General features: G+C 47.3%; 97 protein-coding genes, 1 tRNA gene and 1 pseudogene (2 of these 99 only partly in view). 85 read left to right on the forward strand and 14 right to left on the reverse strand.

The genetic code is table 11. The features are described 5' to 3' along the window. From FYJ34_RS10205 to FYJ34_RS10240, 8 genes are all read left to right on the forward strand, one after another. A protein-coding gene (locus tag FYJ34_RS10205) for a CD1108 family mobile element protein (RefSeq protein ID WP_154478316.1) crosses the window boundary here: on the forward strand, positions 1-1416 show its 3' portion. 717 nt of this gene lie to the left of the window's left edge; 1416 of the gene's 2133 nt are visible here — the last part of the coding sequence; its start codon lies off the left edge, out of view; it ends in the stop codon at positions 1414-1416. A 12-nt stretch (positions 1417-1428) separates the two neighbouring features. Further along, entirely contained in the window at positions 1429-1668 is a 240-nt protein-coding gene (locus FYJ34_RS10210) for a conjugal transfer protein (RefSeq protein ID WP_231146302.1), read from the forward strand. Next, entirely contained in the window at positions 1643-3205 is a 1563-nt protein-coding gene (locus tag FYJ34_RS10215) for a CD1107 family mobile element protein (protein ID WP_154478318.1), read from the forward strand. The genes FYJ34_RS10210 and FYJ34_RS10215 overlap by 26 nt, the downstream gene beginning before the upstream one ends. A gap of 97 nt (positions 3206-3302) precedes the next feature. Then, positions 3303-5009, forward strand: coding sequence for a DNA topoisomerase 3 (locus FYJ34_RS10220; RefSeq protein WP_154478320.1), 1707 nt, complete (start codon positions 3303-3305; stop codon positions 5007-5009). An 83-nt stretch (positions 5010-5092) separates the two neighbouring features. Continuing rightward, a complete protein-coding gene (locus FYJ34_RS10225) occupies positions 5093-5272 on the forward strand; it encodes an AbrB/MazE/SpoVT family DNA-binding domain-containing protein (protein ID WP_044684363.1) in 180 nt (59 codons plus the stop codon). Between the two features lie 18 nt (positions 5273-5290). After that, the gene (locus tag FYJ34_RS10230; RefSeq protein WP_154478322.1) at positions 5291-6709 is read left to right on the forward strand and encodes an AlbA family DNA-binding domain-containing protein; all 1419 of its coding nucleotides are present in this window, start codon (positions 5291-5293) and stop codon (positions 6707-6709) included. Between the two features lie 85 nt (positions 6710-6794). Then, positions 6795-15521, forward strand: a complete 8727-nt coding sequence (locus tag FYJ34_RS10235) for a helicase-related protein (RefSeq protein WP_154478324.1) — start codon at positions 6795-6797, stop codon at positions 15519-15521. Between the two features lie 40 nt (positions 15522-15561). Next, positions 15562-16209: a DNA-binding protein gene (locus tag FYJ34_RS10240; RefSeq protein WP_154478326.1), complete on the forward strand. Its 648-nt coding sequence runs from the start codon at positions 15562-15564 to the stop codon at positions 16207-16209. A gap of 71 nt (positions 16210-16280) precedes the next feature. Here FYJ34_RS10240 and FYJ34_RS10245 read toward each other — a convergent pair. Continuing rightward, positions 16281-16664, reverse strand: a pseudogene (locus FYJ34_RS10245) (relaxase/mobilization nuclease domain-containing protein); the annotation flags it as partial. A gap of 84 nt (positions 16665-16748) precedes the next feature. Here FYJ34_RS10245 and FYJ34_RS10250 point away from each other — a divergent pair. The 10 genes from FYJ34_RS10250 to FYJ34_RS10295 all read left to right on the forward strand — a co-directional run bounded on the left by FYJ34_RS10250 (position 16749) and on the right by FYJ34_RS10295 (position 24675). After that, the gene (locus FYJ34_RS10250) at positions 16749-17993 is read left to right on the forward strand and encodes an IS256 family transposase (protein ID WP_117995389.1); all 1245 of its coding nucleotides are present in this window, start codon (positions 16749-16751) and stop codon (positions 17991-17993) included. Between the two features lie 337 nt (positions 17994-18330). After that, a complete protein-coding gene (locus FYJ34_RS10255) occupies positions 18331-18528 on the forward strand; it encodes a helix-turn-helix transcriptional regulator (protein WP_154478328.1) in 198 nt (65 codons plus the stop codon). A 164-nt stretch (positions 18529-18692) separates the two neighbouring features. Continuing rightward, positions 18693-18935: a nuclear transport factor 2-like protein gene (locus tag FYJ34_RS12735; RefSeq protein WP_173017036.1), complete on the forward strand. Its 243-nt coding sequence runs from the start codon at positions 18693-18695 to the stop codon at positions 18933-18935. Beyond that, positions 18821-19105 (forward strand): type II toxin-antitoxin system RelE/ParE family toxin, encoded by a 285-nt coding sequence (locus FYJ34_RS10265; protein WP_330582582.1) that lies wholly within the window; start codon positions 18821-18823, stop codon positions 19103-19105. Before FYJ34_RS12735 ends, FYJ34_RS10265 begins: the two co-directional genes overlap by 115 nt. Positions 19106-19369: 264 nt before the next feature. Then, positions 19370-20047, forward strand: a complete 678-nt coding sequence (locus tag FYJ34_RS10270; protein WP_154478330.1) for a 4Fe-4S binding protein — start codon at positions 19370-19372, stop codon at positions 20045-20047. A 1-nt stretch (position 20048) separates the two neighbouring features. Continuing rightward, positions 20049-21599 (forward strand): ABC transporter permease/substrate-binding protein, encoded by a 1551-nt coding sequence (locus FYJ34_RS10275; protein WP_154478332.1) that lies wholly within the window; start codon positions 20049-20051, stop codon positions 21597-21599. Continuing rightward, positions 21596-22402 (forward strand): ABC transporter ATP-binding protein, encoded by an 807-nt coding sequence (locus tag FYJ34_RS10280; protein WP_154478334.1) that lies wholly within the window; start codon positions 21596-21598, stop codon positions 22400-22402. Before FYJ34_RS10275 ends, FYJ34_RS10280 begins: the two co-directional genes overlap by 4 nt. A gap of 45 nt (positions 22403-22447) precedes the next feature. Further along, the gene (locus tag FYJ34_RS10285) at positions 22448-22888 is read left to right on the forward strand and encodes an Rrf2 family transcriptional regulator (RefSeq protein WP_154478336.1); all 441 of its coding nucleotides are present in this window, start codon (positions 22448-22450) and stop codon (positions 22886-22888) included. Positions 22889-23069: 181 nt separating this feature from the next. Next, positions 23070-23789, forward strand: coding sequence for a CPBP family intramembrane glutamic endopeptidase (locus FYJ34_RS10290; protein ID WP_154478338.1), 720 nt, complete (start codon positions 23070-23072; stop codon positions 23787-23789). Positions 23790-23871: 82 nt separating this feature from the next. Beyond that, positions 23872-24675, forward strand: coding sequence for a MerR family transcriptional regulator (locus FYJ34_RS10295; protein ID WP_154478340.1), 804 nt, complete (start codon positions 23872-23874; stop codon positions 24673-24675). Between the two features lie 91 nt (positions 24676-24766). On the opposite strand, the gene FYJ34_RS10300 is transcribed toward FYJ34_RS10295, so the two are convergent. Both FYJ34_RS10300 and FYJ34_RS10305 read right to left on the reverse strand, forming a co-directional pair. After that, positions 24767-26122: a sensor histidine kinase gene (locus tag FYJ34_RS10300; RefSeq protein ID WP_154478342.1), complete on the reverse strand. Its 1356-nt coding sequence runs from the start codon at positions 26120-26122 to the stop codon at positions 24767-24769. After that, positions 26119-26775 (reverse strand): response regulator transcription factor, encoded by a 657-nt coding sequence (locus FYJ34_RS10305; RefSeq protein ID WP_154478344.1) that lies wholly within the window; start codon positions 26773-26775, stop codon positions 26119-26121. Before FYJ34_RS10305 ends, FYJ34_RS10300 begins: the two co-directional genes overlap by 4 nt. A gap of 613 nt (positions 26776-27388) precedes the next feature. On the opposite strand from FYJ34_RS10305, the gene FYJ34_RS10310 reads away from it, so the two are divergent. Beyond that, positions 27389-27757: a VOC family protein gene (locus FYJ34_RS10310; RefSeq protein WP_154478346.1), complete on the forward strand. Its 369-nt coding sequence runs from the start codon at positions 27389-27391 to the stop codon at positions 27755-27757. An 85-nt stretch (positions 27758-27842) separates the two neighbouring features. After that, positions 27843-29624, forward strand: coding sequence for a B12-binding domain-containing radical SAM protein (locus FYJ34_RS10315; RefSeq protein WP_330582583.1), 1782 nt, complete (start codon positions 27843-27845; stop codon positions 29622-29624). A gap of 96 nt (positions 29625-29720) precedes the next feature. Here the strand turns inward: FYJ34_RS10315 and FYJ34_RS10320 are convergent, their stop codons facing one another. Genes FYJ34_RS10320 through FYJ34_RS10335 form a run of 4 tightly spaced genes read right to left on the reverse strand, consistent with a single transcriptional unit; the run spans position 29721 to position 32974 of the window. Then, positions 29721-30299 carry a hypothetical protein gene (locus FYJ34_RS10320; protein WP_154478348.1) on the reverse strand — a complete coding sequence of 193 codons (579 nt, stop codon included), beginning with the start codon at positions 30297-30299 and terminating at the stop codon, positions 29721-29723. After that, positions 30296-31150: a metal ABC transporter permease gene (locus FYJ34_RS10325; RefSeq protein WP_154478350.1), complete on the reverse strand. Its 855-nt coding sequence runs from the start codon at positions 31148-31150 to the stop codon at positions 30296-30298. The genes FYJ34_RS10320 and FYJ34_RS10325 overlap by 4 nt, the downstream gene beginning before the upstream one ends. Beyond that, the gene (locus FYJ34_RS10330) at positions 31147-31860 is read right to left on the reverse strand and encodes a metal ABC transporter ATP-binding protein (RefSeq protein ID WP_154478352.1); all 714 of its coding nucleotides are present in this window, start codon (positions 31858-31860) and stop codon (positions 31147-31149) included. The genes FYJ34_RS10325 and FYJ34_RS10330 overlap by 4 nt, the downstream gene beginning before the upstream one ends. A 10-nt stretch (positions 31861-31870) precedes the next feature. After that, the gene (locus FYJ34_RS10335; protein ID WP_154478354.1) at positions 31871-32974 is read right to left on the reverse strand and encodes a metal ABC transporter substrate-binding protein; all 1104 of its coding nucleotides are present in this window, start codon (positions 32972-32974) and stop codon (positions 31871-31873) included. A 151-nt stretch (positions 32975-33125) separates the two neighbouring features. On the opposite strand from FYJ34_RS10335, the gene FYJ34_RS10340 reads away from it, so the two are divergent. From FYJ34_RS10340 to FYJ34_RS10415, 17 genes are all read left to right on the forward strand, one after another. Further along, positions 33126-33329 (forward strand): hypothetical protein, encoded by a 204-nt coding sequence (locus FYJ34_RS10340; protein WP_154478356.1) that lies wholly within the window; start codon positions 33126-33128, stop codon positions 33327-33329. A 337-nt stretch (positions 33330-33666) separates the two neighbouring features. Next, the gene (locus FYJ34_RS10345; RefSeq protein WP_154478358.1) at positions 33667-34728 is read left to right on the forward strand and encodes a sugar ABC transporter substrate-binding protein; all 1062 of its coding nucleotides are present in this window, start codon (positions 33667-33669) and stop codon (positions 34726-34728) included. After that, positions 34712-36217, forward strand: coding sequence for a sensor histidine kinase (locus FYJ34_RS10350; protein ID WP_154478360.1), 1506 nt, complete (start codon positions 34712-34714; stop codon positions 36215-36217). Before FYJ34_RS10345 ends, FYJ34_RS10350 begins: the two co-directional genes overlap by 17 nt. Further along, positions 36210-37814, forward strand: a complete 1605-nt coding sequence (locus FYJ34_RS10355) for a response regulator transcription factor (protein ID WP_154478362.1) — start codon at positions 36210-36212, stop codon at positions 37812-37814. Before FYJ34_RS10350 ends, FYJ34_RS10355 begins: the two co-directional genes overlap by 8 nt. Next, on the forward strand, positions 37811-38839 hold the full coding sequence (locus tag FYJ34_RS10360) for a sugar ABC transporter substrate-binding protein (RefSeq protein WP_154478364.1): 1029 nt from the start codon (positions 37811-37813) through the stop codon (positions 38837-38839). The genes FYJ34_RS10355 and FYJ34_RS10360 overlap by 4 nt, the downstream gene beginning before the upstream one ends. Before the next feature lie 191 nt (positions 38840-39030). Next, complete coding sequence (locus FYJ34_RS10365; protein WP_154478366.1) at positions 39031-40161, forward strand: sugar ABC transporter substrate-binding protein; 1131 nt, start codon at positions 39031-39033, stop codon at positions 40159-40161. 149 nt (positions 40162-40310) lie between these two features. Beyond that, complete coding sequence (locus tag FYJ34_RS10370) at positions 40311-41837, forward strand: sugar ABC transporter ATP-binding protein (RefSeq protein WP_154478368.1); 1527 nt, start codon at positions 40311-40313, stop codon at positions 41835-41837. A gap of 17 nt (positions 41838-41854) precedes the next feature. After that, complete coding sequence (locus FYJ34_RS10375; RefSeq protein WP_154478370.1) at positions 41855-43051, forward strand: sugar ABC transporter permease; 1197 nt, start codon at positions 41855-41857, stop codon at positions 43049-43051. 121 nt (positions 43052-43172) lie between these two features. Continuing rightward, positions 43173-43628: a cytidine deaminase family protein gene (locus FYJ34_RS10380; protein ID WP_154478372.1), complete on the forward strand. Its 456-nt coding sequence runs from the start codon at positions 43173-43175 to the stop codon at positions 43626-43628. A 412-nt stretch (positions 43629-44040) separates the two neighbouring features. Continuing rightward, positions 44041-45414: a TrpB-like pyridoxal phosphate-dependent enzyme gene (locus FYJ34_RS10385; protein ID WP_154478374.1), complete on the forward strand. Its 1374-nt coding sequence runs from the start codon at positions 44041-44043 to the stop codon at positions 45412-45414. Positions 45415-45567: 153 nt separating this feature from the next. Then, positions 45568-46923, forward strand: a complete 1356-nt coding sequence (locus FYJ34_RS10390; RefSeq protein WP_154478376.1) for a sodium-dependent transporter — start codon at positions 45568-45570, stop codon at positions 46921-46923. 127 nt (positions 46924-47050) lie between these two features. Then, the gene (locus FYJ34_RS10395; protein ID WP_235899437.1) at positions 47051-47767 is read left to right on the forward strand and encodes a YoaK family protein; all 717 of its coding nucleotides are present in this window, start codon (positions 47051-47053) and stop codon (positions 47765-47767) included. 63 nt (positions 47768-47830) lie between these two features. Then, positions 47831-48028 carry a hypothetical protein gene (locus FYJ34_RS13225; RefSeq protein WP_235899438.1) on the forward strand — a complete coding sequence of 66 codons (198 nt, stop codon included), beginning with the start codon at positions 47831-47833 and terminating at the stop codon, positions 48026-48028. Beyond that, a complete protein-coding gene (locus FYJ34_RS10400) occupies positions 47986-49167 on the forward strand; it encodes a Gfo/Idh/MocA family protein (RefSeq protein WP_235899493.1) in 1182 nt (393 codons plus the stop codon). The genes FYJ34_RS13225 and FYJ34_RS10400 overlap by 43 nt, the downstream gene beginning before the upstream one ends. Positions 49168-49235: 68 nt before the next feature. Then, entirely contained in the window at positions 49236-50429 is a 1194-nt protein-coding gene (locus FYJ34_RS10405) for a PP-loop family protein (RefSeq protein WP_154478378.1), read from the forward strand. A 29-nt stretch (positions 50430-50458) separates the two neighbouring features. Then, positions 50459-51187: a phosphatase gene (locus FYJ34_RS10410; protein ID WP_154478380.1), complete on the forward strand. Its 729-nt coding sequence runs from the start codon at positions 50459-50461 to the stop codon at positions 51185-51187. Positions 51188-51232: 45 nt separating this feature from the next. Further along, positions 51233-51802, forward strand: coding sequence for a GNAT family N-acetyltransferase (locus FYJ34_RS10415; protein WP_154478382.1), 570 nt, complete (start codon positions 51233-51235; stop codon positions 51800-51802). A gap of 153 nt (positions 51803-51955) precedes the next feature. Here the strand turns inward: FYJ34_RS10415 and FYJ34_RS10420 are convergent, their stop codons facing one another. After that, positions 51956-52243: a YerC/YecD family TrpR-related protein gene (locus FYJ34_RS10420; protein WP_154478384.1), complete on the reverse strand. Its 288-nt coding sequence runs from the start codon at positions 52241-52243 to the stop codon at positions 51956-51958. 229 nt (positions 52244-52472) lie between these two features. Here FYJ34_RS10420 and nagA point away from each other — a divergent pair, with 229 nt between their 5' ends. Genes nagA through FYJ34_RS10435 form a run of 3 tightly spaced genes read left to right on the forward strand, consistent with a single transcriptional unit; the run spans position 52473 to position 58038 of the window. Next, positions 52473-53669, forward strand: a complete 1197-nt coding sequence (nagA, locus tag FYJ34_RS10425) for an N-acetylglucosamine-6-phosphate deacetylase (protein ID WP_154478386.1) — start codon at positions 52473-52475, stop codon at positions 53667-53669. Further along, positions 53666-54814, forward strand: a complete 1149-nt coding sequence (locus tag FYJ34_RS10430; RefSeq protein WP_154478388.1) for an exonuclease SbcCD subunit D — start codon at positions 53666-53668, stop codon at positions 54812-54814. The genes nagA and FYJ34_RS10430 overlap by 4 nt, the downstream gene beginning before the upstream one ends. Beyond that, positions 54811-58038 (forward strand): AAA family ATPase, encoded by a 3228-nt coding sequence (locus FYJ34_RS10435; protein ID WP_154478390.1) that lies wholly within the window; start codon positions 54811-54813, stop codon positions 58036-58038. The genes FYJ34_RS10430 and FYJ34_RS10435 overlap by 4 nt, the downstream gene beginning before the upstream one ends. Before the next feature lie 151 nt (positions 58039-58189). On the opposite strand, the gene FYJ34_RS10440 is transcribed toward FYJ34_RS10435, so the two are convergent. Further along, positions 58190-58858, reverse strand: coding sequence for a TetR/AcrR family transcriptional regulator (locus FYJ34_RS10440; RefSeq protein WP_154478392.1), 669 nt, complete (start codon positions 58856-58858; stop codon positions 58190-58192). 284 nt (positions 58859-59142) lie between these two features. Between FYJ34_RS10440 and FYJ34_RS10445 the strand changes: the two genes are divergently transcribed. Genes FYJ34_RS10445 through FYJ34_RS10455 form a run of 3 tightly spaced genes read left to right on the forward strand, consistent with a single transcriptional unit; the run spans position 59143 to position 63293 of the window. After that, positions 59143-60468, forward strand: coding sequence for a glycine/sarcosine/betaine reductase component B subunit (locus FYJ34_RS10445; protein WP_154478394.1), 1326 nt, complete (start codon positions 59143-59145; stop codon positions 60466-60468). A gap of 14 nt (positions 60469-60482) precedes the next feature. Next, the gene (gene grdH, locus FYJ34_RS10450) at positions 60483-61787 is read left to right on the forward strand and encodes a betaine reductase selenoprotein B (protein ID WP_154478396.1); all 1305 of its coding nucleotides are present in this window, start codon (positions 60483-60485) and stop codon (positions 61785-61787) included. Between the two features lie 12 nt (positions 61788-61799). Further along, on the forward strand, positions 61800-63293 hold the full coding sequence (locus tag FYJ34_RS10455) for a BCCT family transporter (protein ID WP_154478398.1): 1494 nt from the start codon (positions 61800-61802) through the stop codon (positions 63291-63293). 187 nt (positions 63294-63480) lie between these two features. Here the strand turns inward: FYJ34_RS10455 and FYJ34_RS10460 are convergent, their stop codons facing one another. After that, the gene (locus tag FYJ34_RS10460) at positions 63481-64968 is read right to left on the reverse strand and encodes a DUF1846 domain-containing protein (protein WP_154478400.1); all 1488 of its coding nucleotides are present in this window, start codon (positions 64966-64968) and stop codon (positions 63481-63483) included. A 163-nt stretch (positions 64969-65131) separates the two neighbouring features. Here FYJ34_RS10460 and ftsH point away from each other — a divergent pair, with 163 nt between their 5' ends. From ftsH to FYJ34_RS10530, 14 genes are all read left to right on the forward strand, one after another. Then, positions 65132-67219, forward strand: a complete 2088-nt coding sequence (ftsH, locus tag FYJ34_RS10465) for an ATP-dependent zinc metalloprotease FtsH (protein ID WP_154478402.1) — start codon at positions 65132-65134, stop codon at positions 67217-67219. A gap of 1 nt (position 67220) precedes the next feature. Further along, entirely contained in the window at positions 67221-69068 is a 1848-nt protein-coding gene (uvrC, locus tag FYJ34_RS10470) for an excinuclease ABC subunit UvrC (RefSeq protein WP_154478404.1), read from the forward strand. A gap of 388 nt (positions 69069-69456) precedes the next feature. Further along, the gene (gene scfA, locus FYJ34_RS10475) at positions 69457-69600 is read left to right on the forward strand and encodes a six-cysteine ranthipeptide SCIFF (RefSeq protein WP_154478406.1); all 144 of its coding nucleotides are present in this window, start codon (positions 69457-69459) and stop codon (positions 69598-69600) included. 134 nt (positions 69601-69734) lie between these two features. Further along, entirely contained in the window at positions 69735-71123 is a 1389-nt protein-coding gene (gene scfB / locus FYJ34_RS10480; protein ID WP_154478895.1) for a thioether cross-link-forming SCIFF peptide maturase, read from the forward strand. A 21-nt stretch (positions 71124-71144) separates the two neighbouring features. After that, a complete protein-coding gene (gene secD, locus FYJ34_RS10485; RefSeq protein ID WP_154478408.1) occupies positions 71145-73385 on the forward strand; it encodes a protein translocase subunit SecD in 2241 nt (746 codons plus the stop codon). 335 nt (positions 73386-73720) lie between these two features. Then, positions 73721-74134, forward strand: coding sequence for a hypothetical protein (locus tag FYJ34_RS10490; protein ID WP_154478410.1), 414 nt, complete (start codon positions 73721-73723; stop codon positions 74132-74134). A 248-nt stretch (positions 74135-74382) separates the two neighbouring features. Then, the gene (recJ, locus tag FYJ34_RS10495; protein WP_154478412.1) at positions 74383-76152 is read left to right on the forward strand and encodes a single-stranded-DNA-specific exonuclease RecJ; all 1770 of its coding nucleotides are present in this window, start codon (positions 74383-74385) and stop codon (positions 76150-76152) included. 136 nt (positions 76153-76288) lie between these two features. After that, entirely contained in the window at positions 76289-76813 is a 525-nt protein-coding gene (locus tag FYJ34_RS10500) for an adenine phosphoribosyltransferase (RefSeq protein ID WP_154478414.1), read from the forward strand. A 26-nt stretch (positions 76814-76839) separates the two neighbouring features. After that, positions 76840-79185: a RelA/SpoT family protein gene (locus FYJ34_RS10505; RefSeq protein WP_154478416.1), complete on the forward strand. Its 2346-nt coding sequence runs from the start codon at positions 76840-76842 to the stop codon at positions 79183-79185. 5 nt (positions 79186-79190) lie between these two features. Continuing rightward, on the forward strand, positions 79191-79844 hold the full coding sequence (locus FYJ34_RS10510; protein WP_154478418.1) for an MBL fold metallo-hydrolase: 654 nt from the start codon (positions 79191-79193) through the stop codon (positions 79842-79844). After that, positions 79825-81249 carry a coproporphyrinogen dehydrogenase HemZ gene (gene hemZ, locus FYJ34_RS10515; RefSeq protein ID WP_154478420.1) on the forward strand — a complete coding sequence of 475 codons (1425 nt, stop codon included), beginning with the start codon at positions 79825-79827 and terminating at the stop codon, positions 81247-81249. Before FYJ34_RS10510 ends, hemZ begins: the two co-directional genes overlap by 20 nt. Then, positions 81246-82502: a histidine--tRNA ligase gene (hisS, locus tag FYJ34_RS10520; RefSeq protein WP_154478422.1), complete on the forward strand. Its 1257-nt coding sequence runs from the start codon at positions 81246-81248 to the stop codon at positions 82500-82502. The genes hemZ and hisS overlap by 4 nt, the downstream gene beginning before the upstream one ends. Before the next feature lie 36 nt (positions 82503-82538). Further along, entirely contained in the window at positions 82539-84329 is a 1791-nt protein-coding gene (aspS, locus tag FYJ34_RS10525; protein WP_154478424.1) for an aspartate--tRNA ligase, read from the forward strand. Positions 84330-85018: 689 nt separating this feature from the next. After that, a complete protein-coding gene (locus tag FYJ34_RS10530) occupies positions 85019-85642 on the forward strand; it encodes a hypothetical protein (RefSeq protein WP_154478426.1) in 624 nt (207 codons plus the stop codon). Here the strand turns inward: FYJ34_RS10530 and FYJ34_RS10535 are convergent. Then, a complete protein-coding gene (locus tag FYJ34_RS10535; protein WP_154478428.1) occupies positions 85639-86475 on the reverse strand; it encodes a glycerophosphodiester phosphodiesterase family protein in 837 nt (278 codons plus the stop codon). The two genes, FYJ34_RS10530 and FYJ34_RS10535, sit on opposite strands and share 4 nt — an antisense overlap. 111 nt (positions 86476-86586) lie before the next feature. Between FYJ34_RS10535 and FYJ34_RS10540 the strand changes: the two genes are divergently transcribed. Further along, positions 86587-88137 (forward strand): MFS transporter, encoded by a 1551-nt coding sequence (locus FYJ34_RS10540; RefSeq protein ID WP_154478430.1) that lies wholly within the window; start codon positions 86587-86589, stop codon positions 88135-88137. A gap of 33 nt (positions 88138-88170) precedes the next feature. Continuing rightward, complete coding sequence (locus tag FYJ34_RS10545; RefSeq protein ID WP_154478432.1) at positions 88171-89205, forward strand: DMT family transporter; 1035 nt, start codon at positions 88171-88173, stop codon at positions 89203-89205. A 199-nt stretch (positions 89206-89404) separates the two neighbouring features. On the opposite strand, the gene FYJ34_RS10550 is transcribed toward FYJ34_RS10545, so the two are convergent. Beyond that, positions 89405-89477 (reverse strand) — tRNA-Gly (locus tag FYJ34_RS10550). Positions 89478-89684: 207 nt separating this feature from the next. Here FYJ34_RS10550 and FYJ34_RS10555 point away from each other — a divergent pair. From FYJ34_RS10555 to FYJ34_RS10655, 21 genes are all read left to right on the forward strand, one after another. Then, a complete protein-coding gene (locus tag FYJ34_RS10555; RefSeq protein ID WP_173017096.1) occupies positions 89685-91064 on the forward strand; it encodes an MATE family efflux transporter in 1380 nt (459 codons plus the stop codon). A gap of 136 nt (positions 91065-91200) precedes the next feature. After that, positions 91201-91491 (forward strand): type III toxin-antitoxin system ToxN/AbiQ family toxin, encoded by a 291-nt coding sequence (locus FYJ34_RS10560; protein ID WP_154478434.1) that lies wholly within the window; start codon positions 91201-91203, stop codon positions 91489-91491. 207 nt (positions 91492-91698) lie between these two features. Beyond that, complete coding sequence (locus tag FYJ34_RS10565) at positions 91699-92295, forward strand: DUF3793 family protein (protein ID WP_154478436.1); 597 nt, start codon at positions 91699-91701, stop codon at positions 92293-92295. A gap of 25 nt (positions 92296-92320) precedes the next feature. Further along, positions 92321-92752: a flavodoxin gene (locus tag FYJ34_RS10570; protein WP_154478438.1), complete on the forward strand. Its 432-nt coding sequence runs from the start codon at positions 92321-92323 to the stop codon at positions 92750-92752. 40 nt (positions 92753-92792) lie between these two features. Then, on the forward strand, positions 92793-93074 hold the full coding sequence (locus FYJ34_RS10575) for a DUF2325 domain-containing protein (protein WP_154478440.1): 282 nt from the start codon (positions 92793-92795) through the stop codon (positions 93072-93074). Between the two features lie 184 nt (positions 93075-93258). Beyond that, a complete protein-coding gene (gene thyA / locus FYJ34_RS10580; RefSeq protein WP_154478442.1) occupies positions 93259-94107 on the forward strand; it encodes a thymidylate synthase in 849 nt (282 codons plus the stop codon). 12 nt (positions 94108-94119) lie between these two features. Continuing rightward, entirely contained in the window at positions 94120-94611 is a 492-nt protein-coding gene (locus FYJ34_RS10585) for a dihydrofolate reductase (RefSeq protein ID WP_154478444.1), read from the forward strand. Then, entirely contained in the window at positions 94608-95858 is a 1251-nt protein-coding gene (locus FYJ34_RS10590; protein WP_154478446.1) for a glycosyltransferase family 4 protein, read from the forward strand. Before FYJ34_RS10585 ends, FYJ34_RS10590 begins: the two co-directional genes overlap by 4 nt. A gap of 113 nt (positions 95859-95971) precedes the next feature. Beyond that, positions 95972-97675: a biosynthetic-type acetolactate synthase large subunit gene (ilvB, locus tag FYJ34_RS10595; RefSeq protein WP_154478448.1), complete on the forward strand. Its 1704-nt coding sequence runs from the start codon at positions 95972-95974 to the stop codon at positions 97673-97675. A 15-nt stretch (positions 97676-97690) separates the two neighbouring features. After that, the gene (ilvN, locus tag FYJ34_RS10600) at positions 97691-98203 is read left to right on the forward strand and encodes an acetolactate synthase small subunit (protein ID WP_154478450.1); all 513 of its coding nucleotides are present in this window, start codon (positions 97691-97693) and stop codon (positions 98201-98203) included. Between the two features lie 58 nt (positions 98204-98261). Further along, entirely contained in the window at positions 98262-99287 is a 1026-nt protein-coding gene (locus tag FYJ34_RS10605) for a branched-chain amino acid aminotransferase (protein WP_154478452.1), read from the forward strand. A gap of 27 nt (positions 99288-99314) precedes the next feature. Next, the gene (locus FYJ34_RS10610; protein WP_276958735.1) at positions 99315-100088 is read left to right on the forward strand and encodes a class I SAM-dependent DNA methyltransferase; all 774 of its coding nucleotides are present in this window, start codon (positions 99315-99317) and stop codon (positions 100086-100088) included. Beyond that, positions 100085-100963 (forward strand): Hsp33 family molecular chaperone HslO, encoded by an 879-nt coding sequence (gene hslO, locus FYJ34_RS10615; RefSeq protein ID WP_154478456.1) that lies wholly within the window; start codon positions 100085-100087, stop codon positions 100961-100963. Before FYJ34_RS10610 ends, hslO begins: the two co-directional genes overlap by 4 nt. A 14-nt stretch (positions 100964-100977) precedes the next feature. After that, positions 100978-102903, forward strand: a complete 1926-nt coding sequence (locus tag FYJ34_RS10620; protein ID WP_154478458.1) for an NAD(+) synthase — start codon at positions 100978-100980, stop codon at positions 102901-102903. Positions 102904-103148: 245 nt separating this feature from the next. After that, the gene (locus FYJ34_RS10625; RefSeq protein WP_154478460.1) at positions 103149-103541 is read left to right on the forward strand and encodes a DUF2712 domain-containing protein; all 393 of its coding nucleotides are present in this window, start codon (positions 103149-103151) and stop codon (positions 103539-103541) included. 110 nt (positions 103542-103651) lie between these two features. Continuing rightward, positions 103652-104359 carry a hypothetical protein gene (locus FYJ34_RS10630; RefSeq protein ID WP_154478462.1) on the forward strand — a complete coding sequence of 236 codons (708 nt, stop codon included), beginning with the start codon at positions 103652-103654 and terminating at the stop codon, positions 104357-104359. 35 nt (positions 104360-104394) lie between these two features. Further along, complete coding sequence (locus FYJ34_RS10635; protein ID WP_154478464.1) at positions 104395-105147, forward strand: hypothetical protein; 753 nt, start codon at positions 104395-104397, stop codon at positions 105145-105147. Beyond that, positions 105137-105943: a hypothetical protein gene (locus FYJ34_RS10640; RefSeq protein ID WP_154478466.1), complete on the forward strand. Its 807-nt coding sequence runs from the start codon at positions 105137-105139 to the stop codon at positions 105941-105943. Before FYJ34_RS10635 ends, FYJ34_RS10640 begins: the two co-directional genes overlap by 11 nt. A gap of 3 nt (positions 105944-105946) precedes the next feature. After that, the gene (locus FYJ34_RS10645; protein ID WP_154478468.1) at positions 105947-106591 is read left to right on the forward strand and encodes an ABC transporter ATP-binding protein; all 645 of its coding nucleotides are present in this window, start codon (positions 105947-105949) and stop codon (positions 106589-106591) included. Beyond that, entirely contained in the window at positions 106585-107154 is a 570-nt protein-coding gene (locus tag FYJ34_RS10650; RefSeq protein WP_154478469.1) for a hypothetical protein, read from the forward strand. Before FYJ34_RS10645 ends, FYJ34_RS10650 begins: the two co-directional genes overlap by 7 nt. Next, the gene (locus FYJ34_RS10655) at positions 107151-107975 is read left to right on the forward strand and encodes a hypothetical protein (RefSeq protein ID WP_154478470.1); all 825 of its coding nucleotides are present in this window, start codon (positions 107151-107153) and stop codon (positions 107973-107975) included. Before FYJ34_RS10650 ends, FYJ34_RS10655 begins: the two co-directional genes overlap by 4 nt. A 155-nt stretch (positions 107976-108130) precedes the next feature. Here FYJ34_RS10655 and FYJ34_RS10660 read toward each other — a convergent pair whose 3' ends face one another. Beyond that, complete coding sequence (locus FYJ34_RS10660) at positions 108131-108814, reverse strand: S1 RNA-binding domain-containing protein (RefSeq protein ID WP_154478472.1); 684 nt, start codon at positions 108812-108814, stop codon at positions 108131-108133. A gap of 173 nt (positions 108815-108987) precedes the next feature. Here FYJ34_RS10660 and FYJ34_RS10665 point away from each other — a divergent pair, with 173 nt between their 5' ends. Further along, complete coding sequence (locus tag FYJ34_RS10665; protein ID WP_154478474.1) at positions 108988-110634, forward strand: putative manganese-dependent inorganic diphosphatase; 1647 nt, start codon at positions 108988-108990, stop codon at positions 110632-110634. Further along, the gene (locus FYJ34_RS10670) at positions 110631-111329 is read left to right on the forward strand and encodes a flavin reductase family protein (protein ID WP_154478476.1); all 699 of its coding nucleotides are present in this window, start codon (positions 110631-110633) and stop codon (positions 111327-111329) included. Before FYJ34_RS10665 ends, FYJ34_RS10670 begins: the two co-directional genes overlap by 4 nt. A gap of 57 nt (positions 111330-111386) precedes the next feature. Here FYJ34_RS10670 and FYJ34_RS10675 read toward each other — a convergent pair whose 3' ends face one another. Further along, complete coding sequence (locus FYJ34_RS10675) at positions 111387-112778, reverse strand: MATE family efflux transporter (RefSeq protein ID WP_154478478.1); 1392 nt, start codon at positions 112776-112778, stop codon at positions 111387-111389. A 496-nt stretch (positions 112779-113274) separates the two neighbouring features. Between FYJ34_RS10675 and FYJ34_RS10680 the strand changes: the two genes are divergently transcribed. The 3 genes from FYJ34_RS10680 to hrcA form a co-directional block, all read left to right on the forward strand. Beyond that, entirely contained in the window at positions 113275-114606 is a 1332-nt protein-coding gene (locus tag FYJ34_RS10680; protein ID WP_154478480.1) for a replication-associated recombination protein A, read from the forward strand. A 56-nt stretch (positions 114607-114662) separates the two neighbouring features. Next, on the forward strand, positions 114663-114956 hold the full coding sequence (locus tag FYJ34_RS10685; protein WP_154478482.1) for a hypothetical protein: 294 nt from the start codon (positions 114663-114665) through the stop codon (positions 114954-114956). 118 nt (positions 114957-115074) lie between these two features. Beyond that, on the forward strand, positions 115075-115343 hold the start of the coding sequence (gene hrcA, locus FYJ34_RS10690; protein ID WP_154478484.1) for a heat-inducible transcriptional repressor HrcA. Its footprint extends 781 nt past the window's final position; 269 of the gene's 1050 nt are visible here — the first part of the coding sequence; it begins with the start codon at positions 115075-115077; its stop codon lies off the right edge, out of view.

Genomic DNA, 115343 nt, shown 5'->3' on the forward strand with positions numbered 1-115343 from the left:
TCTCATGGAAGCGATGAAAATAAAGGCGTAGAAGCAGGAGAAAAGACGGCGGATGCAAGTTCCAAGCTCATTCATGGTATTAAGAGATACTCAGATAAGAAAAGAGCTAAAAAAGGATATGACCTTACAAATAAGGACTATAAAATCAGAAGGCGTAAATCAAAGTTAGAGTTTCGTGATGCCAAAGAGGAACTGAAAAAGACAGATGAGTATAAAAGAGCAAGTGTCTATAAAAGATTTCAAAAGAAAAATCAGGTAAAGGCAGCGATTTCTCGTGAGAATAAGTCAAGACTTAGAGATCGAATCAAAGAAGGTCTAATTGGAACGCTTAAAGGCTCAAAGGATATGATTATCCGAAAAGCAAAAGGACTTATGCTTATCTTCATAGGTATCATTATCTTGGGAACTTTTGTGATTAACTTTGCAGGAACAGGCATGACAGGCTTTATGAACTCAACAAGCTCTGTCCTTACAACAAGCTATTTATCAAAGCCAAATGTCCTAAGTGAAATCAATCAGAAGTTTTCTACTATGGAGAGTGAGCTTCAAAGTGAAGTTGATCATGTAGAAGAAAATTATCCCGGATATGATGAATACATCTTAAATAACACAGAGTACATCGGTCATAATGTCCATGAGCTTTTATCCTACATTACATCAAGATGCGGAGAGGTAAAGAATGTATCGGAAGTAGAATCCATATTAAAAGAATTGTTTGAGTCCATGTATGACCTTGAATACAGGGAAGAAATTGAAATCAGATACAGGACAGTTACAGAAACCTATACCGATGAAGATGGCAATGAATATACCGAAAGCCACGAGGAACCCTATGAGTACAAAAAACTCATTGTAACGCTTCATAAAAAAGAGATGGATAGCATTATCCGAAGGGTCTTTAAAGACTATCCCGATAACTTAAAGCACTATGAAGCCTTATTCCTTGCACAAGGAAATATGGGAGAAGCCTTTGGTAATTCTGACCTTATTAGTGCAAATGGTGGTGTAGGTGGTGGAAAAGAGTATGAGGCATCTACGGAAGTACAAAAGAAGATTGTTAATGCTGCATACATCACACCATCTCCGGGTGCAGGCTGGTGTGCTATGTGGGTATCTCAGGTCTACCAAAATGCGGGACTTGGGTATATCGGAGGAAACGCTAATGATATGTATCGAAACTATACCTTTACATCAGATAGGTCAAAGCTCAAGGTAGGAATGCTTGTAGCAGTAGAAAGCAGCAGTAGCGGAAGCACAGCAGGACTTACTTATGGTCATGTAGGCATTTATATAGGAGAAGGGAAAGTAATTGATAACATCGGTCATATAAGAGTAACGACCTTAGATGATTGGATTGCGACTTTTTGTAAACACCATCCGGTAGGCTTCGGTTTTCCACCAAATGTAAACAGATAAGGAGGGAACAATGTGAAAAAAGAACTAACAGCAGTAAAAAACAGAATAAAGAAATTAAAGGATAAAAAGGCTCTGATTGATAAACAATTGGAGCCTTTATTCATTCGTGAGGAAGAACTCGAAAACGAGGAAATCATAGCGATTTGCAGAAAGAACAATATCACAATCAGTGATTTGATGGCAAAGGTAAACAGAGAAAAAGCAGAACTGAAAAAGGAGAGGGCAAATGAAAACCAGTTTGAAAAAGAATAATAAATTTTGGACAACAGCACTTGCAGTGATTGTAAGTATTAGCTGCATTTTAGGTCTTTGGACAGTTGTTTATGCTAAAGAGCAAAAAGGGGCGGATACGCCTACAAGTGATAAGGCTGTCCAAACGGAAGTTGAAGTTAATGTAAAGTACATCTTTGAAGATGAAAAGGTCTTTAAGGAAGAAAAGATTAAGGCAGAGAAAGGACAGTTTCTTGATAGCGGGGATCTTCCAATGCTCCCTGATAATATGAAATTCATTGATGAATTTCTATTCTATGAAGTAAAGGGCGATGGTAATGATGAAATTATCCGTAAGGTAGCAAAGACTGAGGTTAAGGACAAACAAACGCAAACGGAAGAAGAAAAACCAAAGCAGGACGAAGGCACACAGACAGAAGATAAAAAGACGGAAAATAAGGGAACACAGACGGAGCTTTCTAAAGATGACATTTCCAATATGGAAAAAGAGACTAAGGAACTTCAGGCTAAACTTGATAAGTTAAATAGCGAACTTAAGGACAAGGACAAATTAAGCGATAAGCAGAAAGAAAAAATCAAAGACCTTGAAGATGAAATTGATAGCCTAAAAGAGAAAATGAAGAAAGATAAAGGAAATAAGGACTTATCAGAAGATATGAAAAAGGAAATAGATAAGCTGACGGAAAAGGTGAAAGAGCTTGAGAAAAAGGCTGCGGAAACAAATAAAGCTCCTGTAACACCGCAGTCAATTACACCGATTAGTCCTATTTCAGGGATTAAAACAAGCTCAGGTATTTCTCCCCAAACACCACAGACTTCTGTAAGTAGTTCCGGTAAAGGTTCATCGGATATAGTAAGCTCAGGGAATACTACAAAGGATACAAGCAAAACAGAAGTAAAGGAGAAAGAAAAGGAAGTTCGCTATCCTAATAAATTGACAGCAAAAGCACCTGCTAATAACAGCGGTCAAGATTCATCTATGGATGGTACAAGTAAAAGCGTAAATACCAATAAAGGCGTGGCTTCCACTCCGTCAAAAGCAAGAGCTTCCGTTACGGAGAATAAGGATAATGCAAATAAGGATTATCCGATTCATCATGGAGATAGCAGCGATAACAAAGAAACGGATCAATATTCCGCTGATGCAAGACAGTTTATTACCTTTCAGACTAAAAATGGTAAGACTTTTCATCTCATCATCAACCACGATGAGGATAGTGAGAATGTAATGCTTTTAACAGAAGTATCTGAAGATGACCTACTTAACATGGTGGAGAAAAAAGAAGCACCAAAGCAGGAAGTAGTAAAAGAAGAACCTGTTAAGGAAGAAGTAAAGCCTGAGAAAAAGGAAGAAAAGAGTAATTTAGGAACCTATATTATCTTGCTTCTTGTTGTAGGTGGAGCATTAGGAGCAGGTTACTACTTTAAGATTGTAAAAAAGAAAGAAGATAAGGAGCTTGAAGCCTTAGAGGAAGAAGATGATGATTTCTTTTCTGAAGCTGAAAGCGAAGAAGAAACAAATGATGTAGATGAAGTAGAAGCAGAAGATGAAAAGTAATGCTGCACCGAAAATAATACAGTATTTGGTGCAAATGCAGGGCGGGAGAGTAATATCTTTCGCCCTTTTCATATTGAAAACAGGAGGAAGTACAGAAATGAAGTTAGTTATTGCAGAAAAGCCAAGTGTTGCAATCTCCATTGCAAAAGTTATTGGAGCAACGAAAAAGAAAGACGGATATTATGAGGGAAACGGCTACAAAGTATCCTGGTGCGTAGGACACCTGATTCAGATGGCAAATCCGGACAGCTATGATGAGAAGTATGCAAAATGGAATATGGCTGATTTACCAATTATTCCAAAGGACTATAAGTATGAAGTGGCAAAGTCAACCAAGAAACAATTTACGATTCTTAAAAAGCTGATGAATGATAAAGAGAGTGATACGGTTATCAATGCTTGTGATGCAGGAAGAGAAGGAGAGAGTATTTTTAGACTTGTATATAATCAAGTGAATTGTAAAAAGAAGATGAAACGCCTTTGGATTTCATCTATGGAGGATAGTGCCATTAAAGAGGGTTTTGATAATCTAAAAGACGGAGAGGACTATGACAATCTCTTTGAATCGGCACAGGCAAGAGCCATTGCGGATTGGTTAGTCGGAATGAACATCAGTAGGCTCTATTCTTGCCTATATAAGCAAAATTATTCGGTTGGCAGAGTGCAGACACCGACTCTTGCCATGATTGTAAAAAGAGATGATGAGATAGCTAATTTCAGGAAAGAGAAATACTATACAGTGGAGCTATCTATGGGTGGTTTTACACTATCAACGGATAGAATTGATGATGAAATCGCAGCAGAGCAGCTCTTAAATTTAGTAGGCGATAAGATTGAAATCACTGATGTTATTCAAAAAGAAAAGATTACTAAACCTGATTTACCTTTTGACCTTACAACACTTCAAAGGGAGTGCAATAAATATTTTGGATATAGTGCCAAGCAGACACTTGACTATGCACAAAGCCTGTATGAAAAGAAACTGATTACTTATCCAAGAACAGACAGCAGGTGTTTAACAGAGGATATGATTGTGAGTACGGTCAATAACATTTTGGGCAAAAATGACTTTGATACAGGGCGTATCAAGACGGTATTTAACTCTAAAAAGGTTACGGATCACCACGCTATTATTCCGACAATCAGTTCATTAAAAGAAGATGTTTCAGAGCTTCCTCTAAGCGAAGCTAAAGTTTACTTTCTTATATCCGATAAATTTCACGCAAGTGTAGGTTATCCACTCATTGAAAATACAACAAAGATTGTAGCTTCATTTGACGGTTTTGAGTTTACAAGTTCAGGCAAGGTTATTAAAGATGAGGGATTTAGCAAGTATTTGAAAGAATATATGACTAAAAAGAATGAGGATACAGTGCTTCCGGATATAAGTGTAGGGGGTATACTTGCTATTGAAAGTAAGGACGTTAAAGAAAAATATACAACACCTCCGAAACACTTTACTGAAGATACTCTCTTAAAGTCTATGGAGATTGCAGGAAATGAAGCCTTAGAAAAAGGTGTAGAGGTGGAAAGAAAAGGACTTGGCACTCCGGCAACAAGGGCAGGAATTATCGAAAATCTAATCTTTAAAGGATTTGTAGAAAGAGATAAGAAAAATCTTATAGCCACTCATAAAGGAATTAGCCTTGTAACGATTGTATCCGGTACATTTAAGTCGGCAGAAACGACAGCAAAATGGGAAATGGAATTATCCGATATTGCTCAAGGGAAATCTTCAAAGGAAGAATTTTTAGAAGCGATTGAAAATGAGATAAAAGAAGCGGTTTCAACTTATAGTAAGTAAGATGACACTAATTTCAGAGTGGAAAAAATATCCTAAAAGTGCTATAATCTTTTGTAGGAAAAGTAGGGCGAAAGGAAGTAAGTATGAAAGATATATTTATGGATACCGCAAAAGTTATGGCAAAAGGACAGGTTACTATTCCGAAAAGGATAAGGGAACTTTTGAATTTAGAAAATGGAGACTATGTTACTTTTGTGGTTAATAAAGATAAAGTTGAAATTCAAAATTCCAAAGTTTTTATCGAAGAAAACATTAAGAAGTAAAGGTGGTGAAATGACTATATGACGATAGATGAAATAAAGAAGTTAATTCAAGTCGGAGAAAAGATAGATGTCGAATTTAAAGAATCAAAAAATGCTTTAACCAAAGATGTCTTTGATACGGTATGCTCTTTCAATAATAGAAATGGCGGACATATTTTACTTGGTGTAAATGATAAAAGAGAGATCGTTGGTGTTAGTGAAGATAAAGTAGATAAAGTGATTAAGGAATTTACTACGGCAATCAACAATCCGCAAAAGATGTATCCACCACTTTATTTGCTTCCTGAAGTCTTTGATATAGATGAGAAAAAAGTAATTTACATCAGAGTGCCGGAAGGCTATCAGGTGTGCAGACATAACGGCAGAATTTGGGACAGGTCTTATGAAGGAGACATCAATATCACAGATCATTCTGAACTTGTATATAAGTTATATGCAAGAAAACAAGGAAGCTATTTTGTAAATAAAGTATATCCGAATCTTGATATTGATTTTCTTGATGCTTCTGTCATTGATAAGGCTAAGAAAATGGCTGTTTCCCGAAATAAAAATCATGTTTGGGAGAATATGAGTAATGAGGAGCTTCTTAGAAGTGCAAATCTCATTCTGACAGATCCGGAAACAAAGCGTGAAGGAATTACATTAGCTGCTATTTTGTTATTTGGAAAAGACAACTCTATTATGTCCGTTCTTCCACAGCATAAAACTGATGCGATATTTAGAGTTGAAAACAAGGATAGATATGACGATAGAGATGTTGTCATAACAAATCTGATTGATAGCTATGACAGACTTATAGAATTTGGACAGAAGCATTTGAATGATTTATTTGTCTTGGACGGAATTGTAAATGTCAACGCAAGAGATAGGATACTCAGAGAAATAGTTTCCAATACATTGGCTCATAGAGATTATTCAAGTGGTTTTCCTGCAAAGATGATTATTGACGATCAGAGGATTACGGTTGAAAACAGCAACTTGGCTCATGGAATGGGAGCTTTAGATTTACAGAAGTTTGAGCCATTTCCCAAGAATCCTGCTATATCAAAGGTGTTTAGAGAAATAGGTCTTGCGGATGAACTTGGTTCAGGAATGCGAAATACCTACAAGTACACACAGCTTTATTCAGGAGAAAACCCGCTATTTGAGGAGGGGGATATATTCAGGACGATTATTCCTCTAAAGAAGATAGCGACACAAAAAGTTGGTGGAGGGAATGTCCCTCGAAATGTCCCTCAAGATGTCTCTCGAATGTCCCTCGAAGAAATTGAAAACATAATCAAAGATATGATTAAAGGGGACAATAGAGTGAGCCGTAAAGATATAGCTATGGTATTAGGCGTTAGTGAAAAAACCATTACAAGATATATAAAAGACATTCCTAATATTAAGTATGTTGGTAAAGGGAAAAATGGTCATTGGGAACTGAATGAATAGAATTAAGTTGCAATACACAGAATTTAAAGGTGATTAGAGTAAAATCTAACCACCTTTTTTGTTTGGAAAAAAGAAGGAGGTAAAAATGCGAATAAATGATTTTCATAACATTTTGGAGCTTGTAAAACAAGATGTTTTGCGAAGTGAAGCAGAATATCTAAAGTTCCTAAAGGTTGTCGGAAACAATCAGAGATATGACTTTAGAAGTCAGTTAAGTATCTATGATAGAAATCCTGAAGCGACAGCCTGTGCCAAGTTCGACTATTGGAGGGAACGATTTAACCGTACCGTTATGAGAGGTCAAAAGGGTATCCCAATTTTGGAGGACTACGGCACATACAAAAAAGTGGACTATATCTTTGATATAGGTCAGACGGTTTCAAGAAACAGGGATGTCAATGAAGTAAATCTTTGGAGATTTGATAAAGAAGCTCATAGGGATGTCTTAAAGGAAATGATAGTAAGTGAAGGTTATGAGGAAAGTGAAAGCATCTTAGAAAATATCTTTTCTTTAAGCAGACTTTATGGTGATGAAAAGATAGACAGCCTTATGAATGAGCTTAGAATAGCAGATGAAGATAGAATATCTTTTACTAAATTTGTGAGGGACTCAGTGGGTTATGCAGTAGCTTCAAGGTTTAAGGTAGACTATCCTGTGGATAATGAGCTTCTAAAGGAAAACTTTGCAAAGCTTGATAGAATTTCCCTTATGAGCTTAGGCGAAACCGTATCGGATATTAGCGGAAAGATTATTGATGAAACCATTCAGAAAAGCAAAGAACTGGAGCTTCAAAAAGAAGTTTTAAGAGGAAAAGAAGCAGGATATAATAGGATTAAGGAAGAATTAGAGGAGGTAGAAGAAAATGTACTTCGACGAGATGATCAGAAAAGAAATGAAAGCGGGCGAGTTCTCCGAAATGGAGAGTACGGACGAGATAATAGAGAAAATCAGGGAGAATACGCTAAACAGCTTGGAGGAACAGACGGACTTCATAAGGGAGTATCCGAATCCGACCTACGCAGTAATGAGGCTGGATTACCTTTCACTGAGCGAGGAACAGAGCCGCTTCGAGATGTTGGTAGATCTATACAAGGAGAAGAAGCTAATAGGACACCTGATAGATATTCAGAAACAGGCAATAGAATTTATGAGAACGGAGAAGGCGAAATTGATGGCAGCTTGGAAGATAGAGGACGAGAACAATCCACAGTATGGGGCGATGATTTCAGCTCTGAAGGAAATGACAATCAAGGAAGTAGTGGAAATTTAAAAGATAATACTAATGTAGAGTTAAAAGAAGCTGAAAAGGCTTCTTTTTCTTTGCCCGAAAATTTTTATGGACAGATGAGGCTTACTATTCCTCTTAATCAGAAAGACATAGACACTATCCTTATTAACGGAGGAAACCATGATGGTGGTAGGCTTCCTCTTATAGCAGAGTTTTCTAAAGGAAAAAGTAATGGAGAATTGGGAGAATACCTCAAAGATACATTTAAAGGAGGAAATGGATTTTACATTGATGAAAGAGAGGTATCTTCCTGGTATTCGGATAAAGGCATTCACTTATCTTACGGAACATCTGCAAGAGAAGATGATACGCAAATTTTAAGCTGGAGTAATGCAGCAAGCAGGATAAATGAGCTTTTGGAAACCGGAGAGTTTGCCACAAATGTAGAACTTTCAGAATCCCTTGATTATGAAAGGGACAGAATTTCAGAATCCCTATGGTATCTAACGCATGATTTAAGTGAAGAAGGGAAAGGGCAAGGATATTTCAGCTCTTTTGAAAGGGGTGGTGGCTTTCCGGAAGAAACGAAAAGACTATCTGAAGCATTAAAAAATCCTGAATACCTAAAGGAAACAATCAAAGAATACGGCAGGTTTTTAGCAGGATATAAAGAAAACAGAGATATACTAAGGTTTCATTACCATAAGGTGAATAGCCTTTATAAAAGATTGCAGGAGCTTGAGCTGCCACGAAAGGAATATAGCACCAATCTGATAGAGCTTCCTAAAATAAAACCATTTATTACAGAAGATGAAGTCAAAGCTACTATTTCAAGAGGAAGCGGAATAGATAAGGGAAAAGAGCGAATTACAAAATTTTTCAAGGAAAATCATACGCTTCAAGAAAAAGCTCACTTCTTAAAAGATGAGTATGGCATCGGTGGTAGAAGTCATGCAGTATCAGGTGCAATGGGAAGTGATGAATGGCACGATGCAAAGGGACTTAAATTGCAAAAGAAAGATTGCAGTAATGTGTTTCTTACTTGGTCAAGTGTGGCAAAGCATATTGATGAGCTGCTTTTTAAAAATCTGTATGAAGAAAAGAAAATAGAAAGTAAGGCAGAGATAGAAAAAGCAAAAGCACCACAATATTATTCTAAAGATGATCCTGAAAATCTAATGACCGATGAAATGCTTGAAAGAGTCCCTGAGCTTTATTCACAGGAGGATGTAGCATTAGCGGATAAAGAGGTTCATGCAGCATATATCATACCTTTTCGTTCAAACTGGACTTGGTATATGACGGAATATGACAGGGAAAGCGATGATGCCTTTGGACTTGTGTTAGGATTTGAGCCTGAATGGGGATATTTCAATCTTGAAGAATTAAAGGAGTTAAATGCCCAGAGGCTAATTTTAGAAGATTTTCCAAAGACCTTTAGAGAACTTAAAGATACGGAACTTAAAAAGCAGATGGATGAGCAGGAGCTTCAAGCGATATTTAACGGAGAGCTTAGCTTTGAAGATAAAGAAGAACTTGAAATATCTGAAGAAGTAGAAGAAAGAGTAGCTGTAACACCTGTTCAAGGAACGCTATTTGATTACCTCAAAGAAAGAGAAGAAGTAGAGCTTAACGAAGAAAAGGAAAGCCTTTCAGATGAATTTGCAGTTAAAGTAGGCGATACCGTCTATTTCAACCATGAAGAATATACTGTAAGGGAGATTGCTAAAAACCAAATCACAGGAAGAAATGATTTATGGCTTGATCCGGTAAGAAGTGGAAACCATCAAATACCAATTGTAGCATTTGATGATAATGAGAGCTTATTGAAGCAGATAAGTCTTGAAAGACCAAACTTTATCGTTGGAGATGAAGTTAAATACAAGGACAAAGCCTATACCATCACAAGATTTGATGATATGGGAAATAATCTAAAGACAGTAACGGTTAAGGATAATATGGAATATCTTGGCGGCATGATAACAGGCTCCGATGTCATTCCTTATCGTCTTGAAAGCGATCTTGAGAGAGTATTTGAAAATCTGACATATAAAAAGCCTGAAACTATTACTAAAGAAAGTGAAATAGAGAGAGCAGAAGTTCATAACTTCAAGATTACGGAAGAAACATTGCCTGGAAAATTATCTCCAAGTGAAAGGCTAAATAATAACCTTGAAGCAATCTCTATGCTGAGTCGCATTGAAAGTGGACAAAGAGAGCTTGACAGTACAGCACAGGAAGTTTTAGCAAGGTATGTCGGTTGGGGCGGACTGGCTGATGTGTTTGATGAGAGCAAGGAGGGACAGTGGAAAGAAGCAAGGAGCTTTCTAAAGGAAAACTTATCTCAGGCAGAATATGAAGCTGCAAGAGAATCTACCCTAACGAGCTTTTACACACCGAAAACTGTTATTGACGGCGTATATAAGACACTTTCCGATATGGGATTTAAGAGCGGAAATATCCTTGAACCAAGTATGGGAATTGGAAACTTTATCGGGAATCTTCCTGATGAAATGCGTAGGTCAAAGTTTTTTGGCGTAGAGCTTGATTCTGTAAGCGGTCGCATAGGAAAACTCTTATACCCTGAAAGTGATATACAGATTAAGGGACTGGAAGAAACCTCCTTTTCCAATAACTTCTTTGATGCGGTTATCGGTAATGTTCCATTTGGAGAATACAAAGTAAATGACAGGGAGTATAACAAAAATAACTTCCTTATCCACGATTACTTTTTTGCAAAATCCATTGATAAGGTCAGAAACGGCGGTATTATCGCCTTTATCACATCTTCAGGAACGATGGATAAAAAAGATGAAAGTGTAAGACTCTATCTTGCAGCAAGAGCCGAATTCCTCGGTGCAATCAGACTTCCGAATGACACCTTTAAAGGCGTTGCCGGAACAGAAGTAACATCGGACATCATTTTCTTAAAGAAAAGAGATAGTATCAGAGAAAGAGATGAGGACTGGATACATCTTGCTGAAGATGAAAATGGTCTTGTCTATAACAAATATTTTGTAGATCATCCGAAGCAGGTACTCGGCACAATGCGTGAAGTTTCAGGAAGATTTGGAAACACACTTGCGTGCCTGCCGAAAGAAAATGCCGACTTACAGGAATTACTTACAAAAGCAAGCGAAGAAATCTCTAAAGATGCAAAGTATGAAGAAATAGAGCTGCTTGATGATGAAATCAGCACAATACCTGCCACAGATGATGTTAAGAACTTTTCCTATACCATTATTGATGATGAAGTCTATTACAGGGAAAATTCCCTGTTTGTAAAGAAAGAAGTAACAGATAAAAACAAGGAAAAGATTAAGGATTATCTTGAACTAAATGAAGCTTTAAAAGATGTCATCTATAAACAAAAAGAGGATTTTTCAGATGAAGAGGTAAAGAAATCTCAGGAAAAACTAAATGAAATCTATGACAGCTTTTCTAAGAAGCATGGATATGTCAATAACCTTTCTAATACAAGAGCCTTAAAAGAAGATAGTAACTTCCCGCTTGTTTCCTCAATAGAAATTCTTGATGAAGAAGAAAACTTTAAGGCAAAGGGAGATATTTTCAGTAAAAGAACAATCACAAAGGCAAAGACAATCGACCATGTAGAGACTTCCCTTGAAGCTCTTGTGTTATCTATGTCGGAAAAAGGTTATGTTGATTTTGAATACATGGAAAACCTGACAGGAAAAGATAGACCAACTTTGATTGAGGATCTTAGAGGGGAAATCTATCTAAACATCAGAGAGGAACAAAACTTTTATAGACCATTATCCTTTAACCTTGAAGATGGAGATTTGCCCTTCGCCTGTGCCAATGGCAGCAATTCATATAAGTACGGCTATGTAACAAAGGATGAGTACCTAAGCGGAAATATTAGAGATAAGATTGCCATTGTAGACAGCTATCTTGCGAAGCTAAGACAGACCGAAAGAGAGTTACTTCATCTTGGCTATGCGGAAGATGGCAAAGAAAAAGAGCTGATAAGCTATGAGATGAACCGTTTGGAATACCAAAAAGCGGAGCTTACAAAAGTTCTTCCGAAAGAACTTGAAGCAAGTGAGATAAATGTTCGTCTTGGAGCAACTTGGATACCGATAAAAGATATTGAAAAGTTTATCTTTGAAACACTGAAAACTCCGGGCTGGGCAAGATGGGATATTAAGGTTAAATTTTCAAATCTCACAAGCGAATGGAATATTGAGGGAAAAAGCAAAGACAGAGGAAATGACCTTGCTGAAATGACATACGGTACAAGTAGAGTAAATGCCTATAAACTGATTGAAGATGTCCTAAATCTTAAAGAAACAAAGGTATTTGACCAGATAGTAAATACTGATGGTTCAAAAACTTCTGTGCTAAATAAAAAAGAAACTTTACTTGCAGGACAAAAGCAGGAGCTTTTAAAGGAAGAATTCAAGAACTGGATATTTAACGATCAGGAAAGAAGAAACCGCCTTGTAAAACTATATAATGAGCGTTTTAACTCGATAAGAAACAGAGAATATGACGGAAGTAACCTATCTTTTGAAGGAATGAATACGGAAATAGAGCTTAGACCTCATCAGAGAAACGCTATTGCAAGAAGTTTATACGGAGGAAATACGCTCCTTGCCCATGTGGTTGGTAGTGGAAAGACTTTTGAAATGGTAGCTTCCGCAATGGAATCTAAAAGACTTGGAATGTGTTCTAAGTCTTTATTCGTAGTACCGAATCACCTGACAGGTCAAATCGGTCGTGAGTTTATGCAGCTATATCCGTCAGCGAATATTATGGTGGCAGATAAAAAAGACTTTGAGCCGAAAAATAGAAAAAGGTTCATAGGAAGAATTGCTACTGGTGAATATGATGCGGTTGTAATCGGGCATACGCAATTTGAAAAAATTCCGATGAGTAAGGAATATCAGGAAAAGCATATTCAGGATCAGATTGATGAAATCATAAACTATGTTGAGGAATATAAGCATGATAGAAATCAGAACTTTACGGTAAAGCAGCTCGAAAAGACGAAGAAAAAACTTGAAACAAGGCTTGAAAAATTAAATGATGATTTTAAGAAAGATGATGTCATAACCTTTGAGGAATTAGGCGTTGATAAGCTCTTTATCGACGAAGCACACAATTACAAAAATCTCTATCTCTACACAAAAATGAGGAATGTAGCAGGTATCGGGCAGTCCGAAGCCTTTAAGTCCTCCGATATGTTTATGAAATGTAGATACATGGATGAAATGACAAATGGTAAAGGTATTGTCTTTGCCACAGGAACGCCTGTATCAAATTCTATGACTGAGCTTTATACCATGCAGCGTTATCTTCAGTATGAGAGCCTAAAGAAAAACAATTTGGAGCATTTTGATAGCTGGGCTTCTACTTTTGGAGAAACGCAGTCTGCCTTTGAATTATCTCCGGAGGGAACAGGGTATAGGGTAAAAACAAGATTTTCAAAGTTCTATAACTTGCCTGAACTAATGTCTATGTTTAAGGAAGTTGCAGATATTCAGACAGCGGATATGCTGAATCTTCCAACACCTGAAGCACACTATGAAGTTATTAAAACCTTGCCAAGTGAGGAGCAAAAGGAAATCCTAAAGAGCCTATCTGAAAGAGCTGATGATGTGAGAAATAGGGTGGTAGAACCTGATGAAGATAATATGTTGAAAATCACCAATGACGGTAAGAAACTTGCTTTAGACCAGCGTTTAATCAATCCTTTGTTACCTGATAATCCTGACAGCAAGGTAAATGTCTGCGTTAAGAATGTATTTTCAATATGGGATAAGACAAAAGAGAATAAATCTACACAGCTTCTTTTCTCGGATATGTCCACTCCAAAAGGCGATGGAGAGTTTAATATCTATGATGATATACGGGATAAGCTTGTGGCAATGGGAATACCGAAAGAAGAAATTGCCTTTATTCATGAAGCTAATTCGGATAAACAAAAAGACGAACTCTTTGCAAAGGTAAGAAAGGGAGATGTGAGGATATTACTCGGTTCAACACAGAAAATGGGAGCCGGTACGAATGTGCAAAATAAACTGATTGCACTTCATGATTTGGATGTCCCTTGGCGTCCTGCCGACCTTGAGCAGCGTGCAGGTAGAATTGTAAGACAGGGAAATGAAAATAAAGAGGTAAATATCTATCGTTATGTAACGGAGAATACCTTTGATGCGTATTTGTGGCAGACCATAGAGAATAAACAGAAGTTCATATCTCAGATTATGACTTCAAAAACACCTGTCAGAGTGGCAGAAGATGTGGACGAAAGCAGCCTTAACTATGCAGAGATTAAAGCACTTGCAACGGGTGATCCGAAGATTAAGGAAAAGATGGATTTGGATAATGAGGTTACAAAACTTAAAATGTTAGAAGCAAACTACAAGTCAAATCGCTATCGTCTGGAGGACAAGGTGGATAAAAACTATCCGGAAGAAATAGCAAGGACGGAAAAGTTAATTGAGGCTGTAAAGAAAGACATATCAGAGATTGAGCCACAAGGAGAAGGCGAAAATAAATTCACTTCGATAACCATAAAGGGAGAGAAGATATTTGATAAAAAGATTGCGGGAGAAAAGCTGCTTGAAGTCATTTCTAAAGTAAAAATCAATGAAAGCAAGATTATAGGAAAGTATAGAAATATGGACCTGGAAGTCAGCTATAACTTCTTTACCAATGCTCATAATTTCAGCCTAAATGGTGCTGCAAAGCATTCAGGAGAGCTTGGAACAAGTGCAGACGGTAATATTACAAGACTTGATAATGCCCTTGAGAAAATGCCTGAAAAACTGAAAAGACTGGAGGAGAAGCTTACAAGTACAAAAGAGCAGCTCGTAAATGCCAAAGAAGAACTCAAAAAGCCTTTTGAAAAAGCAGATGAACTAAAGAGTAAGGTGCTTCGTTTGGCGGAACTGAATAAGCTGCTCGATATGGGAGATGTAGAGGAAAAAAGAAATGATAATCCTCTTGTGGAAGATGTAAAAAGAGCGATTATTGACTTCTGTAACAGAGAGTATGAAGAAAACCACAGCTATGATGAGTTTGACACATTATACCCTGATTTAAAGCATATAGGGATTGCCTATACCAATACACCGGATGAAAGGCATGGTATTCAGTATGAGCTTGATTTAGAGGAGAAAACTTGGACGCAGTACATTGATGATACTCCTATCAAGACAGAGAGCTTTGACTATGAAAACAAGGGAGAGAATGAAGCTCTAAGGAATTTGAAAAATGAAATTGAGTTATCCTCTTTTGAAGATTTAACCTATGTAGATTCAGAGGACTTAAAAGCAGCACTTGGGCTTGATATTGATGATGAAGGTAACTTTTATGATCCACTTGCAAAAGACCTCGATAATGACGGTATTTCTGATAGGTATGATAATGACTTTAAGGACAGCGACTATTTTGAGTCAACCTTTGATGTGGAAGATAATGTTCATAGTAAAGGAGAAACTACACAAAAATCAGAGGATAAGCCGTCTATTTTATGTCAGATAAGAGCCTATCAAAACGAAAGTAAAACAGAAGAAAAACCAACAACAAAAGAACAGGAATATGTACGATAAGGGAGCGAAAAGCTCCCTTATGCCATGAAAGGAGAACAAAATGGATTACAAAACAATGAGAGATAGAATTGAAGACATGGTAAATGATAACCATAAAGATTTTGTTAAGGCAATTATAAGCATGGAAAAGGGCATTAACGATGAAAGTGCTTTAGATAAGCTCTATGATGCGTATATGGAAAATGACACTGTTAATTTACTTCACGAGGAATTTGATTATATGATTGAGGATTTGAGAGAACAGGGACAGATAAAAGACCTGCCTTATGTTCAGGAAGAGAAAGATAACCTTATCAATATCGTGGGTAATATTGTAGGTAAAGTCGATGTTATTGAGAGAGAAAACAAAAACGGAGAAGCCTTTAAGGTGGCAAATTTCTCCGTTGTATCTAAAGATAATGAAGGGAATAAGGTATATCATAATTGCTCTGCTTACGGAGATAAGGGTGATATACCAAAGGATTTTAAACAGGGAGATTTTGTGAAGCTCTTTGGGCAAATCAGAACTTCCATTGATGATAATGGCGGGGAACATAGTAATGTAAGGATACTTTCTTCAAAGCTCTTAAAGGCAAAGGAACAAATGAAAGGACAGGAGGAAAAGAAAGAATCTGTACTTGGAGCTATCAAAAAATATCAGGCTGAAGATAAAGAAAAGAAAGAAGCAAACAGAGAAGCTGAGAGATAAATATATGGTCGGTGTGGTCTTAGGGCTGCACCGGCTCTTTTTTTATTTGGAAAAGAAATAGGAGATAAAGATTATCTCTCCATCTCCTTACCCATGTAAATTCCATAATTTTTTCGTATCTTGTAAAGTTCGTCCATAATAGATTTTGAGGAAGAATACTCTTGCATAAGGGTATTCTTTTTTTCTTGTAATTTATCAAGTCTATCTAAAATACCCTTAGAATTTGGCAATTTGGAATATGATTTTTTAAGCTCTGAAAGGGCATTTTCATATAGGGTAATCTGAGCTTTGTACTCTTCAAAAAATGCCTTGTCAGACGGACTTGCCTTATATTCTTTGTAGTATTGCCTGTATTTTTTAACAGTGTGAACTTGCTCCATAGTGGCAGAAAGCTCTTGCATTTCCTTATCAATAACCTTAATCTTATCCTGTAAATTTTGTCTTTCATCGGCTGAGAGCCTGTGAAAAAAACTCTGTAAATTAAACACTATAAAGGTCTTCTATGATAAAATATATTAAATCATAGGAGGCCTTTTATTATGGCAAACAGAAAAAAAGAAGTTTACAAACCAAAACCGATGACAGAAGGAAAAAGAAATCTTATTCAGGGACTGCTCCAGGAATACGATATCCAGTCAGCAGATGATATTCAGGAGGCACTTAAAGATCTGCTTTCCGGAACCCTTCAAGATATGCTTGAAACAGAAATGGACAATCATCTTGGATACGATCGTTATGAAAGATCTAGTGAGCCTAATTACCGTAATGGAACAAAGTCTAAAACTGTTCGTAGTAAATACGGTGAATTCGAAGTAGATGTACCTCAGGATCGTCAAAGTTCTTTTGAACCACAGGTACTTCCAAAACGTCAAAAAGATATTTCTTCCATTGATGACAAGATTATTGCAATGTATGCAAAGGGGATGACTACACGACAGATTTCAGAAACCATAGAGGATATTTATGGTTTTGAAGTCAGTGAAGGAATGGTATCCGATATCACAGATAAGCTCCTTCCCAAAATCGAGGAATGGCAGAATCGTCCCTTGTCACCTGTGTATCCAATCGTTTTTATTGATGCTGTGCATTTCTCTGTACGTGATGATGGTGTGATCAGAAAGCTGGCAGCATATGTGGTACTTGGCATCAATGAAGATGGCATGAAAGAAGTCTTAAGCATCGTAGTGGGCGAAAATGAAAGCAGTAAGTACTGGCTTTCTGTATTGAACAGCTTGAAGAATCGTGGAGTTCAGGATATTCTCATTCTCTGCTCAGATGGATTAACAGGAATCAAGGATGCAATCTCTACCGCATTTCCAAAAACAGAGCAACAGCGTTGTATTGTACATATGGTGAGAAATACGCTGAAATATGTTGCAAACAAAGATATGAAATCCTTTGCAAAGGATTTAAAGACAATCTATACGGCAGCAAGCGAAGAAGCTGCTAGAAAGCAGTTAGAGACTGTGACAAAGAAATGGTCTGGGCAATATCCGAGTGCCATGAACCGCTGGCATGATAACTGGGATGCGATTTCTCCAATTTTCAAGTTTTCCAAGGATGTTCGTACCGCTTTTTATACTACGAATGCCATAGAATCACTAAATTCATGCTATCGTAGATTGAACAAGCAGAGAAGCGTATTTCCAAGTTCCCAGGCGCTGATGAAGGCACTATATCTGGGTACTTTTGAAATTGCAAAAAAATGGACAATGTCGATCCGCAACTGGGGAAAAGTACGTGGTGAACTGGAAATCATGTACCCCGACCGACTGATGATGTAAGTCTAAATAATATGCCAAGAAAAATACACCCAGATTTTTCTGGGTGCTCTTGACATGTTCGTTCATTTTTGCTATTAAATAGACAACGGCTTAACCGCAGAAAACTGCCATTAAGCCGCTTAATTATCATAGAAGATCTCAATTTACAGAAAAAATTTCACACCGTCGTTTCTTTTGGAAATGATCGCCCTTATCCCGTCTGTGTTTATTTGTTCCTTGTTGCTTGAAAGAAATAGATTTATTCCAACTGCGTTTGGAATCAGCTTTGCAGTTGCTATGTTTTCTTTCACTATCATTTTGGTGGTTTTAGAATGGAAAGAGCAGCAAGGTGTCAGCAATGATTAAGAACAGAATTAAGGAATATCGTGCGAAGTTTGATATGAAACAGGAAGAACTTGCCGAGAAGGTCGGTGTGCGACGTGAGACTATAGGAAATCTTGAAAAAGGCCGATATAATCCCTCTCTTGTTCTCGCTTGGAAAATTGCCAAAGTTTTTAATACTTCCATTGAAGATGTTTTTACAGTAGAAGAATAAATGAAAAAACATCCGAGCCAGGCAACGGTTTCGATAAATGGGGAACAAGCAGCGCAAAGACACAGGAAGTGCTTGAAAAGACCGGAGTGATTGAAGGGAGCATCCACAGGTTTTATATCGTGGCAAGAAAGAAAAAATTGACAACTCAGTATATTGGAGGACCCATGGCAACAAAAGATATTTTAGAGGCTTTTTTCAAAGCAGAAAACGAGCGAGATTGGGAAGCTTACCAGCAATTCCTGCATAAAGAAATTGTTTGGCAGTTGTTTGATAAAGAAACACGACAGACCCTGTGGAACTGCGCGACTATATCGCTGATGTCCTTCTCGTTTCGGATACGGCGCTTTCCTATATCCGCTCAATCCGTGAGGAAATCAGTAAACTGTCAGAAATGCCCGGTCGGATAAAGCCTGTCGATGACGAACCCTGGTACTCACGCGGAATCCGGAAAATCATGACAAAGAACTCCTATGTCTATTACCGGATCGATGAGGATGCTAAACGGGTCTACATCATGAACATCATTTACAGCAGATGTGACCAGCTGCGGCAGCTCGCCAATATGAAACTCGACTAACAAAGCACTCCCCGTTACTGCAGCGGGGAGTTTTCCTTTCAAGTCAGGACCACCGGCTAAGCCGGTGGTCCTGACTGCTTCCGAGAAAACTTCACCACAGTATTGAAAAAGGAATTGGAAAGAATATTGAAAAATGTAAATAAAATGTTGACAATATTAATGTAATGATATATATTACAAATAAAAGAAAAAGAAACATAGAAAAGGATGGATGCCGGATCAGTCAAACAGAGAAGAATTCGGAAAGGTTTAAGGAGGAAGACGATGAATGCACAAGACTGTCTTACCATGCTGCGAGAAATGAAAGATGTGGCTTTTGCCACAGTGGATGAGAAAGGGAACCCTCAGGTTCGGATCATCGACGTGATGCTTGTAGAAAAAGAGAAACTGTACTTTTGTACCGGACGGGGGAAGGAATTTTATAACCAGCTAAGGAGGAAACCGGAAGTGGCCATCACGGGACTCAACAAGGAGTTCCAGATGGTGCGGCTGTCCGGAAAGGCGAAGAAGCTTCCGGAACAGAAGTGCTGGATCGACCGGATCTTTGAGGAGAACCCGGTGATGAACGGAGTGTATCCGGGAGAAAGCCGTTATATTCTGGAACCCTTTTGCATAGATAGCGGAAATCTGGAGTTCTTTGATTTGGGCAAAAGTCCCATCTACCGGGAAAATTTTGTTTTTGGAAAGGAGAAAGGAGCTGCAGCAGGAGAAGAAGGGGAGAACGGGAAGGAGACTGCAAAAGAGAGTGAAAGCGGAAATGATGAAAAAAAGGGATTTTGGATCACGGAGGCCTGTATTGGCTGCGGAAAATGTATGCGTGTCTGTCCGCAGCAATGCATCACAAAAGGAACCCCTTATCTGATTCGTCAGGAAAACTGCCTGCACTGCGGCCTTTGCTTTGAGAGCTGTCCGGCACAGGCCATCGTAAGAAGAGGAGAATAAGATGTTAAAGGAAGTATGGGACTTACTGATCACCAAGCAGGATTTTTTTGGAAAACTACTGTTGGAGCATATCGAAATATCCCTTGCGGCGATTCTGATCGCAGTCGTATGGGGCGGGCTGGTTGGAGTTCTGATCAGCGAATATCAAAAAAGTGCCAAGCCGACGCTGGGTGTCATCAACTTTTTATACACAGTTCCCTCCATTTCCATGCTGGGGTTTTTGATCCCCTTTTCCGGAATCGGAAATGCAACGGCGGTGATCGCACTTACGGTCTATGCCCTGCTTCCGATGGTCCGAAACACTTATACCGGCATGACCAATGTGGATCCGGCGATCTTGGAGGCGGCAAAAGGCATGGGAAGCACGAAAAAACAGATTCTGCTACGTGTGCAGCTGCCACTGGCAATGCCGGTCATCCTTTCCGGTATTCGGAACATGGTGACGATGACCATCGCCCTCGCCGGTATCGCATCTTTTATCGGAGCAGGAGGGCTTGGTGTCGCCATCTACCGCGGCATTACGACCAACAATGGAGCCATGACGATCGCAGGCAGTTTCCTGATCGCACTGCTGGCGCTGCTGGTTGATTTTTTTCTTGGAATCGTGGAAAAACGAAGGAACAGGCATGGCAGGGAGGCGAAGAGGCAAAACAGGATCATGGCGGCAGTAGCGGCCATCCTTCTGATTTGCCTTGTGGCAGGGATCGTTATACCGAAGGACAGGGGCAAAGAGATCCATCTTGCCACCAAACCCATGACGGAACAGTATATTTTGGGAGAAATGCTAAAATATATGCTGGAGCAGGACACAGATCTGACGGTAGATCTGACCCAGGGCGTCGGCGGTGGAACATCCAATATTGCGCCGGCTATGGAAAGCGGAGAGTTTGATCTCTATCCGGAATATACGGGAACAGGCTGGAATATGGTGCTAAAACGTGATAATCTTTATTCGGAGGAGCAGTTTGCCGAACTGCAGCAGGAATACCAGGAGCAGCTGAACCTTACCTGGCAGGTAATGCTGGGCTTTAATGACACCTACGGCATTGCAGTCCGAAAGGAGATTGCCGAACAGTATGGACTGCAGACCTATTCGGACCTCCAAAAGGTAAACGGACAGTTGGTGTTTGGGGCAGAATATGATTTCTTTGAACGACAGGACGGCTATGATAAACTTTGTGATACCTACGATCTGTCTTTTCGCTCTACCAGTGATATGGACATGGGATTAAAGTATCAGGCCATCAACAGTGGGAAAATTGATATCATGCCGGTCAACACCACAGACGGTCAGCTTGCCCAGGCAGATGTGACCGTTCTGAAAGATGATAAGGGAATGTATCCCTCCTACCAATGTGGGATCGTTGTCCGCCAGGAAATCCTGGACAAATACCCGGAGCTGGTCCCGGCGCTTCAGAAGCTGGACAGGATACTGACAGAAGCGGATATGCAGAAAATGAACTATGAAGTGGAAACAGAAAAAAAAGAGCCGGCAGACGTGGCAAAAGCGTTTTTGAAGAAAAAAGGACTGATGAAGGGAGGTGCCAGATGAACACAGCAATTGAATTCCGGCATGTACGAAAGACCTACGGCGATACGGTGGTTATTCCGGATCTGAATCTGAAGATCGAAACAGGAGAATTTGTTACGATCATCGGCTCTTCCGGCTGTGGCAAGACGACGGCGCTCAAGATGATCAATGGCCTGTATGAGCCCACCGATGGAGACATTCTGGTGAATGGGGAGAATATCAAGGAAAAGGATATGATTATGCTGCGCCGCGGCATTGGCTATGCAATACAGGGAAGCGTTCTGTTTCCCAATATGACGGTGGAACAGAATATCTCTTACGTGCCCAGTCTTCTAAATAAAAAGGACAGGAAAAAGACGGCGCAGGCTGTTGACAAATGGATGGAGATGGTGGGACTGGATTTTTCCATGAAGGAGCGGTATCCCTCTGAGCTTTCCGGCGGCCAGCAGCAGAGGGTAGGGATCGCAAGAGCATTGGCGGCTTCTCCCGACATTCTGCTGATGGATGAACCCTTTGGCGCAGTGGATGCCATTACGAGAGAACAGTTGCAAAGTGAGATAAAAACCATTCATCAAAAGACGGGGATCACGATTCTTTTCGTCACTCACGATATTGAGGAGGCCTTAAAGCTGGGCACGAAGGTCCTTGTGATGGATCGTGGAGAGATACAGCAGTATGGAACGCCGAAGGAACTCCTCCAGGATCCGAAGACAGGGTTTGTAGAGAGACTGGTGGAAAAGCAGCGAAGAATGTGCTTCCTGCCGGAAGGAAACCTGAAGGACTGCGAATACTGCGGGGCTGTCTGCGGCTCTCCCAAAGAATGACAACTGCCTCTTACGACGGAATTTAGAAAGGAAACAACAGGAAACATGCAAATTACAAGTAAATTTACCATTGGGATTCATATTCTGACGTGCATCGACTTTTTTCATGGGAAGGTGCCGGTCAACAGCGGTTTGCTTTCACAGAGTATCGGAGCCAATCCGGTCATTGTGCGCGGCGTGATGTCTTCCCTCAGCAAGGCAGGGATGATTAGTACCGGGAAAGGAAAAAAAGATATTGTCCTTCAAAAACCGCTTTCGCAGGTGACACTTTATGATGTGTATCGTGCCGTTGACGATATGAGTGAAAAAGGAATATTCCGGTTCCATGAAAACGTAAGTCCGGTTTGTCCGGTGGGAAAAAACATCCATAAAGCCTTAGATGGAAAGCTGCTGCGGGTACAAAGGGTGATGGAACAGGAGATGAGGCAGATTCCGGTGTCGACGGTGACAGAAGACATCCGAAAAGAAATCCGGCTGACGGGCTGATCCGGGTTTGGGGAGAAAAAGAGCGGCGGAGTGAAAGACGTTTTGCCGGCGGAAGCCGAAGACGGACGAAGCCGGACACAGGGGAAGAAAAAAGAAGTGAGGAAACGGCATATCCTCCATCAGAAGATGCCGGAACAAAAAGAAACAAAAATGTGAATGATTGAATATGGGAGGTTTTTTTATGAAGAAACATGTTATGGTTTTGGGGTTGTATATGCTTATAATGGGAGGCGGACTGGCAGTTTGTAATATCTTTTTCGGGACAACGTATGCCTCCGAAAATTTCAGCGAAAAATTTTTGCCGGTGATGTTTTTACTGGCGGTGCTTGCAACGTGCTACAGGTGGAAAAACAGAGACGCCCTGTCTTTGACCATAGAAAATCGGCCCGGGTATCTGTGGGCCGCAGTGACGATCCTGCCGATTCTGGGACTGGGACTCTACGCCGCCGCAACAAGCTTTTCTGTCAGCACGACATTTTTCATTGCTCTGCTGGATGTAGTGCTGATCGGAATTGCAGAAGAAGGGATGTACAGAGGGATCCTTCTGGGAGGTCTGGTGAAAAAAATAAATCCTGCGGCAGCGATCATCGTTTCGGCGGCGTGCTTTTCTCTTTTGCATGCATTGAACTTTTTAGGAGGGATGTCATCTGGAGAGGTGCTGAATCAAATGGGCTCTACCTTCCTTATGGGACTATTTTTGGGGGCGATCTACCTGGAGACCAAGAAGCTGTATCTTCCGATCCTGTTTCATTCTGCCTGGGATTACATCCTGTTAAGCGGAGCGATCTCCGATTCCTCCGTACTGATCGTGTTTCTGATGGGCGTTTCGCTGGCAGAACTGGTGGTTTCCATCATCCTTCTGCTGAAGTTTCGAAAAATGAAAACACCGGTTCTTCGCTAAAAAAACAGTTGACTCTCCCCCAGGGGAAGATGGTAGGCTGTCCTTAGATTCGAATCGAAGCTTGTGAAAGGAGTAGACAGTATTGTTTCAGATCGGTGCATTTTCAAAAATATGCCATGTCAGTGTAAAAACGCTGCGCCACTATGATAAGATAGGGCTTCTTGCCCCGGCGGAAGTAGACCGGATGACAGGGTATCGATACTATAAGGCCCAACAGGCAGACACCATGAATTATATCCAGCGCCTGAAACGTTACGGGTTTTCGCTGGAAGAGATCCAGACGCTGCTCACCCTTTCGGATAATCAGGAGATCTCCAGACATTTACGGCAGCAAAAAGAGCGCTTACAGCGCAGGCAGCAGGAAACAGACAGCATCCTGAAGGAACTGCAGGCGCATATTGCAGTATTTGAAAGGACAGGTGATGTGATGACGTATCAGAAGGGGTATGTGGTGGAAGTAGGAACATCTCCCGCTATGCAGGTGCTGGCAAACCGCACCAGAATGGGAGTAGATGAGTTTGGAAAGTATTATGGAGTGCTTTTTGAACGGATCTCCAGGGAAAAGGCAACGCCCACGGGACAGATCGGGGCAAGGTATCATGACGAGGAGTTCCACCATGATTCTTCAGACATTGAAGTGTTTGTGGGGATCCGGGAAGCAGACAAGGCGGATGCGGTTCTGGAATCCTGCGAATGTGCAAGGACAGTACATCGCGGCGGCTATTCCACCCTCTCGGAGGCATACAGTGCGGTGGCGGGATGGATCGTGGAACAAGGGTACGAGATGGCCGGAGCGCCGTTTGAACTCTATATGAGATCGCGAATGGATGCCCTGCCTCCGGAGCAGTGGGAGACAGAAGTGTACTTCCCTGTGTGCAGAAAATAAAAGACAGAAGAAAGAACAGAAGATAGAAAAAAGAAAAAGAGACTGCGCACCAGTTGAGAATCAATCGTCAACTAATGCGGCAGCCTCTTTTTTACGGAAAACGGATAGTAAATCGCATAAAAGAATCCTCCACCGCCTCAAAGGAATAGGCAAAGCCGTGACTGTCCAGGATCTGCTGTACCAGATAAAGGCCGATCCCGGTACCGCCATCCTTGCGGTTGCGGCTAAAATCCGGCCGGTAAAAAGGATGAAAGATCTGTTCCAGTTCCTCCGGAGACAGAAGATGCTCCGCCTGGTTGTCTATGGTAAGACAACGTTGGGAAAGGCGGATTCGTATGAAGCCTCCGGGGGTGGTGTAGCGGAATACATTGTCCAGAAGGTTCTTAAGAGCCTTTAGCAGAAAAAGCTTGCTGGCAGTGATTTCTGTGGGATGCAGGTCTGTAGAGAGCTGGTAGTGATGAATGTCTGACAAAACGGTATAGCTTTGCAGGTGCTCTGCCAGCAGTACATCCAGACGGAAGGCTTCCTGGTTGGCGCTTCGCAGCATCTCCGCATTGGTGGCATCCAGGATGGACTGCACCAGCTGAGCCTGTTCGGTCAGGATGTCCTTACACTTTTTCAGATAGGTTTCATGATCCTTAAATTCACCCACATTATAGAGCATGCCCTCCACCAATCCCAACATGCTGGCGATGGGGGTTTTCAGCTCATGGGAGGTCATGCGCAAAAATTCTGATTTTTGCTTTTCACGCGTAAGTGCGCGTTCATTTTCGGATTCCAGCTCCTTGATGCTGGACAACAGCTTGTTATAGAGATGATTGACATCCTCGGCCAGACGGGCAACCTCGTCCCGCCCGATGATCTGACAGGCGATGCCCTCTTTTAATTCCTGCATCTGGCGTGCCGTTTCCGAGATGGCAGTGATCCGTTTATTGGACAGATGGCTGTAGATAAAGGCCACGGAGCTGGTTAAAAGCACGATCAGAACAAGGATAAAGGGATAGAAAGTAACCAGTCCCTGACTGATATAAGACAGGGAATGAAAGGCATATTCTCCCTGCAGGATCAGATCGGTTCCCTCCTTGGAGGTGATAACCTTTGACCAGGCGCCGGCCTGATCGAAATCTCCCTTTTCCAGATAAACCTGCCCCTCCTTGCTAAGCTGCTCTTCTGAGATGGCAGGGTAGATCAGCTCCCCTGTTCCATAAAACAGGTTGATAAAAAGGTTGTCATGCTCCTTATCCTTTTTTTCCACTTTCCGGATGATCTCTTCTTCCGGCAGGCCGTCCAACTGTTCCACCAGAGACAGATATTCCTGTTTCAGTTGATCCTGGCGGACCTGATTATAATAGACAGGCGTGGCGAAGTAGATCATGGCGAGAAGAACGAGGATGGTTACGATCATCATGGTGCTTACGATGAGAAATTGCTTGCGGACCAGTTTCATGCATTTCCCTCCTCGATCTGATAGCCGCGCCCTACAATGGTCCGCAGAGGGAGAGAGGGAAGCTTTTTGCGCAGATTTTTCATGTGGTTGTCCAAAACACGGCTGTATACATCATCATATCCCCAGATGCTCATGGTCAGATGCTCCCGGCTGACCACCTGTCCCTTTCGCTTCATGAGAAACAGAAGGATGTCATACTCTTTTTTGGTCAGCTTGACTTCCTGCTCCCCATCGTAAACGACGCCCTCGTCTGCATGAATCGAGACAGATCCGATGGAGCAGACGGCGGAGGGCGCTTTATCACGAAGGATATTTTCGATCCGTTTCATCAGAATGATGGGAGAAAACGGTTTGATGACATAGTCGCTGATCATGTGATTGAAGCTGATCAGCTGTGTATATTCATCGTCCATGGCCGTCAGCATCAGGACGGGGACGGACGAGGTCTTGCGGAGCTGCTTCAGGACTTCGATTCCGCTCAGAGAGGGGATCATAATGTCCAGTATAATAAGAGCAAAGTCTTCTGTGGGAAATATTTCCAGCGCGGCTTTGCCGTCAAAGACGGGGATCGCCTGATGCCCGTGTTCTTTTAAAAATTCGCAGACGACCTGGCTGATGACCGGGTCATCTTCTACGACCATAATAGTTGCCATAGGTTCCTCCTTGTATCCTGTCTGATTGTTGTCTGTCCTAACAGTATTATAAGGGGATAGGGGATTCTCTGCAAGCAAAGACGGTGGGAGAGAAAAAGAAGATCAGCTTGAAAATACAGGGATTTTTGACAAGAAAGAAAAAAACAGAAAAAAAGTAGATGGGCGTTAGAGGAAGGACAGGAGGATCTGATAGAATAACATTCGAAGTCGGAAGGACTTTTGTATAGGACTTTCCTGGGGAGGAAAGAAATATCCTGCCGGTCTGCAGACTGTGATTGGGGAAGAACATCTGAAGAAGGCAGCGACAAAAAGAGTAGAGGTTTTGTTGAAATAGGCAGTGACAAAAAGCGGAGAGCTTTGTATAATGAAGCCACAGGAGTGATGCAGGAGGTTTCTGCAGGAGAAGGGTGCTTTGCCGAGGGGAAGGCTTGAAGCACCGGACTGACCGTTTTGTACATTGTTGAGAGCGTGACATATGGATTGTGTCAGAACGAAACAGAAAATGAATGGGGCAAAAGGAACGATTGCAGCACCGGTGAGGGGTCACCTGTGGGCGGTCGTTCCTTTTTGGTTTCAGGAGAAAAAGAGCTGAGAGCATGAGGGAGGAGAGGACATGAAATTAAAAAATATTCTGATCGTAGCGGAAGATCTGGAACGTTCCAAACGGTTTTACCGGGAGCTGTTTGGACTCTCTGTGATCCTGGACAGTGACAGCAAGGTGATCCTGATGGAGGGGCTTGTGCTTCAGAAGCGAACCGGCTGGGAAGAAGAGGTGGGAAGGCCCGTCCTGTGGGGACACCATGGAGGAGAACTGTATTTTGAGGAGAAGGAGATCGAGGCGTTTGTCAAGAAGCTGGAGAGGTATGAGCCGCCGGTCAAATACCTGACCCGGCTGGACGAAGGAGATCCTGCGCGGAAAATGGTGCGGTTTTATGATCCGGATCAGACGGTGATCGAGGTAGGCGTGCCGATGCAAAGATGAGAGGTAGAAACGTACAAAAACCGTTTCCGGAAGACAAAGGAGAAGCGTAGAGGAACAGGCGAAAAGGACCGGGAGGAAGGAAAACGTGACAAAGACAAGAAACAGGCGGAAGATTGTACTTATGGCAGTGAACGCAAAATATATTCATTCGAACCTGGCCGTCTATGACATAGGCGCCTATACCGGACAGTATCTGAGAAAAAAGGGACTGGAAGAAGAGGCGTCTATTGAGATTGCCGAATATACCATTAACCAGAAGAACGAAGAGATCCTGGCAGATTTGTATGAAAGAAAACCGGAGCTCCTGGGAATTTCCTGCTATATCTGGAATATTGCCACAGTCAGGTCGATCCTAGCGGACCTGTGGAAGATCCTGCCAAAGACCAAAGTGTGGCTAGGAGGACCGGAAGTCGGATTTTCGGGAGAAATTTTGCTGCACCAGTATCCGCAGGTCAGCGGAGTGATCCGGGGAGAAGGGGAGCATACCTTTGCCCGTCTGGTGGAGGCCCATCTTAGCCGGAAGGAGGAGGGCGAGATTCCGGGACTGCTTCTTCGCAGAGAAACGAAGGAGATCCTGTCTACAGGTGAGGCTGCTTTTATGGATCTGGATGCGATTCCTTTCGTATACGAAAATATGGAACAGTTTTTGCATCGGATCATTTACTATGAAAGCAGCAGGGGATGTCCGTTTTCCTGCAGCTACTGTATGTCCTCCATAGACAGACGGCTGCGGTTCCGCAGTATGGAAAAAGTGTTGGGGGAGCTGCAGTTTTTCCTGGATCAAAAGGTTCCGCAGGTAAAGTTTGTGGATCGTACCTTTAACTGTCAGAAGGAAAGAAGCAGGCGGATCTGGCAATTCCTGCTGGAACAGGACAATCAGGTGACAAATTTCCACTTTGAGATCGGGGCGGATCTGCTGGAAGAAGAGGATCTGGAGCTGATCCGGCAGATGCGGCCGGGGCTGATCCAGCTGGAGATTGGAGTGCAGTCTACCCATGAAAAGACGCTGCAGGAGATCAACAGATATGCGCCTTTTTCTCAGATTGCTTCTACGGTGACCACCATCAGAAGCTATGGAAACACCCACCTGCATCTGGATCTGATTGCAGGCCTTCCTTATGAGGACTATCAGACCTTTCAACGTTCGTTTGATCAGGTCTACCGCCTGAAGCCGACCGCTTTGCAGCTGGGATTTCTGAAAGTCCTGAAGGGAACGCCGATGGAGGCAAAAAGGGAAGCCTACGGCCTAGTACATGGGGCAGACGCGCCCTATGAGGTGATCTCCACCAAATGGATATCCTATGAAGAAATCCGAAAGCTGAAGGAGATAGAAGAGATGGTGGAGATTTTTTTCAACAGCTGCCAGTTTTTCCACACGATCTCACTGTTGGAGCGACAGTTTCAGCGACCCTTTTCTTTCTATGAGGCGCTGGCAGGATTTTACAGAAGAAGAGGATATGTGGGACGTTCCCACTCCCGGGAGGAAAGATACAGGCATCTGCTGGAGTTTGGCCTGGAAAAAGGAGAAAACAGCAGCGAAAGGATCCGGGAATGTCTGACGCTGGATTATTATCTGCGGGAAAACAGCAAAAAACGGCCGGAATTTGCGGGAAAACAGAAGATCAGCGGAAAGAGTCTGACGGAATTTTACCGCAGGGAAGAGAAAAGGAGAGACTACCTGAAGCAGGGATATGAACAGTGGGACAGCAAGCAGCTGGAAAGAAGGACACATCTGGAATGGGTCAGCTCCCGGCAGAAAGCCTGGCTGTTTGACTATCTGCACAGGGATCCTCTCACCGGAAATGCCACTGTGTTTGAGATCGCATGGGAACAGGCAGAAGACGGATGGGAGAGACAGCGTTCCTGAAAGCGTGATCGGAAAGCAAAAAGGAGGACAGCACCGGGCCGATAGAAAAGGCAGGCGCTGTTCTCCTTTTTCTGGCAGGAGAGGCAAAAAAGCTGTTTAAGGAGCCATTTTGGCGTTAACCAGATGGCAGTAGGTGCGTCCGCTTTCCGTGTAAGTCTGGAATTCTCCCACTACAGTCACTTCCGCTCCCTGCTCCGGATAATCCTCCGGATACCGGCGGGATTCCTCCAGTACAAATTCCAGTCCCTGGGTACAGCAGGCAGTGGCGTCCGCCACGATCACAGCAAAATAATAGGAATCTTTGGAAGGCCCCTGGTAGACAGAGAAGGCGCCCTTCATCTTTACACGTTTTCCGGCATACTCCTGGGGAGCGATCATCATCTGGTACACTTCGGAAAACACCATGGTGCTGCTGGAAACAGTCAGGTCCACGTCTACCTTTTCGGAAGCGAAAGGATCGGAGGAGGCGTTGTCCTGGGAAACGGAGCCGGAAGCATCGTCCTTGTCCGTTAGATTGGGATCCTGGGAGGCGTCCTCTAAAACGGCTTCCTTTTTTGCGGCTTCCTTCTTGGAGGAAGAGTCGGAGGCAGGCGTGCCGGAAGAGCGGCTGCCACTGCAGGCAGTCAAGATGGCGACAACGGACAAAAGAAGAGCACTGGCGATCAATTTTTTCATCGATGAAACACTCCTTTCAAACAGCCTGCCAGATAAAAGCAGGCAAATCCCAGCAGATCTATGGCCACGATGGTGGATCCCACAGGGGTTCCCAGAAGAATGGAAAGAAGGATCCCCGAGACAGCACAACATACAGAGAAAATAGCGGAACAGATGGTCACTCCCCGAAAGCTTTGGCAGACGCACATGGCAGAAAGCGCAGGGAAAATGATCAGAGCCGAGATCAGAAGAGAGCCCACCAGATTCATGGAAAGCACAATGATGACGGCGGTAATGACGGCGATGATCAGCTTATAGGAGGACACACGGGTTCCGGTGGCTCTGGCAAACTCCTCATCAAAGGTAATGCTGAACAGCTTGTGATAAAACAGCAGAAAAACCGTCAGGACTGCGGCAGACAAAAGGATGCACAGCCATACGTCGGAGAGGGTCAGAGTCAGGATGGAAGTCGAGCCAAACAGGGTGCTGCACACATCTCCTGCCAGATTGGAGGAGGGGGCAAACAGGTTCATGGCCAGGTATCCAAAAGCAAGAGATCCGACAGACACCATGGCGATCACCGAGTCCGGGCTGATCTGCCGTCCTTCTTTCCGCTGCAGGAGAAAAACGGCGCAGAGCACCGTAACGACCAGCACAACCGGAAGCTTGAAGGCAAGGCTTAGTACGGTAGAAAGCGACATGGCAAAAAAGGCAACATTGGAAAGACCGCTTCCGATGAAAGAAAAACGCTTTAGTACCAGAGTCACGCCCAAAAGAGAAGAGCACAGAGCGATTAGGGTACCGGCAGCCAGTGCATAGCGCACAAAGGGATAGTTCAGGTAATTTCCCAGTTTATCCAGTACGGGACTCATGACAGTACACCTCCTTTTATGGCAAGATAATTCCGTCCGATCCTGCTGTTTTTGTATTCCTGCACAGTGCCGAACCAGGGACGGTTCCCCAGATGCAAAATGTGACTGGCACAGGTGACGGCTGCAGACATGTCATGGGTGATCATCATGACGGCGGCGCCATCCTTCTGGTTCAGCTCTGCGATCTGCCGGTACATGTCTGCGGTGGCCTGGGGATCCAATCCGGACACCGGTTCATCCAAAAGCAGCAGCGTCTGAGCCGCACAAAAGGCACGGGCTAAAAGAACGCGCTGCCTCTGTCCGCCGGAAAGCTGCCGAAAACATCGGTCTGCCAGGGGGAGAACCCCCATTTTTTCCATGGCTGTCAGTGCAAACGCTTTTTCCTCCGGAAGATAAAAGGGGCGAAGTCCGCATTTTCCCTGAAAGCCGGACAGGACCACTTCTTTTACAGAGGCAGGAAAGTCCTTCTGGACAACGGTCTGCTGCGGCAGATATCCGATTTCCCGGGCGCTCAGTCCGTCTTCAAACAGGACCTCCCCCGCCAGAGGCGGGAGAAGACCTAAGATGGTTTTCATTAAAGTTGTTTTTCCGGATCCGTTCTCTCCTACGATACACAGATAGTTTCCCGGTTCTACGGTAAAGTGGATCTGATCCAGAACAGGTCTGGTATCGTATCCGACGGCCAGATTCCGAACAGTCAACAGGGCCATGACATTCCTCCTATTGCAGGGCTTCCTTTAAAATGGCAAGATTATCGGTCATAATGCCAAGGTAGGTAGCGCCGTTTTTGATATCGTCTTTTGTGACAGACTGCATGGAGTCCAAAGTCAAGATCTTCTGGTTCTTTTCTGCAGTGTTGGCGACGATGGTCTCTGCGATTTCATGAGTGGTGCCTTCAATGGTGAGGACGCAGGGAAGCTTCAGTTCATCAGTTTTTTCTGCAAGAAATTTGATGGTTTCAAAGCTGGCTTCCGTTTCGGCAGAGCAGCCCACAAAGGCAGCGTAATAAGCCAGATGATAGTCCTCTGTCAGATAGCGGAAGGGGAACCGGTCTCCAAACAGCAGAGTCTTGTTGGAAGCGTTGGAAACAGCCTCTTCATAAGCCTTGTCCAGTTGAGACAAAGATTCCACATAGGTGTCTGCATTTTTGGTATAGGTCTCCTTCTGAGCGGGGTTGATGGAAGACAGTGTGGAAGCGATCTCCTTACAGAACAGGCTGGCATTTTTTAAAGAGAGCCATACATGTTCGTCATATTCTTCTTCATGCGCATGCTCTTCCTGGTGGGAATCCTCTGTGTGAGAATCCTTTTCTTCCTGGTGGGAATCCTCTTCGTGAGAGTCCTCCTCTGTATGGGGATCCTTTTCTGCGGACTCGCTTTCGTGGTCTGCCTCTTCCGTATCATGGTGATCTTCTTCCTGCATGCCTTCCACTACTTCCTCCGTTTTGGCAGAATCACCCAGGACTTCCATCAGATTGATGACTTTTCGGTCCTTGTTGTCTGCATGCGCCAGGGCATCTTCTACCCATTCGTCAGACTCGCCTCCCACATAGATAAACAGATCGCAGTTGGAAATGGCAACCAGATCGTCGGCGGTCGGCTGGTAGTTGTGCAGATCCACGCCCTTATCGGCCAGAAGCGTCAGATCTACCTGGTCCTTTTGATCGCCAAGGATCTCACGAACCCAGTCATAGGCAGGAAAGATGGTGGTAACGACATGGATCTTCTTTTTGGCGTTTTGTTCGGTATTCGTTTTTGCGGAGCAAGCAGAAAACATGCCGCTCATAACCAGGACGGTACAAAGTAAAATTGCTATTTTTCTCATAAAATCCTCCCAATATAAAATAAATGAAATAACTGGTATGATGCCGGCAGGCAAAGCAGACAGCCAAGACTGCAGGCAAGGCGTCCGAAAAGGCAACGAAAACAAAGCCTATCTGTCAGATAGACGAAAAACGCTGCCCGGAAAGACTTCAATGAGAAAGCTTGACCCTGAGAGTGACCAGAGACTCGATCCGCTTTCCTTCCACGAAAACGGAAGGGCAAAGGAACCGGAAGAGGACCCACACCAAAAGGACGGCGGCAAAAAAAGCAACATCTCCCAGGGAGTGGACTGTTTGCTCGCACAGAAGGATCCGCTCGCAGGTGGAGCAGTGATGGTGGGTACAAACATGGTGTGACTGCACGGAAGGGAAGACAGAAGAAAAGAGCACGACAAAAAAGACTGCGGCTGCAAGCGACAATGCCAATATACGTCTGCGTGTTATCATGCCAGATCCCTCCCGAAGCTTTTACTCTATCATATCATCATGTGCCGGGGGATACAAGATGGAAGAAGGGATTTGGGATTTTGGCGATTGTGCTTTTCCCTGCGGTTTGGTAAGATACAGGCAAAGATATCTGCAGAAGCAAGCCGGGTCAGACAGGCTGGAGGGCGGATGCAGGACGTGAAGCAGGAGCAGGCAGACAGGCTGAAAAAGTCTGTCAAAACCATACAGGAAGAGGCGGAAGAAGGCCATGTGGGAGCGAGTGGGAAAAGATCAAAAAAGGAAAGCGGCAGGGAATGCGAAGGACAAAAAGAAGAGGATCCTTTTTCTGGCAGGAGGGATCCTGGGGTGCCTAGTGCTTGGAGGGATCCTGACTGTCTGGCTGTTTGCCGGAAAGCACACGGAAAGCAAAAAGGCCGGAGAGGGGAAGCCGTATCATGCCCACTATGTACTGATCGCAGAAAGCATGGAAGACCGGCAGTGGGAAACCCTGTACCAGGAAATGAAGGAGCAGGGGGCCGCATCCGGGATCTATGTGGAGTGCCTGAATCAGACGTTTCCCCAGGAGTATACCAGGGAAGATTATTTGAAGATAGCCGTTTCCATGCAGGTGGATGGGATCATTCTGGAGGGAGAGGACGATCAGAAGCTGAACGGACTGGTAGATCAGGCCGTAGACAGGGAAATACCGGTGATCACCCTAATGACAGACTGCGAGGGGAGCAAAAGGCAGTGCTTTATTGAGATGGGGAAATACAATCTGGGGCGGGAGTATGCAAGACAGATCATAGAAACGGTTACCAAGGATACCCAGAAGGTACTGGTTTTGGTACACAGTGTAAAAAAGGACAACAGCCAGAACCTGATCCTGGGAGGGATCAGGGATACCCTGAAAAATGAAGGGAACCATCTGAACCTGGAGCTGGAAACCCAGGTGGTGGAAAACAGTGAGTTTGATTCGGCGCAGATGATCCGACAGCGGATTTTAAGCGGCTCAGACATTCCGGACATTCTGATCTGTCTGAACGATCAGGATACTACCAGCGTCTATCAGGTACTGGCAGACTATAATATGCTGAAAACGGTGAAGCTGATCGGCACGTCTACGGAGGATCTGATCCTCAACGGCATCAGAAAAGGGTCGGTGCTTTCGGTGATCCAGCCGGATGCAGCCCAGGCCGGAAGAAAATGTCTGGAGGCTTTGGAAAATTACAGGGAAAACGGACATGTCAGCGACTATATGGCGCTGGATGCAAAAGTGATCCATGAAGAAAATGTAAAGGAGTATCTGGCGGATGAAACAGCAAAGTAGACCCAAATATCCCATGAAGCTCCAGATGCGCATCCTGCTGGTCTGCCTGCTGACCTTTGTGACCGGCTTTGCGGTAACCGGATACCTGAACATGAAAAACAGCAGCATCCTGAAGCAGATCGAAAAGACTTATTTCGGGAATCAGCTGCTGATGAAAAACCAGGAGATCCTGCAGAACATCCAGGGAGACGTCAACGAATATCTCAATACCAAGAGCACGAAATCCCTGTCGGATTACTATGACAAGGAAAGCGAGTATCGAAAGCTTCTGAAATCCTTCAACACCGGGATGACAGGAAATGAAGAGTTGATGATGGAAAAAAATATCTATCATATGTCCGAATCTTATCTGGAGGTGGCGGCAGCGGCGATCCAGGCAAAAAGAGGAAGAGATATCGAAGAATACCGGAAACGGTACGAGGCTTTGACGGAACAGTATGAATACCTCTCGGCAGCGATCTATACGTTAAACAACCGTAAATTTGAGAAAAATTCTGCGGCTTACGAGGAGATCGCGGCAGTGACCAGACAGAACGGGATCAAAAATGCGGTGTTGATCGCAGTGACCGCCGTGCTGAATATGCTGCTGGTGCTGCTGTTGACGGGAAGACTGGTGAAGCCATTGAAAAATCTGGTGGAGGCGTCCAAAAAAGTAGGTACAGGAAATCTGGAGATCCAGCTGACAGAAACAGGCAGGCAGGATGAGATCGACGTGGTGATGCACGCGTTCAACCAGATGGTTTTCAGTCTGAAGCAGTATATCCTGGATCAGCAGGAAAGCCTGCAAAGAGAAAACGCTATGAAGGAAAAAGCCATTTTGGCGGAGAGTCACCTAAAGGATGCCCAGCTAAAATATCTGCGGGCACAGATCAACCCCCACTTTCTGTTTAATACGCTGAATGCCGGTGCTCAGCTCGCCATGATGGAAGAGGCGGACGGAACCTACCGCTATCTGCATACAGTGGCAGATTTTTACCGCTATGCAGCGCAGCAGGACAGTGGAGTCGTCACGGTGGAAAAGGAGATCGAGCTGATCGACGATTACATGTACATTTTGAATGTAAGATATTCAGGGGAGATCGCCTATGAGAAAAAGGTCGATCCGTCCGTGCTGGAGTACCGGATGCCGGGAATGATCCTGCAGCCTATCGTAGAAAACTGCGTCAAACACGGGCTGGGAGAACTGGAAACCGGAAAGAAGATCACGCTGGAGGCTGTCTGTGAGGAAGACCAGATCGCTATTTCCGTCCGGGACAACGGAGTGGGGATGAAGCAGGAGCTGATCCGGAGGCTTTTGAAAGTGGACCGGCGGACGGAGGTGGAGGAATCTATTTCCGAATCGGGAGGGATCGGTATGAAAAATGTGATCGCAAGACTGCGGATGTACTATGACCGGGATGATATTATGGAAATCACCAGCACAGAAGAACACATGGGAACAGAAGTGACCTTATATTTGCCGATAGGAAGGAAAGAAGACCGTGTATAAGATATTGATAGCAGACGATGAAGAGATTGTGATCAATGCCCTGACGTTTATCATTGACAAACATTTTCCGGGGATATGCTCCATAAAGACAGCCAAATCCGGCAGGATGCTGATCGAGACCGCAGAGGAATTCGGACCGGATATTGCCTTTATTGATATTCAGATGCCGGGGATCAATGGGATCAGCGCCATGAAGGAGGTGCGCAAGACCAACGCATCTACGATCTTCATTATCGTAAGCGCCTTTGACAAGTTTGATTATGCCAGGGAAGCCATACAGCTGGGCGTGATGCGCTATATCAATAAGCCCATCGAAAAGACCCAGATCGTGGAGACCCTGAAAAAGGCCATGGAACAGGTGGATCAGCAGAAAAAGAAGAGAAGCAGTGACCTGCAGACGAGAGAAAAGCTGGAGATCGTAGTTCCCATTATCGAGAGCGGACTGATCTACACCATGCTGTCGGGAAAAGGAGAAAAAGAGGGACTGGACAGCTACATCAGCCTTCTGGATATCAGGGAAAAGCGGGGCAACATCATGGTGATCAAATGCGGCGATCTTGGAGAAAAGGGAGAGCTGGCAAATGCAGTGGGCACTAGCATCCGGATACAGGGAAAATACCCTCAGATCAAGGAGATCATCAAACGCTATTTTTCCTGCATTGTAGGCGCCATGATGGGCAATATGATCGTTGTCTATCTGCCGGGAGAAGGAATGGCGGAAGAGGAGGAATACGACAGCCGGATCCGGCAGATCGAAGAAGCCAGAAAAATGGGTCGGGATCTTCAAAAGGAAGCGCAGGTACAGACCAGGATCGCCTTTGGATCCAACAAGGAGATCCACTGCGCGGTGGAGTCCTATCAGGAAGCCCTGCAGGCGCTGGCCATCGGTACGGGACTGGTGGTACATGCAAAGGATCTGCCTATCGGATGCAGCTATGAGGGAGATTACCCGATCGCCCTGGAGAAGCAGCTTTATGAATCGGTGGAACAGGGGGATCTGGCGGGAACCCTAAGCAGCGTCAACCAGTTTTTTGAATGGATGGTAACGGATCATGGGGATTCGCCCATGGATGTCAAGCTAAAGGTACTGGAAATGGTGTTCCAGACGGAGACCATTGGATATAAGAGCGGCGGGATGACCTACCGGTTTTCCTCCAGAAGTCAGTACCTGCAGGATGTGACGGAGATGGAGGATTACGGGCAGCTACGCAGATGGTTTGAAAAAAAGGTGGAAAAAGCCTGCCGGAATGTGATGACCAAAAAAGAGGAAAGCTCTGTGGATCTGGTGGAACAGGCGAAAAACTATATCAAGGAGACCTACAAGAAGGATCTTTCTTTGGATGAGGTTTCCCGGGAGCTGAAGATCAGCCCCTACTATTTCAGTAAGCTGTTTAAAAAGAAAACGGGAAAGAATTTTATCGAATACCTGACGGAAATCCGGATCCAGAGGGCCAAGGAGCTGCTTGGAAGTACAGATATGTCCATGAAGGAGGTCTGCGCGCAGACAGGATACAGTGATCCCAATTATTTCAGCAGGATCTTCAAAAAGCAGACGGGGGTGTCGCCCACAGAGTACAAGGAAGGGAGTCAGGCATGAAAAAGCAAAGACTGTTGTTGATCCTGGGAATGTTCCTGCTTCTTTTGGGAGGCTGCCAGATACAGGAAAAAGACGATTCCCATCAGAAGAAAAGCGTGCAGATCGGAGTGATCTTTGACACCTTTGTGGTGGAAAGATGGCAGAGGGACCGGGATGTTTTTGTGGCCACGGCCCAGAGCCTGGGAGCAGAGGTGGACATTCAAAATGCCAACGGGAGTGTAGAAAAGCAGGAGGAAAGCATTCGCTATTATATCAAAAAGAAGATGGACTGTATCGTGATCGTACCCATTGAATCCGAGGCGCTCCTGGACGAGATCCGGATGGCGCAGAAAGAGGGGATCAAGGTGATTTCCTATGATCGGCTGGTACAGGGAGGAAAGACGGATCTTTATGTGTCCTTTGACAGTGAAGAGGTAGGAAGATTGATGGGGAAGGCCTTTGGAGATACGCTGAAACCGGGGGACGGTGTGGTAATGGTCTGCGGATCCAAAACAGACGGGAACGTAGCCATGATGGAAACGGGGTTTCGCAAAGCTGCGTCCGAATATGGTCTGGAGATCCTGGACGTGACCTATGCCGCAGACTGGGAGGCAGAGGAAGCCAGGAAATATGTAGACGGACATGTGGAGTTGATGAGAAAAGCCAGAGGAGTGATGTGCGGAAACGACAACCTGGCAGGCAGCGTCCTGCAGGCTCTTGCGGAAAATCAGTTGGAGATCCCGGTGGTAGTGGGACAGGATGCGGATCTGGATGCCTGCCAGCGCATTGTGGAGGAATCCCAGTATATGACCGTCTATAAGCCGGTGGAAAAACTTGCGAAAAAAGCGGCGGAAGCTACGGTGAAGCTGGCAAAGGGTAGGAAGATTGCCGAAGAAAATCAGATCAGTGACGGCAAATACCAGGTTCCGTACATACGGCTCCGCCCTCTGGCAGTCACCAAAAAAAATATCAATGCCACCATCATAGACAGCGGATTCCACATAAAAGAAGAAATCTATCTGAACCGTCCGGAAGAGATGCCGTGACAAGGACGGGGGACGCAGGCAGGACTTTTTTGGCGGGCAAAATATGCATGACAGAAATGTGCTAGAAAAGAAGATTCGGAAGAAAAGAAGGATGGAAAATATTCAGAAAGTAACAAGTTAGTACAGAGTTTTACATGATATAGTAGCTGCAGAGAAAGAAGCAGCTACTATTTTTTTAAGGAGGAAAACACATGAAAAAGAGAGTACTAAGCATGGTACTGGCGGCAGCGCTGGTACTGGGACTGCTGGCCGGATGTGCATCGGGTAAAAAGGACGACAAAAAAACAGAAGACAAGAAGGACGGAGAAGTTCAGGTAGGTATCGTTCTTCCCACAAAAGACGAGCCCAGATGGCTTCAGGATCAGGCACAGTTTGAAAGAGTATTGGGAGAAGCAGGATTTACCAACCAGGTATTATTCAGTCAGGGATCTTCCGCAACGGAAAAAACCAACGTAGAGACCCTGATTTCCCAGGGGATCAAAGTGTTGATCATCTGTGCACAGGACGGTGCGGCAGCTGCGGCTGCAGTGGAAGAGGCAAAGAATGCAGGTGTGACGGTGATCGCTTATGACCGTCTGATTACAGGAACCGACGCAGTGGACTACTATGTTACCTTTAACAGCTTTGCAGTAGGACAGGCACAGGGACAGTACCTGATTGACAACGCTCCGGAAGGAAAGGACGTTCCTCTGTATCTGTATGCAGGAGCCGCAACAGACAACAATGCATTCATCTTCTTTGAAGGCGCATGGTCCGTACTTCAGCCGAAGATTGCCGACGGAACCTTCAAGATCGAAAACTCCTCCGAGGCAGAGGCACTGAAGGACAAGACAGAGCTGTCCAGAGATGAGATCGCCAAGATCATCGGACAGGTAACGACAGACTGGGATTTCAATGTGGCAAAATCAAAAGCAGAGGCAAACCTGACTTCTGTAGACGGAAATGCCAAGGGAGACGTTTTGGTTCTGGCTCCGAATGACGGAACCGCACGCTCCATCGCTGATGTGTTTGCGGCAGACAAGGAAATCAAAAGCTATGTGATCACAGGTCAGGATTCTGAAAAGGCATCCGTACAGTATATCATAGACGGAAAGCAGTCCATGACGGTATTTAAGGATACCCGGACACTGGCTGCCGATTCTGTGGACATGGCACTTTCCATCCTGAAAGGAGATACACCTGCGACAGACACCACCTACAACAATGAAAAAATAGATGTTCCGGCAAAAGAAACACCGATCATCGTAGTAACAAAAGACAACGTGAAAAAAGCTTTGATCGATTCAGGATACTACAAAGAATCTGAGTTTACAGGCTTATAAGAAAGAAAAAGCAGCAAATCGGCTTTATAAGCGTGAAAGCTATAAAGCCGATTTGTCGTTGAAGCACATCGAAGGAGACGACAGCAGGCAGGGACCGGGCGGGAACTGGGATGGATGTGCAGGAGCATGGAAAGGAAGGGAGACAAAGTATGAGTGATCATATCCTTGAAATGAAACATATTACCAAAGAGTTTCCGGGAGTGAAGGCGCTGGATAATGTAAACTTTAAGGTCAGATGGGGAGAGATCCATTGTCTGGTGGGAGAAAACGGAGCGGGGAAATCCACCCTGATGAAAGTGTTGTCCGGTGTGCATCAATACGGAAGCTACAGCGGAGATATCGTTTACAATGGCGAGGTACAAAAGTTTCGGTCTATCGCAGACAGCGAGGCAAAGGAGATCGCCATCATCTATCAGGAGCTGGCGCTGGTGCCGGAACTGAGTATTTATGAAAACATCTATTTTGGACATGAGATCCTGTCCGGCGGAAGGATCGACTGGAACGAAACCATTGTGAAGGCGAAAGAAATGCTGGAAAAAGTACGGCTTCACGCAGATCCTTCAATGAAAGTCAAAGAACTGGGAGTAGGGAATCAGCAGCTGGTGGAGATCGCCAAGGCACTGAGTAAGAATGTCAAGCTTCTGATCCTGGATGAACCCACCGCTTCCCTGAATGAAGACGACAGCAAGAATCTGCTGCAGCTGATCCGGGAGTTGAAGGAGCAGGGCGTAACCTGCATCATGATCTCCCACAAGCTGCGGGAGATCACGGCGATCGCAGATACCATCACCGTTCTCCGGGACGGAAGCACCATCTGTTCCCTGGATGCGAGAGAAAAGAAGATCACGGAAGCTGAGATCATAAAGCACATGGTGGGCCGTGAGATGAACGACATTTACCCCAAGAGGGAAAAGCAGGAGCCGGGGGAGATCGCACTGGAGCTTCGGGACTGGACGGTGGAGGATACGACAAAAGGAAAAGAGATCCTTCATCATGTCAGCCTGCATGTGAGAAAAGGGGAGATCGTGGGACTGCAGGGACTGATGGGAGCAGGAAGGACAGAGCTTGCCATGAGCATATTCGGGAATCCCACAGGCTACCGGCTGACGGGAGGATCCCTTCTGGTAGGCGGAAAAGAAAAACGGTTTAAAACGCCCAAAGAAGCGATTAAAAACGGGCTGGCTTATGTGACGGAGGACCGGAAAGGAAACGGGCTGATCCTGATTCAGAATATTCAGTACAATACCACCATTGCAAACCTGGAGGCTTTGACGGAGGGGATCGCCATTAACCAGAACGAGGAAGTCAATGTGGCAAACTATTACAAGGACTCCATTAACATAAAAGCGCCGTCAGTGGAACAGAAGGTAGGAAACCTAAGCGGAGGAAACCAGCAGAAGGTACAGCTTGCCAAGTGGATGTTTGTAAAGCCGGACGTTCTGATCCTGGACGAGCCTACCAGAGGGATCGACGTAGGGGCAAAATTTGAGATCTATTCCCTGATGAACCGTCTGGTCAGCGAGGGGATGAGCATTATCATGATCTCATCCGAGCTTCCGGAGGTACTGGGAATGAGCGACCGCCTGTACGTCATGTCGGAAGGACGGATCACAGGGGAGCTGTCGGCGGAAGAAGCGACGGAAGAAAGAGTTATGGAATTGGCGATCAATTCGTAAGAAGGAGGAGAGAAAACATGAGTGAGAAAACGAAAAAAAGCGGATTGGGCCAGGAGATCCTTACTCTTCTGAAATCGAATATCCGTGAATATATGATGTATATTGCACTGATCCTGATCATGGGATTTTTTACGGTAAAGACCAGCGGCGGATTTATCCAGGCAAGGAACCTTGCCAATCTGGTAAATCAGGCGGGCTATGTGGCAATCCTGGCCATCGGGATGACCATTATCCTGATCCTGAAGCACATCGACCTTTCCGTGGGATATGTGGCGGGCTTCAGCGGGGCGGTGGCAGCTGTCCTGATGACCAAACACGGAATGAATGAGTGGATTGCCATCCTGGCGGTACTGGTGATGGGGCTTCTCATCGGAGTCTATCAGGGACTGCTGGTGACCAAGATGGGAGTTCCGGCCTTTGTTACCACGCTGGCGGGGATGTTTATCTTCCGGGGACTTCTGAATCTGACGTTACAGGAGACGGGAACGATCATTATTCCCAATAAAAGCTTCAACGAGCTGTCCAACGGATTTGTTCCGGACATTCCGGCAGGAACTTCCTTTCACCTCCTGACGATGCTCATCGGAGCGGCGGCAGTGATCCTCCTGATTTTTCTGCAGGTCAAAACCAGGAAGAATAAGCAAAAATATCAGTTCCATGTAATGTCTATGCCAATCTTTACCGTAAAACTGGTATGTCTGTCTGCCATCATCATGGTGATCGTCTATGTACTGGCAAGCTACAATGGAATTCCCTGGACGGCAGTGATCGTAGGGGTGGTTCTGTTTGTCTATAACTATATGCTAAATAAAACCAGACTTGGCCGGTATATTTATGGGATCGGGGGAAATGAACAGGCTGCGGAGCTTTCCGGGATCAACGTAAAGAAAGTTACCCTGATGGCATTTTGCTCCATGTCCACCCTGGCGGCCCTTGCGGGAATCCTCTACACCTCCCGCCTCCAGTCTGCCACGCCGACCGCCGGCCTGGGATTTGAGCTGGACGCCATCGCTTCTTCCTACATCGGAGGAGTAGCAGTCAGTGGCGGGATCGGTCGCGTGACCAACACCATCATCGGAGCGCTGGTGATCATGTCTTTGACCAACGGGATGAACCTGATGGGCGTGGACATTTCCTATCAGTATATCGTAAAAGGGATCATCTTTATTATTGCAGTAGCCTTTGACGTAAAGACCAGACAGAAGGGCAGATAACAAAGCAGATAATTTTCCACAGTTTTGTGGTACAATAGACGGGCAGGTGTTTCAGGAGAAAAGAAGCGCCTGCCCAAATCGTATCAGAAACAAAAAAACAAGGAGAAAGAAGAGGAATCCTATGAAAGAAAGACAGGACATCTGGCAGACACTTTATGAAACGGCAAAGCGGGAATATGCGCCGGCAGAGCTGACGCCGTTTGTCTGTGCCCGCCATGTGGTATCGGCGATAGAAGCAGAGGACGGACAGATTTTTACAGGATTTTGTGTGGAAGGCCTTTGTGGAACGATGAATTTGTGTGCGGAAAGAGCCGCGCTTCTGAATATGTATGCCCAAAGCGGGCAGACGCGGGCGAAACGGGTGATCACCTTCCGGGATCGGCCGCCCTATGGCAGCGGAAGCGGAATGCCCTGTGGAGTGTGCAGAGAATTTTTTTATCAGCTAAACGAAAAAAATAAAGATACGGAATTCCTGGTGGACTATGCTGCCAGAGAGACGGTCACACTGAAAGAATTGCTGCCTGACTGGTGGGGGAAGGAAAGAAGTCCGGAAGAGGAGAAGCAAACGTCCATATAAAAGAGCAGGGAACCTGCAGGAAGATCAAAGAGATTATAAAAAGGATCATTGACAATCCCGGCAGGGGAGAGTACACTTCTTCTAAGTTTGAGCCGTGGAAGAAGAGGGAGTACTTTTTCTGAAAGCAGTACAGAGAGCCGCAGATGGTGAGAGTGCGGTATGTGGAGAAGAAGGAATGGACTTTGGAGGCAAGCGGAGGGTGACGCTTCGTTATCAAGGGTCGGCGTATGTTGGTACGCATGAGAGGACGTCCATGGAGGATGTCAAGCCGGGTGGCACCGCAGGAGAATACGCTCCTGTCCCTGCAAAAGATCGTGGGGACAGGGGCATTTTTGTTTGCAGGAAATCGCCTTTTACGAAACAAAAAATGCCCTTCCCCAAAACAAACACAGAAAGAATGGAGGATGGAAACATGGCAGAAGAAAAAAAGATTCCGTATAAGATCTATCTGGAAGAAAAGGAGATGCCGACAGCATGGTACAATCTCCGGGCAGATATGAAAAACAAACCGGCTCCCCTTTTGAATCCGGGGACGCGAAAGCCCATGAAGCAGGAAGAACTGGAGCAGGTATTTTGCAGGGAACTGGCGGCGCAGGAACTGGATGATGAGACCGCTTACATCCCCATTCCGGAGGAAATCCGCAATTTTTACCGGATGTACCGGCCATCCCCGCTGGTCAGAGCCTATTGTCTGGAGGAGAAGCTGCAGACTCCCGCAAAGATCTATTACAAATTTGAAGGCAACAACACCAGCGGAAGTCATAAGCTGAATTCTGCGATTGCCCAGGCATATTATGCCAAAAAGCAGGGGTTAAAGGGCGTGACCACCGAAACGGGGGCAGGACAGTGGGGCACCGCCTTGTCTATGGCATGTGCGTATCTGGAGCTGGACTGTCGGGTCTATATGGTCAAGGTATCCTATGAACAGAAGCCCTTCCGGCGGGAAGTGATGCGAACCTACGGGGCGACGGTAACGCCGTCTCCTTCCGGGGAGACAGAGGCAGGAAGAGCTATTTTGAAAAAGCATCCGGGGACCACGGGAAGCCTGGGCTGCGCGATCTCGGAAGCGGTAGAGGCCGCGGCTTCCAGGGAAGGATACCGCTATGTACTGGGAAGTGTGTTAAATCAGGTGTTGCTGCACCAGTCCGTGATCGGTCTGGAAACCAAAACGGCCATGGACAAATATGGGATCGTGCCGGATGTGATCATCGGCTGTGCAGGCGGAGGCTCCAATCTGGGAGGACTGATCTCTCCTTTCATGGGAGAAAAAATACGGGGAGAAAAGGACTACCGCATCATCGGAGTAGAGCCGGCCTCCTGTCCGAGTTTGACCCGGGGCAGATTTGCCTACGATTTTTGTGATACGGGAATGGTGACGCCTCTGGCAAAGATGTATACCCTCGGCAATAATTTTATCCCTTCCCCCAATCATGCGGGAGGGCTGCGGTACCATGGAATGAGTCCGGTGATCTCCCAGTTGTATCATGACGGTCTGATGGAGGCGGTTTCGGTGGAACAGTCTGCCGTATTTGAAGCAGCAGAGCTGTTTGCAAGAGTAGAAGGAATCCTTCCGGCGCCGGAAAGCAGCCATGCTATCCGCGTCGCCATGGATGAGGCGCTTCGCTGCAAGGAAACGGGAGAAGAAAAGACGATCCTGTTTGGGCTGACGGGAACCGGCTATTTTGATATGGTAGCTTACGAAAAATATAACGATGGCCGGATGACGGACGAAATTCCCGGTCAGGAAGAACTGGAGAGAGGGTTTGCCACCATTCCTCGGCTGTAGTCGTGGAGAAATTTCCGAAAAGAACCTGGATTTTTCGGACTTTCCTGTAAGTTTTTACAAAAATGAGGGAACGTAGCGTTTTCAGTTGCACGCAGCACTTTACTGTGCTAAAATTCAGAGATTAACAGGAAAGAGAGATGAGGAGGACAAACTATGCAGAGAGAACGCTTAGGGAGCCGGCTGGGCTTCATATTGTTGAGTGCCGGCTGCGCGATCGGGATCGGAAACGTGTGGAAATTCCCGTATATGGCAGGACAAAACGGAGGAGGAGCCTTTGTACTCATCTATTTGTTTTTCCTGATCGTGATGGGAGTTCCGGTAATGACGATGGAATTCGCCATGGGACGTGCCAGCAGAAGATCGCCGGTTCGTCTGTACCAGCAGTTGGAAAAACCCGGGAGTAAGTGGCACATCCACGGCTATATCGCCATGATCGGAAACTATGTGCTGATGATGTTCTATACGACGGTGGCAGGATGGATGATCCGATATTTTGTGGACACGGCAAGAGGTGAATTTGAGGGAGCCGGAGCAAAGGAAGTGGCGGCCAGATTCGGTGAAATGCTGTCGCAGCCTGTGCCTATGGTGATCTACATGGGGATCGTGGTGTGCGGCGGATTTGCCATCTGTTCCATCGGCCTGCAAAAAGGACTGGAGCGGATCACCAAGTATATGATGGTGGCCCTGATACTGCTTATCATCGTACTGGCCGTCAACAGTATCCTGCTGAAGGGCGGGGCGGAAGGATTGAAGTTTTACCTGCTTCCCGATTTTGGAAAGGTGGCAGAGATCGGTGTGGGAAAGGTGATCGTAGCAGCCATGAACCAGTCGTTCTTCACGCTGAGTCTGGGAATCGGAGCCATGGCTATTTTTGGAAGCTACATCAACAACAAAAAGGCGCTGATGGGAGAGTCCATCAATGTGGCGGTGCTGGATACTTTTGTGGCCCTGATGTCCGGTCTGATCATTTTCCCTGCATGTTATGCATACGGCGTGGAGGCGACCAGCGGGCCGAGCCTGATTTTCATTACCCTGCCGAATATTTTCAACCACCTGTCATACGGAAGGTTCTGGGGAAGTCTCTTCTTTATTTTCCTGACTTTTGCAGCCTTTTCAACGGTACTGGCAGTGTTTGAAAATATCATTGCCTGCACCCGGGATCTTTTCTCCTGGAGCAGACAAAAGGCTTCGATTGTTAACTGTATCCTGATATTTGTACTATCCCTTCCCTGTGCTTTGGGCTTTAATGTACTGAGCCGGGTTCAGCCGATGGGAAAAGGGACAGGCATTCTGGATCTGGAGGATTTCATCGTCAGCAACCTGCTCTTGCCCCTGGGATCTTTGATCTTTGTTCTGTTCTGTGTTTCCAGGTATGGATGGGGATGGGACAAATTTATGGAGGAAGCCAACAAAGGAGAAGGCGCGAAGGTGAAGTCCTGGATGAGAGGATATGTTACCTTTGTGATTCCTGTGATGATCCTGGTGATCTTTGTTCTCGGACTGATTTAAAAAGAACTGCCCGTTTCCAGATTCCGGATGGATTGGAACGGGCAGTTTTTGACGGAAAAGAAACCTTGTGTTAGAATGAAAAAAAGTGTTTTTACACGAGAAACAGAGGGAAAAGGAGGAGGAGAACATGCGGATGCGACGCCATATCAGGGAAAGAATGACGCACCAGGAGCAGGTATCGGAAGCGCTGATCCTCAGCCTTTTTCTGGCATTCAGCGGAGGACTGCAGGATGCCTACACCTATATGATCCGAGACCATGTGTTTGCAAACGGGCAGACGGGCAACGTGGTACTGATGAGCGCAGGATTTATGGAGGGCAACTGGAAGATGGGACTCCGTTACCTGATTCCCGTACTGGCATTTGCGGCAGGGATCTTTCTGGCGGAGATCATAGGGACCCGGTACAAATGGGCTCGTCTGCTGCATTGGAGACAGGGGATCCTTCTGATGGAGATCGGGCTTATGATCGGCGTGGGGCTTTTGTCCAGGGAATACAATCTGTTGGCAAACTGCATGGTCTCCTTTGCCTGTGCGCTGCAGGTACAGACGTTTCGGAAGGTGTGCGGCCATGCCTACGCCAGTACCATGTGTATCGGCAATCTAAGAAGCGGGACGGAAGCCTTGTCCGTCTACCTCCGGCACAGAAAAAAGGAGGACAAGGACAGGGCAGGCTATTATTTTTCCGTCATCGCCGTGTTTGCTGTAGGTGCGGGGACAGGTGGGCTTCTCTCCGGATATTTTCAGGAAAAGACCATTTGGATCTCCTGTGTGATATTGGTGCTGTGCTTCCTTTTGATGGAGCTGGACCGTCTGGAACAGGAAGCCAAGGATTATAAAGAGTAGAAAAAGGCAAACGGACAACTGCAGCAAAGGGAAAGGCGGCAGCAGATATAAAGGAATGCAGATATGGGAAGATGCATAAGGGTAGCCATCGCAGGGCTGGGAAGCAGAGGATATGACGTTTACGGAAGGGCGATCAAAGCACATCCGGACAAAATGCGGATCGTAGCTGTAGCAGATCCGGATCCGGAAAAGAGAAAAAAGCACAGGAGGAGTACGGACTGTCAGAGCAGCAGTGTTTCTTCGACTGTGAAGAGTTGCTGAAGGCGCCGAAACTGGCAGACGTACTGGTGATTGCGACGCTGGACAAAGATCATGTGTCTCACGGAGTACCGGCGCTGGAAAAAGGATATGACCTGCTTTTGGAAAAGCCGATCGCTCCCAGTAAGGAGGCGTGCGACAGACTTCTGGATACAGCCAGAGCATACAACCGGATCGTGATGGTCTGTCATGTACTGAGGTATACGCCTGTTTACCGGAAAGCGCGGGAGATCCTGCGCTCCGGAGAGATCGGGAAGATCGTGGCGATCACAGCGACAGAAAATATAGGATGGTTTCACTATACCCACAGCTTTGTCCGGGGGACCTGGGCAAGGGAGGAAGAAACCAGTCCGATCATCCTGCAGAAGTGCTGTCATGATATGGATCTGTATCTGTGGCTGGCAGACAAGCGCTGCAAAAAGATTTCTTCCTTCGGGGGACTGTATCTATTTTCCCGGGAGCAGGCGCCCAGGGGAGCGGCGAAGCGATGCCTGCAGGGATGTGCGGCGAAGGAGGACTGTATTTTTGACGCGGAAAAGATCTATCTCCGGCACAGGCTGATGGGCTATGGGAATAAAAACAGAAGATGGCCGCTGGACGGAGCGGTTTCCCCGGAAGATCCCAAGGGGTCGATCCGCCGGCTTCTGGAGGAGGGACGCTACGGAAGGTGCGTCTACGCCTGCGACAACACCGTGCCGGATCATCAGGTGGTACAGATGGAGATGGAGGACGGATCCACCTTCAACTTTACCATGTGCGGTCATACGTCCGATATTTCCAGGGCTGCCAAATTTATGGGTACAAAGGGAGAAATGATCCTGCGGCTGAATCCGGACGATGTGGAGGCCTGCGAAATTACCGTAAGGATTTTTGGACTGGAGGAAAGGAGCTATTCTGTCAGGATCCGGGAGCTGGCCCGGGATTTTTCCGGACACAGCGGAGGGGAATCCCGGATGCTTCAGGAATTCTTTGATGTGATCAGCGGAAAAGACCGGGAAAAAGACGGCACCACCCTGCTGGAACAGTCTATGGAAAGCCATTACTGTGCGCTGGCGGCGGAAGAGTCCAGAAAGCGGGGCGGGGCAGTGATCGGGATGGAAGAATTCAGAAGCCGGAGGAGAGAACCTTTTCAGGCTGTCTGAAAAGGAAGGGACAGACCCTGTCCTGCAGATAAAACGTAATAAAAAAAGACAGATAGATGGAGAAAACGATGAAGAAAATTACAGCAGAAGAATTGGAAACCGTACAGAAAGATGCCTGTATCATACTGGACATCCGGAGTGAGGAAGATTATGAAAGAGGCAATCTGGGAAGCGGGCTGCACATTCCTTTGCAGAAGCTGGAGGGAAGATATCAGGAGATCCCAAAGGGCTATCCGGTGTACGTGCTGTGTCACGGAGGAGAACAGAGCATGGATGTGGTGGATACCCTCAGCAGGATGGGCTACGACGCCTACAATGTGGAGGGCGGATACAGAGGGATCCTAAGAAGACAGCTGGAGGCGACGGTTGCCAAAGCAGATGCGCTGGAGGAAAAGACGAAGGACATTGAAAAAAGCATCATAAAAAAATTCCGTAAGCCTATCTGGAGGCAGTTTACCAAGGCTATTAAGGAATACCGACTGATCCGGGACGGGGACAAGATCGCCGTCTGTATCTCCGGAGGGAAGGATTCCATGCTGATGGCAAAGCTTTTGCAGGAATTGAAACGGCACGGACAAAGTACGTTTGAACTGGTGTTTCTGATCATGAATCCGGGGTACAATGCAGATAACTGGAAGATCATCCAGGACAATGCAAAGGTTCTGGGGATTCCGCTGACAGTGTTTGAAAGCGATATTTTTGACGTGGTGGCAGAAATTGAAAAAAGTCCCTGCTATCTGTGCGCCAGAATGAGAAGAGGGTATCTGTATTCCAAGGCAAAGGAACTGGGATGCAACAAGATTGCCCTGGGGCATCATTTTGACGATATGATCGAAACGGTATTGATGGGAATGTTTTACAGCGGGAAGATCGAAACCATGATGCCTAAGCTGCACAGCAAAAACTTTGAAGGGATGGAGCTGATCCGCCCCATGTATATGATAAAAGAGGCAGCCATCAAGCACTGGAGGGATTATAACGGGCTGCACTTTATCCAGTGTGCCTGCCGGTTTACGGAGCACTGCTCCATCTGCGGAGGGGAGAAGGGATCCAAAAGAGATGAAATGAAAGCGCTGGTGTCTCATTTCAGAACCGTCAGTTCGGTGGTGGATCAGAATATTTTCAGAAGCGTCCACAATGTAAACCTGGGGACTCTCATCGGATATCATAAAGGCGAGGAAGCCTATTGCTTTCTGGATGACTACGAGGAAAGAGGAAGAGGAAAGAAAGAGGCGGATCCGTCAGAGCAGGAAGACGCATAAGGAAAAAGGGGAACGGGAAAGGAGCTATTATGAAAATGGAAATAGATACACATATGCACACGATTTCCAGCGGACATGCCTACAGCTCGCTGAGAGAAATGGCAAAGATGGCAGCGGAGAAGGGACTGAAGGCTATCGGGATCACAGATCATGCGCCGGATATGCCCGGGAGCTGTCATCTGTTTCATTTTCAGAATCTCCGTGTCGTTCCAAAGCAGATGTACGGCGTCCGTCTTTTGATGGGAAGCGAGGTGAATATCCGGAACGGCCTGGGAGAAGTGGATCTTCCCGTAGAGATCCTAAGAAAGCTGGATCTTGTGGTGGCAAGCATACATCCGCCCTGTTACGAGGGAGACTGCACCCTGGAAGAGATCACCAGGTGCTATGAGCGGGTGATGGAAAGCGGGGTGGTGGATATCATCGGTCACCCGGATGACGGAAGATTTCCGGTGGATTATGAACGGCTGGCCAGGAAGGCGAAGGAAACAGGTACCCTTTTGGAGCTGAATAACAGCTCTTTAAAGCCGGGAGGGTTCCGGCTGAACACCAGAGAAAATGCCGGGAAGCTTCTGCGCGCTTGTATGAAGGAGCAAACAAAGATCGTATTAGGCTCGGATGCACATGTGGACTGCGATGTGGGAACCTTTGCATATGCGGAGGCCGTCCTGGAAGAAGCAGGGTTTCCGGAGGAACTGGTAGTCAATACATCGGCAGAGCAGGTGGAAGCCTTTCTGAAAGAAAAAAGGGAGATAAAATAGGATACAAGCCGGCAGCTGCGGAAAGGAAAAGGGAGACGAAAGCATATGACGATCAGAGATGCCAGATGGGAGGACGCCAGGGAACTTTGCGAAATCTATCGATACTATGTGGAAAAAACGGCGATCACGTTTGAATATGAGACTCCGGATCTTCAGGAATTTCAAAGGCGGATGACCGGGATCATGGAAAAATATCCCTATCTGGTACTGGAGGAGGACGGAGAAATAAAAGGGTATGCGTATGCAGGTCCTTTTGTAGGAAAAGCTGCGTATGACTGGTCCTGCGAGCTGACGATCTATCTTGCCCGGGGCGTGCAGGGACAGGGATACGGACGGAGGCTGTATGAGGCTTTGGAAGAGGCGCTGGGAAGCATGGGGATACAGAATCTGTACGCCTGCATCAGCTATCCGGAGACGGAAGACGACTATCTGAACAAGAACAGTGCGGATTTCCACGCCCATCTGGGATTTCGGCTGGCGGGGAAATTTTTGCGGTGCGGGTATAAGTTTGAACGCTGGTATCATATGATCTGGATGGAAAAAGAGATAGGAGAGCATCGGAGGGATCAGCCTCCGGTCAGAAGCTATGCGGAGATTTCCGGGAGAAGATCATAGAGGGATCCTGGCGGAGCAGTTGTATCTCACAGGATGCAATTCCCTGATTTCCGGAGAAAAATAAAAAGACAAGAGGACGGCGCCGGTATCCGGGAAGCAGTCCTCTTGTTGCGTTTAACAGAATCATCATGATCTGACAGGAAGTTGGTGGGATTATTTGCAGATCCGCTCAAAGACCATGTCGTATCCGTCGTTGCCATAGTTGAGAGAGCGGTTGACCCTGCTGATGGTAGCGGTGGAGGCGCCGGTTTTTTCAGCGATCTCCAGGTAGGTTTTATTTTCCCGGAGCATCTTGGCTACTTCAAAACGCTGGGAAAGAGAAACCAGTTCGTTGATGGTACAGATGTCCTCAAAAAACTGATAGCATTCTTCTTTGTCTTTCAGGCTCAGGATGGCGGAAAAAAGAAAATCCACAGCCTCTGTTCTGATTTTTTTATTCATATTTTATCCCCTTTGATGTTATTAAATACAGTTTCTTAAATTTTAGCACAGTAAATTCATAAAGTCTATAGTTTTTTCGGAAGAAGCAATATTTTTCAGGTTTCAAGGGAGAAGGGTTTCACAGGGAGAACAGCATGCAGATTTGTGTGCAAAGACGCATTCTTATTTGTTTTTGTGCAGGGGTATGGTACTATAAAAACAGAATGTTCACAGCAGGAGGAAGAAGATCATGATCATAAAAAATATCCGGGTATATAAGGAAGACAGACAGTTTCACAAGGGAGAAATTGCTATCAGTAGCGGAGTGTTTACGGAACGGCTGGAGGAAGGAGGAGAGGAGATCCTGGACGGAGAAGGCTGCTATGCGATTCCGGGGTTGATCGACATCCATCTCCATGGCTGTATGGGCTATGATTTTTGTGACGGAACCTGTGAAGCGATCAGGAAGATCGCGGAATACGAGGCGGAGGTGGGCGTGACAGCCATAGCGCCGGCTACCATGACCCTTCCGGCAGAGGAGCTGGAACAGATCCTTTCCACGGCGGCGGCCTACAAAAAGACGCAGCAGGATGTCAGGGAGGCGGATCTGGTAGGGATCAACATGGAGGGACCCTTCATCAGCAGGGCAAAGAAGGGAGCCCAGGACGAAACGCATATCCTTCCCTGCAGTATCGAGCTGGGAAAGCGGTTTGTAAAAGCATCCGCAGGCCTGGTGAAGTATATGGGGATCGCTCCGGAAGAAAGTGAGGATGCGGCGGCGTTTATCCGGGAAATGAAAAAAGATGTGACGGTGGCGTTGGCACATACCAATGCAGATTACCAGAAAGCAATGGAGGCCATGGAGGCAGGTGCCAGCCATGCCGTCCATCTTTACAATGCCATGCCGCCCTATACGCACAGGGAGCCCGGTGTAATAGGAGCCGTATCCGATACGCCGGATGCATATGCCGAGCTGATCTGTGACGGGGTACATGTACACGGAGCGGCAGTTCGGGCTACTTTTAAGATGCTGGGAGCCGAAAGGATCATTCTGATCAGCGACAGTATGAGAGCCACAGGAATGGGAGACGGCACCTATACGCTGGGAGGGCTGGAAGTGGAAGTGAAAGAGAACCAGGCGCGGCTGGCGGCAGATCAGGCGCTGGCAGGCTCTGTGACCGACCTGATGGGCTGCATGAGGAATGCGGTACAGAATATGGGAATCCCTCTGGAGGAAGCGGTGGGCTGTGTCACCTGCAACCCTGCCAAAAGTCTGGGAATATATAAAAGCTACGGTTCGATCTCGCCGGGGAAAAAAGGAAATGTAGTTCTTCTGGATGAGGGGCTGCAGGTCAGGGCGGTTATCAAGGACGGAGTGATCCGAGTCAATCGCCTCACAGGAGCTGGAACAGAGGAAGATCCGGGAAAGCGGGGAAGGAACGTATGAAATTTTTTCATTTGTCAGATCTGCACATAGGAAAGCAGCTGCATGGATATAGTCTGAAGGAAGATCAGGAGCATATTTTAAAAGAAGTAGTGGCGTATGCAAAGGTATTAAAACCGGATGCAGTGATCATTGCCGGAGACGTTTATGACAAGTCGGTGCCATCCGCAGAGGCGGTGCAGTTGTTCAACCGATTTTTGACGGAGGTATTTGCGTTGCCGGATCCGGTGGCTATCCTGGTGATCAGCGGCAATCATGATTCGGCAGAAAGACTCCGGTATGCGGAAGAGATCCTGGAAACTCAGCAGATCTATCTGGCGGGTAAACTTCCGGAAACGCCGCAAGAAAGAATCAAGAAGGTAACTTTAAAGGATGCATACGGAGAGGTGGATTTTTATCTGCTTCCGTTTTTAAAGCCGTCTTATTTGAAAACCGGCAAAGAAGAGGGGCAGCCCTCCTCTTATACACAGGCAGTGGAACAGCTTCTGCTGCGGGAGAACATAGACTTCCAGAGGAGAAATGTAATTGTTTCTCATCAGTTTTATATGGGAAGCAGTGCGCCCAAGACCTGTGATTCAGAGATCCTTTCCATCGGAGGTCTGGACAGCGTGGAGGCTTCTCTTCTTCTCCCCTTTGACTATGCGGCGCTGGGGCATCTTCACAGAGGACAGAAAATAAAGGCGGAGCACATCAGGTACTGCGGAACTCTTTTGAAATATTCGGTCAGTGAAAGCGGAGACGAAAAAACTCTGAAGGTGGTTACGCTGGAAGAAAAGGGAAAGGCGGCGTCGGTGGAAGAATTTCCCCTGCACCCCAGGCGGGACGTAAAAACAAAAAGGGGAACGCTGGAGGAGATACTGGCAGAGGCAAAGGAAGAAGAGCGGGAGGATTATGTCAGCATTACCCTGACGGATGAAGTGCAGCCTTTCAAACCAAGAGAACAGCTGGAGAGAAAGTTTTCACATATTCTGGAGATCAAAGCGGATAACAGCAGGACCAGGAGCAGGGTATTGATGGAAGCGGAGCCGGTGCTCCTTAGAAGTCCCCTGGAAAATTTCCGGCTGTTTTACCGGGAAATACAAGGAAGAGAACTGACGGGAAGCGAGGAGGAGATCCTTCAGGAAATATGTAGGGAGATGGAAGAATGAAACCAAAAACACTAAGGATGTCGGCGTTCGGCTCCTATGCCTCGGAAACGGTCGTGGATTTTCAGGGGATCTCAAACGGACTGTTTCTCATAACAGGCGACACCGGTTCGGGGAAAACCACCCTGTTTGACGCGATGGTGTATGCCTTATATGACGGGAGCAGCGGAGGCAAGCGGGATGGAAGCATGATGCGGAGCAAATATGCGGGAGAAGACAGCCCCACTTTTGTGGAATATCGATTTGAATGCGGCGGTAAGACCTACTGCATTAAAAGAAGTCCGGAATACCTGCGCCGGGGAAAGAAAAAGCGTTCGGACGGCAAGATCCCTCTCGTAAAGGAAGCCTCCTCGGTAGAGCTGACTCTTTCAGATGGCAAATTGTTCCGGGGCAGTAAGAAAGAAACAAATCAGAAGATCGTGGAGATCGTGGGACTGGACAGGGAGCAGTTTCTCCAGGTAGCGATGATCGCACAGGGAGAATTTGTCAGGCTTCTCCATGCAGACTCCAGAGAGAGAAAAAAGATTTTTTCAAAGCTGTTTCGCACGGGGATCTACGGAAGAATACAGGAAGATCTGAAACAAAGAGCGTCCTTGCTGAAGGGAGAGCTGGAAGAGGGGTTAAGAGAGGTGTGCAGAGAACTGGAGAAACTGGAGACAGATCCTTCCTGGGGACTGCAGCTAAAGGAAACAGACAGAGAAGTTATAGCGATCGAAGAGATAAAGGAGCAGCTGAAACGGGTAGAGGAAGAGTCCATCCGGGAAGAGAAGGTTCACCGGCGGAGTTATGAAGAAAAGAAAGACGCTTACGAAAGCACGGAAAGAGAAAGAAAGGAGCAGGAACATCTTTTTCAGATAGGCAGAAGCTGGGAGAAAGAATGTGTTCTGGAGCAGGAGTTTTTGAAGCAGGAAGAAGAGATCCTTCTTTTGCAGAGAAAAATAGAACTGGCGGAAAAGGCAGAGCCGATCACAGAGATCCTCCTGGAAAAAAAGAAGCAGGAAGCGGAAAGGGAATTGCTGAAAGAAGCAAGGAAGGAAACCCTGTCTGCCAAAACAGAACTGGAGGAGAAAAAGAAAGATCTGGAGAAAGAGGGACAGGATGCGAAGCTGCGATTCCAGGCGCTTCGGGAGGCTTATGCAGACCGGGTGGTCACTCTCAGAAATGTACTGCCATCTTATAGGAAGCTGGAAAGCATCCGACAGGAGCGGGAGAAAAACAAACGGCAGGAAGAAGATGTGAGAAGACAGACGGAAGAGCTGCAGCGGAAGCTGAAATCCTGGGAAAAGAGAAGGGAAGAACTGGATAAGCGGCCGGGAGCCAGGGAGGAACTGCTTCTTTGGGAAGAACAGATAAAAAGGAGCCTGAAAGAAGAAAGAGAACAGAAAGACCTTTTGAAACGCTGCGAAGCACAGGAACGGGAGCTGGAAAAGACCGAAAAAGAGGTGGAGAAAAAGAGAAGAGAATTTTCTTTGCTGCAAGAGGAATACAGAGCAAAAAGCCAGAGCTATGAGGAGGAATATACACGCTACCTGGAAGTGCAGGCGGGAATCCTGGCGCAGCGGCTGGAAGAGGGGAAGCCCTGCCCGGTATGCGGCGGGATCCATCATCCGGCGCCCTGTGTCCTGCCGGAGACGGCGCCTACAAAAGACCAGGTCCGGCAGCAAAAAGAGGCGCTGACCAGGTGTATGCAGGAAAGAGAAGCCTGCAGAGACGAACTGCAAAAGATTTCCGAGCGCTGCGGGGGCGAAAGAGGAAAACTGGAGAGCAGCCTCAAAGAATGGTTTGCAAAGGAAAGGCAGTGGGAGAAAGAAAGACCACAGGAAGAAAAGGGAAGAAGGAAGGAGGTGTCTGACTGGCAAGATTCGGAACAGTACCGGTTCTTTACAGAAAACCGGGAGGGATTTTTTGTGGAAAAACAGGAAGAATATCAGCGCAGAATTGTTCGGTTGGAGCAGTCGGCAGAAGACCTTCAAAAACAAAAAGAGAAAAAACTGAGAGAAGAACAGGAAAAGCAGGTGCTGCAAAAGCAGATAGAAGAGGGGCAGGCAGCCCTTTCCCGGAAAAAAGAAGAAAGAGCGGGAATCCTGGCAGAGCTTGGGCAGTGGAAAGAAAGAGAAAAAGAAATGGAAAAGACTCTTCCGTTTGAGACAGAAGCAAAAGCCAGGGAAAAAATCGACGAGTGGGAAAAGCTGCTGGAGAAGGGCAGGCAGGAAGCGGAAAAAACCTTGCAGATGCTTCAGGCAGTCAAGGAGGAGATCAGCCGAAAGGAAGGAGAACTCTTAAGACAAGAGGAAGAGGCTTCCCGTAAAGAAAGAGAAGCTCTGGCCATCCGGGTCGCCCTGGAAGACAGGATGAAGCGCCAGGGATTTTTGCGCAGGGAAGATTACGAGGCCGGAAGGCTTCCCAAAGAAGAAAAAGAAGCCCTCCGGCGGCGCTGTGAGGAATATTTCCGGAGCCGCAGAGCGGCGGAGGAAAGAAAGGCCCTTTTGGAACAGCAGCTACAGGGGAAAGAGAGAAAAGATCCGACAAAGCTGGAACGGCAGGCAGAAGAGAAAAAGGCGGAGATGGAAGCGGCCATGAAAGGATATATGGAGTGGTTCAGCAAAAGAGAGAACAATCAAAAGGCCATCCGAACGTTGGAAGAGCTGTTTGTCTCCCACAGAGAAAAGATCATGGAATATGAAGTCTTAGAGCAGTTGAACCGGACAGCAAACGGAACGCTGGGAGGAAGTGCGAAAATAGATCTGGAGACTTTCGTCCAACGGCAATATTTCCGCAAGATCTTGGAATCGGCCAACAGAAGATTATATCTGATGACAGGCGGGGAGTTTATCCTTCAATGCCGCAGTCTGGAGCAACTGAGCAACCAGGGGCAGTCCGGACTGGATCTGGATGTTTACGAGATGGTCAGCGGGACCATCAGAGACGTGAAGACCCTGTCGGGGGGAGAGGCATTTCTGGCAGCGCTTTCCATGGCTTTGGGATTCGCTGACGAAATCGAAAAGGAAACGGGCGGGATCCGCCTGGAAACCATGTTTATTGACGAAGGATTCGGGTCTTTGGATGATGAATCCAGAAGGCAGGCGATCCGTGTCCTGGATCAGCTGGCAGGCGAAGCGTATCTGATCGGGATCATCTCACACGTCAATGAATTGAAGGAGCAGATAGACTGTCAGCTACAGGTCAGAAAAACTGCGAAAGGAAGTCGGATCTCCTGGAGCCGTTAGGTACGAAATGTAGAAAACAGCAGACAGACCAAATAAAAATACGGAAGGAACTTCGGAAAATAGAAGATTCCTTCCGTATTTTTGTAAATATAGGAACAAACCAGGCGGCTGTCAGGCGTCGGGGAAGATTCCCGGATGGAAACAGTCAGGATCAGGGGCTTGCCGGATCCTCCCGGTCAATTACCAGGTGCAGCATAGCAAGCATACTGTTTTGCAGGGGACGAGAATCCAGCGAAGGAGTTTCGCATTTCTGACTCAAAAGGCTTTTGGTAAAACAGACGGTGATGTCTGTGACGGTATCTATGTTGTGTTGGGTGACGCGGGTCCGGGCGTCGCCAATCAGCGGAAGAAGGATCTTCCGGCATCGTTCTCTATAATTTTTTCCATAGAACATGGATTCAATATCTGCACTATAGTGTCTTCGCTTGTCCGGAAACAGGTCGTAGTAGACATTTAGGAACAAGGGAAGATCGTCGCCATATTTTCCAAAGAAAAAATTGTAAAAAATACAGGGATACTGAAAAGCAGATTCTGCAAAACAGGTCCAGATAGCGTAAAAGTTTTCGTAGGAATCGGTGTTACGACTCAGAGATTCCAGTGTATCGGTATATTTTTGAAACCGTTTAATAGAAGCCAGCATGATCAGTTCATGCAGATCCTTGAAATAAAAATAGATGGTAGAATTGTGGAAGCCGGAAATCGCTGCGATCTTTCGGGTAGATACGCCCTGGATCCCGTCGGTTTCGATCAATTGCTGGGTTACTTTTATGAAATGGATCAGATTTTCTCTTTTGGAAAGGTCAGTACGATAGTCTATCATGGAAATCCCCCTGTTTGTTTTATCCTTAGGTAGTATACAGGAATAGAAACCAATGTTCAAGAAAAAACGGCTCTGGCCGGTGCCGGAGGCAGGCAGGAAGAAACCGGACAGTATCCAAGGCAGAGCCGGACGGCACAGATATCGAAAAGATCAATAAAGGATATTTGAAATATCTATTGACGATAATCGCGATTGATGGTAGTATGGCTGTATAAATTTATGATTAATCGCGATTAATAAAGGGAAACATTGTAGTAATTGCACAAAGAGAAGGAGGAATAAACATGAGATTGGAGATAGGAAACTTCTATGTGAAGGATATCCGGTTTGGCAAGGAACTGTCTTATCAGGCAGGGATCCTTACGATCCAGAAGGAAGAAGCCCTGAAATTTGTAAGGGAAGACGAGAGGATCACAGAAGCGGAGCTGTATATTGCAAAGCCGGGCGACAAGATCCGTATGTGTCCGGTAAAGGAAGCTATTGAACCACGGGTTCGTCCCGACGGCAGAAGCGTGTTTCCCGGCTACACAGGAGATCTGACCCGTGCGGGAGAGGGTGTGACTCATGCGCTGAAAAACTGCAGCGTGCTGGTGGTAGGAAGACATTGGGGCGGATTTCAGGACGGATTGATCGACATGAGCGGAGAAGGACAGAAGTACACACACTTCGGAGAACTCCAAAATCTTGTGCTGGTTGCCGATACCAACGAAGTGTTTGAGCAGAGAGAGCAGCAAAAGAAGAACGATGCATTAAGAAGAGCCGGCCACAGACTGGCGGAGTATGTGGCACAGTGCATCAAAGAGCTGCAGCCGGAAGAAACAGAAGTGTTTGAGCTGGAGCCCATGATCCGAAGAGCGAACGAGACAGAGAAGCTGCCTTCCGTTGTCTATGTTATGCAGCCGCAGTCCCAGATGGAAGAGCTGGGATACAACGACCTGGCATACGGTTGGGACATGAACCGGATGCTTCCCACCGTCATGCATCCAAACGAAGTGCTGGACGGAGCCATGGTTTCAGGAAGCTTCATGCCGGTTTCCTCCAAATGGTCTACCTATGATTTTCAGAATTGTCCAAACATCAAAGCATTGTACCGGGAACATGGAAAAACGATCAATTTTCTGGGAGTGATCATGTCCAATCTCAATGTGGCCCTGGAACAGAAGGAAAGGGCGGCGCTTTATGTGGCTCAGATCGCCAATACCCTGGGAGCCGATGCGGCAGTGGTAGCAGAAGAAGGCTATGGAAACCCGGATGCGGATTTTGTGGGCTGCATCGTGGCGCTGGAAGATGCGGGCGTGAAGACGGTAGGGATCTCCAATGAGTGTACAGGACGGGACGGGCAGTCACAGCCCCTGGTAACTCTGGACGAGAAGTGTGATGCTATCGTATCCTGCGGAAATGTATCGGAACTGATAGAGCTTCCGCCGATGGAAACGGTGTTGGGAGAACTGGAAGCTTTGGCAAGAGACGGACTGTCGGGAGGCTGGGCAGCGGATGAAAAGCTGGGACCCTCCGTGCGAGAAGATGGTTCCATTATCATGGAGAACAACGCGATGTTCTGCGGCGATCAGGTTTGCGGATGGTCACCGAAGACAATGAAAGAATTTTAAGGAGGAAATTTGCGATGAAAAAGGCGATTTTGTATGTAAATCAGTTTTTTGGCCAGGTCGGAGGAGAGGACAAAGCAGATTTTGCACCGGAGATTCGAGAAGGAAAAGTAGGACCGGCTTTGGAATTTTCAAAAACATTGGAAGCGGAGATCACCCATACCATCATTTGCGGAGACAATTATATGGGATCGCACACAGAGGAAGCGGTAGATCAGATCCTGGATATGCTGGCAGACAAGTCTTTCGATCTGTTTCTTGCAGGACCGGCATTTCAGGCGGGAAGATATGGAGTTGCCTGCGGAACCATATGCAAGGCAGTGAAAGGAAGATATCAGGTACCTGTCATAACCTCCATCAATGAGGAGAATCCCGGCGCAGAGATGTTTAAAAAGGACATGTATGTGCTGCGGGGAGGCAATATTGCATCCAGGATGCGGGCAGATGTCAAGGCAATGGTGAATCTGGCAAATAAAATACTCAGAGGAGAGGAAGTCGACAGCGCAGAGGAAGAAGGATATTTTGCCAGAGGAATACGCCGTCAGGTTTGGCGGGCGGACCAAAAACCGGCATCAGAAAGAATGATCGATATGCTGCTGAAAAAATTAAACGGAGAGCCCTTTGAAACGGAGCTTCCCATGCCGAAGCTGGACAGAGTGCCCATTGCGCCGGCAGTCAAAGATCTGAAACAAGCGAGAATCGCGCTGGTTACCACGGGAGGAATCGTTCCGGTGGACAATCCCGACCGTATTCAGTCCGCTTCCGCAACCCGCTGGGGACGGTACGATATCTCCGGAGACGTGGTGCTGAAAGGGGGAGAATATAAGACGATCCACGCAGGGTTCGATCCGGCAGCGGCAGACGCCCAGCCCAACGTGATCACGCCGGTGGACGCATTAAAGACGCTGGAAAAGGAAGGCGTATTTGGCAGCCTTCATCCTTATTTCTACTCTACCGTAGGAACGGGGACCACGCAGGCGGAGGCAGAGAGGATGGCAGCGGAAATGATCCCTTATTTCCAGGAAGATCATGTAGATGCCGTTATTATGGTCTCCACATGAGGAACCTGTACACGTTGCGGTGCAACGATGGTAAAAGTAATCGAAAAAGCAGGATTCCCTATTGTGCAGATGTGTAATCTGATTCCGGTGGCAAAAACGGTGGGCGCCAACAGGATCGTTCCTACGATCTCTATTCCGTATCCGCTGGGAGATCCGGCGACGACCCAGGAGGATCAGTGGAAATTGAGGTATCACAGAACAAAGGTGGCGCTGGAAGCTCTTGCTACAGACATTGAGGAGCAGACGGTATTTAAGGTATAGAGGGGGATTGGCATGAGAGATAAAAAGACAGGGAATGTTGTGTTTTATGTATCACTGGTGCTGATCGCGGTGATCGCCGTCTGGTCTGTGGCATTTAACAAAAGCTTTACCGTAGTATCCAATGCCGTCTTCACTTTTCTTACAACAAAATTTGGCTGGCTGTATCTTCTGGCGATGGCGGTGTTTTTCCTGTTTGTCCTGTATGTTGCTTTTGGGAAGTATGGAAAGATCCGTCTGGGCGGAGACGATTCCAGGCCGGAATACAGCAATCTGACATGGTTTGGTCTTTTGTTTGGATGCGGAATGGGCGTGGGACTGGTGTTCTGGGGAGTGGCAGAGCCGCTTACCCACTACCTGAATCCGGCAGGAGGAAAGGGGGCAACTCCGGAAGCTGCGGACTTTGCCATGAAATCCTTCTTTATGCACTGGGGGATCCTTCCCTGGGCAAACTATGCGGTGATCGGACTGGCGTTGGCCTATTTTATGTTCCGCAAGAAGAAAAAAGGACTGGTAAGTGGGATTCTGGAACCTCTCATCGGAGAAAAGAGAGCGGAAGGATGGCTGGGAAAGACGGTAGACATTCTTGCGGTATTTGCAACGGTAGCAGGTGTGGTGACTTCTCTGGGGCTTGGAACCCTGCAGATCAATGCAGGATTTCAGCACCTGTTTGGAATCCCGTCCACCTTGGCTGTGCAGATCATCATCATTGTGGTGGTATCGGTGCTCTACATCGGGTCGGCGGTTTCCGGGATCGAAAAAGGAATCAAAGTGATTTCCGATACCAATCTTTATGTGGCGATCGGACTGATGGCAGTGTGCTTTATCGTAGGCCCCAAAATAGAAATCCTGAACAGCTTTGTAAACGGGCTGGGACAGTATGTGGGGAATTTCATTCCGGATGCCCTTCGGATCGACGCCTATGGAGACAATGGCTGGATCGGAAGCTGGCGGGTGTTTTACTGGGCATGGTTTATTGCATGGGCGCCCTTTGTAGGGGTATTTATTGCCAGAATCTCCAAAGGAAGGACCATCAGAGAATTTGTGATGGGCGTCGTACTGGTGCCGGCGCTGGCCTCCTGTATCTGGGGAGCCGTGTTTGGAAGTCTGGGGATCAACCTGGGAGAAAAAGGGATCCTGGCTGTAGAGCAGCTTAAAAAGATCGCGGCAGCACCGGAGGTGGGACTCTTTGTAGTCCTGAAGGAATATCCGCTGGGATTTCTGCTGTCCATTGTAGCGATCATATCCCTTTGCGCGTTTTTTATCACCTCAGCCAATTCAGGAGTCTATGTGCTGTCTATGCTGACGACGGAGGGCGATATCAACCCGCCCAACAATAAGAAGATCCTCTGGGGGATCATCCAGTCTGTTATGGCGGTAGGACTTTTGATGGCAGGCGGCTTAAAGCCTTTGCAGACCATCTCCCTGGCGGCGGCATTTCCTTTTATATTTATTATGTTTGCCGCATGTGCATCTTTTATCAAGGCGATTGGAAAAGAGAAGCTATAACGCGAAAGAAAAAAATCAAACAGCGAGAAAAATAACGAAACGGTCCGGCGCCAAGACGGCAGTAGCCTGATCGGAAGAGATCGATTCTATGAAATGTGTAGACAGAGCCTCCAAAAGGAAAGGGATGTTCCCGCCTTTTGGAGGCTCTGTCGTGTGATGTCCTGTCATCCGGACTTTTCTGTTCGCTTTAGTTTTTTGCAGGATACAGGGATTTTCTTTCCTGAACCGCTTCAAAGGTTGCCTGAATCCCCAGTTTCCTAAACTGCTTCATGTCCACAGACCCCACCATCACAGATGTGTGTGCCTGGCAGCCTTTCAGTTTAGGTAGCTGCTGCAGGGCAAGGCTGGCGTTGGGATCGGTAGCGGCGCTGACAGAAAGTGCGATCAACACTTCGTCTGTGTGGAGCCGGGGATTTTTACTGCCCAAATACCGGGTCTTCAGAGCCTGGATGGGTTCGATGGCGGAAGGGGAGATCACATGTACCTCGTGATCGATCCCGGCAAGTTCTTTCAGGGCATTGAGCAGAAGAGAAGCACATGCGCCAAGAAGCTTGCTGGTCTTTCCTGTAACCATCCGTCCGTCGTCCAGAAGCAGGGCGGCGGCGGGAGCGTTCGTTTCAGCCTCCCGGGAAAGAGCAGCGTCCACCACGCTGCGGTTGTGGATGGTGATACCGGCCTGATTCATCAGCATTTCTACTTTGAAAACCTCTGAATCCGGGCATTCCCCAAACAGTTGTCGGCGGAGAGAATCGTAGTAACGGCGAATGATCTCCTGGCAGGAAGCTTCCTTGCAGGCCTCGTCGTCACAGATACAGTTCCCGGCCATGTTGACACCCATGTCCGTGGGAGACTTGTAAGGACTTTCTCCGTAAATACGCTGGAACATGGCGTTGAGTACCGGAAAGATCTCCACATCCCGGTTGTAGTTGACCGTGGTTTTTCCGTAAGCCTCCAGGTGGAAGGGGTCTATCATATTAATGTCATTTAAGTCTGCCGTAGCGGCCTCATAGGCCAGATTGACCGGATGCTTCAGCGGAATGTTCCAGATCGGGAAGGTTTCAAATTTGGCATAGCCTGCACAAACGCCTCTTTGGTGCTCATGATACAGCTGAGACAAGCAGACTGCCATTTTTCCGCTGCCGGGACCGGGAGCAGTTACCACCACCAAAGGCTTTGAGGTACGGATGTAATCGTTTTTTCCATAGCCGTCTTCGCTTACAATGGAAGGAACGTTGGTGGGATAACCAGGGATCAGATAGTGGCGGTAGACAGGGATACCAAGCTTCTCCAGACGGATCTGGAACAGACGGGCGCTCTCCTGGCCGCTGTATTTGGTGATGACCACGCTGCTGGTAAACAGCCCCTGCTCCTGAAAGGCAGAGCGGAGCCGCAGCACATCCATATCATAGGTAATGCCAAGATCTCCCCGCATTTTATTTTTGTCAATATCTTCCGCACTGATCACAATGATGATCTCAGCCTGCTCGGACAGTTGTTTCAGCATACGGAGCTTGCTGTCCGGCTGAAAGCCGGGAAGGACACGGGAGGCGTGAAAGTCATCAAACAGTTTCCCGCCGAATTCCAAATACAGCTTGTTGTCAAACTGGTCGATCCTCTCCCGAATGTGCTGGGATTGCATCTGCAGATATTTGTCATTATCAAAACCGATTTTCATAGTAGAGCCTTCTTTCTCAAAAATTTCATATCGTCTCCCCAAGGAAGACATATGCCTTTGCCATTATACTATACGGGCGGGAGAGTTTACAATTCTTTTATAATGTTTTTATTGATTTCCCCAGATGTCGTTCGTATAATGAGTTTTGTATAGGAGGATAGGCATGGAAAACAACGGAAGCAATAAAAACGGAAGTAATCGCAACAAAATGGGGATACCCTTTATCATATTTGTGACGCTGATCACGGCGCTTCTGGTGATGGCTCTGAGTAAGCTGCAGAACCAGGGAGGACAGAAGGAGATTTCTTACAATCAGTTCCTGGATATGGTGGAAGAAAAGCAGGTGGAAAAGGTTCAGATCCAGGCGGACAAGATCGTGATCACAGCCAAAAAGCAGGCGGGAGATCCGGAGGCAAAAAAATATTATACGGGAGTGGTGAAAGATGATACCCTTTCAGAACGCCTGTATAAGGCCGGCATCAAGTATGAACAGAAGATACCGGATACCACATCCAGTGTGATCATACAGACACTATTTTCTTTCGTTCCGCTTTTGCTGCTGCTTCTTATGCTGGGCTGGATGACCAGAAAGCTGGCAAAGGGCGGAGGCATGATGGGAATCGGAAAGAGCAATGCCAAGATGTATGTGGAGAAACAGACGGGAGTGTCCTTTAAAGATGTAGCGGGACAGGATGAGGCCAAGGAGTCTCTTCAGGAAGTGGTGGATTTTCTGCACAACCCAAGCAAATATACCAGCGTAGGAGCCAAGCTGCCAAAAGGGGCGCTGCTGGTAGGCCCTCCGGGAACCGGAAAGACGCTTTTGGCAAAGGCTGTGGCGGGAGAGGCCAATGTTCCCTTCTTTTCTTTGAGCGGTTCGGCCTTTGTGGAAATGTATGTAGGCGTGGGCGCTTCCAGGGTAAGGGATCTGTTTAAAGAAGCACAGCAGACGGCGCCCTGTATCATCTTTATCGACGAGATAGATGCGGTAGGAAAAAGCAGGGACAACCAGTTTGGAAGCAACGATGAAAGAGAACAGACACTGAATCAGCTTCTGGCGGAGATGGACGGCTTTGAGAGCAATAAAGGACTGGTGCTTCTGGCGGCCACCAACCGTCCGGAGATCCTGGATCCGGCGCTTTTGCGTCCGGGAAGATTTGACCGCAGGATCATTGTGGAAAAGCCGGACCTGAAGGGGCGTGTGGAAGTTCTGAAGGTACACGCCACCGATGTGAGGATGGACGAAACGGTAGATCTGGAGGCGATTGCGCTGGCAACTTCGGGGGCGGTGGGATCTGACCTTGCCAATATGATCAACGAAGCGGCCATCAATGCAGTGAAAAACGGAAGGAACGCCGTTTCACAAAAAGATCTGTTTGAAGCGGTGGAAGTCGTTCTGGTGGGCAAAGAAAAGAAAGACCGTATCATGAGCCAGGAAGAACGGCGGATCGTATCCTATCATGAGGTAGGGCATGCACTGGTAAGCGCTCTCCAGAAGGATGCAGAACCGGTGCAGAAGATCACCATCGTTCCAAGGACCATGGGAGCGCTGGGGTATGTGATGCAGACGCCGGAGGAAGAGAAGTTCCTCAATACGAAAAAAGAGCTGCAGGCAATGCTGGTGGGAGCGCTGGCAGGACGTGCGGCGGAAGAACTGATCTTTGATACGGTTACGACGGGAGCGTCCAACGACATTGAAAGAGCTACGGCGATTGCAAGAGCCATGATCACGCAATATGGTATGAGTGAAAAATTTGGACTGATCGGTCTGGAATCCATTCAGAACCGCTATCTGGACGGAAGGGCGGTACGTAACTGCGCGGAAGCCACAGCGGCAGAGATCGACAAGGAGATCATGGAGACGCTGCGTCAGGCCTATGAGGAGGCAAAGGCGCTCCTTGCAGAACACAGAGAGACGCTGGACCGGATCGCAGCCTTTTTGATCGAGAAGGAAACCATCACAGGAAAAGAGTTTATGGAGATTTTTCACCAGATCGAAGGAGACAAAGCAGAAGGAGAACCGGGAGAAAAGGAAGCAAGCGGAGATGCCCGCATCGTGATCAACCCGGTGTCAGAAGCTATCTTGAAGGAGGCTGCTGCCTCCCAGGAAACCGTCACCTCTCAGGAAGACACCGTTTCTCAGGAAGCTGCTGCCTCTCAGGAGCCCGTCATCTCCCAGGAAACTGTCGCTTCTCAGGAAGTTATTATCTCCCGGGAAGCGGAAGGAACCACAGAAGAACAGACAGGAAAATAGTATGTTTGATATACAGGAAGAATTAAAAAAACTGCCCGGGAAACCGGGCGTTTACCTTATGCACGATTCTCAGGACCACATCATCTATGTGGGGAAGGCCGTCAGCCTGAAAAACCGTGTTCGTCAGTACTTTCAGACCAGTCGGAATAAGGGCGCCAAGATAGAGCAGATGGTTTCCAGGATCGCACGTTTTGAATACATCGTAACGGATTCGGAGATGGAAGCCCTGGTGCTGGAATGCAACCTGATCAAGGAACATCACCCCCGGTATAACACCATGCTGATGGACGATAAGACATATCCTTTTATTAAGGTGACGGTGGATGAAGCCTATCCCAGGGTGTTTCTGGCAAGAAAGATAGAAAAGGACAAGGCAAAGTATTTTGGTCCCTATCCCAGTGCGGGAGCAGTGAAAGATACCATAGAGCTGATCCGGAAGCTTTACCACATTCGCAGCTGCAACAGGAGATTGCCGAGGGATACGGGGAAAGAAAGACCCTGCCTGAATTACCATATCCATCAGTGCGAGGCTCCCTGTCAGGGATATGTTTCGCCGGAAACCTACAGGAAGTCGGTAGATCAGGTGATCCGTTTTCTGGGGGGCGAGTATGAGACAGTCAGCAAAGAGCTGAGAGCTTCCATGGAGGAAGCGGCAGAGCGGCTGGAATTTGAAAAGGCGTTGGAGTATCGGGAACTTCTGGCCAGTGTGGAGCAGATTTCCCAGAAACAGAAAATGGCCTATACGGCAGGAGAAGACAGGGATCTTCTTGCCATAGCAGAGGAAGGACAGGAGGCGGTGGTCCAGGTGTTTTTTATCCGCGGCGGCCGTCTGATCGGACGGGATCATTTCTATATGCGGACGCAGGGAGAAAAAAGAGAGGAGATCCTGGCCAGCTTTTTGAAACAGTTCTATGGCGGAACTCCCTATGTGCCTTCCGAGATCATGCTTCCTGCAGTGCTTCCTGAGGAGGAACTGTTGGAACAGTGGCTGTCCCGGATCAAAGGCCAGAGGGTACATCTGAAGGTTCCGCAAAAAGGCAGCAAGGAGAGACTGATGGAGCTGGCAGCCCAAAATGCACAGATGGTCCTTCGTACCGACAAAGACCGGTTAAAACGGGAGGAAGAAAAAACAACAGGAGCTGTCCGGGAACTGGAGGGGCTTCTGGGACTGTCGGGGATCGTAAGGATGGAGGCTTTCGACATCTCCAATATCAGCGGCTTTTCTTCGGTAGGCTCCATGGTGGTCTATGAACAGGGCAAGCCGAAAAAGAACGACTACAGAAAATTCAAGATCAAAAGTGTACAGGGACCGGATGACTATGCAAGCATGGAAGAAGTTCTTACCAGAAGGTTTTCAAGAGGGCTGCAGGAGAAAGAAAAAGCTTTGGAAAAAGGGGGCTTTGTCCGTTTTCCGGATCTGATCTTGATGGACGGAGGAAAGGGACAGGTGCATGTGGCAGAGCAGGTGCTGGAAAAACTGAAGCTTGCCATTCCGGTCTGCGGGATGGTGAAGGATGACCGGCACAGAACCAGAGGGCTGTACTATCGGGAGGAAGAAATTCCCATCGCGGGAAACTCCCAGGCCTTCCATCTTATCACAAGGATCCAGGATGAGGCGCATCGTTTCGCCATTACTTTCCATAGAAGCCTCAGAGGAAAAGAGCAGATCCATTCCGTGCTGGATGATATTCCGGGAATCGGGCCTGCCAGAAGGAAGGCGTTGATGAGACATTTTTCCAGCCTGGAGGAGATCCGGCAGGCAGACATCCGGGAACTGAGTCAGCCGGCTGCCATGAATGAGGCGGCGGCCGTCAGCGTTTATGAATTTTTCCATCCGAGGGCCAGATAGATCTCAAATTCAGTTTTGCCGGATCATTTGCCGACAATGATCTGAGCATGGAAGCATCGGAAGGTGTGAAAGGCAGCGAAAGTTGCCTTTTTTACATATCAGGCTATTTGCATGTTGAATATTTTTCGTGTTGAATATTTTTATGGAGAATATTATTTACAACGAATTATGAAGTAGGAGATACACAGTAGATGTTGGCGTTGTAGAAAAACGCGGAACTGATGAAGCCAGTAAAGCGTACAAGAATCAGTTGGAAATTGATTTTGTAGCTAATCCTGGCAGTAAACGGTGTTATATCCAGTATACAAATTGTAAAGGAAAGGATTGCGTAAGCGGCTGTGAAATGCTATAATAACCGAAGTTGAAGAGGTAAGGAGGAGAGATGGTCATGAAACATATCAAGACATTGAATACGCAGACCCTGAACCAGACGGTGAAAAAAGGTGGATGCGGAGAATGCCAGACATCTTGCCAGTCAGCGTGCAAGACGTCCTGTACGGTAGGAAACCAAGTGTGCGAGCAAAAAAAATAGTCGCTGCTTGTAAGAAAGTAGTTTGAAACGGCGATCCGAGGGTCGCTGTTTTTGCGTCGCTTTCCAAAAGTCTCCCGTCGGCGGCAGGGGAAGGCAGAACATTTATGTATGGCAGTAGAAAGGGGTATCAAACCTTGATTCATCAATATAAAAATAACGGATACAATATTGTGCTGGACGTGTACAGCGGAGCTGTCCATGTGGTAGACGAGGCATGTTATGATGTGATCGCCTACCTGGACAAAAACAGACTGACCACCGGCGAGGCGATTCGGGCCTGCGACAGAGAGGATCTGAGAAAGCAGGTCAGCTGGACAGCTTCGGCAGAAGAACTGGAAGAAATACTGAAAGATATCAGTGACCTGGCGGAGGCGAGACAACTGTTTACGGAGGACATCTATGAAGGGATGATCGATGCGGTAAAACAGAGAAAGACGGTTGTCAAGGCTCTTTGCCTTCATGTAGCCCATGACTGCAACCTGGCGTGCAGATATTGCTTTGCCGAAGAGGGGGAATATCACGGAAGAAGAGCCCTGATGGATCTGGAGACCGGGAAAAAGGCTCTGGATTTCCTCATTGCCCATTCGGGAAACCGAAGAAACCTGGAGGTGGATTTCTTTGGCGGAGAACCTCTGATGAACTGGCAGGTGGTAAAGGACTTGGTAGCCTATGGAAGAGAGCGGGAGAAGGAAGCCGGAAAAAGGTTCCGGTTTACCCTGACCACCAACGGAGTCCTGCTAAATGATGAGGTACAGGAGTTTGTTAACCGGGAGATGGACAATGTGGTCCTTAGCCTGGACGGAAGAAAAGAAGTGAACGACAGGATGCGCCCTTTCCGCGGAGGGCAGGGAAGCTATGACCGGATCGTCCCCAAATTTCAGAGACTGGCAGACAGCAGAGGACAGGAAAAATACTACATCCGGGGAACCTTTACCCGCAACAATCTGGATTTTTCCAAAGATGTGCTTCACTTTGCAGATCTGGGATTCCAGCAGGTATCCGTGGAACCGGTGGTAGGAGAAGAAACGGATGACTACGCGATTCGAGCGGAGGATCTGGAACAGATCATGGAGGAATACGACCGGTTGGCAAAGGAAATGATCCGAAGGGAAAAGGAAGGAAATGGTTTTAATTTCTTTCATTTTATGATAGACTTAGACGGTGGACCGTGTGTGTCAAAACGACTTTCAGGATGCGGTTCAGGGACGGAATATCTTGCAGTGACCCCATGGGGCGACCTCTATCCCTGCCATCAGTTTGTGGGGCAGGATGCGTTTTTGATGGGAAATGTCAACGAAGGGATCAAACGGCCGGAGATTGCCGATGAATTCCGGGGATGCAGCGTCTATTCCAAGGAGAAATGCAGGAGCTGTTTTGCAAAGTTTTATTGCAGCGGCGGCTGTATGGCCAATTCGGAGCATTTTCACGGAACGATCCATGACACCTACGATATCGGCTGTGAGATGCAGAGAAAACGTGTGGAGTGTGCCATCATGATAAAGGCGGCACTTGCAGAAGAATAAAGGGGAAGAGAGGAAGGAAAGATGAGTAAACAAAAAGGCATCATCAGTCTTATTCTTACGGTAGTAATCATAGGACTTCTGGGATTTGCTTCTCTGGTAGGGATCGGAAAAGACCGGACCGGAGCAATGAAAAATATCAAGCTTGGACTGGATCTGGCAGGAGGTGTCAGCATCACATATCAGGTAAAGGATAAAAATCCAAGCAGCGAAGAGATGAGTGATACCATCTACAAGCTTCAGAAGAGGGTAGAGCAGTATAGCACGGAGGCCAGTGTATACCAGGAGGGAGACGACAGGATCAACATTGAGATCCCGGGCGTATCCGACGCCAACAAGATCCTGGAAGAACTGGGACAGCCGGGAGCTTTGTATTTTATTTCCCAGACAGGTGCAGACGGCAAGGAAAATTATACCTATGACCAGAGCAAGGGAGAGTATGTGCTGACCAGGACCATTGAGGAGCTGAAGGCGGACGGCAGCATTGTACTGGGAGGAAGCGATGTGAAAAGCGCCTCTCCCAACACGAGAGAGGACGAGACGACCAAGCAGAAGAAGCATGTGGTGTCGCTGGTATTCACAAAAGAAGGAACGGAGAAATTTGCCCAGGCGACCAAGAAGGCATACGAGGCCGGCCAGAGCATTGGGATCTATTATGACGGGAAATTTGTCAGTGTGCCGAGGGTACAGCAGGAGATCACAGCAGGAGAGGCGGAGATCTCCGGTATGAAGGATTACGAAGAGGCATCTGCCCTTGCTTCCACCATCCGTATCGGAGGACTGAAGCTGGAACTGAAGGAGCTGCGCTCTAACGTGGTAGGGGCTCAGCTGGGAGAGAAGGCTATCAGCACCAGTCTGACGGCGGGAGCCATCGGCCTTGCCATCGTCTTCATTTTTATGATCGTAGTTTACTACCTGCCCGGGCTTGCATCCAGTCTGGCGCTTCTGATCTATACGGAACTGGTGCTTCTGGCACTGAATGCTTTTGACGTGACCCTGACCCTTCCGGGTATCGCAGGTATCATCCTGAGTATCGGTATGGCAGTGGATGCCAACGTCATCATCTTTGCCAGAGTCAGAGAAGAGCTGAACCGGGGAAAAAGTGTGAGAAACGCACTGAAGACCGGATTCCAGAAGGCAATGTCCGCCATTGTGGATGGTAATGTCACCACTCTGGTAGCCGCTGCGGTTCTCTGGTTTAAGGGATCCGGTACCGTGAAGGGCTTTGCCCAGACGCTGGCCATCGGTATCATCGTATCCATGTTTACAGCTCTGGTGATCACAAGGCTCATCATCTTCGCCTTTTATGCAGTGGGCTGCAGCAAGGCTTCCCTGTACTACAAGGAAAGAAAAGAGAGAGGGACCATCGATTTCCTTTCCAGAAGAAAGGTATTTTTCGGAATTTCCGCAGCGATGATCCTGGCGGGATTTGTATTCATGGGAATCAACGGTACCGGCGGAAAGGGCGCTTTTGCATACAGCCTGGAATTTGAAGGCGGAACATCCACCAATGTGACCTTTGACAAGGACTACTCGATCGAGGAGATCGACAGCAAGATCGTTCCCGTTGTAGAAAAAGTCACAGGAGACGCCAACGTCCAGACACAGAAAGTAGCCGGGACCAATCAGGTGATCATTAAGACAGTTACCCTGAACCTGGAGAAGAGAGAAGCGCTGAACCAGGCGCTGGCAGAGAATTTTAAAGTAGATGCCGAGAAGATCACGGCAGAAAATATCAGCTCGACGGTGAGTAAGGAGATGCGTCAGGACGCAGTGGTGGCAGTTGTGATTGCTACGATCTTTATGCTGATCTATATCTGGTTCCGATTTAAGGATATCCGGTTTGCGACCAGCGCCGTTGCCGCCCTGGTGCATGACGTGCTGGTGGTGCTAGCGTTTTACGCAATTGCGCGGGTATCGGTGGGAAATACATTCATTGCGTGTATCCTGACGATCGTGGGATACTCCATCAATGCCACCATCGTTATCTTTGACCGTATCCGTGAGGAACTGCGGTACCGTACCCGGTCTACCGACTTGAAAGAACTGGTAAACAAGAGCATTACCCAGACACTGACCAGAAGTATCTACACTTCTCTTACCACCTTTGTGATGGTGGCAGTCCTTTATGTTATGGGCGTAAGCTCTATCCGGGAATTTGCACTGCCTCTCATGGTAGGAATCATCTGCGGGGCATACTCTTCCGTATGCATTACCGGAGCGCTGTGGTATGTGATGAAAGAAAAGAAAGTCAAAAATAAATAGAACAGAAAAAGAAGAAGGAAAAGGGCGCCTCTATGTCGTAACAGGACAAGGAGCGCCCTTTTTGAAAGAGTAGGCAGATATTGCAATAAAGAAGGTTATACGTTACCCTTTATCAAGTCCTCATTTATCTGCATAATCTTATCAGATATGATTCTTTTGATAGGGGTTGTTGTGGTGACTTCATTGCTTATTAGAGCATTATATGCTACAATCTCATTAATATTTAGTTGATTTGGTTTCGTGTCAAGACCTGTATTTATTCTAATACTGTTGAATCTAGTTGTTGGTATTATTGGCATTAAATAATACACTTATAAAGGTCAGGAGGTTGCAGAATGAAAAAAGTTGTTAAATGGGTTGTGTGTGCTATGTTGGTTTTGTTATTGTGTTTTTCTTTTGTTGGTTTATTTGGTTTTATAAAAGGCTGTATAAGCAAAAATTTAGTTCAAGCGTTTTGTTCCGCATATAATTCAATATTTTGTGTTTTGCTGTTTTTTATAGCGTATAATATGGTGAAGATTAATGATGTTTTTAAAAATATGAATATTCAAGCATTAACTAAAAAGGTTAGAGTTACTGGGCGATTATTAATAGTTATGTCAGTGGTCGAGTTTATTTTCTATAATGTTAAGATAGAAAACGGTATTGGATTATCAAGTTTTCATATAAATTATATTATTGTTATATGTGTTATAATGTATGTTTTTCTGCAATCAATGTTAGAATATATATCTAAAAAAGAATCATAAAATATTTTGAATATCGTAGTTAGAATTGATGAAATAGTAAATCAATGAAGCGTGTATGTTTTTAGTATGACTTAGAAATTAGCTAGAATCATAAAGGCCAGTGACTGCACCGACCCTCAGAAGTTAGAACCAAAATTTAACGATTGAAGGTCGGTATTTTAATGGAAAAATAGAATGATAGAACAAATCGGTGGTGGATGCTTTTGTCACCAGTGGTGCCACCAACGAGAGGATGGAAGGGAAATAAGATGGAAAACTGGGTGTTGGTAAGAAAAGGAGGGGATTTCCAGAAGCTGGGAGAAAAGTTTGGCATCAGTCCCAGGCTGGCAGCCCTGATCCGCAACAGAGATATTACGGAAGAAGAGATGGAGGCGTATCTGTTTCCGGATAAAAAGTATCTGCATGACGGAGCGCAGATGAAGGGAATGAAAGAAGCGGTGTCGCTCCTGCAGGAAAAGATAGAGCGGGGAGCCAGGATACGGATCATTGGGGATTATGACATAGATGGAGTCAATGCCACCTATATCCTGCTAAAAGGCTGCTCCTTCCTGGGAGCAAAGGTGGATAGTGATATTCCGGACAGAATGACAGACGGCTACGGCATCAGCAGGGATCTCATTGACAGGGCTCTGAAGGATGGGATAGATACCATTATTACCTGCGACAATGGAATCGCGGCAGAAAAAGAGATCCGGTATGCGAAGGAACAGGGAATGACCGTGATCGTAACGGATCACCATGAAATCCCTTATGAGGAACAGGCAGGAGAAAAACAGTACCGCCTGCCTCCGGCAGACGTTGTAGTGGATCCCAAAAGAGAAGACGAAACGTATCCGTTTTCCGGGCTCTGCGGGGCAGGGGTGGCGTACAAGCTGCTGGAAGTCCTGTATAAAGCGACAGGGGCAGACAGGAGGGTACTGGAGGATCTGCTGGAAAATGTGGCCATTGCGACAGTGGGAGATGTGATGGAGCTGCAAGGAGAGAACCGGATCCTGACAAAAGAGGGGTTGAGCAGGCTGAAACATACGAAGAATCCGGGACTTCAGGCGCTGTTTCGGAAAAAAGAGATAGAGCAGGATAGAATCAGCAGCTACACCATCGGGTATGTGATCGGCCCCTGCCTGAATGCAGGAGGAAGGCTTCGCACGGCCAAAAAGACGCTGGAACTGCTTCTGGCAGAGGAGGAAGAAAGAGCCGGAGAGTTGGCGGAAGAACTGGCAGAGTTAAATGAAGAGCGAAAAGCCATGACAGAGGCGGCTGTCAGAGAGGCAACCGAGAGGATAGAGGCCAAAAAGGAGAGGCAGGAGAAGGTGCTGGTATCGTATCTGCCGGATTGTCACGAGAGTCTGGCAGGCATTGTAGCAGGCAGGATCCGGGAGAGATACCACCGTCCGGCCTACGTGGTGACCAAGGGAAAAGAAGGGCTAAAGGGTTCGGGTCGATCCATTCCCGCTTATCCCATGTACGAAAGGCTGTCTCTTTGCAAGGATCTTCTGATCCGTTTCGGAGGACACAAAGGAGCCGCCGGGTTTTCTCTGGAGGAAGACAAGCTGAAGGCGTTTGAAAACAGACTGGAGAACACCAGCGGGCTGACACAGGAAGATCTGGCAGAAAAAGTATGCATCGACATGGAACTTCCCTTTTCAGAAGTGACAGAGACGTTTGTCAGGGAGCTGTCCCTGCTGGAGCCCTTTGGACAGGGGAACCAAAAACCGGTATTCGGAGTGCGGAATGTGCGGGTCATGGGGGCAAGGCTTCTTGGAAAGCAGAAAAATGTTCTGAAGCTGATGCTGGCGGATCAGAGGAATACCTGGATAGATGGACTCTGCTTTTCCAGGACGGAAGTATTTTTGAAGGAAGCAGAAGAAAAATACGGGGAGCAGGCAGAAGAAGTACTGTTTGCCGGCCAGGGAACCATGAAGGTAGATCTGACTTTCTATCCCCAGATCAATGCCTACGGAGGCAGGATGCAGCCCCAGATCGTAATCACGCATTTCAGGATCAGAGATCCGGAATAAGAAACGCTACCGCAAGGAGAGAGAAAACAGGGCGGAAACGAAACAGAAACGAAACAGAAATGACAGAATTGTTTGAAAATCAAGGAAAAAAATGCTATACTAAAAAATGTATTTCAATTGGAAAAGAGGACAGGAAATGAAGCCGATAGAAGCATATGTAAAAAGTATTCCGGATTTTCCGGAGCCGGGAATTATATTCAGGGACGTTACCAGTGTTCTGCAGGATGCAGACGGACTTCGTCTGGCAGTGGATCTGATGCAGGAAAAGCTGGCGGGAATAGAATTTGATCTGATCGTGGGACCCGAATCAAGAGGGTTTATTTTTGGCGTTCCCATTGCATACAACCTGCACAAACCGTTTATTCCCATCAGAAAAAAGGGAAAACTGCCAAGAGAGACCGTTTCCATCCAGTATGATCTGGAGTACGGGACGGCAGAGCTGGAGATCCACCGGGACGCCATTCAGAAAGGGCAAAGAGTCGTGATTATTGACGACCTGATGGCCACGGGAGGAACCAATGAGGCGATGATCTCCCTGATCGAAGGTCTGGGAGGGATCGTGGTAAAAACGGTATTTTTGATGGAACTTGCAGGACTGAAGGGAAGAGACCGGCTTCAGGGCTATGATGTGGATTCTGTTCTGATCTATCCGGGAAAATAGAGAAAAGCAGAAAGGAGGGATTGGTAATGTCAGAGATAACTACATACGAGGCAATAGACGACAGGATCGCAGCAGACTTACTAAGTCCCGACAGTCTGCTGGGGCTGGAGCAGGTAGACGGCCATGCGGTAAAGGCAAAGGAGGCTTACGAGGATCCGGACGCGCTTTTTAGAATCCTGATTTCCCGCATCCGCAGATACCATCCCTCCACGGATGTATCCATGATCGAAAAGGCATATCGGATTGCCAGAGAGGCTCACGGAGACCAATACAGAAAATCCGGAGAGCCTTATATCGTTCATCCGCTGTGGGTAGCCATCATCCTGGCCAACCTGGAGATGGATAAGGAAACGATCGTAGCAGGAATGCTCCATGACGTGGTGGAAGACACCCACATCGATGAAGAGTTTGTCCGCAGGGAATTTGGAGAGGAAGTAGAGCTTCTGGTCAACGGAGTCACCAAGCTGGGACAGTTGTCCTACTCGTCGGACAAGCTGGAGGTCCAGGCAGAAAATCTGCGGAAGATGTTTCTGGCTATGGCAAAAGATATTCGCGTCATTATCATCAAGCTGGCGGACCGACTGCATAATATGCGGACACTTCAGTTTATGACGCCGGAAAAGCAAAAGGAAAAGGCCAAGGAGACCATGGACATCTATGCGCCGATCGCGCAGCGTCTGGGTATTTCCAAGATTAAAACAGAGCTGGATGATCTGGCCTTGAAATATTCTCAGCCGGAAACCTTTTTTGATCTGGTGCAGCAGATCAACGCCAGAAAGACGCAAAGGGAAGAGTTTGTCCAGCAGATCGTAAAAGAAGTGTCTGCCCACATGGAGCGGGCAGGGATCCGGGCGGAAGTTAAAGGAAGGGTCAAGCACTTTTTCAGCATCTACAAGAAAATGGTCAACCAGGATAAAACGGTGGATCAGATCTATGACCTGTTTGCCGTTCGGATCATTGTGGATTCTGTAAAGGACTGCTATGCGGCGCTGGGGGTCATCCATGAAATGTATACGCCGGTACCGGGGCGGTTTAAAGATTATGTGGCGATGCCGAAGCAAAACATGTACCAGTCTCTGCATACCACTTTGATGAGTTCGGTGGGACAGCCCTTTGAGATCCAGATCCGGACACAGGAGATGCACAAAACGGCGGAGTACGGAATCGCAGCCCACTGGAAATATAAAGAATCCGGCGACGGAAAGAAGAATGTGGGAAGTCAGGAAGAAGAAAAGCTAAGCTGGCTCAGGCAGATCCTGGAATGGCAAAGAGACATGTCAGACAACCGGGAATTTTTGAATCTGATCAAGGGAGACCTGGATCTGTTTGCGGAGGATGTGTACTGCTTTACCCCACAGGGCGATGTAAAAAACCTGCCCAATGGCTCTACGCCCATTGATTTTGCCTATGCGATCCACAGTGCGGTGGGTAACAAAATGGTAGGAGCCAGGGTCAATGGCAAGCTGGTACATATTGATTATAAAATACAGAATGGGGACAGGATCGAGATCCTGACCTCGCAAAACTCCAGAGGACCCAGCCGGGACTGGCTGGGGATCGTAAAAAGCACCCAGGCCAAGAACAAGATCAACCAGTGGTTTAAAAAGGAGTTCAAAGAAGGCAACATCGTAAAGGGGAAAGAGATGATAGCCGCCTACTGCAAGGCAAAGGCGGTAAGCATGCCACAGGTGATGATCCCCAAGTACCAGGCTGTCGTTCAGAACAAGTACGGATTTAAAGACTGGGAGGCAGTACTGGCGGCAGTGGGGCATGGCGGCTTGAAGGAAGGCCAGATCGTCAACCGTCTGGTGGAAGAATACAACAAAGACCACAAGCAGGAGCTGACAGACGAGGTAGTACTGGAGAGAGTGGCAGAGGCAGCCAAAAATAAAGTACACATTGCCAAATCCAAGAGCGGTATCGTGGTGAAGGGGATCGATGATATGGCGGTTCGTTTTTCCAGATGCTGTAACCCCGTTCCGGGAGATGAGATCGTGGGGTTTGTAACACGGGGAAGAGGTCTTTCCATCCACAGGACGGACTGCGTCAACATGATCCACCTGACAGAGGCCGAACGGAACCGGCTGATCGATGCAGAGTGGGAGACGGATGTGGTAGAAAAAGCAGGAGGCAGATATCTGGCGGAGATCAAGATGTATGCACAGGACCGGCAGGGACTTCTGATGGAGATGTCCAAGATCTTTACAGAAGCAGAGGTAGACGTGAAATCCCTGAACGTCCGCACCAGCAAGAAAGGAACGGCTACCATTGAGACAGGCTTTATTGTCAATGGAAGGGAGGAGTTGTCCCGACTTATCCAGAAATTCCGGCAGATTGAGGGCGTGATCGACATAGAAAGGACGACAGGATAGAAGAGATGAAAGTAGAACGTTTTGCAACAGGGATCTTAAGCACAAACTGCTATCTGGCGATTTGCGAGGAGACGAAAAAGACGGTGGTGATCGATCCGGCAGCGTGTCCTTCCTATTTGATGGAGCATATGAAAACCGAAGGGCTGCAGGTAGAGGCGATCCTTCTGACACATGGCCACTTTGATCATACCATGGGGATCGAGGGATTTCTCCGGGAATATCCGGTACCGGTATATGCCTGCGAGGCAGAAAAGGAGATCCTGTCTGCTCCCCGGAAAAATCTTTCCCTGACTTATACGAAGGGATATTCTTTTGAAGGCGCAACCTTTTTGCGGGATGGCCAGGAGCTGGAACTGGCAGGCTGTATCTTCCGCATGATCCACACGCCGGGACATACGCCGGGAGGCTGCTGCTACTACGTGGAGTCAGAACAGATCCTGTTCAGCGGAGACACCCTGTTTCAGAATTCGATAGGAAGAGCGGATTTTCCGGAAAGTGATCCCCAGGCTTTGCTGGATGCTATCCGGGAAAAGCTGTTTGTACTGCCGGATGAGGTACTGGTCTATCCGGGGCATATGGGAGAGACGACCATCGGCCATGAGAAACGGAACAATCCATACTGTAAATTGAGGGATGCGCATGATATCGATCATTTGTAAGAGGGAGATGAGTGTCTATCATGCCTATCATATGGTGCAGGCTTTTTTCCCATCGGCAAAGCTTCAATGCCGGGTGGAGGAGGAAGCCTCTCATTATGTGGGCGTATGGGCAGACGGCAAAGAGATCCTTCTTCTTTCGGAGGACATCCGAACAGGGGAATCGGATCGGGAATATAAGCAGAGAATGGAGCGGAAGCTGTACGACGCACTTTCGGACTACAAGGGGAAAAAGCTGGCCTGGGGCAAGCTTTCCGGCGTTCGTCCTACCAAACTTGCCATGAAAAAAATGGAAGAAGGAATGGAAAAAGAGGAGTTTCTGAGATGGTTTTACGAGACACATCGGGTCGGTGAAGAAAAAGGGAGGCTGGCCTGGGAGATCTCCGAAAGAGAAGCAAAAATCCTGGAAAAACTGGATACCCAAAAAGGGTACAGCCTGTATGTGGGGATTCCTTTTTGTCCTACCGTGTGCAGCTATTGTTCTTTTGGGTCGGGAACCTGGGAAACGTGGGAATCCCGGTCGGACGCCTATCTGGATGCCCTGTGCAGGGAACTGGAATTTCTGGGGCGGGCCTGTAAGGAAAAACGGCTGAATACCATCTATATCGGAGGCGGAACCCCCACCGCCCTGCATGCCCGTCAGCTGAAAAGGCTTCTGGAGGTGATAGACCGGCAGTTCTCCCAGGAGTTTCTGCTGGAATATACGGTGGAAGCAGGAAGACCGGACAGTATTACGGGAGAAAAACTGAAGCTATTAAAAGAACATCCGGTAACACGGATTTCCATCAATCCGCAGACCATGCAGCAAAGGACCCTGGATCTGGTAGGCAGACGCCATACCGTCAGACAGGTAGAGGAAGCTTTCTTACAGGCAAGAGAAGAGGGCTTTGATAATATCAACATGGATCTGATCCTGGGACTTCCGGGAGAGGAGCCAAAAGATGTGACAGATACCATGCGGCAGGTGGAGCGACTGGGACCGGACAGCCTGACTGTTCATGCGCTGGCCATCAAGCGGGCGGCAAAACTTTCCGTTCAGGATTTTGGAGCCGGAGAAGAGGCGTTTGCCAGGAAAATGGAGGAAATGACGAGGATCTCGGCAGAGGCGGCCCGGTCCATGGGGCTGCATCCCTATTATCTCTACCGGCAGAAAAATATCGCGGGAAACTTTGAAAACGTAGGATATGCAAAGGTTGACAAAGCGGGAATATACAATATACTAATTATGGAAGAAAAGCAGTCTATCGTAGCGGCGGGAGCCGGTGCTTCCACCAAGATCCTGCTGAAGGAAGCGGTGGAGCAAAAAGGGAAAATGACGAATCTGATCCGTATAGAAAACAGCAAAGCGATCGACGTCTATATGGATCGTGTGGAGGAGATGCTGGCAAGAAAGGAAGAGTGGTTATGACGTTGAAGAAAAAGCCGATAACAGGTATGAAGGATATACTTCCGGAGGAAATGGAGATCCGGGATCATGTGCTCGGACTGGTAAAAGAAACCTATAAAACCTACGGGTTTTCCTCCATGGAAACTCCCTGTGTGGAGCATATTGAAAACCTGTGCAGCAAGCAGGGGGGAGACAATGAGAAGCTGATCTTCAAGATTTTAAAAAGAGGAAAAAAGCTGAAGATCCGGGAAGCGCAGGAAGAAATAGACGTAGTGGACGGAGGGCTTCGGTATGACCTGACGGTTCCGTTGGCAAGGTATTATTCTAACCATGTCAGCGAGCTGCCGTCTCCCTTTAGGGCCATGCAGATTGGTCCGGTATGGCGGGCAGACCATCCCCAGAAAGGAAGATTCCGTCAATTCGTCCAGTGTGACATTGACATTCTGGGAGAAGCAGGAAATCTGGCGGAGATCGAGTTGATCCTCGCTACGACGGAGCTGTTGGGAAAACTGGATTTTTCCGGCTTTACCGTGTGTATCAATGACCGAAACATCTTAAAAGCCATGGCCTCCTACAGCGGATTCCAGGAAAAGGATTACGACGAGGTGTTTATCATTTTGGACAAGCTGGACAAGATCGGAAAAGAAAAAGTAGCGGAAGAACTGGCGCAGATGGGATATGCCCGGACCAACATCGCCACCTACCTGGATCTTTTTGACACCGTCAGTCCGGATGTGTCAGGGATCCGGTATCTGAAAGACACTCTGGGAGACCATCTGAAAACAGAGACGGCAGAGGGACTGGAGCAGATCATGGAAAGTGTTGACAAAGCAAAGTCGGCAGACTTTTCGATTTGTTTTGATCCTACCATGGTACGGGGACAGTCTTATTACACCGGAACGATTTTTGAGATCCGCATGAATGGTTTTGGAGGCTCTGTTGCAGGAGGCGGCCGATATGACAGGATGATCGGGAAATTTACCGGGCAGGATGTTCCGGCATGTGGGTTTTCCATTGGATTTGAACGGATCGTTATGCTTCTTTTGGAACGAGGGTATCGAATCCCGCATCATAAAGCGAAAAAAGCATATCTTCTGGAAAAGAAGCTGTCAGGTGCGCAGGTGCAGAAGATGCTGGAGCGGGCTGCTGCGGAAAGAAGAAGCGGGCATCAGGTTCTGGTGACATACATGAAGAAAAATAAGAGGTTTCAGAAAGAACAGCTGCAGGCAGAAGGATACGAGGAGATCACTGATTTTTATATAGATTCTATCTGAGAAGAGGGTAAGGATAAAAGGAAGGAAAGAGTAGATATGGCAGAGTCAATGAAGGGGTTGAAAAGATCCCACAGATGTGCGGAATTGTCAGACAGACAGGTGGGCGAAGAAGTCACCGTCATGGGATGGGTACAAAAAAACAGAAATAAGGGAGGTCTGGTCTTTACAGACATCAGGGACCGTTCCGGGATCATCCAGGCGGTATTCGATGAGACAGACGAAGCGCTGCGGGAAAAGGCGGCTTCTCTTCGCTCGGAATATGTGGTGGCAGTCCGGGGAAAGGTGGCAAGACGATCAGGAGCCGTAAATACAAATCTGGCTACCGGAGAGATTGAGATCCTCCCGTCAGAGCTTCGGATCCTGTCGGAGTCCGAAACACCGCCGTTTCCCATTGAGGAAAATTCCAGGACAAAGGAGGAACTGCGGCTGAAGTATCGGTATCTGGATCTTAGGAGACCGGATCTGCAGAGAAACCTGATCCTGCGAAGCCGGCTGGCAACTTTGACGCGTCAGTTTCTGGCCCGGGAAGGATTTCTGGAAATAGAAACACCGGTACTGATCAAAAGCACCCCGGAAGGGGCAAGGGATTATCTGGTACCAAGCAGGGTACATCCGGGGAATTTCTATGCTTTGCCTCAGTCTCCCCAGTTGTTTAAGCAGCTTTTGATGTGTGCCGGCTACGACAGGTATTTTCAAGTGGCAAAATGCTTCCGGGATGAGGACTTAAGAGCAGACCGGCAGCCGGAGTTTACCCAGATAGATATGGAACTGTCTTTTGTGGACGTGGAAGATGTGCTGGATGTGAATGAAAGACTTCTGGCATCCCTGTTTGAAGAAATCCTGGGAGAAAAGGTGGAGCTTCCCATTCCGCGGATGACCTGGCAGGAAGCCATGGACCGTTACGGTTCGGACAAGCCTGATATCCGATTTGGTATGGAACTGACTGACGTGACGGAAACGGTGAAGGACACTTCTTTTGCCGTGTTCCGGGGAGCCGTTGAAGGCGGAGGCACAGTCAGGGGATTGAACGTCAAGGGGCAGGCGGAGATGCCAAGGAAAAAGATCGACAAGCTGGTGGACTTTGCGAAGGGATACGGAGCAAAGGGACTGGCCTATTTGGGGATCCTGCCGGACGGAACCATCAAATCCTCTTTCTCCAAATTCCTGACAGAAGAGGAAATGCAGCAGTTGATCGGCGCAATGGAGGGAGAACCGGGAGACCTGCTTTTGTTTGCGGCAGATGAAACCAGGATCGTCTGGGACGTATTGGGAGCGCTGCGGCTGGAACTGGCGCGACAGCTGGAACTGGCAGACAAAGACGTGTTCCGTTTCCTGTGGGTAACTGAATTCCCGCTGCTGGAATGGAATCCGGATCAGAAGCGTTATACTGCCATGCATCATCCGTTTACCATGCCTTATGAAGAGGATCTGGAAAAACTGGACAGTGATCCGGGCAGTGTCCGCGCAAAAGCCTACGATATTGTCCTGAACGGCAATGAGATCGGCGGCGGAAGTGTCAGGATCTTTGATCCGTCTATCCAAAGCAGAATGTTTGAAGTTTTGGGATTTACCAAAGAACAGGCCCAGGAGCAGTTTGGTTTCCTTTTGACAGCTTTTCGTTACGGGGTACCGCCTCACGCAGGACTGGCTTACGGATTGGATCGTCTTGCCATGCTGATGGCGAAAGAAGAAAGCATCCGTGATGTGATCGCTTTCCCCAAGGTAAAGGATGCCTCCGATCTGATGACGGAAGCGCCGGGCAGGGTAGAGACCTCCCAACTGGAAGAGCTGGGACTTGCCATCCGAACGACAGAGCAGCCGTTATAGACATGCCTGATATCAGAAAAGGCTGGCATTACGAATGTACCGAGACGGCTGAAATCTCTGGCAGACCGCTATCGTGTAGTGGATTTGCGGAAATGATTTGGAATTATGACGACGTATAAAAGTCCTATAAGGACGCGGCAGGCTATGGACAAAGTCCTGAGAAAAGCCGGGTTTTCTATGTTTACGACCGCCTTTCTGACAGAACGGAATCAGAAAGGCGGTGTTTTTTTATGCTGACAAAACAGACAGACAAAAAAGAAACCAGGAAATAGCGGCAGGATACTGGCCAAACAGAAAAAATTCAACGGTCCATAATATTTGGCAGCTATTAAAAGAAATGTTATTTCGAAACAGATCTAAGACATGTTTCCTGTTACAGAAACGGCAAAAATGACAAGCTAATTACGGAATGTATGAACAAATAGAAACGTGGAAACAGATTGACATAAAAAAGAAAATTAAAAAAAGGATAGCGATACAGAAATAAATTGATAAAACAATGAAATAAACATATAATAACAAATAACAAAGCGTTCTTTATGGAGGGAAGGATCATTTTGCCGCCGGCGAAAATGAAAGGTACTAAGGCTCCATAAAAGGAAAACCAGGAATGTCTATTTGGTGCAGGGGCGCTATTTGGTCGAGCAGAAGTGTTGTGTTAGAAATGCCGTTGAAAGCGAGGTGGGAGAATGAAAAAAAGGCTTATTTTTGTGCTGGTGATGTTGTTGGGTATGGGCGGATTATATGTGGGTTCGTTAACCAAAGCAGAGGATCCGGCAAGAGAAAATGAGACAGTGAACAAAGACGCAGCTAAGGAATGGGGCCGGTATCAAAGATCAACTGGGAGATCAGGAGCAACGAAGGAAATTTACTTGGAGGGAAAGGATGCCGTGATCACCATGGAAGATTATGAGCGGACCGTTTACTTTTTTACATTACAGGGGATGGGAGAAAAGCAGGCAAAGGAGCAGGCGGAAATCTATGTAAAAGAGTCGGCGGCGCTGGAAGAAGAAGCACGTAGACAGGGTTACACAGCCAGCAAGAAAGAGATAGAAGAGAAAATCAGGGAACTTCAGAACATGGACGAACTGGATGAAACCTCCAGAAAGATGCTGGAGGATGTGATCGAGGGGTACGGCGGAGAGGAAGAGTACTGGAAGTATCAAAAAAAGGTCTATGAAAAGCTGCTTCCGGTGGAAAAAATGGCGGCAGACCTGATGCAGAAATTCCAGGAGGATCCGCAGGGAGACGGAAGCTTCCAGGAGTGGTATGAGAGGTACAAAAAGGAACTGGTCAAGAAAGAATTCTCTTAAGAAGGCTGTATCAGTGAGGCGCAGGTTTTTTCAGGCTCATAAAATTCAAAAATTTCCGCGGTGTTTCCGGCGTTGTCGTGAGGCTGTCTGCTGGTCCAGCAAACCTTTGCCGCACCCATAAGTTCACTTAATCTTACGGGCAACGGACGTGGAACATTTTTATAGGCAATGAAATCGGGGCGGCCCATAAAGTTCAAAAGGCAGAAGGACATCAGGAGAGAGACTCCCCTGGATGCACTTTCTCCATAGGAATTTACGGGAGCGGCCAGCTGCCCACGGACAACATTCTCAGCATGCTTTTTAAACCAGGCGACAATCCGCGGATCGAAGCTTTCAATGCAGTATTTCCCCTCATACCTTCGCAGATGCTCCAGAGTTTTTCTGCAGAGAACCGGATTGTTTCTACCGGTTTTCAGTTCTACGATCAGAGCAGTCCTGCCATTTACCAGAGCAAGGACTTCTGAAAACAGGGGGATGTTACTTTTTGTCTGGTGTAACTTTAAGTTTCTTAGTTCTTCGTAAGTCAATTGGTCAACTCTCTTGTCAATACCGCATACTCTCTTTAACGTATCGTCGTGAAAAACAACGACCTTTCCGTCTTTTGAAAGCTGCACGTCAAGCTCGATCCCATATCCCCTTTCGCAGGCCAGGGCGAAGGCTTCCAAAGAGTTTTCGGCAACGGTCCTGTCTTTTGTGTGAAGACCCCGATGGGCAAAGTAACGGGTATCAAGAGCTTTGAACCTGCCAAGTCCATTAGGAGAGGGGGCTGCTAAAAATGCCAGCAGGCAGAAAATTAAGAACAGGATAAAAAGTATATAAAAAATAAATACCATGTAGATTTTTCCTCTCTTTTCATGTGAGATTTCCTTTCCTCATATTGTACCATATTTGAATTTGATGTAAACAATTCCAACCAGAAGACTTTTGCGAAAAGGAGTACTCTGATGAAACTAAATTATAAAAGAACCCTTTGTGTAGGATTTGCATTTTTTCTGATCTGTATGTTCTGGCAGGCTTATGACAACACGATTCCAATGATTTTAACGAATAAATTTGGTATGTCCCAGTCCTGGTCCGGTTTTATCATGGCAATGGACAATATACTTGCCTTATTTATGCTTCCTCTTTTTGGCGCCCTTTCAGACAGATCCAAAAACCCCAGAGGCAGACGCACTCCCTTCATTGTTGCAGGTACGATCGTTGCGGTCATTGCACTGCTGTCACTTTCTTTCGTTGACAGGATACAGCTGTCGAAGATAGAAGAGGTATCCAAAATTGACGACAGAGCGGCGTTGTCTACCATTTACGAAGCGGTAGAAGACAGGGAGCTGGTCACGCCTCAGGGAGAGAGGTTTACTCTTGGGGAAAAATTTCAAAAGGAGACGTTTTCCTCCATTCCAAGCACTGTTCTGGTTGAGGGAAAAACAAAGACCAATCATGCTTATACCAATTATGTCGTTCCGGCAAGACAGGCTTATGTCCGGGAGATCACCAGAGATTCCAGGTGGGTTCTTTTCCTGTTCATGGCGATTTTGCTGCTCCTTCTGTTGGCAATGTCAACCTTCCGGGCGCCGGCGGTAGCATTGATGCCGGACGTAACGGTGAAGCCTCTCAGATCCAAAGCCAATGCCGTAATAAATTTAATGGGAACGGCAGGAGGAATACTGATTCTTATTTTGGGGGTCTTCTTCAAAACAAGTGCCCTTTCAAATTCCATGATGAGTTATCTGCCCTTCTTTTCTGTGATCGGAGGACTGATGATAGCTGCTTTGGTAGTGTTTTTATTTACCGTCGATGAAGTGACATTTGTGAAAGAAATGAGGGAAGAAAGTAGAAAATATGGATTGGAGGAGGAAGAAAAAGAGGAAATTTCAGAGAAGAGAGACTTGGGGAAGGGACAGTTTCAGTCGCTGTTGTTTCTTTTGGCGTCTATCGTGTTCTGGTTCATGGGATATAATGCTGTCACATCCAAATACTCTGTGTACGCGACGACGGTTCTCCATAAAGACTATAATCTGACCCTTATGATAGCACAGATCGCAGCGATCGTATCCTATCTCCCCGTCGGGATCGCTGCTTCAAGAATCGGAAGAAAAAAGACGATTATGGCAGGAGTGATAATGCTGGCGGCAGCATTTTTGGGGGCTATGACATTAAATTCCGACAGTCCCGCTTTGCTGATGAATCTATTCTTTGCTTTGGCAGGGATCGCCTGGGCTACGATCAATGTAAATTCCTTTCCGATGGTGGTAGAAATGTGCAGTGGAAGTGATGTGGGAAAATATACGGGCTATTACTATACTGCATCCATGGCAGCACAGGTAGTCACGCCGATTCTTTCGGGAATGTTGATGGATCAGTTTGGAATGGGAACCTTATTCCCTTATGCGGCAATTTTTGTGACGGCGGCCTTTGTCACTATGTTTTTTGTGAGGCATGGCGACTCGAAACAGATCGCAAAGACTGGACTGTCTGCATTTGAGGATATGGATTAGGAACAGAAAATGAGGAGGTATGAGGAAGGTTTGATGAGTAAGAAAGTATTGCCGATCATATATGCGTTACTGGCAGCAGTTTTTTACGGGATAAACGTGCCGTTTTCCAAAATGCTTTTCCCCTATATTTCACCGACGCTTCTGGCGGGATTGCTTTATCTGGGAGCCGGGACCGGCGTGGGAATCCTACGCCTTTTCTCTGGAAAGAAAGGGAGAGAGGAGGATAAGCTTGCAAAAGAAGACCTGCCTTATGTAGTTGGCATGATCCTTCTTGATATCGCGGCGCCTATTCTCCTGATGCTGGGGATCCGGTACGGCTCTTCAGCCGGGGCTTCTCTTTTGGGAAACTTTGAAATTGTCGCAACTTCTCTCGTTGCTCTCGTTATTTTTAAAGAGAAGATCACGAAAAGACTCTGGATCGCCATTTCCTTGATAACGACGGCAAGCATCCTGCTTTCTTATCAGAAAACGACAGGCCTGGACATCACATACGGCTCCCTATTCGTCATTCTTGCTACCATCTGCTGGGGATTTGAAAACAACTGCACCCGCAAAATAGCGGAGAAAAGCATCTATCAGATCGTCATCATAAAGGGACTCTTTTCAGGGGGAGGAGCGCTGACAATCGGCCTGTTTTTGGGAGAAACTATTCCGAAGCTGCCATATCTTTTATCGGCGATGCTGCTGGGATTTGCATCTTATGGACTTAGCATATTTGTATATATAAGAGCACAAAGAGACCTGGGCGCAGCCAAGACGAGCGCCTACTATGCCACCGCTCCGTTTCTAGGCTCCTTTTTATCTTTTGTGTTATTGGGGGAAAAATTATCGGCAGCCTATAGCGTTGCCCTGGTGGTCATGATCGTGGGGACGGTCTTTGTGATCCTGGATACTCTCATGAAATCTCATTCGCATCTTCATGAACACAGGATCCTTCATACGCACGGCGGCATCACACACATTCATGTAATCCGGCACGAGCATGTCCATACGCATATAAAGACAGAAGCGCAACATGCGCATTATCACAGGAGAAGAACGATAGAACATGATCCGCATCACAAGTAAAGAGGGAGCTTTTGTTTCATGGAACACATTTTATCCTACAACTCTACAATTCTATAATTCCACAATTTCGGCTTATAGGACAAAACGTGTTGGTCTATAACTCTTAAAATATTTTGTCCTATAATTCAAATATAACTCGCAATTTTCCTGCGAAAACAAAAAACAGTACCCTGATCATCCAGGATACTGTTTCTGAGAGAGCGACAGACGGGGTTCGAACCCGCGACCCCGACCTTGGCAAGGTCGTACTCTACCAGCTGAGCCACTGTCGCAAAGATGTTCTTACGAACAATAGTTAGTCTACAACAAATGGTGAAAAATGTCAATTCTTTTTTATACAATTTCCTTTTTCAAGGATTTCATGGACCGATTTTTCAAGAAGTCCGTTTCCATCAGACATGCCTTTGTGCGATTTCCCCTTAGAAATTCGACAGGAGACGTGTTATACTGTAGTCATACGAGAAAGAAGGGAAAGAAAGATGAAAGAAGAAGTACACACAAGGAATCCTCTGGGAGAGGAAAAAATCGGGATTTTGATGGCAAGGTTTATTTTTCCGGCCATTATCAGTATGCTGGTCAGTTCTCTGTACAACATTGTAGACCAGATCTTTATCGGAAGGGGCGTGGGGATGCTGGGAAATGCAGCGACAAACATTGCATTTCCGGTGTCCATTATCTGTACGGCAGTCGCTTTGCTGCTTGGGATCGGAGGCGCCTCCAATTATAACCTGCTGATGGGTGCGGGCAGGAAAGAGGAAGCCAGCAGTGTTGCCGGTACCAGCCTGTCCATGCTTTTGTTCAGCGGAACTGTGATCGCGATCATTACGCTGGTATTTCTGGATCCGCTGCTACATCTGTTTGGCGGAACCCGGCAGATTCTGGAGTATGCCAGACCCTATACAGGGATTACCGCCTTTGGTGTTCCGTTTCTTGTCTTGACTACAGGAGGCAACCATTTGATCCGGGCTGACAGAAGTCCGGCCTACTCCATGTACTGCATGCTGACAGGAGCCATTCTCAACACGATTCTGGACCCGCTGTTCATTTTTGTGTTTGGATGGGGGATCGAAGGAGCAGCGTGGGCAACGGTATTGGGAGAAACCGTATCGGGATTGATGGTGCTCTTTTATTTCTGGAAACAGAAAAAGATGGTACTTCGAAAAGAAATGCTGGTACCCAGATGGCGTTATCTGAAGGTCATTGCCTCTTTGGGAGTCGCTTCCAGTCTGAACCAGGTGGCCATGGCGATCGTTCAGATCACGCTGAACAACGTGCTGCGGCGATACGGGGCAGATTCCGTTTATGGGTCGGATATTCCCATTGCCTGTGTGGGAGTGATCTCCAAAGTAAACATGGTATTTATGGCCATCTGTATCGGAATCTCTCAGGGGTGTCAGCCCATTTGGGGATTTAACTGCGGAGCCAAAAACTATGACAGAGTCAGGAAAACCTACCTGCGGGCTTTTCAGGTGGCAGTTGCAGTAGGGATTTTGTTTTTTATCATATTTCAGTTGTTTCCGGATCAGCTGGTATCCATATTTGGAACAGGCAGTAAAGAATACTTTCAATTTGCCCGCAGATATTTCCGGATTTTTATGTTCATGGTGTTTATCAATGGGATCCAGCCTATGTCTACCGGATTTTTTTCCTCTATCGGAAAAGCAGGATTGGGAGTGTTTATGTCTCTAACCAGACAGATCCTGTTTTTACTACCGTTGATCCTGCTATTTCCCCTGCTGTTTGGGATAGACGGCGTGATGTATGCCGGCCCCATCGCAGATGGTGCTGCGGCGCTGGTAGCGATCCTGTTTGCAGGAAGAGAACTTCGGCGGATGCGCAGAGAAAAGGAAGGATGTTAGGTGTTTTTGTGTAGTCCTCATCTGTAGTTCCATTGAACCAAAAGCTGCCGAGTAAAGTCGAGAGAAATCTCGGCTTTATTTTGTCTACAGTCTGAACAGAGAGGATAAAACCTCTCTGTTTTTTTAGGAGAAGGAAATGGCAGAAGCGATTAAATATGGATTTTATACTGTAAATCCAGATTACCTTGAATATCTAAATCAAATAGATTCGGAAGTTTATTCCAACCCGTCATATAGAAGCAGTATTAAACCATTTGTTGGAATTATTGTTGGGATAGAAAGTTATAATTATTTTATTCCAATTTCTTCTGCAAAAGAAAAATATAAAAGATGGAAGAATGTTTTCGATGAGCATTTTCTGATTTACGAGATGATTGATAATAGCATTACTATAAATGGAGATATTTACAAATTTATTTATGAATGATTGGAGAAGTGGAGTGATATCTGCTTCTCTTTTTTATGCAAGGGGAAGATTTATAAAAAACTTTAGAGGGACAAGAAAGAATCCAACATCAAACAACATCAAAAAATGTGAAAAATATCAAATCATAGTTGAAAAAGAAAAAAGGGTATGATATATTATCTATTGTAAATGAGAATCAATTTCAAAATGAGAACTTAAGGAGGAACTATGTCGGCAAAGCTTGTGTCTTATCTGCTTTCACAGAAACATGCCGGGAAAAGGCTGGTATGTCAGCTGATCCTGCAGTGCTCCCCCTTTTTAAAAGGTTTGAAGCCGTCTTGTGCCATAACCCTGGAAAAGAAAGACTATCAAAAATTATATACGTTATTTGACGGGACAGATGTAAAATACAGGATCCTGTCGGAACGAAAAGGACGATTTTTGGTGTTTTTTTATTGGGAAAAAGCATTGGAGCGTCGCCTGGAAAGATGGGAGGCCAGATGTTTTCTAAGGGAGTTTGGCTACAGGGAAGAGGGGCTGAAGCAGCAACTGGCAAGACTGGAAGTGAGGGTAAACAGATACTTTCAGGCAGACAGAGGATTTCCTCATGAGATCGGTGTGTTTTTGGATTACCCGCTGTGCGATGTTCAAAGCTTTATCCGTCGGAAGGGAAAGGACTGCCTTTTTTCCGGATATTGGAAGGTCTATCACAATCCGGAGGAGGCCAGATCTATTTTCAAAACCTATGATGAAGCGAGAGAATGTGCAGTGCGGGAGTTTTTCCTGGGAAAAAACATACAGGACATTTTGAAAAAAACTGCTTAAATACAGAGTCAAGGAGGATGGAACAATGAGCATACCAGTAGTTTATTGGAGTGGAACGGGGAATACGGAAAAGATGGCGGAGGCCATTGCAGCAGGAATCCGGGAAGGAGGAGCAGAGGCAACGGTACTGGGGATCGATGCCATCAGTCCGGAGGAGCTGGCGGGGAACGCAGTATTTGCGCTGGGATGCCCGGCAATGGGAGAAGAGGTTCTGGAAGAAGGGGAAATGGAACCATTCGTAGAAGCGTTGGAAGGCAAGGTGTCGGGAAAGAAGATTCTTTTATTTGGCTCCTATGACTGGGGAGACGGAGAATGGATGCGCAGCTGGGAAGAGAGAATGAAGAATGCGGGAGCTGTTTTGTCAGGGGACGCAGGAGTCATAGCGAACATGGAACCGGATCAGGAAGCAATTGATCTATGCAAAAGTGCCGGAAAAGCGCTGGCGGGAAACGCATAGAAAAGTGGATTTTTGAGGCGGCTAAGAGGAGAGTGAACGTATGAGTGTTGTGATCATCGGCGGAAACGAGCGAATGGAGCAGCAGTATAAAGAAATTTGCAGAAAACACAAATGTAAGGCAAAGGTATTCACACGAATGGTAGGCAATTTGAAGACACAGATCGGACAGCCGGATCTGATCATCTTGTTTACCTCCACCGTAGCACACAAAATGGTGCATTGTGCACTAAAGGAAGCACAGCGGTATGACATACCGGTAGAACGGGCCCACAGCAGCAGCGCCAAGGCGTTGGAATCTGTGCTGGCAGGATGTTGTAGTTAATAGGGGAGCATGGGAAACCATATCGGACAGGGATGAAGGCAGCCAAAGCTTTTATCCCTGTTTTTTGTTAAAATCCGGCAGAAAGAGAACAAAATAGGCTAAGGAGAATGTCTTTTCTTTCTGTAAAAACCATGATACACTATAGGGTATGTAAATAAGGTAAAATCAGAGAGGAATACACAGAATGAGCTATGCAGACAATCTATTTATACAGATGTGCAGGGATATCATAGAAACAGGTACCGATACCAGAGGGGAAAAAGTCCGCCCTGTCTGGGAGGACGGGACGCCGGCTTATACCATCAAGAAGTTCGGAGTAGTGAACCGGTATGATCTGGCAAAAGAATTTCCGGCTTTGACCCTGCGCAGAACGGCCATCAAAAGCTGCACCGACGAGCTGCTCTGGATCTGGCAGAGAAAATCCAACAACATCCAGGATCTAAACAGTCATATCTGGGACAGTTGGGCAGACGAAACGGGATCCATCGGAAAAGCCTACGGTTATCAGATGCAGAAAAAACACATGTACAAAGAGGGGCTGTTTGATCAGGTAGACAGGGTGATCTACGACCTGAAACACAATCCCTACAGCAGGAGGATCCTGACAAATCTTTATGTGCATGAAGACCTGCATGAGATGCATCTGTACCCCTGTGCCTACAGTATGACCTTTAATGTGACCAAGGAAGCCGGACAGGAGAAGCTGACTTTAAACGGAATCTTAAACCAGCGGTCCAATGATGTACTGGCGGCAAACAACTGGAATGTGTGCCAGTATTCTATTCTTTTGCATATGCTGGCCCAGGTGTGCGATATGCAGGTGGGAGAGTTTGTGCATGTGATCGCAGATGCCCATATTTACGACAGGCATGTACCTATGATAGAAGAATTGATCCAAAGAGAACCTTTTCCGGCGCCCAGACTGTGGCTGAATCCGGAGATCAAGGATTTCTACGATTTTACCAGGGAAGATGTAAAGCTGCTGGATTATCAGACACATCCGCAGATCACAGAGATTCCGGTGGCAATATAAGGAGGAGAACAGATGAATCTGATTGTAGCGGTAGACGAAAACTGGGCGATCGGGAAGGGAAACCGGCTGTTAGTCAGCATTCCCCAGGATATGAAGTTTTTTCGGGAAACTACCACGGGGAAAGTCGTGGTAATGGGAAGAAAGACACTGGAGAGCTTTCCGGGCGGGCAGCCCCTGAAAAACCGGGTCAATATTGTTTTGACAAGAGACGCCGGATTCCAGGCAAAAGGCGCGGTAGTATGCGGCAGCATGGAGGAGGTACTGGAAGAACTGAAGCAGTATGCGGAGGAAGACGTCTATATCATAGGAGGAGAAAGCATTTACCGGCAGTTCCTGCCCTACTGCAAGAAAGCCTACATTACCAAAGTGTTCCACAAGTATGATGCAGATACCTATTTCCCTGATCTGGACAGAGAAGAAGGGTGGAAGATGACCCAGGTGGGAGAGGAACAGACCTATTTTGATCTGGAATATATATTTTCCATTTATGAGAGGATATCATGAAGCTATTAAGCATTACGGCGCAGAAGCCTCACAGCACAGGAAGCGGGGTCTATCTGACGGAGTTGGTAAAGGCGCTGCAGCGGCGCTGGGTCTCTCAGGCGGTGGTTTCCGGGATCTACCGGGAGGACGTCCGGGAATTTGAGACAGAGATACGGCACTACCCGGTATGGTTCCAAGAGGATATTCCCTACCCCATAGTGGGCATGTCGGATGAAATGCCTTATCCCAGTACTCGCTACAAGGATATGGATGAGGAAATGACGGCGCAGTTTTTGCAGGGATTCCGGCGCAGGATCTTTCAGGCGGTAACGGAATTTCAGCCGGATGTGATCCTGTGCCACCATTTGTACTTTCTCACCTCCCTGGTGAGGGAGTGGTTTCCCCAAAAGCGGATCTACGGGTTTTGCCACAATACGGATCTTTTACAGCTTCGTCAGACAGCATTTCAGAAAGAACGGATCCTGACACAGATCAGGAAGCTGGATGGAATCTTTGCCCTGCATGAAGAACAGAAAAAAGAGATCGTAGGGATGTTTGGGGTGGAGACAGAAAAGATACAGGTGGTGGGAGCCGGGTATAACAGCCACATTTTTTACACGGAGGGAGACGGACCGGCGGGCGGCCGACCGGAGGATGGAAAGCTGCGTCTGGTATTTGCAGGAAAGATTTCCGAAAAAAAAGGAGTCAAAAGTCTTCTTCGGAGTCTGTGCTATCTGAAAGAGGAAGCGTATCCTCTGGAGGTTTTGCTGGCAGGAGGAGCCGGCAGCGAAAAAGAATATGAGGAGATCCGGAAGCTGGCAGAAGAAGCGCCTTATCCGGTCAGATTTTTGGGGAAACTGCCGCAGGAGGAGCTGGCCGAAGTCTATCGGAAGGGGGATGTATTCGTTCTTCCCTCTTTTGCAGAAGGACTGCCGCTTTGTGTGATCGAGGCTCTGGCTTGCGGGAGCCGTGTGGTCATGTCAGAGTTTGAAGGCGTCAGACAATGGCTGGACACCTACGTCAGACAGGGGGATATCCGTTATGTGAAGCTTCCGGCGCAGGGAGAACAGGCACGGCCGGAGGAACTGGCAAGGTTTGAGAGAGATCTGGCGAAGCAGATACGGGAAAGTCTGAACCATCCCCAAAAAGGCCGGGCAGATACAGGAGAGATCTCCTGGGATCGGATTGCAGAAAAAGTCATGGAAGCAGTCGCATCTCAAAATTCTGCTGCAGAGCCGGAGGGGGAAGCGGCATCAGCGGATGCCTGAAAATGCTTCCAGGAAAAGGGTTGCGAGAGCAGCCACTGAAGGCAGGTACAAAAAAGAGGCATGACAGAGGGCGGAAGAAGAAAGGAACAGAGTGAGAAAAAGGAGGCGGACAGATGAGAAAGATCAGTGGAAATAAGCTGTTGGTCAAGGCGTTGAAGGAGGAAGGGGTAGAGGTGGTTTTCGGATATCCGGGAGCCTGTACCATTGACATCGGAGATGAGATCTATAAGCAGGGAGATCTGCGGATCGTACTGCCCAGGCAGGAAGTGGCGCTGGTACATGAAGCGGACGCCTACGCGCGGACTACAGGAAAGACGGGAGTCTGTCTGGTCACCAGTGGACCGGGAGCCACCAATCTGGTCACGGGGCTTGCAACAGCTTATTATGACAGTGTTCCACTGGTTTGCTTCACAGGACAGGTGGCAAGGCATCTGATCGGAAATGATGCGTTTCAGGAAGTGGACATCGTAGGGATCACCAGAAGCATCACGAAATATGGAGTAACGGTACGAAACAGAGAGGATTTTGGGAGGATCATAAAGGAAGCCTTTTATATAGCCAGAACCGGAAGACCGGGTCCTGTTCTGGTGGACCTGCCCAAGGATGTGATGGCAGAGCTGGGAAGCGCAGAATACCCGGCGACTGTAAATATCCGGGGCTATCGCCCCAGCACAGGCGTACATATCGGCCAGCTGAAACGGGCGGTCAAAATGCTGGAAAAGGCGCAGAAGCCCCTGTTTCTGGCAGGAGGCGGGGTAAACATTGCCGGAGCGGGAGAGCTGTTTCAGGAACTGGCAGAAAGGACGCAGGTGCCGGTGGTGACTACCGTCATGGGAAGAGGCGCCATCGACACCAACCATCCGCTGTTTGTGGGAAATTTGGGGATGCATGGAAAATATGCGGCAAATATGGCAGTCAACGCATGTGACCTGTTGTTTTCCATCGGAACCCGTTTTAACGACAGGATCACAGGAAAACTGCATTCCTTTGCCCCTCACGCCAAGATCGTTCACATTGACATCGACACGGCGGCGATTTCCAAAAATGTCCAGGTGGACGTGCCTGTAGTGGCAGATGCCAAGGAGGCTGTCAGCAGGATGCTGGACTATGTGACGCCTTGCCGGCGGGAGGCCTGGCTTGAAAGGATCGAAGCGTGGGACAGGGAGCATCCGCTGGGAGGGACGAAGAAAAAAGCCGGCATGACACCCAGGTCTATCATAGAAACCATCAATGAGATGTTTGAGGAGGCCATTGTCATCACGGACGTGGGGCAGCACCAGATGTTTACAGCCCAGTACCTGGAACTGACCAGAAAGAAGAGGCTGCATATGTCGGGAGGTCTGGGAACCATGGGTTATGGACTTCCGGGAGCCATAGGAGCCGGGATCGGCAATCCGGGAGTACCGGTGATCGCCATATCAGGCGACGGAGGGATCCAGATGAGTATTCAGGAGCTGGCTACGGCGGTGATAGAGGAAGTACCGGTGATCTGCTGTATTTTCAACAATGGAGTGCTGGGAATGGTAAGACAGTGGCAGAAGCTGTTTTACGGAAAAAGGTATTCCATGACAAATCTGGAAACAGAAACAGAAGTACCAAAAGACTGGCCCTATGTTCCGGATTTTGTCAGGCTGGCGGAAAGCTATGGAGCCGTGGGACTGCGGGTTACCAGACAGGAAGAGGTGAAGGAGGCGTTCCAAAAGGCAAGAGAAAGCAAAAGGACGCCGGTAGTGATCGAATTTATCCTGGATCCGGAAGAACTGGTATATCCTATGATCCAGCCGGGAGGAACATTAAAGGACATGATACTGGACTAACGGGAGGAAGAAAAAATGTATGGAAGCGGAATGAAAAAACGGTGGATTTCCCTGTATGTGGAAAATCAGGTAGGTGTGTTATCCAAGATCTCCGGTCTGTTTTCCGGAAAATCCTACAACCTGGACAGTTTGACGGTGGGAACGACGGAAGATGCCACGATTTCCAGAATGACGATCGCAACCGTCAGTGACGATGAAACCTTTGAACAGATCAAGAAACAGTTGAACAGGCTGGTGGAAGTGATCAAAGTCATTGATTTTACAGATATTTTTGTCCGTATGAAAGAGATCCTTTATGTGAAAGTAAAGAAATGCTCTCCGGAACATAAGGTAGAATGCTTCCAGATCGCGGAGACCTTCAAGGCAAAGGTGATCGACTACGGAAAAGAGGAGCTGCTTTTGGAGTTTGTGCAGACCGCCACCAAAAACGACGCGGTGGTGAAGCTGATGAAGGAGTCCTTTCAGAGTATTGAAGTGGTGCGGGGAGGAAGCGTCGGGATCGAATCCATCAGTATGATGGAACGTTAAGTACATAGGAAATAAGAAGAACAAAGGGTAGGAAATCACGAAAATCGGAGGGATATACATGGATAAGAAAGCAATTGACTGGTCAAACCTGGGATTTGGATATATACAGACAGATCAGAGGTTTGTTGCACAGTACAAAAACGGAGCGTGGAAGGAAGGCGGACTGACAGAGGATGCGACGGTGCGTATCAGCGAATGTGCCGGCGTTCTTCAGTATGCCCAGACCTGTTTTGAAGGGCTGAAGGCCTTTACCACAAAAAAAGGAAATGTGGTCCTGTTTCGCCCGGATCTGAACGGAGAACGGATGGAGGAAAGTGCAAGGCGTCTGGAGATGCCGGTATTTCCCAAAGAAAAGTTTGTGGAGGCGGTGCGCCAGGTAGCAGAAGCCAACCAGGCTTATGTTCCTCCCTACGGTTCAGGGGCCAGCCTGTATATTCGGCCGTATATGTTTGGAAGCGATGCGGTGATCGGAGTAAAACCTTCAGAAGAATATGAATTCCGTGTGTTTGCCACTCCGGTGGGCCCCTATTTTAAAGGCGGGGCAAAGCCCATCTCCCTTCGGGTATGCGACTATGACAGAGCGGCGCCTCACGGAACCGGCCACGTGAAAGCGGGACTGAACTATGCCATGAGCCTGTATGCGATCATGGACGCCCACAAGCAGGGGTATGATGAAAATCTGTATCTGGATGCAGCCACAAGGACGAAGGTAGAGGAAACAGGGGGAGCGAATTTCCTGTTTGTCACGGAAGACGGCAGACTTGTGACGCCGAAATCGCCTACGATACTTCCCTCCATCACCAGACGGTCTCTTCTTTATGTAGCCAGGGAATACCTGGGAATGGAAGTGGAGGAAAGAGAGGTCCTGCTGGAAGAGGTGGAAAGCTTTGCAGAGTGCGGTCTTTGCGGAACGGCGGCGGTGATTTCCCCGGTAGGAAAGATCACAGACCACGGAAAAGAAATCCTGTTCCGAAGCGGAATGGAAAAAATGGGACCGGTTTTGCAGAAGCTGTACGACACGCTGGAGGGTATCCGCCTGGAGGAGATTCCGGCGCCGGAAGGGTGGATCTGTAAGGTCTGCTAAATGCATGGAAAAAGAGAGGGAAACTTTGTGGAAGCTTATACCAATTTTGCACAGGTATATGATGTGTTCATGGACAACGTGCCGTACGCGGAATGGGCGGCATACATTGAAGAGATTTTAAAAAGCAGAGGGATCCGGGACGGACTGGTGCTGGATCTTTGCTGTGGCACAGGCAGTCTGACGGAGTGTCTGGCCGAGGCCGGTTACGATATGATAGGAATAGACCGGTCTTTGGAAATGCTGGAGATCGCACAGGAGAAAAAACTGAGTTCCGGAAGGGATATTCTCTATCTTTTGCAGGACATGAGAGAATTTGAACTGTACGGAACGGTGCGGGCCGTTGTCAGCGTCTGTGATTCCGTCAATTATATCCTGCAAGAGGAGGAACTGGAAAAAGTCTTTCGCCTGGTCAACAATTATCTGGATCCGGGAGGCATTTTTTTCTTTGATTTCAATACCACCTATAAATACGAAAAAATCCTGGGAGAGCAGGTGATCGCAGAGGATCGGGAGGAATGTAGTTTTATCTGGAACAACTTCTATCACGAGGAAAAGAAGAAAAACGTCTGTGACCTGACCTTGTTTGTCCGGGAAGAGGAGGATCTCTACCGGAAGTTCCAGGAAACACATGTACAAAGAGGATATACGCTGGGAGAGATCCGGCGGCTTTTGCAGCGGAGCGGACTGGAATTTTGTCAGGCGTTTGATGCCTATACAGGAACCCTGCCCCGTTCCTGCAGTGAGCGGATCACAGTGGTGGCAAAGGAGCAGGGCAAAGGAGAAGGAGAATCGGGCAGATGAAAGATTATATTGTAAGAGCAACGGCGGCAAACGGACAGATCCGGGCGTTTGCCATTACCGGGAAGCACCTGGTGGAAGAGGCAAGACGGCGGCATCAGACCAGCCCGGTGGCGACAGCGGCGCTGGGCAGGCTTTTGTGTGCAGGAGCCATGATGGGAAGCATGATGAAAAATGAAACGGATATGCTGACGGTACAGATACAAGGAGACGGTCCGCTGGGGGGAATCACGGTAACGGCAGACAGTCATGCCAATGTCAAGGGGTATGTGCGGCATCCGGATGTGATGCTGCCGCCCAAGAACGGAAAGCTGGATGTGGGAGGCGCTGTGGGCATCGGTCTGATTCAGGTGATCAAGGATATGGGGCTGAAGGAACCGTATTCCGGACAGACGATTCTGGTATCCAGTGAGATCGCAGAGGATCTGACCTATTATTTTGCCAATTCAGAACAGGTGCCATCTTCTGTGGGACTGGGTGTTCTGATGGAAAAAAACAACCGGGTGAGCTGTGCAGGAGGATTTATCATTCAGCTGATGCCTTTTGCGCAAGAGGCGTCCATTGCACAGCTGGAACAGAATCTAAAGGAAGTGACCTCTGTAACAGAACTTCTGGAACGGGGAGAAACACCGGAGAGTATGCTGGAGATCCTGCTGCAGGGACTGGATCTGGAGATCCATGACAAAGTAGAAACCAGATTTTTCTGTAACTGCTCCAAGGAGAGGGTAAAGCGGGCTGTGGCAAGCATCGGGAAGCAGGATCTGAAAGACCTGATCCTGGAAGGAGAGGATATGGAAGTCCGGTGTCACTTCTGCAATCAGGCATATCTCTATACGGTAGAGGAATTAAAAGAGATCATGAAACAGGGAAAAGTCTAAGGGAGGACAAAAACATGCGGCATGGGTTTGTGAAAGTGGCGGCTGTCACACCTCGGTTACGAGTGGCAGATGTTCCATACAATACGCAGGAGATCTGCAAAAAAATGGAAGAAGCATCCAGACTGGGAATAAAAATCACGGTATTTCCGGAGCTTTCCGTCACCGGATACACCTGCGGGGATCTGTTTGCCCAGGATCTTCTGCTGCAGGCGGCAAAAGAGGGGCTGAAAGAGATCGCAAAAGCTTCCGGGGAGATGGATGGTCTTTTCTTTGTAGGGCTTCCGCTGGAACAGGAAGGAAAGCTTTATAATGTGGCTGCGGCGGTAAACCGGGGAAGGATCCTGGGCTTTACCACCAAGTCTTTTTTGCCGAATTACGGGGAGTTTTATGAGATGAGACAGTTTACGGAGGGACCCAAGGAGCCGGAGGAGATTTTGTTTGCCGGAGAGAGGCTCCCCTTTGGACCGCAGCTGATCTTTGAAGAAGAGACCATGAAAGAACTGAGGGTGTCGGCAGAGCTGTGTGAGGATCTGTGGTCTGTGGAATCTCCGGGGGCAAAGGCAGTACAGAAAGGGGCGGTGATCCTGGTAAATCTGTCTGCCAGCAATGAGCTTTTAGGGAAAGCGGAATATCGGAGAAATCTGGTGCGGATGCACGCAAGCCGTTTGGTGTGCGGGTATGTCTATGCCAATGCGGGAGAGGAAGAATCCAGCACAGACGTGGTGTTTTCCGGACACAATATGATTGCGGAAAACGGAGCCATCTTAAAGGAAAGCCCGGTGTTTACCCAGGAGATCACCGTCAGTGAGATCGACGTGAAACGGATCCTCGGTGAGAGGCGAAAAAACACGACTTTCCATCGAAGAGAGGGTGTGACGGACAGGATCCCGTTTTCTGTAGGATGGGAAGAGACGAAGCTGAGCCGATTCATATCTCCAACCCCCTTTATCCCCGAAGAAGCCACGAGAGGAAAGGTGTGTGAAGAGATCCTGACCATTCAGGCCAAGGGATTACAGAAAAGACTGGCACATTGCGGCGGAAAGAGTACGGTGGTGGGGATCTCAGGGGGACTGGATTCCACGCTGGCTCTTTTGGTCACAGTCAAAGCATTTGATTATCTGGGACAAGACAGAAGCGGGATTACGGCCGTCACCATGCCCTGTTTTGGTACGACGGACAGAACCTATCAGAACGCCTGCCGGATGGCGAAAGGACTGGGAGTGACCCTTCGGGAGATCCCTATCAAAGAGGCGGTGCTGCAGCATTTTGCGGATATTGGACACAGCAGGAACGATCACAGTGTAACGTATGAGAATGCGCAGGCCAGAGAACGGACACAGGTGTTGATGGATGTGGCCAACCAGACCGGTGGGATCGTGGTAGGGACGGGAGATCTGTCAGAGCTGGTGCTTGGCTGGGCAACCTATAACGGAGATCATATGTCCATGTATGCAGTCAACAGCTCTGTTCCCAAGACCATGGTCCGGTATCTGGTGGAGCATTATGCCGGAACCTGCGGAGACGCAAATCTGCAGGCAATCCTGGAAGATGTGCTGGACACTCCTGTGAGTCCGGAACTTCTGCCTCCCAAAGAGGGGGAGATTTCGCAAAAGACAGAGGATCTGGTGGGGCCCTATGAATTGCATGATTTTTTCATGTATTACACGTTGCGTTTTGGATATGAACCGGGGAAGATCCTTCGACTGGCGCGGCAGGCATTTGCAGGGATCTACGAAGAAGAGGTGATCTATCGGTGGGAAACCGTCTTTTTCCGCCGGTTTTTCGGTCAGCAGTTTAAACGCTCCTGCCTGCCGGACGGCCCTAAGGTGGGAACGGTAGCGGTGTCTCCCAGAGGAGATCTGCGGATGCCAAGCGATGCAGGCAGCACGGTCTGGCTGAAGGATCTGGAAGAAGAGTGGGGAAGGCTCCATTCAAAATAAATACGCAGAAGAAAAGAGGAAGGGTAGTGATAGAGAAAACATCTATGACTGCCCTTTTAATATAGAAAAAATAGATCAATAAACAACAAAGGCAGGGATTGCAAATTACATCAATATATGCTATGTTAAAAACAGCTAGATAAGAAGGCCGATCGGTTACGTCAGTAGTTTTTACTCTGGAGGTGGACAGGAAAGGAGGAAAAGTTCGCCTGTAAACGAAACAACGGTTTGTAAGGAGGGAAAATATGAAGAAAGTAGCGGCGGTTTTTATGGGTGTTTTAATGATGACATGCTTGGGAGGAACCTTAGTGAGTTGGGCAAATAATCACGGTGATACATACTATAGCTTGTACTATAACGGAGACGGAGGCGATGTGCAAACTCCGATTAGAGCTAAGACAGATGCTTCTTCAGCTTATATTTATCATCAGGGGAATGTGTCAGCTTATGTTCAGGTAAAAAGTAACGGAATAAATCCTACGGATGGCGCATATCATTATCATGTAAATGTGGGTCAGGCAAGATATTTATATAATCTGGTTTACGAAAGAGGATACAGAAATTGCTATTTGCAATTAACACCAACCATTCACAGCAGTATTCTATTACATGGTCTCTGGAGTCCGGACAGCATCTAGGGGAAAGAAATGAAAGGAGGGGACTCAGACACAGGGCAATAGTTTTTGTGGAGGGGAGTACCCTCCTTTTGTAGAATTTTCTGGTATTTCAAAACGAAGGAGAACATGCTATGAATAAAAAACGAGGAGTAGGCGTGGCAATCACAGTGATTACCATCTGTGTGGCAGCAGGGACTCTGTGGATGGCGGGGAAAGCCAGATATGGGAACCAGGATGTTTCAAGGGAAAGCAAACAGGAGAAGGAGGGAAAGGAGGATCGGAAGACAGAAAAAGAATCCGATCAGTATGCGATAGACCGGGCGGCAAGTATGGGAGAGACCATTCAGATCACAGATGCGGAACAACGCTTTGACTGTGTGGTAAAGAGCGCGGCTGTTACAAAGACGCCGGAGGGATTTCAACTACCGGCATCCCGGAGGGACTGGATGTGGGATCAGGAGAGTATCCAAGTAGATGAAAGCGGACAGATCAGGAATGAATATTCTTATGTGATCGTAGATTTAAACATCACGAATCCGGCACAGAAAGAACAATTCATGTATCTGAACACGATCTATCTAAGAGCCGGTGGGACGGAGGAAGAGGCAGAGGAGGCCGTTATGCGGGGAGATAAGACCGCGGAAGAAAGTGACGGGCATAATTATATGGAGTTGAGATTACAGCCGCAAGAAAGCAAAGATCTGAAGCTGGTGTACATAGAAAAGGACGAAAAGATAGAAAAGCGGGAGGCGTATCTCGTGTTTAATCTTACGGGAGGTTACGTGGATGGGGTACGTAATGAATATGTGAAAGCGGTCAAATTTACCTGGGGGCAATAGGGGCCGGCGTATGGACCGAAGGATGGAGGCGGAACGTGAGTGAAAAAAAGGGTGTCTTTCTGAAAAGCAAGATAAAATTTGGGACGGAAAGCGCAGGGCTTGTTCTGATTCTTGCTGTGATCCTCAGCCAAAGTGCAAACCGATATCATTTGGTGGCGACAGTATGTGTCTGTGACTTTTACAGGATCGTGCAGGAGCCGTTTCTGTTTGGGGTGTTGATCATGCCTGTCATCCTGTTTCTGCTCCTGGAACAGACAAAGGACCGAAAGACTTTGAATTATTATTGCCGGGTGCCGGGAAGGATATTCCTTTGGAATCGGATCGTGAAGAAGGTGTTGTGGTACTCTGGGATCTTTACCCTCCTTTTGGGCGGAACAGCCTTTGTGGTGGGATGGCTAAAAACAGACAGCCTGTATAACTGGGATCAATATGAAAGTGTGTTTTATCTTAGAAGTCAGATGCTGGTATCTGTCTCCTGGGTATGGGTGATGGCAGTCAACCTGCTGCTGATCTGGATAAAGATCACAGTTTTGGCTCTCCTCCATCAAGTCTTTCTTTTGCTTCCGAAATCACAAAAATACATTTGGCTTTTGGTGGTGGCGCTGGGAGCGATTGAAACGTTTCAAAGAGGGAGGTTTTTCTTTCTGGTATTTTATCCGGAAGATTTTTTGTGGAACAGGAAGGAATGGACAATGGGACTTTTAGCAGGAGGGATCGTGCTGGCGGCAGGTGTGTATGCCATAGGCAGAAGGATTTCCGGCAGGAGGGATATACTGGATGTTTCTTAAAAGAACCGGCGTATATGTGATGAATTTTCTGAAAATGTATAGTTTTCCCATCCTGATCGTGGTATGCAGCTGCCTGACGTTTGCGATAAGAATAAAAAATGAAAGAATCGTGTCGGGAACAGGCTATCAGATGGGAGCAGGAGATTTTTACCTGAATTTCTTCGGAGGCAGCGAGGTGTTCGAGGCGAGTCCCCGTTCTCTTTTGAAGATTCCATATTTTTTGTTCGTGTATGTTGCCTATTTTCTTTTGCTGCAGAGTATCCAGCGAGAGCGGGAATATTCGGAGGCCGGCAGACAGAGGATTGTACGAAGAAGAAAGCGGACACAGATATGGACCCGTCAGGTTTTTCGGCTTTGGAAGAGTGGGGCGATCTGTTTGCTTTGTACGGTTTTGGTATGTGCTGTGGCAGGGGTTTTTGTGTTTCGGGGAGGGTGGCAGATCCATTCTCTTCTCCAGGAAAAAATGGCAGGTCTGGAAGTAGGGATTTTAAGACAGGGCGGCGGATGGCAGCTGCTGGTACCGCCTCTGGCGCTGATGACGTTGGCTATCTTACAGGAGACTTGTGCGTTGCTGCTTTCTCCAAGACTGAGTTATCTGCTTTTTGTTTTTTATTTTTTCAGTGGTCTGTATTGGTGCGAGGAAGGATTTTTGGGAAATGGAATGATGTTTTTGAGAAACGTTCAACTGGCCGGAAGAGGAATCGATTTTCGACTGGAGATATGGGTTTTGCTGGGAATACAGGCTGCGTGTATGGGAATAGGGTATTTCTTGATTCAAAGAAAGGATATATGGTGAGCAATGTATTTAGAGATAAAAGGCGTGTCCAGACAGATTAAGCAGGAAATGGTCCTGAATCAGGTTGATTTGCAGATGGAAAAGGGGAAGGCCTACCTGCTTTTGGGAAAAAACGGGGCGGGAAAGACGATGCTGATGCGGGCCATCAGCGGGTTGATCCGTCTGGATGAGGGAGAAATATGGATCAATGGAAAGCGGCTTTGGAAGGAGATCTCTTTTCCCGAAAGCATGGGAATTTTGTTGGAAAACCCCGGTTTTGTGAAAGCATATAGTGGATATGAAAATCTGATGCTTCTTGCCTCCATCCGCAAAAAAGTAGGGGAAAGGGAGGTGCTGCAGGCGCTGGAAAAGGTGGGGCTGAAAGAAAACATGCATAAGAAGTATCGAAAATATTCTCTGGGAATGAAGCAGAAGCTGGGGATTGCAGCAGCCATTTTTGAGCAGCCGGATCTGATCCTTCTGGATGAACCTACCAATGCGCTGGATGAAAAAAGTGTGCAGGATTGTCTTAAAATTCTGCAGGAGGAAAAAGAAAGAGGAGCCTTGCTGCTGATCTCCAGCCATAATCCGGAGGAATTTATGGATCTGGCAGACGAAATGATCTACATGGACGCAGGTCGCATTAAGAAAAAGGAGATGAAATGTTGAAAAAGCGGAGCATATACGTAGGAGTGATGCTTCTGCTGGCAGGTCTGTGGCTGTTTCGATTTATCCATTTGAATCAGGCCTATCCCAGGCCGAAGCTGGTGGAAAAAAAGGTGGGAGAGGTGATCGCATATACCAAGGACGTGGATGTCCGTGTGACAAAGACACGATTTCTCACCAGAAGCGAAGATAGCAGATTAATGGAAGCAGCCAGTGACATGGACGCCGGAGAAAAGGATGACATTCTGATTGTGCAGATGGAAGCAGTGAACCACAGTGACGAAGAATCCCTGCTGGATCTGTCGGAGATGTGTCTGGAAGCGGAAGGATATACAAACGGAGTTGGAATGACGGAGTTTTCGACTCTGAATCAGGGGGAACCACTCCGGCAGACGCTGGCACCCGAAGAGAAAAAGGTATTTGAAATCCCGTATCTTTTTTACTACTCCGACAGAAGCAAGAGAGAAACGCTGCTGGCGCATGACTTTTTTGTTACCTACAAGCTGTATCCGGAAAAATGCAGAATAGCCATCGGGCCCATGCAGGAGAAAAAGGAGAAAAAATGAAAAAAGTCTATCAAATGGAAATCAAGAGAGCATTTCAGGGACTGTCTTACCGGATCACCTTGCTTATAGGCTGCGGGATCTCTCTTTGTCATGTGATTCGATGTGGCATCCCGCATTATCGATATCTGCGAAGCCTGGGAGGAGTATACAAAGGACTGACACATCCGGTGTCGGCAAGTGAACTGTGGATGGGCGGGAATACCTACAACATAGAGGGATTTGTATTTTATGCCATACTTCCGCTTCTGGCAGTGTTTCCGTATGGACAATCTTATTATGAAGATGTAAAAGGAGGATTTATCCGACAAATTTACAGCAGAGAGCAAAGAAGCAGCTATCTGAAGGCAAAGTATTTGGCGGTATTTTTGTCGGGAGGAACTGCGGTGATCATTCCCCTGCTTGTGAACTGGCTGGGAACCCTGCTTTTTGTGCCCAACCTTTTAGCAGAATCGGCGCTGCAAAGTAATAACATCACCTATGAGAGTTTGTGGAAGCATCTTTTCTTTACAAAGCCGGGGATCTATCTGGGGATCTTTTTGGCGCTTACCTTTGTGTTTGCGGGGATTTACGCTACGATGGCATTGTCAGTCAGTTTTTTTTCAGAATGGAAGATTTTTGTATATACCTTTCCTTTTTTCATACAGATGGGAATTTACACCATTACAATGTTAATGGGAAAGCTGGAGTTTTCCAATGTATATTTCTTAGTGCCGGGATTTGGAATTACAAGTGTAGGAGTTCTGGCAGGGCATCTGATCATCGGATTTTGTTTGACGGCCCTGCTCTTTTATATCCTGGGCAAAAAAGAGGACATTCTATAAAAGGATTTTAGAGGGCGTTGTTTTAGAACTGCTGTCAGGAAGATACCGCAAACTCACATCATGCAGGAGTCTGCGGTATCTCTCGCTGTATTTCAGAAATTGAAAAATGCCGTAGTCCCGGGATATAGCAGGATAACGGCATTTTTATGAGCAGACTATTCAGAAAGCTTGATATTTTTAAACAGATCTCCCAGGCTGGTACCGATCTTCTCGGATTTGGGAATCTCCACTTTTTCTTCCGGCTCTTCGGCAACTTCCTCCAGCGCTTTCATGCTGAGGCTGATCTTTCCGTCTTTGAGTCCGATGATCTTTACCTGTACGGTGTCGCCTGTATGCAGGACATCTTTTGGATGCTTGATGCGCTTCTGGCTGATCTGGGAAACATGTACCAGGCCGGACAGCCCGTTCTCCAGACGGACAAAAGCGCCGTAATCCTGAAGAGATTCTACCGTACCGGAAGTTACGCTTCCTACTTTGACGGCAGCGATCTTTTCTTCCAGCTCTTTTTTCTCCTTTTCCTTCAGGATCTCTCTGGCAGAGAGGATCAGGCGGTTTTCAGCCTGGTCTGCCTCGATGACGCGCACTTCGATATCCATGAGAAGGCAGGACTCCAGATCTTCGATGTACGAAAGGGAAATACGGGAAGCAGGAATAAATCCACGCAGTCCCTCCACCATGGCAATGGCGCCTCCGTTGACGATCCCTTCGATCTTAACGGGAAGTACGGTCTTTTCTTCCAGGTACTTCATCACCAGGTTCCAGGGATTGGCATCATCAAAATGCTCCTCCAGATCCTGCATTGTAAGATTGGTTTCTTCTTGTAATAATTCTTCGCTCATGACTCACATTCCTTCCTGTAGATTTCTGTTTCGTTTCACAACGCTTGGAATCATTATAACATAGGAAGGGAAGGTGTTCAAAGAAAAAAACAGACGGGAGGGGAAGTTTTGGTTGACGGTAACAGGAAAACATGGCAATCTTATCATAGAATATCAGGAAAAGGAGCGGTATCATGGGGAAGAAAGCAGAAAAAATCTACGTGGTAGGACATAAAAACCCGGATACAGATTCGATCTGTTCTGCGATTGCCTACGCTGATTTAAAAAGGAAAAAAACAGGCGAAGATTATGTGGCAAGGCGGGCGGGGCGGATCAACGAAGAGACGCATTATGTGCTGAAAAAATTTCAGGTGGAGGAGCCGCCTCTTTTGGCAAATGTAAAGCTTCAGGTAAAGGACATGGATATCCACAAGATCGACGGAGTGGAAACCAATGTATCCATTAAGGATACCTGGGCCAAAATGAAAGAATACAATGTAAAGACCATACCGGTCCTGAAGGACGGAGAACTGGCAGGGGTGATCTCCACGGGGGATATTGCCACCTCCTACATGAATGTAGACGATGGAAGGAAGCTTTCGGAGGCTAAGACGCAGTACAAAAATATCATACGGACGCTGGACGGAGTGCTGGTAACGGGCAACGAGCATGGGTATTTTACAAAGGGGAAGGTGACCATCGGCGCTTCCAACCCGGATCTGATGGCAGAATTTATTGAAAAGGACGATCTGGTGATCCTGGGGAACCGTCGGGAAGCTCAGGAGTGTGCGGTAGACATTGACGCCAGCTGCCTGGTGATCTGCCAGAATGCAGAAGTATCCGATGAACTGATCCAGAAGGCGGAGGAACAAAGCATCGTGATCATCCGCACGCCGTATGATACCTTTACTACAGCAAGGCTGATCAATCAAAGTATACCGGTAAAGCATTTCATGACGAAAATGCCGCTGGTAACTTTCCGAATGAGTGACTATGTGGACGATATCAAGGAAGTCATGGCAAAAAAGAAGTTTCGCGACTTCCCCATTCTGGACAGACACGGCAGGTTTAAAGGATTTATTTCCAGACGGAGATTTCTGGATGTGAGTAAAAAGAAGGTGATCCTGGTGGATCACAACGAAAAATCACAGGCGGTGGACGGGATCGAAGAAGCTGATATCCGGGAGATCATCGATCATCATCGTCTGGGAAACATCGAAACCATGGGGCCGGTGTTTTTCCGTAACCAGCCGGTAGGCTGTACTGCCACCATCGTCAGTCAGATGTACGAGGAGGAGGGGATCGCCATCGATCCGACGATCGCAGGACTGCTTTGCAGCGCCATCATATCGGATACCCTTTTGTTTCGTTCCCCCACCTGTACCAAGGTGGATGAAAAGGCAGCCAAAAAGCTGGCGGCGATCGCGGGATTGAATATGGAAAAGATGGCCCAGGAGATGTTTAAGGCAGGAAGTAATCTGTCGGGAAAGACGGCGGAAGAGATCTGCTTCCAGGATTTCAAGCAGTTTGCCGTCAACGGGATCACTTTTGGCGTGGGGCAGATCAATTCTATGAACAAGGAAGAGCTGACAGATCTAAGCGACATTTTGCTTCCCTATCTGCCGGAGGTTTTGGAAAACCATAAACTTCAGATGGTGTACTTTATGCTGACGGATATTTTAAGCGAGTCCACCGAACTGCTCTGCGTGGGAATCGGAGCGAAAGAGTATGCGATGGAGGCCTTTGATGTGCGGGAAGATACGGACAAACTGATCCTGGAAGATGTGGTATCCAGGAAGAAGCAGTTGATTCCGGCGCTGGTGGGAGTGATGCATCAATGAGCGGGAGAATAGGAAGGACGTCAGCGGAAAACCGGAAAAGAACGGAAAAGAAGAGGGGAAGAGTGCATCGGAAAGACAGGGAAAAGACGGCGGAAACGGCAGGAAAAAAAGAAGTCTGGAAGCCGGGCAATCTGGTGTATCCTTTGCCGGCAGTGCTGGTCAGTATGGCCACAGAGGACGGCAGGGATAATCTGATCACGGTGGCGTGGACAGGGACGGTCTGCACCAATCCCGCCATGCTGTATATCTCTGTCAGACCGGAGAGGTATTCCTATGAGCTATTGAAGGAGTCGAAAGAATTTGTTGTCAACCTGACGACGGAAGATCTGGCGTATGCCACCGACTGGTGCGGCGTCCGATCGGGGAGGGACTACGATAAATGGAAGGAGACCGGCTTGACAAGAGGCAGGGCAAGCGCCCTTGCTTTTGCGCCTACCGTCAAGGAAAGTCCTGTAAACATCGAATGCCGGATCACGCAGATCCAGGAGCTGGGCAGTCATCATATGTTTCTGGCAGAGGTGCTGGCAGTGCAGGCAGATACAGCCTACCTGGAAGAAAACGGCAGATTTTCCCTGAACCAGTCGGGACTTCTGGCTTATTCCCACGGAGAGTATCTGAGCCTTGGAAAAAGTCTGGGAAAATTTGGGTGGAGCGTGAAAACAGAGAAGAAGCACGCGGGGAAGAAGAAAAAGTAAGCCGGTGGGAAGGGATGATCTCCTGAGGTATCATTCAATTTTCGAGGCTTTTAAGGGTTACGTCGGAGTAGTACAAACGCCCATTGGATCCAGTTTTTTACGGTAGATCCTGCGGTTTAAGAAAGTAAAGGTGATAACGGCCACAATCTCTGCAATGGGTACCGACCACCAGACGGCAGACAGACCGAAGAAATGTGCAAGCAGGTAAGCGGCCGGAAGGATGACACAGATCTGCCTTAAAAACGAGGCGATCAGGCTGTAAAACCCATTCCCCAGCGCCTGGTAGACAGAACCGGACATGATCCCGTAGCCGGCAAAGGTAAAGCTGAGACTGATGATCCGCAGAGCCGGAACGCCGATCTGCAGCATATGGGGAGAAGCGTGAAACAGATGAACCAAAAGATACCGGGGCAAAGTCTGGAAGATGGCCAGCCCTATCAGCATGATGCCGATGGCGATCCGGTAGCTGAGAGAAATGGTTTTTTTAATCCGGGCTACATGCCCTGCTCCGTAGTTATATGCCACGATGGGGATCATGCCGTTGCTCAGACCGAATACGGGCATGAAGATAAAGCTCTGAAGCTTGAAATAGATACCGAAGACGGCGGCGGCTGTGGAAGAATAGAGCAAAAGGATCTTATTCATTCCAAATACCATCACAGAGCCGATGGCCTGCATCACGATAGAAGGAACTCCCACTTCACAGATGACGGAGATGGTGGGCAGGTGAGGGCGGAATCCGGAAAACCTCAGGGAGATCTCCCTGTTCTTTTTCTGATGGAAGAAAATAGACAGGGAAAAGGCTACAAACTGGCCGAATACGGTGGCGATGGCGGCGCCGGTCACGCCCAGGCGGGGGAATCCCAGAAGACCAAAGATCAAAATGGGATCCAGGATGATATTGATGATGGCGCCGGTTCCCTGGGTGATCATGTTATAGAAGGTCTGTCCGGTGGACTGCAGCAGCCGTTCAAAGGTGATCTGCAAGAAAATACCGATGCTGAAGATAGTGATGATCTGCAGATACTGCGTGCCGTATTGAATGATCCGGGGATCGGCGGTCTGGGAGGCAAAAAAAGAGCGGGAACCGAATGCCCCGAAGATGGCAAAGGCCAGACAGCAGACCAGATTCAGAAACAGACCGTTGCTGGCAGCTCTGTTTACCTTCTCCTGATTGCCTTCTCCCAGGCTCCGGGAAAGAAGGGCGTTCATACCAACGCCGAGTCCGGCCGACACAGAGATCATAAGAGTCTGTATGGGAAAGGCCAGAGAAACGGCGGTCAGCGCATCTTCACTGAGCTGTGCCACAAACATGCTGTCTACAATATTATAAAGAGCCTGTACCAGCATGGACAGCATCATGGGAAGCGATACGGAAATCAAAAGCGGAGAAATTTCCATCGTTCCCATTTTATTTTGTTCTGATTTCACGGGTGTGTTTGTTTTCATGTGATCCTGTTGCGCCGGCGGTTTTTCTGACCGGCGCTTTCCTTTCTTCCGGGTATCCCGGTAATCTATAGACGCTATCCCGCCGCAGCGGCAGGAAAAGTTGTGTGAAATGTATGTGACTGCCGTCAGATAAAGACGGGCAGTTTTTGAGATGAAGGTAATTATAACACCCATCCCTGGTTCTGGCAAGAAAAGGAAGAGAAAACAGCAGGCGGTCAAAACGGGGAGATAGCAGAATGGGAGAAGAGAGGACGGGGAAGGGGACACGGGGAGAAAAGACGAGAAGAAAAAACGAGAAGAATAAATGAGAAGAAAACGAGAAGAAAAAAGAGAAGAAAAGACGGAAAAAAGCAGGAAAGAAAAACAAGGAGAAAAACTGCGGGAAGAAGGAGGTTTTTTGCGCCGGGAACAGAAGGGTATGCTATAATAAGAAGCAAACGAAAAAGGCTCCTTTGGTTCACGAAAGAAGCAAATGGGGCGGGGAAAAGGAGAAAAAATGGATCTGTTTGAATATATGGAAGAAAAAGAAAAACAGGAAGCGGGGCCGCTGGCAGTACGGCTGCGTCCGGCTTCTCTGGAAGAGGTGGTGGGGCAGCAGCATATCATAGGGAAGGATAAGCTTTTGTACCGTGCCATTCAGGCGGACAAACTCAGGTCCCTGATCTTTTACGGACCGCCGGGAACCGGAAAAACGACGCTGGCGAAGGTGATCGCAGAAACCACCAGCGCCAGCTTTGTGCAGATCAACGCCACCTCGGCGGGGAAAAAAGATATGGAAGAAGCGATCCGGCAGGCCAAAGAACTCCGGGGGATGTATGGCAGAAAGACCATCCTGTTTGTGGATGAGATCCACCGGTTCCACAAGGGACAACAGGACTATCTGCTGCCTTTTGTAGAGGATGGAACGGTGATCCTGATCGGAGCCACGACAGAAAATCCGTATTTTGAAGTGAATCAGGCTCTCTTGTCCCGCTCTCATGTCTTTGAACTGTATGCCTTGGGAAAGGAAGAGGTCAAAGCGCTGCTGCGCCGTGCTGTTTCCGATGAGGAGCGGGGAATGGGAAGCTACCGGGCGGTGATAGAAGAGGAGGCGCTGGACTTCCTGGCGGATATGGCGGGGGGAGACGCCAGAAGCGGATTGAATGCCCTGGAACTGGGGATCTTAACAACACCCAGAGGAGAGGACGGGAAGATACACATTACCTTGTCTGTGGCAGAGGAATGTATTCAGCGGCGGGCGATTCAGTATGACAAATCGGGGGACAACCACTATGATGTGATCTCTGCCTTCATTAAGAGCATGCGGGGATCGGATCCGGATGCCGCCGTCTATTATCTGGCTAAAATGCTGTATGGAGGAGAGGACATCCGGTTTATTGCCAGAAGGGTCATGATCTGCGCGTCGGAGGATGTGGGAAATGCAGACCCCATGGCGCTGACGGTAGCTGTGTCGGCGGCACAGGCGGTGGAGCGGATCGGAATGCCGGAGGCTCAGTTGATCCTGGCCCAGGCTGTCTTGTATGTAGCGTCGGCGCCCAAGAGCAATGCGGCGACCCTGGCGATTTTTTCAGCAAATGACAGTGTGAGAAAAGTGAAAACGACCGTTCCGCCGCATTTAAGAGACGCCCACTATAAAGGAGCCAAGGATCTGGAAAGAGGAACCGGATACCGCTATGCCCATGATTATCCCAATCATTATGTAGAGCAGCAGTACCTGCCTACAGAGATCCTTGGCAGCAGATTTTATGAGCCTGCGGATCAGGGAAAAGAAAAGGAGATAAAAAATTGGCTGAAATGGTTGAAAGATGAAAAAAATCAGGTATCATAAAAGACAGAGAATAGGGAAAGGAGAGCAGGAAGTCCAAAAGACTCCTGGAAAGGAAGATGAAGGTATATGATGCAGTAAATAAAGTAGAAACGGAAGTGGATGGTACCAAGGGGCTGATCCAGATCATGAAGGACGGGAGACAGGTAGATCTTTATCTGCCGGAAAAAGTGACGGATGCAGACGGATATCTGACCTGGGATGTGGAGCACTGGTCCAGTGTGGACGGGAAACGGTTTATCCGCTGCTATTCCCTGGAAGGCAGGGTGCTGGGAGAATCTACCGGACACAATATTTATGATCTGGCCAACGATTTCAAGCCGGAAAAAGCGGTGAAAGTGGAACTGAGCTAAGAAATCATAAAAAAAGTATAAAGATAGTTGACAAGTGAAGGGTCGAGTGCTACATTAATAAACGAAGATGTTAGCACTCGATTTTTCTGAGTGCTAATAAAGAAAAGGAGGTGGATACATGACGGTGCATCCGAATCAGGAACTGAGCGAACGAAAGACCCGGATCCTGCACGCCATCATTCAGAACTATCTGGAGACGGGAGAGCCGGTAGGTTCCAGGACGATCTCCAAATATACTGATCTGAATCTCAGTTCTGCGACGATACGAAATGAAATGGCAGATCTGGAGGAGCTTGGATATATCCTTCAGCCGCACACGTCTGCAGGACGTATCCCCTCGGATAAAGGATACCGCTTGTATGTGGATATGCTCATGGAAGAAAAGGA

The organism is Suipraeoptans intestinalis, from assembly GCF_009696485.1.
Lineage (GTDB): Bacteria > Bacillota > Clostridia > Lachnospirales > Lachnospiraceae > Suipraeoptans > Suipraeoptans intestinalis.

Coding starts and splice junctions, on each gene's coding strand:
- FYJ34_RS10215 (WP_154478318.1), top strand. CDS start 1,643: ATGAAAACCAGTTTGAAAAAGAATAATAAATTTTGGACAACAGCACTT.
- FYJ34_RS10220 (WP_154478320.1), top strand. CDS start 3,303: ATGAAGTTAGTTATTGCAGAAAAGCCAAGTGTTGCAATCTCCATTGCA.
- FYJ34_RS10225 (WP_044684363.1), top strand. CDS start 5,093: ATGAAAGATATATTTATGGATACCGCAAAAGTTATGGCAAAAGGACAG.
- FYJ34_RS10230 (WP_154478322.1), top strand. CDS start 5,291: ATGACGATAGATGAAATAAAGAAGTTAATTCAAGTCGGAGAAAAGATA.
- FYJ34_RS10235 (WP_154478324.1), top strand. CDS start 6,795: ATGCGAATAAATGATTTTCATAACATTTTGGAGCTTGTAAAACAAGAT.
- FYJ34_RS10240 (WP_154478326.1), top strand. CDS start 15,562: ATGGATTACAAAACAATGAGAGATAGAATTGAAGACATGGTAAATGAT.
- FYJ34_RS10250 (WP_117995389.1), top strand. CDS start 16,749: ATGGCAAACAGAAAAAAAGAAGTTTACAAACCAAAACCGATGACAGAA.
- FYJ34_RS10255 (WP_154478328.1), top strand. CDS start 18,331: ATGATTAAGAACAGAATTAAGGAATATCGTGCGAAGTTTGATATGAAA.
- FYJ34_RS12735 (WP_173017036.1), top strand. CDS start 18,693: ATGGCAACAAAAGATATTTTAGAGGCTTTTTTCAAAGCAGAAAACGAG.
- FYJ34_RS10270 (WP_154478330.1), top strand. CDS start 19,370: ATGAATGCACAAGACTGTCTTACCATGCTGCGAGAAATGAAAGATGTG.
- FYJ34_RS10275 (WP_154478332.1), top strand. CDS start 20,049: ATGTTAAAGGAAGTATGGGACTTACTGATCACCAAGCAGGATTTTTTT.
- FYJ34_RS10280 (WP_154478334.1), top strand. CDS start 21,596: ATGAACACAGCAATTGAATTCCGGCATGTACGAAAGACCTACGGCGAT.
- FYJ34_RS10285 (WP_154478336.1), top strand. CDS start 22,448: ATGCAAATTACAAGTAAATTTACCATTGGGATTCATATTCTGACGTGC.
- FYJ34_RS10290 (WP_154478338.1), top strand. CDS start 23,070: ATGAAGAAACATGTTATGGTTTTGGGGTTGTATATGCTTATAATGGGA.
- FYJ34_RS10300 (WP_154478342.1), bottom strand. CDS start 26,122: ATGAAACTGGTCCGCAAGCAATTTCTCATCGTAAGCACCATGATGATC.
- FYJ34_RS10305 (WP_154478344.1), bottom strand. CDS start 26,775: ATGGCAACTATTATGGTCGTAGAAGATGACCCGGTCATCAGCCAGGTC.
- FYJ34_RS10310 (WP_154478346.1), top strand. CDS start 27,389: ATGAAATTAAAAAATATTCTGATCGTAGCGGAAGATCTGGAACGTTCC.
- FYJ34_RS10320 (WP_154478348.1), bottom strand. CDS start 30,299: ATGAAAAAATTGATCGCCAGTGCTCTTCTTTTGTCCGTTGTCGCCATC.
- FYJ34_RS10325 (WP_154478350.1), bottom strand. CDS start 31,150: ATGAGTCCCGTACTGGATAAACTGGGAAATTACCTGAACTATCCCTTT.
- FYJ34_RS10330 (WP_154478352.1), bottom strand. CDS start 31,860: ATGGCCCTGTTGACTGTTCGGAATCTGGCCGTCGGATACGATACCAGA.
- FYJ34_RS10335 (WP_154478354.1), bottom strand. CDS start 32,974: ATGAGAAAAATAGCAATTTTACTTTGTACCGTCCTGGTTATGAGCGGC.
- FYJ34_RS10340 (WP_154478356.1), top strand. CDS start 33,126: ATGAGAAAGCTTGACCCTGAGAGTGACCAGAGACTCGATCCGCTTTCC.
- FYJ34_RS10345 (WP_154478358.1), top strand. CDS start 33,667: ATGTGGGAGCGAGTGGGAAAAGATCAAAAAAGGAAAGCGGCAGGGAAT.
- FYJ34_RS10350 (WP_154478360.1), top strand. CDS start 34,712: ATGAAACAGCAAAGTAGACCCAAATATCCCATGAAGCTCCAGATGCGC.
- FYJ34_RS10360 (WP_154478364.1), top strand. CDS start 37,811: ATGAAAAAGCAAAGACTGTTGTTGATCCTGGGAATGTTCCTGCTTCTT.
- FYJ34_RS10365 (WP_154478366.1), top strand. CDS start 39,031: ATGAAAAAGAGAGTACTAAGCATGGTACTGGCGGCAGCGCTGGTACTG.
- FYJ34_RS10370 (WP_154478368.1), top strand. CDS start 40,311: ATGAGTGATCATATCCTTGAAATGAAACATATTACCAAAGAGTTTCCG.
- FYJ34_RS10375 (WP_154478370.1), top strand. CDS start 41,855: ATGAGTGAGAAAACGAAAAAAAGCGGATTGGGCCAGGAGATCCTTACT.
- FYJ34_RS10380 (WP_154478372.1), top strand. CDS start 43,173: ATGAAAGAAAGACAGGACATCTGGCAGACACTTTATGAAACGGCAAAG.
- FYJ34_RS10385 (WP_154478374.1), top strand. CDS start 44,041: ATGGCAGAAGAAAAAAAGATTCCGTATAAGATCTATCTGGAAGAAAAG.
- FYJ34_RS10390 (WP_154478376.1), top strand. CDS start 45,568: ATGCAGAGAGAACGCTTAGGGAGCCGGCTGGGCTTCATATTGTTGAGT.
- FYJ34_RS10395 (WP_235899437.1), top strand. CDS start 47,051: ATGCGGATGCGACGCCATATCAGGGAAAGAATGACGCACCAGGAGCAG.
- FYJ34_RS13225 (WP_235899438.1), top strand. CDS start 47,831: ATGGGAAGATGCATAAGGGTAGCCATCGCAGGGCTGGGAAGCAGAGGA.
- FYJ34_RS10405 (WP_154478378.1), top strand. CDS start 49,236: ATGAAGAAAATTACAGCAGAAGAATTGGAAACCGTACAGAAAGATGCC.
- FYJ34_RS10410 (WP_154478380.1), top strand. CDS start 50,459: ATGAAAATGGAAATAGATACACATATGCACACGATTTCCAGCGGACAT.
- FYJ34_RS10415 (WP_154478382.1), top strand. CDS start 51,233: ATGACGATCAGAGATGCCAGATGGGAGGACGCCAGGGAACTTTGCGAA.
- FYJ34_RS10420 (WP_154478384.1), bottom strand. CDS start 52,243: ATGAATAAAAAAATCAGAACAGAGGCTGTGGATTTTCTTTTTTCCGCC.
- nagA (WP_154478386.1), top strand. CDS start 52,473: ATGATCATAAAAAATATCCGGGTATATAAGGAAGACAGACAGTTTCAC.
- FYJ34_RS10430 (WP_154478388.1), top strand. CDS start 53,666: ATGAAATTTTTTCATTTGTCAGATCTGCACATAGGAAAGCAGCTGCAT.
- FYJ34_RS10435 (WP_154478390.1), top strand. CDS start 54,811: ATGAAACCAAAAACACTAAGGATGTCGGCGTTCGGCTCCTATGCCTCG.
- FYJ34_RS10440 (WP_154478392.1), bottom strand. CDS start 58,858: ATGATAGACTATCGTACTGACCTTTCCAAAAGAGAAAATCTGATCCAT.
- FYJ34_RS10445 (WP_154478394.1), top strand. CDS start 59,143: ATGAGATTGGAGATAGGAAACTTCTATGTGAAGGATATCCGGTTTGGC.
- FYJ34_RS10455 (WP_154478398.1), top strand. CDS start 61,800: ATGAGAGATAAAAAGACAGGGAATGTTGTGTTTTATGTATCACTGGTG.
- FYJ34_RS10460 (WP_154478400.1), bottom strand. CDS start 64,968: ATGAAAATCGGTTTTGATAATGACAAATATCTGCAGATGCAATCCCAG.
- ftsH (WP_154478402.1), top strand. CDS start 65,132: ATGGAAAACAACGGAAGCAATAAAAACGGAAGTAATCGCAACAAAATG.
- uvrC (WP_154478404.1), top strand. CDS start 67,221: ATGTTTGATATACAGGAAGAATTAAAAAAACTGCCCGGGAAACCGGGC.
- scfA (WP_154478406.1), top strand. CDS start 69,457: ATGAAACATATCAAGACATTGAATACGCAGACCCTGAACCAGACGGTG.
- secD (WP_154478408.1), top strand. CDS start 71,145: ATGAGTAAACAAAAAGGCATCATCAGTCTTATTCTTACGGTAGTAATC.
- FYJ34_RS10490 (WP_154478410.1), top strand. CDS start 73,721: ATGAAAAAAGTTGTTAAATGGGTTGTGTGTGCTATGTTGGTTTTGTTA.
- recJ (WP_154478412.1), top strand. CDS start 74,383: ATGGAAAACTGGGTGTTGGTAAGAAAAGGAGGGGATTTCCAGAAGCTG.
- FYJ34_RS10500 (WP_154478414.1), top strand. CDS start 76,289: ATGAAGCCGATAGAAGCATATGTAAAAAGTATTCCGGATTTTCCGGAG.
- FYJ34_RS10505 (WP_154478416.1), top strand. CDS start 76,840: ATGTCAGAGATAACTACATACGAGGCAATAGACGACAGGATCGCAGCA.
- FYJ34_RS10510 (WP_154478418.1), top strand. CDS start 79,191: ATGAAAGTAGAACGTTTTGCAACAGGGATCTTAAGCACAAACTGCTAT.
- hemZ (WP_154478420.1), top strand. CDS start 79,825: ATGATATCGATCATTTGTAAGAGGGAGATGAGTGTCTATCATGCCTAT.
- hisS (WP_154478422.1), top strand. CDS start 81,246: ATGACGTTGAAGAAAAAGCCGATAACAGGTATGAAGGATATACTTCCG.
- aspS (WP_154478424.1), top strand. CDS start 82,539: ATGGCAGAGTCAATGAAGGGGTTGAAAAGATCCCACAGATGTGCGGAA.
- FYJ34_RS10530 (WP_154478426.1), top strand. CDS start 85,019: ATGAAAAAAAGGCTTATTTTTGTGCTGGTGATGTTGTTGGGTATGGGC.
- FYJ34_RS10535 (WP_154478428.1), bottom strand. CDS start 86,475: ATGGTATTTATTTTTTATATACTTTTTATCCTGTTCTTAATTTTCTGC.
- FYJ34_RS10540 (WP_154478430.1), top strand. CDS start 86,587: ATGAAACTAAATTATAAAAGAACCCTTTGTGTAGGATTTGCATTTTTT.
- FYJ34_RS10545 (WP_154478432.1), top strand. CDS start 88,171: ATGAGTAAGAAAGTATTGCCGATCATATATGCGTTACTGGCAGCAGTT.
- FYJ34_RS10555 (WP_173017096.1), top strand. CDS start 89,685: ATGAAAGAAGAAGTACACACAAGGAATCCTCTGGGAGAGGAAAAAATC.
- FYJ34_RS10560 (WP_154478434.1), top strand. CDS start 91,201: ATGGCAGAAGCGATTAAATATGGATTTTATACTGTAAATCCAGATTAC.
- FYJ34_RS10565 (WP_154478436.1), top strand. CDS start 91,699: ATGTCGGCAAAGCTTGTGTCTTATCTGCTTTCACAGAAACATGCCGGG.
- FYJ34_RS10570 (WP_154478438.1), top strand. CDS start 92,321: ATGAGCATACCAGTAGTTTATTGGAGTGGAACGGGGAATACGGAAAAG.
- FYJ34_RS10575 (WP_154478440.1), top strand. CDS start 92,793: ATGAGTGTTGTGATCATCGGCGGAAACGAGCGAATGGAGCAGCAGTAT.
- thyA (WP_154478442.1), top strand. CDS start 93,259: ATGAGCTATGCAGACAATCTATTTATACAGATGTGCAGGGATATCATA.
- FYJ34_RS10585 (WP_154478444.1), top strand. CDS start 94,120: ATGAATCTGATTGTAGCGGTAGACGAAAACTGGGCGATCGGGAAGGGA.
- FYJ34_RS10590 (WP_154478446.1), top strand. CDS start 94,608: ATGAAGCTATTAAGCATTACGGCGCAGAAGCCTCACAGCACAGGAAGC.
- ilvB (WP_154478448.1), top strand. CDS start 95,972: ATGAGAAAGATCAGTGGAAATAAGCTGTTGGTCAAGGCGTTGAAGGAG.
- ilvN (WP_154478450.1), top strand. CDS start 97,691: ATGTATGGAAGCGGAATGAAAAAACGGTGGATTTCCCTGTATGTGGAA.
- FYJ34_RS10605 (WP_154478452.1), top strand. CDS start 98,262: ATGGATAAGAAAGCAATTGACTGGTCAAACCTGGGATTTGGATATATA.
- hslO (WP_154478456.1), top strand. CDS start 100,085: ATGAAAGATTATATTGTAAGAGCAACGGCGGCAAACGGACAGATCCGG.
- FYJ34_RS10620 (WP_154478458.1), top strand. CDS start 100,978: ATGCGGCATGGGTTTGTGAAAGTGGCGGCTGTCACACCTCGGTTACGA.
- FYJ34_RS10625 (WP_154478460.1), top strand. CDS start 103,149: ATGAAGAAAGTAGCGGCGGTTTTTATGGGTGTTTTAATGATGACATGC.
- FYJ34_RS10630 (WP_154478462.1), top strand. CDS start 103,652: ATGAATAAAAAACGAGGAGTAGGCGTGGCAATCACAGTGATTACCATC.
- FYJ34_RS10640 (WP_154478466.1), top strand. CDS start 105,137: ATGTTTCTTAAAAGAACCGGCGTATATGTGATGAATTTTCTGAAAATG.
- FYJ34_RS10645 (WP_154478468.1), top strand. CDS start 105,947: ATGTATTTAGAGATAAAAGGCGTGTCCAGACAGATTAAGCAGGAAATG.
- FYJ34_RS10650 (WP_154478469.1), top strand. CDS start 106,585: ATGTTGAAAAAGCGGAGCATATACGTAGGAGTGATGCTTCTGCTGGCA.
- FYJ34_RS10655 (WP_154478470.1), top strand. CDS start 107,151: ATGAAAAAAGTCTATCAAATGGAAATCAAGAGAGCATTTCAGGGACTG.
- FYJ34_RS10660 (WP_154478472.1), bottom strand. CDS start 108,814: ATGAGCGAAGAATTATTACAAGAAGAAACCAATCTTACAATGCAGGAT.
- FYJ34_RS10665 (WP_154478474.1), top strand. CDS start 108,988: ATGGGGAAGAAAGCAGAAAAAATCTACGTGGTAGGACATAAAAACCCG.
- FYJ34_RS10670 (WP_154478476.1), top strand. CDS start 110,631: ATGAGCGGGAGAATAGGAAGGACGTCAGCGGAAAACCGGAAAAGAACG.
- FYJ34_RS10675 (WP_154478478.1), bottom strand. CDS start 112,778: ATGAAAACAAACACACCCGTGAAATCAGAACAAAATAAAATGGGAACG.
- FYJ34_RS10680 (WP_154478480.1), top strand. CDS start 113,275: ATGGATCTGTTTGAATATATGGAAGAAAAAGAAAAACAGGAAGCGGGG.
- FYJ34_RS10685 (WP_154478482.1), top strand. CDS start 114,663: ATGAAGGTATATGATGCAGTAAATAAAGTAGAAACGGAAGTGGATGGT.